Origin of the sequence: Caballeronia sp. ATUFL_M2_KS44 (assembly GCF_023630965.1) — a bacterium.
GTDB lineage: Bacteria > Pseudomonadota > Gammaproteobacteria > Burkholderiales > Burkholderiaceae > Caballeronia > Caballeronia concitans.
On the sequence record NZ_JALQEA010000010.1, the window covers coordinates 1 to 102,250 of the forward strand.

The window sequence follows — 102,250 nt, forward strand, 5'->3', positions numbered from 1 at the left end:
GAACCGGCGGCCCCAACGACCACAAAATAAAGGCGCTGGTAGTTATTATTATTGTATTAAAAATTTATAATCTAGATGAACGGAACGGTGGGGGGTGGCGCGGCCCCCCCCACGGCCAAGCTGGCGAAACTCGCGGGCGCGCTCGCATGCACGGCGACGCTGCTGCCGCTCGCGGCATCGGCGAAAGACACGCAGCTCAACGTGTACAACTGGTCGGACTATATCGCCAAGGACACGATTCCCAACTTCACCAAGCAGACCGGCGTCAAGGTGAAGTACGACAACTACGACAGCGACGACACGCTCCAGGCCAAGCTGCTGACCGGCAATTCTGGCTACGACATCGTGGTGCCGACGAGCAACTACGCCGGCAAGCAGATCGCCGCGAACATCTTCTCGCCGCTCGACAAGTCCAAGCTGCCGAACCTGAAGTATCTCGATCCCGAACTGATGAAGCTCGTCGCGGGCGCGGACCCCGGCAACCAGTATTCGGTGCCCTGGGCGTACGGCACGACGGGTCTCGGCTACAACGTCGACAAGGCGAAGCAGATTCTCGGCGCGAACACCGCGCTCAACAACTGGGACATTCTCTTCAAGCCCGAGAACATCTCGAAGCTGAAGGCCTGCGGCGTGTCCGTGCTCGACGCGCCCGACCAGATGTTCGCGGCCGCGCTGCATTACATCGGCAAGGATCCGATGAGCACGAATCCCGCCGATTATCGCGAAGCGCTCGCGATGCTCAAGAAGATTCGCCCGTACATCACGCAGTTCAACTCGTCGGGCTATATCAACGACATGGTCGGCGGGGACATCTGCTTCGCGTACGGCTGGTCGGGCGACGTGGTGATCGCGAAGCATCGCGCCGTCGAGGCGAAGAAGCCGTTCAAGATCGAGTACTACATTCCGAAGGGCGGCGCGCCCGTGTGGTTCGACGTGATGGCCATTCCGAAGGACGCGAAGAACAAGGAAGCGGCGCACGAGTGGATCAACTACATCGAGACGCCGCAGGTGCATGCGGCTATCACGAACGCCGTGTACTACCCGAGCGCGAACCTCGAAGCGCGCAAGTACGTGGACAAGGACGTGGCGAACGATCCGGCCGTGTATCCGCCGCAGGACGTCATCAAGACCCTGTTCCTTCTGAAGCCGTTGCCGCCCGAGATCCAGCGCCTGCAGACGCGGCTGTGGACCGAATTCAAGTCCGGCCGCTAAGTTGGAACAACCGGTTATTCATTGAAACGACGAAGCCCTCGGACCTCCGGGGGCTTTGTTCGTGATCCGTCGCACGCGGCGGATGCGCGAACGCAAGATGCAGGAGTCGAACAGGCAATCATGAGTGAGCAGTCGAGCGCGTTGAAGGCAGCGCCACAATCGGGAAATGCGTCATCCGGCCAGAGCACGGGCGACGACTTCGTGCGGATCGTCGATGTCGTGAAGAAATTCGACGAAACGGTGGCCGTGAAGGGCGTCAATCTGTCGGTGAGAAAGGGCGAACTCTTCGCGCTGCTCGGCAGTTCCGGCTGCGGCAAGTCGACGCTGCTGCGCATGCTCGCGGGCCTCGAGTCCGTGACCGAAGGGCAGATTCTGATCGATGGCGAGGATCTCGCGAAGATGCCGCCGTATCGCCGGCCGGTGAACATGATGTTCCAGTCGTATGCGCTCTTTCCGCATATGAGCGTGGAATCGAACGTCGCGTTCGGGCTAAAGCAGGAAGGCGTGAAGGGCGGCGAGCTGAAAGATCGCGTGCACAACGCCCTGCAACTCGTGCAGATGGCGCAGTACGCAAAGCGCAAGCCGCATCAGCTTTCCGGCGGCCAGCAGCAGCGCGTGGCGCTCGCGCGCAGTCTCGTCAAGCGCCCGAAGCTCTTGCTGCTCGACGAGCCGATGTCCGCGCTCGACAAGCAGATCCGCCAGCGCACGCAGATCGAACTCGTCAACATTCTCGATCAGGTGGGCGTGACGTGCATCATGGTCACGCACGATCAGGAAGAAGCCATGACGATGGCCAATCGCCTCGCGGTGATGAGCGAAGGCCAGATCGTGCAACTCGGCACGCCGCATGAGGTCTACGAGTATCCGAACAGCCGCTTCTCGGCGCAGTTCATCGGCTCGACGAATCTGTTCGATGGCAACGTCGTCGAGGACGAGCCGGATCACGTGTTCGTCGAATCGACGGAACTGCCCGTGCGTCTGTATGTGAGCCACGGCATCACCGGGCCGCTCGGCATGCCGGTGACCATTTCCGTGCGGCCGGAGCGCATCGCGCTCACGCGCAAGCCGCCCGAGGGCGCGTTCAACTGGGGACGCGGCAAGGTGACGAACATCGCGTACATGGGCGGCTATTCGCTCTATCACGTGACGCTCGATAGCGGCAAGACCGTGGTCGCGAACGTGACGAGCCTGGCGCTCGGCGAGATCGATTCGCCCACGTTCGACGACGAAGTCTATGTGCGCTGGAGCGCGTCGGCGGGCGTGGTGCTGACGTCATGAAGATCGCCGAACGTTTCGGGCTCTCGGGCCGCACCGCTGTCATCGCGGGGCCGTATCTGTGGCTGCTGCTGCTCTTCTTCGTGCCGTTCCTGCTGGTCGTGAAGATCAGCTTCGCGGACAGCCAGTTGGGTATTCCGCCGTACACGGAACTGCTGACGCTGAAAGAGGGCGTGATGAACATCGCGCTCGATTTCTCGCACTACGCGTTCCTGTTGACGGACAGCCTGTACTTCGCGACCTACATGAACTCGCTGCTGGTCGCGGCGGTATCGACGGTGCTGTGCCTGTTGATCGGCTATCCGATGGCGTATTACATCGCGCGATCGAATCCGGCCACGCGCAATCTCCTGATGATGGCCGTGATGCTGCCGTTCTGGACGTCGTTCCTGATTCGCGTGTACGCGTGGATCGGCATTCTCAAGAACAACGGTCTGCTGAATAATTTTCTGATGTCGATCGGTCTGATTCACACGCCGATCGAGCTGTATCACACGAATATCGCGGTTTATATCGGCATGGTGTATTCGTATCTGCCGTTTCTCGTGATGCCGCTTTACGCGCACCTCGTGAAAATGGACCTGACCTTGCTCGAAGCCGCCTACGATCTCGGCGCGAAGCCGTGGAGGGCGTTCGTGCAGATCACGTTGCCGCTGTCGAAGAACGGAATCATCGCGGGCTGCCTGCTCGTGTTCATTCCGGCGGTGGGCGAGTACGTGATTCCGGAGCTGCTCGGCGGCGCGGATACGCTGATGATCGGCCGCGTCATGTGGAACGAGTTCTTCGATAACGCCGACTGGCCGATGGCCTCCGCCGTCACCTGCGCGATGGTCTTGCTGCTGCTCGTGCCGATGGCGCTTTTCCAGCACTTCCAGGCGAAGCAACTGGAGCAGAAGCGATGATCAAGCCGAGCCGTTCGCTGCAGATGACATCGCTCGGGATCGGGTTTGCGTTCCTGTATATCCCGATCATCAGCCTGATCGTCTATTCGTTCAACGACTCGCCGCTCGTCACCGTGTGGACCGAGTTTTCGTTGAAGTGGTATCGCGCGCTCGTGACCGACGACGAGCTCATCAACGCGGCGTGGCTGTCGCTGCGCATCGCGTTTCTGACGGCGTGTGCATCGGTCGTGATCGGCACGTGGGCGGGCTTCGTGCTCGCGCGCATGGGACGCTTTCGCGGCTTCACGCTCTATACCGGCATGATCAACGCGCCGCTCGTGATTCCCGAGGTCATTCAGGGCATTTCGCTCTTGCTGCTGTTCGTCGAGATGGCGAAACTGATCGGCTGGCCGGCGGGTCGCGGTCTCTTCACCATCTGGATCGGCCACGTGATGCTGTGCATCTCGTATGTGGCGATCATCGTGGAATCGCGCGTGCGGGAACTGAATCCGTCGCTGGAAGAAGCGGCGCTCGATCTCGGCGCGACGCCGCTGCGCGTGTTCTTCTCGATCACGCTGCCGCTGATTTCGCAGGCGCTCGTCGCGGGCTGGCTGCTGTCGTTCACGCTGTCTATCGACGATCTCGTGCTCTCGGCGTTCCTGTCCGGTCCGGGATCGACGACGCTGCCGCTCGTCGTGTTCTCGCGCGTGCGTCTCGGGCTGAATCCGGAGATGAACGCGCTCGCGACGCTGTTTATCGCGCTGGTGACGGTGGGCGTGATCGCCGCGAATTACTTCATGCAGCGCAGCGAGAGAAGGCGGCTCGCGGCGGTGTCGTGAAAGCAAAACGGCCCGGTTCACACGGGCCGTTCTTGTATCAGACGTTCGCCATGTGCCGCGCGAATGTCGCGGGATCGGTATTCGTCCCGCACAACAGCACACCCACGCGCTTGCCTTGCAGCCGCTCGCGCAGCGGCCCGAGCAGGGCGGCGGTCGCTGCCGCGCACGCCGGCTCCACCGCCAGCTTCAGTTCGCTGAACAACTGCTGCATGCCGTGGCGCAATGCGTCGTCGGACACGGTGACGACTTCATCGATATGCCGACGGCATAGCTCGTAGCTGTATTGCTCGGTGTGCGGCGCCATCAGCGAATCGGCGATGCTGTGCATCGCGCCCATCTTCACCGTGTGGTTCGCGGCGAAGCTGCGGCTCATGGCGTCCGATCCTTCCGGTTCCACGCCGTACACGTGCAACGACGGATTGGCGAGGCGCATCGCAGTCGATACGCCCGCCGCCAGCCCGCCGCCGCCGATCGGCAGAATCACCGCTTCGAGGTCGGGCGCCTGCGACGTCCACTCGTAGCCGAGCGTCGCGGTGCCGAGCACGGTGCGATAGCCGTTGAACGGATGCACGAAGAACCGGCCTTCCTCGGCTTCGATACGCCGCACGATCTCGAACGCTTCCGCCACGTTGTCCGCGAGCACGACTTCCGCGCCGAAGCGCCGGCACAGCGCGACGCGCGTGGGACTCGCGTTCCTCGTGACGACGACCTTCGCGCCCACTTCCATGCGATGCGCCGCGTACGCGACCGCGACCGCGTGATTGCCCGCCGATACGCACGTGACGCCCGCGGTGCGCTCGTCGGCATCGAGCGCGAGGATGTTGGAGAACGCGCCGCGCGCCTTGAACGTGCCGCTCGCCTGCAGCAGTTCGAACTTGAACGTGACAGGCGTGCCTTCGAGCGTCGGGAAGTCGTGCCGTTCGAAGACGGGCGTGCGCGCGACCCACGGCGTGAGCGCCATGTGCTGCTCGGCGATGTCGTCGAGCGTGGGAATCGGCGTGCCGTCGATCGTATTGTCGGAATGCTGTGTGGCTGCGGACATGGCTCGTGTGATCGCGAAGGGTCAGCGCGCTTGCGCTTCGACCGACATGCTGTGAATGAACTTGCCGAGGAAGGCTTCGCACGCGGCAAGCTGCTCGAGCGACACGTATTCGTTCGCCTTGTGCGCCTGCTCGATGTTGCCCGGCCCGCACACGATGCTCGGCACGCCGGCGAGCGCGAAGAGTCCCGCTTCGGTGCCGTAGGCGACCTTGCGCTTCTCCTGGTTCTCGGTGAGCGCGCGCACGAGTTGCGTGATGGCGGCCTGTTCGGTGGCGTCGAGGCCCGGCGCGGATGCGATCTTCGAGAACTCGATCGCGGCGTTGCCGTGCTCTTTCAGCATCTTCGGTACGAGCGTTTCGCGTGCATACGATTCGATGCGCGCGAAGATGCGCTCGGGGTCCATCGTCGGCAGATTGCGGAATTCGAAGTCGAACGAACATTCGGCGGGCACGGTGTTGAGCGCGTTGCCGCCCTTGATCGTGCTCGTCTGCGCGGTGGTGAAGGGCACGTCGTAGAGTTCGTCGAACGGGCCGTTGGCGCGGAATTCATCGGCGACATCGCGGATGAAGCAGATGAGGCGCGCGGCGTATTCGATTGCGTTCAAGCCCTTCGGCGTCAGCGACGAATGCGCCGCCGCGCCGCGCACGCAGCATCGGAATGCGTTGATGCCCTTGTGCGCGATGATGGGACGCATCGACGTGGGTTCGCCGACGATGCAGCCGTCGGGCCGCACGCCGCGCTTTTGCAGGTCCGCGATCATGAGCGGTGCGCCGGCGCAGCCGATTTCCTCATCGAACGAGAACGCGAAGTGGATGGGCTTGGCGAGCTTCGTGGCCTGCATCGCGGGCAGCATCGAAAGCGCCGCGCCGATGAAGCCTTTCATGTCGCATGTGCCGCGGCCGTAGAGAAGGCCGTCGCGGACTTCGGGCTTGAAGGGATCGCTCGCCCAGTCCTGGCCGTCGACGGGGACGACATCGGTATGACCTGACAAGACGATGCCGCCGTTCGTTTGCCCGTCGTGGGCGGGTACGGTGGCGAAGAGGTTGGCCCACTGGCCGCGCGGATCGGTGGTGATAGTCGATTCGACGCCTGCGGCGCGCAGTTCGTCGCGCACGGTTTCGATCAGACCAAGGTTGGGATTGCGGCTGACGGTATCGAAGGAGACGAGCCGTTCGATCCACGGCAGGGATTTCGGATTGTCCGACGAGGATGAGACTTCGAGATGCGCCGGATCAGCGATCTGTGACATGTTTTTACTCCTGCGGGTAGGGTTCGATCATAGCGCAAAAGAATTTTTGCTGATTCACCGAGGGAGGGCCGTCTTGACGGCTTGGGGTCGCTGTTTTTGTGCCTTCGTTTATACGTGTCGGTCTATTAGCCCGCCCCGGGGAGGGGCGTGCTAATAGACCGACACGAAAAAACCAGACCGACAGTAAAAGCCCCCGGCTAAGGGAAGAGGCAAAAAAATTCACCGCCCAGCAACGGCCGGTTGCCGAACCGGCCCCCCCAGTGCGCGCAGCGTCTCCTTAACGGTAGCAATCCGCACCGCAAGATCGGGACTGCGCGACTCGATCCGCAATTTGTCCTGTCCCGCCAGCTTGATGTGCTTATGCTTCTGCACCATCTCGATGATCCTCATCGCATCCACCGGCGGATTCGGCACGAACTGCAGCGAGATCGAAACCTCCGCCGCATCGATCTTCGAAATGCCCAGCGGCTTCGCCGCAAGCCGCAACCGATGCGTCTCCACCAGCGCATGCGCCTGCGGCGGCAGCTTGCCGAAGCGGTCCACCAGCTCTTCGAGAATGCCGTCGATCGCATCGCTCGATTCGCAATTCGCCAGCCGCTTGTACAAGGACAAACGCTCCTGCACATCGCCGCAATAATCGGCGGGCAAAATCGCCGGCGCGTGCAGATTGATCTCGGTCGTCGCGGCAAGCGGCGCGTTCAGGTCCGGCTCGCGGCCATCCTTCAGCGCGCGCACCGCATCGTTCAGCATGTCCGTGTAAAGCTGGAAACCGATCTCGTGTATCTCGCCCGACTGCTTGTCGCCGAGCACTTCGCCCGTGCCGCGAATCTCCAGGTCGTGCATCGCCAGATAGAAGCCCGAACCGAGTTCCTCCATCTGCTGAATCGCTTCCAGACGACGCTGCGCCTGCTTCGTCAGCGCTTGCGGATCATGCACGAGCAGATACGCGTACGCCTGGTGATGCGAACGCCCGACGCGCCCGCGCAACTGATGCAACTGCGCAAGCCCGAACTTGTCCGCGCGATGCATGATGATCGTGTTCGCGCTCGGCACGTCGATGCCCGTCTCGATGATCGTCGTGCACAGCAGCACGTTCGCGCGCTGGCCGACGAAATCGCGCATCACGCGCTCCAGTTCGCGCTCGTGCATCTGTCCATGCGCCACCGCGATACGCGCCTCCGGCACGAGCGCTTCGAGCATCGTGCGGCGATTCTCGATGGTCTCCACCTCGTTGTGCAGGAAGTAGACCTGTCCGCCGCGCTTCAACTCGCGCAGCATCGCCTCGCGGATCACGCCGTCGTCCTCGCGCCGCACGAACGTCTTGATCGCGAGCCGCTTCTGCGGCGCCGTCGCAATCACGGAGAAGTCGCGCAGGCCTTCGAGCGCCATGCCGAGCGTGCGCGGAATCGGCGTCGCGGTGAGGGTGAGCACGTCGACCTCCGCGCGCAACGCCTTCAGCGCCTCCTTCTGCCGCACGCCGAAGCGATGCTCCTCGTCGATAATCACGAGCCCCAGCCGCTTGAACTTCACATCGCTCGACAAGAGCTTGTGCGTGCCGATGACGATATCGACGCTTCCTTCGTTGATCTGCTGCACCGACGTCGATACTTCCTTGCCGGTCCGAAAGCGCGACAACTCCGCGATGCGCACGGGCCAGTCCGAGAAACGGTCGGTGAAAGTCTGCGTGTGCTGCTCGGCGAGCAGCGTCGTGGGCGACAGAATCGCGACCTGCTTGCCGCCCATCACCGCGATGAACGCCGCGCGCAACGCGACTTCCGTCTTGCCGAAGCCGACATCGCCGCACACGAGGCGATCCATCGGCTTGCCGCTCGTCATGTCCGTGATGACCGCCGCAATCGCGGCCGCCTGATCCGGCGTCTCCTCGAAGCCGAAGCTCTCCGCGAACTTCGTGTAATCGCGCGGTTCGAGCTTGAACGCGAAACCCTCGCGCGCCGCGCGCCGCGCATAGAGATTCAGCAGTTCGGCGGCCGTGTCGCGAATCTGCTGCGCGGCCTTGCGCTTGGCTTTTTCCCACTGGCCGGAGCCGAGCTGATGCAACGGCGCGCTTTCCGGGTCCGCGCCGCTATAGCGCGAAATCACGTGCAGTTGCGCGACCGGCACGTACAGCTTCGATTCGTTCTGGTACTCGAGGTGCAGGAACTCGGTTTCGCCTTCGCCGAGGTCCATCGACACGAGGCCCATGTACCGGCCGATGCCGTGCTGCGCATGAACCACCGGATCGCCGACCTTGAGTTCGGCGAGATCGCGCACCATCGAATCGACATTGCTCGCCTGTTCCTGGCGACGCCGTCCCGCGCGACGCGCAAGCGGCCCGTAAAGCTCGGTCTCCGTGATGATCGCGAGCTTTTCGGCCGGCAGCGCGAAGCCGTTCGCGAGCGGCGCGATGCCCAGTGTGAACTTCGCGTCGGCGGTGAGCCATTCCTGGAACGTATCGCGCAATTCGCCGCGCAAGCCGTTATCCGCGAGCAACTGCTGGATGGTCTCGCGCCGTCCCGCCGATTCCGCGACGAGCATCACGCGATTTTCCGTCTGATCCAGATAGTGACGCAGCGCGAGCAGCGGTTCGTCGGCATGACGGTCGATCGCGAGGCCGGGCAGCGGGACGGCCCAGCCGCCTTCGGGCGTCGCCGGAAACTTCAGTTGCGCGAACGGCTTCGCGAACGTGAAGAAGTCGTCGTCGGTCAGGAAAAGCCGCCGCGGTTCCAGCAGCGGACGCTCGCGGTCGTGCGAGAGAAAGTCGTAGCGCTGCTTCGTGTCGTGCGTGAAGCGCTTGATGGCCGCGTCGAGATCGCCGACGAACGCAAGCTGCGAGCCTTCCGGCAGATAGTGGAAGAGCGTGGCGGTTTCGTCGAAGAAGAGCGGCAGATAATATTCGATGCCCGCCGACGGCACGCCATTGCCGATGTCCTTGTAAATCTGCGAGCGGCTCGGATCGCCCTCGAAGACTTCGCGCCAGCGGCTGCGAAAAGCGGTCCGCGCGGCTTCGTCGAACGGGAATTCGCGGCCCGGCAACAGGCGCACGTCGCGCACGGGGTAGAGGCTGCGCTGCGTGTCGGGATCGAACGCGCGGATGGAATCGACCTGATCGTCGAACAAGTCGATGCGATACGGCAGCGGCGAGCCCATCGGATACAGGTCGATCAGCGAGCCGCGCACGCAATATTCGCCCGGCCGCACGACCTGGCTCACGTGCTCGTAACCCGCGAGCGTCAATTGCGCCTTCAGCTTCGCTTCGTCGAGACGCTCGCCCTGCGTGAACGAGAACGTGTAGGCCGCGAGGAACGACGCCGGCGGCATCCGATACAGCGCCGTCGTCGCGGGAACGATGAGAATGTCGCACCGTCCTTCGCCCAGATCGTGCAGCGTGGCCAGGCGCTCGGAGACGAGGTCCTGATGCGGCGAGAACGTGTCGTAGGGCAGCGTTTCCCAGTCCGGCAGGAGACGCACGCGGGCATCGGGCGCGAAGTAGGGCAGTTCGGCGGTGAGGCGCTGGGCATCGACGGCGCTCGCGCAAACGACCGTCAACAGCGGAACGGCTTCACGATGAGCGGCGAAATAGCGCGCGATGGCGAGCGCATCCGACGAGCCGGAAGCGCCGTCGAACATGAAACGCTGACCTGCCTTGACGAGCGCGATAGGGGAACTGGACTGCGCTTTGACGGCTTTGGAAGACATAAGGTGTGCATTGAACCGTCCTCGCGCAGCACGGAAAGCCGCGCGCCGGACGTGGTCGCGAAAGACCTATTATAAAATCCGGGCTTCACTTTGACTTGGCCACATGATTCTCTCGTGACTTCGCCCGCCGCCCCGTCTACCACTGCGCGCCTGTTCGCGCTGATTCCCTGCGCCGGAACCGGCAGCCGATCCGGCGCGCCAATGCCGAAGCAATACCAGACGATCGCGGGCCGGCCGATGCTCGGCTACACGCTCGCCGCATTCGACGCGTGCTCCGAATTCTCGCAGACACTCGTCGTGCTCGCACCGGACGATCATCATTTCGACGCGCGCCGTTTCGCGGGACTGCGCTTCGCGGTGCAGCGCAAGGGCGGGGCGTCGCGCCAGGCGTCGGTGTACAACGGGCTCGTCGCGCTGCGCGAATTCGGTGCGCGCGACGACGACTGGGTGCTCGTGCACGACGCCGCGCGCCCCGGCATCACGCCGGAGCTGATTCGCAAGCTCGTCACCGAATTGCGCGACGATCCCGTTGGCGGCATTCTCGCGCTGCCCGTCGCGGATACGTTGAAACGCGTCGCACCGAGCATGCCCGATGCGCCGTCGAGCGGCCCGCGCGTGGCGCGCACGGAATCGCGCGACGGCTTGTGGCAGGCGCAGACGCCGCAGATGTTCCGCATCGGCATGTTGCGCGAGGCGATCGAGCGTGCGCGTCACGACGGCCACGATCTCACCGACGAAGCCAGCGCGATCGAATGGCTCGGTCACTCGCCGAAGCTCGTGCAGGGCAGCCTGCGCAACTTCAAGGTCACTTATCCGGAAGACTTCGGTCTTGCCAGCGCGATCCTTTCCGCGTCCGCCTGAGGCGCGGCGGACCGCTCACACTCTACTGCAAGGTTGCATCGATGGATTTCAGAATCGGACAGGGATACGACGTGCACCAGCTCGTCGAAGGACGCGAGCTCATCATCGGCGGCGTGAAGATTCCGTACGAACTCGGCCTGCTCGGCCATTCGGATGCCGACGTGCTGCTGCACGCCATCACCGACGCGCTCTTCGGCGCGGCCGCGCTCGGCGACATCGGCCGTCATTTTCCGGACACGGCGACCGAGTTCGCGGGCGCGAACAGCCGCGTGCTGCTGCGCGAAGCGGCCAGGCGCGTGTCGGAAGCGGGCTTTGCGATCGCCAACGTGGACAGCACCGTGATCGCGCAGGCGCCGAAGCTCGCGCCGCATATCGAAGCCATGCGCGCGAACATCGCGGCTGATCTGGATTTGCCGCTCGATCGCGTCAACGTGAAGGCGAAGACCAACGAGAAACTCGGCTATCTCGGCCGCAAGGAAGGCATCGAGGCGCAGGCGGCGGTGCTGCTGCGCCGCACGTCGATCGACGCGTGATCGATGCACGCCGCGCCCGAAAAGCGCGGCGTCCGACGCGTTACTTTCCTTCCGCCGCGACCGTCAGCGCGACCGCGCCGATCACTGCGGCGATGCGGCCGACATCGCGCAGTTGCGTCGTCGTCATGCCTTCGGTCACGAGATTCTCGTAGTGCGACTTCACGCAGAAGTGGCACTTGCCGATGATCGACGCCGCGAGCGCGTACATCTCGAAGCGCCGCTTGTCGACGCCGCCGTGCGACGCATACGCGTTCATCCGCAAGCCGGCGGGCTGCGTCTTGAGATCGGCGTTGTCCGCCATTTCCAGATACGGATACCACACGTTGTTCATGCCCATCAGCGCGGCGGCGGTGAGCGCGGCATTCGTTTCTTCCGGCGACAGCACGCCCGCGTTGCGGATGATCTCGACGAGCTTCGACGCCTTCGCGGCATACGCAGCGGCAAGCGCGACGCCGACCGCGTCATTGCCCTGAAGCGACGAACGCGCGATCGTGCCGTCGACGTTCAGGCGTATATCTTTTGCGTAATCCGGGACCAGTTCCTTGATCGAGGAAAGAAATTCCATTGACATCTCCTTTTCGATGGCGATGAAAAAGCCCGCCTGCTTCCGAGCATGCACTCGAAAGCGGGCGGGCTTCACGCATGAGGCTGAATCTACGGTGCGCTTAGAGCGTCGAGCCGCCGACCGCGCGGTTGCACGGGCATAGTTCGTCGGTCTGCAGGCCGTCGAGAATGCGCAGCACTTCTTCGGGATTGCGGCCCACGTTGAGATTGTTCACGGACACGTGCTGAATGACGTTGTCCGGATCGACGATGAACGTCGCACGCAGCGCGACGCCGGCTTCCTTGTCGCGCACGCCGAGCTGGTCGATGAGTTCGCCCTTCACGTCGCCGAACGAGTAGTGGTTCAGCTTGTTCAGGTCCTTGTGCTCGCGGCGCCATGCGAGCTTCACGAATTCGTTGTCGACGCTGCCGCCCATCAGCACGGCGTCGCGGTCTTCGAAGTCTTTCGCGAGCTTGCCGAATTCGACGATTTCCGTCGGGCAGACGAACGTGAAGTCCTTCGGATAGAAGTAGATGATTTTCCACTTGCCCGGGAAGGACTGCTCGGTGATTTCCTCGAACGCGGACTGGCCGTTCTCTTCGTGATTGTTGAAACCCGGCTTCGCAGCGGTGACGGTGAATGCTTCGACTTTATCGCCAACGGTCTTCATGCAAACGCTCCTGTGTTCGTTGAATGGACAACCCAAGTCAAACTACCGGAAAGCCTTAACGCGATGATGACAGTGCCGAGACGTTCACCGCGCATCGAATCGGACCATCATAACCGCACGAATTAGCCGCTTCAAAAGTTTAGGCCAATGGACGGGATAGGTTTTTTCAAATGGCGCGGCGCTCAGTCGCGCGGACCGTCGAACCGGGCGCCCTTCATTTGCGGAAAGTCGATCGTCACCTCGAAGCCCGGCAGCGGCGTGCGGTTTCGCAGCCGCAGCGTGCCGCGCTGGCGCGTGACGAGCCGCTGCACGATCGCCATGCCGAGACCGGTGCCGTTCGCCTGCGTGCGCGCCGCGTCCACGCGATAAAACGGCCGCGTGATGAGTCCGACCTGGTCGTCGGGAATGCCGCGTCCCTCGTCCATCACCGACAATTCCACTCGCCCGTGCGTGACGCGCGTTTGCAGGATGATCCGCGCGATGTCGTCGCGTTCGCTGCGGCCGTACTTGCGCGCGTTTTCCAGCAAGTTACCGACGACGCGCCGCGCATCGGTCGGATCGCCTTCGATGATCGCGCCGGGCGCCAGGTCGGTGCGCATCACGACGCCTTCATCGGCCTGGAAGCGCGCGGCGAGTTCGCTCGCGATCATCGAGAGATCGACGGCTTCGGGCATGCGCTGCATCGGCCGCGCATAGTCCAGAAAGCGCCCGATGATCATGTCCATCTGCTCGATGTCGTCGATCATCGCGAGCTTCGTCGCTTCGTCCGACGGGCTCATTTCCGTTTCCAGCCGCAGGCGCGCGAGCGGCGTGCGCAAGTCGTGCGAAATGCCCGCGAGCATCAGCGCGCGATCCGCCTCGAGCTGCTCGAGGTTCTGCACCATCTGGTTGAAACTTCGATTCGTTTCGGCAGCAACGCCCATGCCGCGATCGGGCAGCGGTTCGGGCGACTGCCCCGAGCCGACCTTGCGCGCCGCGAGCGCGAGGCGCGCGAACGGCCGGTTCACGAGACTCGTGATGAACGCCGCGCCGAACAGCGACAGCGCCAGCGCGAACACGCCCCAGCCGGCCCATTGCAGGCCGGTGACGGTGTCGAGCTGATCGCGGTCGAGCGCGACCCAGTAATCGTCGTCGTCGATCTTGAAGCTGATCCACACGCCGGGAATGTCGTTCACCGATTGCGCGATGATCGTGTCGTTGCCGAGCCGCCCGCGCACGTCCCGCTCGATCAGCCGATTGAGCGATTCGTCCGGCTGCAGCTTGTATTTGTCGGTCGTCTCGCGCGGATACACGCGCACGCCCTCGTTGCTTTCGAGATCCTGAAGCAGCGCGCGGCGCAGGTCGGGATCGGAATAGAGGAGGGCGGTGCGCGTGAGCTTGACGACGGCGACGAGCTGAAGCGCCACGCGCTGCGCGCGCGGCTCGCGCTCGATTACCCGAAAACTCTGGAACCACGCGGTGAGGCTGACCGCGATCAGCAGCGCGATCAGCGCGAAGGTTCGCCAGAACAGGCCGCCGAACGCAAGCGCCAGTAGCCGCCTGTCGATGCGCATGGGTCTATCGCGTTCCGCTCGTTGAAGGAGATAAAGCGTATCGAACTCGCTTGAAGAGCGTATGAATGTTTAGGCCGCGCCGTCGGGGATGAACACGTAGCCGAGACCCCACACGGTCTGGATGAAGCGCGGGCTGCTCGGATCGGGCTCGATCAGCTTGCGCAAACGCGAGATCTGCACGTCGAGGCTGCGGTCGAACACTTCGTATTCACGGCCGCGCGCGAGTTCCATGAGCTTTTCGCGCGAAAGCGGCTGACGCGGATGCCGCGCGAACACTTTCAGCACCGAGAATTCGCCGGTGGTCAGCGGAATTTCCTGGCCGTTCTTCGTGAGCGTGCGGGTAGCGAGGTTCAGTGCGAATTCGCCGAATTCGAAGACTTCGGTGGTTTCGGACGGTGCGCCCGGCAATTCGGACGGCGTCTGACGGCGCAGTACCGCGTGAATGCGCGCGACGAGTTCGCGCGGATTGAACGGCTTCGGCAAGTAGTCGTCGGCGCCCATTTCCAGCCCGACGATGCGGTCGACGTCTTCACCCTTCGCGGTGAGCATGATGATCGGCGTGCGGTCGTTGCTGCCGCGCAGCCGCCGGCAGATGGAAAGGCCATCTTCGCCCGGAAGCATCAGGTCGAGCACGAGCAGGTCGAAACGCTCGCGCACCCACAGCTTGTTCATCGACGGCGCGTTCTCCGCGACGTACACGTTGAAGCCCTGTTCGCCGAGATAGCGCCGCAGCAGATCACGCAGGCGAGGATCGTCGTCGACTACGAGGATTTTTGAAGGGTTCTTGGTTTCCATAGAGGCATCTTAGCGCGTTTGTCCATACACCGAGTTTGTAACAAAAGCGAGTGTAACAGTTAGTTACAAACTTTACGGGGCTTGTGGCACGCCTCTTATCATCAGTGCGTACACTGCTTTACCTTGGCCCGGCATTCGGTAGATACTCCATTACACCAATGCGTCGCGCGGCTTGTCCCGCCTTTCGCGAAGCATGAAAAGAATGAGGCTGTCCGGTTGTCGAGCAACGAAGGGAACAACATGAAGGGAGCGCGGCAGCGCGGACCGGCGCGCACCAGGCGCATCTACAGAAAGACGCTACTCGCAAGTGCGCTGTACGCTGTACTGAGCGCGCCGCAGGCCTACGCGCAACCTTCGGCATTCGCCGGTTCCTCCAATGGGTTCGACCGTGCCGTGCATACGTCCGATAGCCGGTCCGAAGGCCACATCATCCGCGCGCAGCAGCGCAGCGGCAAAGCTGCGTCGAAGCGCGACCGCGACACCAAGCCGCCCGCGCTCCAACCCGTCCAGCAAGTCGACGACACCCCGCCCGCGCGTCCGCCGCGCCACACCGTCATGACCGCCGATGAGCGCCGCCTCTTGCGTCAGCACATCGAAGAGGCCGTGCGCGATCTCTACAAACGCTGATCCGGACCCGGGGCGAACGCGATGAACCGACGTGGATTCCTGTCGATCGCGGGCGCGCTGGTTACCGGGCCGATTTCCTTCGCCAGCGCGCACGCGACGGCGCACACGGACGGCGCGATCAAGACGCTGATTCTCGTCGACTTCAACGGCGGCAACGATGGCCTGAACACGGTCGTGCCTATCGCGGACGAACGGTATCGCGCGCTCAGGCCGACGCTGCATATTCCCCGCGATCAGGCTTTGATCATCGACGAGCGCACGGGGCTTCATCCGTCGCTGCGTCCGTTGATGCCCGCGTGGCAGGCGGGCGAATGGGCGATCGTGCAGGGCGTCGGTTATGCGCAACCGAGCCGCTCGCATTACCGGTCGCAGCAGATCTGGAACACGGCGTCCGATGCGGACGATTACCGGCGCGAGGGCTGGCTCACGCGGCCGATCGCATCGCGCACGCACACGTTCGGCACGGCTGAGCCGGGGCCGTTTCCGGCCGGCGACATCGTCACGCAACTGAGTTCGCCGTTCGACATGCGATCGTTTGCCGCAGCGTGCAAGGCGGCGGCGCGCGTCATCGCGGCGAGCCGCAAGCAACAGGGCGTCACGGTGATCCGCCTTTCGCTCAACGGTTTCGATACGCACGAGCTTCAGGCGGCGCGTCACGCGTCGCTGCTCGCGCAGTTCGCCGATGGCATCGCGTCGCTGCGGCAGGCGCTGATCGCAAGCGGCGACTGGCGTCGCACGCTCGTGACGACTCGTTCGGAGTTCGGACGATCCGCGCGCGAGAACGACGCCCGCGGCACGGACCACGGCGCAGCCGCGCCGCATTTCGTGCTCGGCGGCGCGGTGCGTGGCGGGCTGTTCGGCGATGCGCCGGCGCTGGATCGGCTCGATGCCGACGGCTGCGTGCCGGCTTCCGTCGACTTCAGAAGGCTGTGCGCGACGGTGCTCGATGCGTGCTGGAACGTCGCATCGGCGCCGGTCATCGGGCGGGCGTTCGAACCGCTGCCTTTTGTGCGCGCCTAGCGCCTAGCGTGTTTTCCAGGTGATCCAGAGCTTGCGGATCGGCGTGAGCGAAATGCGCTGATGCAGCACCTGGAAGCCTTCCCGTTCGATCTCGTCGAAACGCGCCTGCGACAGCGCCGCCTGCGCGCGCAACACGCGTTGCGATGCGCGCTCGGCGGCGGGAATGGCGGCGAGCGCGTCGTCGAGCGAACGGCGGGCGCGTTCGGTCTGGAAGCGCATCAGGTCGGTGAATGCGTCGCTGTACTTGCGATTGATGATGTCCGCCGCCGTCACGCCGAAGCGCTGCAGCTCGTCGATCGGCACGTAGATGCGGCCGTTGCGCGCGTCGTCGCCGATGTCCTGCACGCGCTCGGCCAGCAGCAACGCGGCACCGAGCGGCGCGGCCCATGACGCGGCCGCGTCCGGATCGCGCGCCGTGGCCCGCGCGACGGCCGTTCCCAGCGCGCCGCCCGTCTGATCGATATAGCGCCGCAGGCCCGGCCAGTCGAGGTAACGCGCCTGCTCGAGATCCATGCCGAAGCCATCGACGAGCGTCGGAAGCGATGCGCGCACGGTCGCATCGAGCGAACTCCCGGGCGGGCAGTGCGCCTGCAACGCCTTCGTGACCGGATGCGTCGGCTCGCCGGCGTCCAGCTTGCCGAGTTCGCTCTGCCACCACGCGTGCTTGGTGCGGCCGATGGTCGGATCGCTGGTTTCCTTCACGGTTTCTTCCAGCTCGCGATACAGCGCATAAAGCGCGGTGACGAGCGGCTGGCGCGCAGCCGGCGCGCGCCGCAGCGCGTAGTACGTGCTGGAGCCTTCGGGGGCGGCCTTTTCCTGGCAGTAGTCGTCGAAATTCACGAAGGGGACTTGTGGGGTGTGCAAGGGTGGCGAAGCGAGTTGCCTTCTGTCTTCGCGTGCAGCCCGCGCCCTGAGGCATGAAGCCGAGCGAGCGCGACGCGGCCGCTCATTTTATCCGTCCGGACGATGCTTCGCAGCCGCGGTACTGCGCGTTCGTCCGCGTGCCGCTGCTGCGCGTGCGTGTGCGCCGACCCACCGACGACGCATTTTCCGCGCGCAACACTGCGTGAAACATGCGGATACGCGAGACTATCGGAGACGGCGATGCCCCTTAGCAAGACGGAAAACAGGCAGTTCGGCGACAAATGCGTGCCATTGCTCGTGCGAAGCGTGGCGACGGACTTCGGCTTCGACTTTCGGGTGTGTCCGCGCCAGATGAGCGTGTCGCCGACGCTCGGGCTGCACATCACGGCTGCGCGTCAGGCGGACGCGAGGCTGTCGTATCCGCTCAATGTGTTCGTGTACTGGGAGCCGTCGAGCGTGCGGCGGTTTCTGTCGCATGTCGACAGGCCGATCGCCGCCGCGCGCGCGAGCGAACGCATACCGGAGGAAATCAGGAAGCTGATGGGGCAGACGGGCGTCGACTTCGCGGGGCGGTCGCAGGCGAAGGGCGAAGTGATGATGGTGGAACTGGCCGACCTCGTGCTGTAGCCGCTTGCCCGCGCCGGAAAAGAAAAAACCCCCTCGGCGGAATCGAAGGGGTTTCGTTTGGTGCGAGGAGGGGGACTCGAACCCCCACACCATTGCTGGCGTCAGGACCTAAACCTGGTGCGTCTACCAATTTCGCCATCCTCGCAGCACGGCGGCTTCGCGAGCGCCGTGTCGGCACCGGTCCGCTGTGCCAAGCCGCGCATTCTAACGCATTCGTCTCACGATGTCTGCGAATTTGCGTCGCGTGCATCCGTCGGCTGCATAGGTCACGGAACGACAAAATAGCAGCCGATTTCCCCCATATGCGCTTTACGATTGCGGCTCGACCGAGGTCTGCCTAGAATCACGTCAATCCTGTGTTTCGGCAGACACCACGCTCTCATGAATCGCAACGCGCGCAATCGCTTCGTCGCATGGCTCGGCATCGCCGCCATGTGGCTTGCCATTGTCGCGCCGGTCATCAGCCAGAGCATTGCCGCACACAACGCCGCGCTCGATCCGCAAGCCGCGCTGTGCGACGTGGAAGCGCTCCCCGACGCGCACGCCCATCACCACGACGATGCCGACACCGATGCAAACGTTGACGCAGACGCCGACGAGCACGCCGGTAGTCACAGCGCCGGCGGCCACTTCGACGCCTGTTCGTATTGCGGGCTGCTCGCGCATCATCTGCCGGTGGTTTTCGCGGCTTCGCATGCCGCCGCGAGCGTCGAGCGCGTGGCGCACGTCGCGCCGGCCGCATCCGACGATGCCGTCGTCGCGAAGTCGTACAACGCCGCGTCTGCCCGCGCGCCTCCCGTCCTTTCCTGAAGCCGTTTCCCGTCCGATCGCGTAGTCGTTCGTCCGGCGCTTGAGCGCACGGGCGATGCGGTCGCTCGTCAGCTCATTCAGGAATCCACGATGTTCACGCTCCTCAAGCGAGCGCGCCGGCATTCGCGCCGTCGCGCCGTCACGCCTTTGCGCGCGGCTTTGCCGTTGTCGCTGATGGCGCACGCGGCCTGGTCCGCCACGCCCGCCGCCACCGATTCACCCGCATCCGAAACCGAAACCACGCTCGCGCCCGTCGTGGTGACGGCGCAGTCGGCGGTGCCCGCACGCTCGCCGCTCGATCCGAACCTGCCCGCCACCGTCACGACCGTGACCGCCGACCAGTCCCGGTACTGGAACGTCACGACGCCCGAAGACGTGCTGAAGTACGCGCCGAACCTGGCCGTGCGCAAGCGCTTCATCGGCGATCCGAACGCGACCATCGCCGTGCGCGGCACGAGCAACGCGCAGACCGCACGCGGTCTCGTGTACGCGGACGGCCTTTTGCTCAGCAACTTTCTCGGCAATACATGGACGTTCGCGCCGCGCTGGTCGATGGTCTTCGCCGACGACATCGCCCGCACGGACGTGTTCTACGGCCCGTATTCCGCGCTTTATCCGGGCAACTCGATCGGAGCGACCGTCGCCATCACGACACGCATGCCGACGCAATTCGAAGCCGACGCGAAGGTGCAGGCCTTCACGCAGCACTTCGATCTCTTCGGCGTCGACCGCAACTTCAACGGCACGAACACGACGGCGACCGTCGGCGACCGCATCGGCAAATTCTCGTTTCTGATCGGCTTCGATCATCTGGAGAACACCGGCCAGCCGTTGCAGTTCGCGACCTTCGCGCAATCGAGGACGCCCGCGACCGCCGCCGATACGCCCGTCACCGGCGCGCGCTTCTACAACGACCAGTTCAACGCGCGCACGGCGGTCGTGGGCACGCAGGCCGAGGGCATCGAGCGCACGTTTCAGGACCAGTTGCGCGTGAAGCTCGCCTACGATCTCACGAACACGCTGCAGGCCGGCTTCACGCTCGGCTACTGGCATCAGAAGTACAACAGCGATACGACGACCTTCCTGCGCGACGCCGCCGGCAATCCCGTGTACAGCGGACGGGTGAACATCGACGGCTTCGAATACAACCTTCCGGCCGCGACGTTCGCGCCGAGCATGGGGTCGAGCGAGAACTTCCTCTACGGCCTGTCGCTGCGCACGCACAACGACACCGGATGGAACGCCGAAGCGGTCGCGTCGTACTTCGACATCACGCAGAGCATCGCGCGCACGGCCAGTTCCGGCGTGCCCGGCGACGGCCCCGGCACGCTCACGGACGGTTCCGGCTCGGGATGGAAGTCGCTCGATCTGCGCACGAGCTGGACGCCGACGCAACGCGCCGGCCTCGCGGCGCACGCGCTGTCGTTCGGCTATCACTACGACAACTATTTTCTCGACAACGTCACGTCGAACACGAATGCATGGCGCGATGGCGCGGGCGCTTCCTTCGCGAACGCGTTCGCCGGCCGCACCCGCACGCAGGCCGTCTACGCGCAGGACGCGTGGCGCTTCCTGCCGCGCTGGGCGTTCACATACGGCGTGCGCTACGAGAACTGGAACGCGTATGACGGCTCGCGCGCGCTCGGCGGGACATCGCTTGCTTATGGCGATGTGAGCCAGAGCCACTGGTCGCCGAAGGCGTCGCTTTCGTTCGATGCCACCAACGAACTGACGCTGCGCGCATCGATCGGGCGCGCGTATCGCTTTCCGACCGTCGGCGAGCTGTTTCAAGGGCAGATCAACGGGGTGTCGATCGTCAATAGCAATCCGAATCTGCAGCCGGAAGACGATCTGTCGAAAGAACTCACCGCCGAATGGATGCATGGGAACGGCGTCTATCGCTTCACGCTCTTTCAGGACGACGTAAAGAACACGATCCTGAGCCAGACGAACACGACCGTCATTCCGAACGTGACGAACTTCCAGAACATCGGCAAGGTGCGCTCGCGCGGCGTGGAAGCGAGTTATGAGGGCGAAGACGTGCTCATTCGCGGACTCGATCTCGCCGCGAACGTCGCGTACACGCAGTCGAAGATCATCGAGAACGGCAACAATCCGGCGTCGGTGGGCAAGTACTTTTATCGCATTCCGCTGTGGCGCGTGAATGCGGTGGCGACGTATCGCGCGACGGCGAAGATGGCCGGCACGCTCGCGCTGCGCTATTCGGGACGCCAGTACAACACGCTCACCAACACCGACGTCAACCCGAACACGTATGGCGGCACGAGCACGTATGCCGTCGTCGATGCCAAGTTCACCTACAAACCGTCGAAGAAAACGGAGCTGGGCGTGGGCGTCGACAACCTGTTCGACCGGCGCTACTACGTGTTCCATCCGTACGCGGGACGCACGTTTTACGTGGAAGGGCGCATCGGCATCTGATGGCCGCCGGTTCTCCATTCACATTTCGACAGGACACGCCATGACCGCACCTCAATCCACGCCCGCTTCGCCGGATGGCGACGTGATCGCCGAACGCCGCACGCTCTGGCGCTGGCATTTCTACGCCGGGCTCTTCGTGATGCCGCTGCTGATCGTGCTGGCGATCACCGGCACGCTGTATTGCTTCCAGCCGCAGATCGAGCCGATGCTGTATCGCGATCGCATGATCGTCGCCGATACGCACGGCCCGCGTCTTTCGCAGGACGCGCTGCTTGCGAAGGCGATTGCCGCCGAACCGCGCGATGCGACGCCGACGCTCGCGCAGATCGAAACGGATCGCACGCGCAGCGCGGAATTCGTGTTCCGCTTGCGATCCGGCGAAAGCGAGAGCGTCTACGTCAATCCATATGATGGTGCCGTGCTCGGGACGCTGAGCGTCGAGCATCGCTTGATGAAGCAGATTCGCAATCTGCATCGCGGGCTGATGCTCGGCAAGACCGGCGAACTGCTCATGGAACTCGCCGGATGCTGGACGCTCGTGATGATCGGCACGGGCATCGCGCTGTGGTGGCCGTGGGGCGGGAAGAACCGGCGCGCGAGCGGCGTGTGGCTGCCGCGCCTGTCGCTGAACGGGCGCGCGTGGTGGCGCGATCTGCACGCGGTGGGCGGCGCGTGGCTCGCCATCGGCGCGCTGTTTTTCGTGTTGAGCGGACTGCCGTGGTCGGGATCGTGGGGCAAGCAGTTCAAGGCGCTCGCGACGACGGCATCGCTCGGATATCCGAAGGGCGCGTGGGGCGAGGCGCATGTGCATTCGACGGCGCCGGGCAACGCATCGCACGAAGGCGGCGAACATGCGATGCACGGGATGCACGGGACGAACACGACGAACGACTCGGCGATGAAGATGGACGACCTGCCGCTGCATCAGACGCCGTGGGCCGTGGGCGCGACCGCCGTGCCGAATAGTGGCGATAGCGCGGACAGCGCGATGTCATCGCGCGTATCGCTCGATGACGTCGTCGCGCTCGCGGCGAAGCAAGGTGTCGCCGATGACTACGGCATCGCGCTGCCGGCATCGCCGACGGGCGTGTACACGGTGTCGTATTTCCCCGCCGATCCGCGCGACGAGCGCACGCTGCATATCGACCAGTACAGCGGCCGCGTGCTTTCGGACATCTCGTACGGAAGCTACGGCGCGGTCGCGAAGGCCATCTCGTATGGCACGTCGCTGCACATGGGACGCTACTTCGGAATGGCGAATCAGATCGTCTGTTCGGCGATCTCGCTCGGGCTGGCGGCGCTGTCCGTGACGGGCTTCGTGATGTGGCTCAAGCGCCGGCCGTCGCGCACGCTCGGCGCGCCGTCGCGTCCGGCGAAGCGCCCGCCGATGCGCGCGTGGCGCAGCGCTCTGGCGCTCGTCGGCATCGTCTTTCCGCTGATGGGAATGACGATGCTCGCGGTGTGGTGTCTGGATCGGATGGCGTTCGGAAAGCAATCGGGCGCGCAGGCGCAGGCCTGAAGAACAGCGGACGCGCGCCCTGATCCGCTCAAACCGCGCCGAATCGCAACCGCGTGAGCTGCTCGGCTTCGTTCGCGAGCAGCCGCGCCGCGTCGCGGATGGCGACATCGAGCGAGATGGGGCCCGGCGCGGGCGAGAAGCATCCGCTGAAATATTCCGACAGACGCGGCAGCGCGGCCGAATCCACCGCGCCCGACAGCAGCGACGCCGCCACGCCCGCCGCGCGCGCGTGCTTGCAGGCGATGAACGGCGCCTTGCCGTGCAGCGTCTGCACGTCGGAGCGTCCTTCGCCCGTGATCAGCCAGTTCGCGCCTTCGAGCGCCTCGTCGAGCCCGATCTCGCGCGCCACCACTTCCGCGCCGGTTTCGAACCGCGCGCCGAGCATGTGCAGCGCGAAGCCGAGGCCGCCCGCCGCGCCCGCGCCCGGTTCGTTTCGCTTGACGACGCCCATCGCCGGTTCGAGCCGATCCGCGAAATGGGCGAGGGCGGCGTCGATGATCTCGATCTGCTCGGGCGTCACGCCTTTCTGCGGTCCGAAAATCGCCGTCGCGCCGTGCTCGCCGTTGAGCGGGTTATCGACGTCGGACATGCCGACGAACTCTACTTCCTTGAGACGCGGATCCAGCCCCGAAGCGTCGATGCGCTCGATCATCGCGAGCGACGACGGCACCGGCGCAAGCTCCTGGCCGTGCGCATCGAAGAGCTTGAGTCCGAGGCCGACGAGCAGGCCCGCGCCGCCGTCGTTCGTGCTGCTGCCGCCGAGCGCCACGAAAAAGCGCCGTGCGCCCGAATCGAGCAGCGCGCGGATCGCCTCGCCCATGCCGAGCGTGCTGCGTTCGGTGACCGGCACGGCCATGCCGTCGGGATCGGTGATGCCGACCACTTCCGCCGTTTCGATGATCGCGCTGCCGTCGGCGAGCAGGCCCGTGGCCGCGTCGCGCCGCGCGGCCGCCGCGCCCCGCACGTTCAGGAGGCGCCGTTCGCCGCCTGCGGCAAGCATCGCGTCGAGGGTGCCTTCGCCGCCATCGGCCATCGGGCGAATGCGGATTTCGGCGTCCGGCCGCGCGCGTCTGATGCCTTCCGCGATCGCATTCGCGACACCTTCGGCGGAGAGCGATCCCTTGAACGAATCGGGCGCGATGACGACTACGGGAGCGGGCGCGGCTGGCGTGACGTTAGGCATGGTGTCTCGAATGTTCTGATAGTGGACGAAAACGATGGTTGAAAAGCCGTGGCGACGCCTCATGTATGCCATCCCGGCATGCCGGCGATTCACCGAGGCAATGCACGCGGCTCGTGCGGGCAAGTCGAACGGTTCAGCTTATCAGCGCCCCGCGCGCAGCAAAATAGCCGCGCTTCGATAGCGGGCATTGTGCGTCCGCGGCGCGTATCGCGAAAACGCGGATTTACGCCAAAACCCGGCCCTAAAACGGCCAAAATCGCGGGCAAAACGGCGTGAAACGCAGCATGCACGTCTGGTTAAGCGAGGGCCGTCTGATTTGTTTGCTAGAATGGCTGGCTCTGTTGGCTGACTCGCTCGGCGACGGTCCGGGCGTTCTTCGGAAGGCGCGCTGCAGCGCGCTCCTGAACATCGGGCTTCGCTCTGGGGAGCGCCGGCGGCCCCCAACGGACCCGCGCCTTTAGAACCGCGGAAGAACCGAACACCGAACATCGATTTACTCTAGGACGATTGAAGCCATGGCTAACGTAGTTGAAAACCTCGGCAAGCTCGAACGCCGCCTGACCATTTCCCTGCAGAAAGACACGGTGCAGAAGGAAGTGGATTCGCGCATCCGCCAGTTGGCCAAGAACGTGCGCATGCCGGGTTTCCGCCCGGGCAAGGTGCCGCTCAAGATGGTCACGCAGCAGTACGGCGGCCAGGTCGAGGCCGAAGTGCTGAGCGACAAGGTCGGCAAGGAGTTCTTCGATGTCACGCGCGCCGAAAACCTGCGCGTCGCGGGCCAGCCGAGCTTCGCGCCGAAGACAGAAGCCGCGGCCGATGCCTACGCTTTCGACGCGACCTTCGAGGTCTATCCGGAAGTGAAGCTGGGTGATGTAGCGACCGCTGAAATCGAGCGCACCGTGACGACCATCTCCGAAGCGGAAGTGGATCGCACGCTGGACATCCTGCGCAAGCAGCGCGTCCATTTCCACGCACGCGGCGAAGGCGGCGAGCACGGCGACGGCGGCGCGGACACGGCTGCCAAGGACGGCGACCGCGTCACGCTGGACTTCGTCGGCAAGCTGGACGGCGTCGAATTCGAAGGCGGCAGCGCACAGGACTTCGCGTTCGTGCTGGGCGAAGGCCGCATGCTGCCGGAATTCGAGCAAGCCGCGACGGGCCTGAAGGTCGGCGAAACGCGCGAATTCGACCTCAAGTTCCCGGACGACTATCACGGCAAGGATGTCGCCGGAAAGACGGCGCAATTCACGATCACTGTGAAAAAGATCGAATGGCCCCATCTGCCGGAAGTCGACGCGGATTTCGCGAAGTCGCTCGGAATCGAAGACGGCGATCTCACGAAGATGCGCGCCGAAATCAAGGACAACCTCGAGCGTGAAGCCAAGCGCCGCACGCAGCAGATCGTGAAGAACCAGGTCATGGACGCGCTGCTCAAGATTTCCGAGCTGGACGTGCCGAAGGCGCTCGTCGAGCAGGACCAGCAGCGTCTCGTCGACATGGCTCGCCAGGACCTGCAGCAGCGCGGCGTGCCGAACGCGGCAGACGCGCCGATTCCGGCCGAAATGTTCGCCGAGCAAGCCGAGCGCCGCGTGAAGCTGGGCCTCGTTCTCGCCGAGCTGGTGAAGGCCAACGATTTGCAGGCAAAGCCCGAGCAAATCCGCGCTGAAGTCGACGAATTCGCGAAGAGCTACGAAGACCCGAAGGAAGTCGTCCGCTGGTATTATTCGAACCAGCAGCGCCTCGCCGAAATGGAAGCGTACGTCGTGGAAAGCAACGTCGTCGAATTCGTGCTCGGCAAGGCCAAGGTGACCGACAAGGAAGTCAGCTTCGAGGAACTGGCCAGCGCAACGGCGCAAGCCTGACGCGAATGGCCGAGGGGCGTGCGGTGTCGTCGATGGCGGCCCGCACGCCTTTTTTGCATTAAAGTTTGAGCGTGCCCATGCCGTTTGAATGGCTGTTCCTCCGTCGTTCAGTATCCCTATTCCGAACAAGGAAATTGCATGACCTTTCGCGCTGAATTGCTCGACACGTTGGCGTCCCATGCTCCGCGGGACTTCGAAGCCCAGGCGCTCGGCCTCGTTCCGATGGTCGTGGAAACGAGCGGCCGCGGCGAGCGTGCCTATGACATTTATTCGCGTCTCCTGAAGGAGCGCGTGGTGTTCCTCGTTGGCGAAGTCAATGACCAGTCGGCGAATCTCGTTGTCGCGCAGTTGCTGTTCCTCGAAAGCGAGAATCCGGACAAGGACATCAGCCTGTACATCAACAGCCCGGGCGGCTCGGTTTCGGCCGGCATGGCCATCTACGACACGATGCAGTTCGTGAAGCCGGATGTCTCCACGCTGTGCATGGGACTTGCTGCCAGCATGGGCGCTTTCCTGCTGGCGTCGGGTGCGAAGGGCAAGCGCGTCGCGCTGCCCAATGCCCGCGTGATGATCCATCAGCCGCTCGGCGGCGCGCGCGGCCAGGCGTCGGATATCGAAATTCAGGCGCGGGAAATCCTGTACCTGAAGGAACGTCTCAACCAGTTGCTGTCGCATCACACCGGTCAGCCGGTCGAGCGCATCGCGCGCGACACGGATCGCGACAACTTCATGTCCGGCGACGACGCGCAAGCGTATGGCATCGTCGACCAGGTGCTGCACAAGCGTCCCTGAAGGCGTCCGGAGCGGCGCCGCACCGGGCCTCTAAAACAGGGCCGGTCAAATGCGGATGGCGCATGCGGCGCAACGCCAAAACGTGCTTCGGCCGGGCCACGCGGGCTAATCTGCGTGGCCGGATCGAAGGGCGTATCATGTAATGACAGTGTCCGGAGGCTTACACTTTTATGGCGGACAAAAAAGGTTCCAGCAGCGAAAAGCTGCTGTATTGCTCGTTTTGCGGAAAGAGCCAGCATGAGGTGAAGAAACTCATCGCTGGGCCGTCGGTATTCATCTGCGATGAATGCATCGACCTGTGCAACGAGATCATTCGCGATGAGGCGGCCGGCGCGGCGGAAGAGGCCGGGCTGACCAAGTCCGACCTGCCGAGCCCGCAGGAAATCAGCGATATCCTGAATCAGTACGTGATCGGCCAGGAACGCGCGAAGAAGATTCTCGCGGTGGCCGTGTACAACCATTACAAGCGGCTCAAGCATCTCGACAAGAAGGACGACATCGAGCTGTCGAAGAGCAACATCCTGCTGATCGGGCCGACCGGCTCCGGCAAGACGCTGCTTGCGCAGACGCTCGCGCGCATGCTGAACGTGCCGTTCGTCATCGCGGACGCAACCACGCTCACGGAAGCGGGTTATGTCGGCGAGGACGTCGAGAACATCATTCAGAAGCTGCTGCAGAACTGCAACTACGAAGTCGACAAGGCGCAGCGCGGCATCGTCTATATCGATGAAATCGACAAGATCAGCCGCAAGTCCGACAACCCGTCGATCACGCGCGACGTGTCCGGCGAAGGCGTGCAGCAGGCGTTGCTGAAGCTGATCGAAGGCACGATGGCGTCGGTGCCGCCGCAAGGCGGTCGCAAGCATCCGAACCAGGATTTCATCCAGGTCGACACGACCAACATTCTGTTCGTGTGCGGCGGCGCGTTCGACGGGCTCGAGAAGGTCATCACGGATCGCACCGAGAAGACCGGAATCGGCTTCGGCGCGAGCGTGAAGAGCAAGCAGGATCGTGATGCGGGCGAAGTGCTGCGCGAAGTCGAACCGGAAGATCTGATTAAGTTCGGCCTGATTCCGGAACTGATCGGCCGTCTGCCCGTCGTGGCGACGCTCGGCAAGCTGGACGAAGCCGCGCTCGTCAAGATCCTGATCGAGCCGAAGAACGCGCTGGTGAAGCAGTATCACAAGCTCTTCGCCATGGAGCGCGTGGAACTGGAGATTCGTCCGGCTGCGCTGCAGGCCATCGCGCAGAAGGCGATTCGCCGCAAGACCGGCGCGCGCGGGCTGCGTTCGATTCTGGAACAGGCGTTGCTCGATGTGATGTACGAACTGCCGACAATGAAAGGCGTTTCGAAGGTGATCGTCGATGACAACACCATCGACGGCGACGGCAAGCCGTTGCTCATCTACGAAGATGCGCCGAAAGTAGCAGGGTCGAACTAACTCGGGCTGTGTGTCGGCGAAAGGCCGTTCATGGCGACGTGAACGGCCTTTGTTTATTTTTTCGGTTTATCTTGTGGACGTTTGCTGACGATCTTGGACTACCGACTTTTCACTTCCGATAAAGGCTTGCAATAGCTCTTAACGGCCTTACTTACGAACGAACCGATTCCATTCATGGGGAAATGAAATGTCAGGAACCCAACTCCTCCCGCAGGAACGCATCACGCTGCCGCTGCTCCCGCTGCGCGACGTGGTCGTGTTCCCGCACATGGTGATTCCGCTCTTCGTTGGGCGGCCCAAGTCGATCAAGGCTCTCGAAGCCGCGATGGAAGGCGGCAAGCACATCATGCTCGTCGCCCAGAAAACCGCGGCGAAGGATGAGCCAACCGAAAAAGACATGTACGAAGTGGGATGTGTCGCCAACATCCTGCAAATGCTGAAGCTGCCCGACGGCACGGTCAAAGTGCTCGTCGAAGGCCTGCAGCGCGCGAAGACGCTGTCCATCGAAGAACAGGAAACGCAGTTTTCCTGCGATGTGATGCCGCTCGAACCGGACCACGCCGACAGCGCCGAAACCGAAGCGCTGCGCCGCGCGATCGTCTCGCAGTTCGATCAGTACGTGAAGCTCAACAAGAAGATTCCGCCCGAGATCCTGACGTCGCTGTCGGGTATCGACGAGGCGGGTCGTCTGGCTGACACGATTGCTGCGCATTTGCCGCTCAAGCTCGACCAGAAGCAGCACATTCTCGAAATGTTCCCGGTCATCGAGCGTCTTGAGCATCTGCTCGCGCAGCTCGAAGCTGAAATCGACATCCTTCAGGTCGAGAAGCGCATCCGTGGGCGCGTGAAGCGTCAGATGGAGAAGAGCCAGCGCGAGTACTACTTGAACGAGCAGGTCAAGGCCATCCAGAAGGAACTGGGCGAAGGCGAAGAGGGCGCGGATCTCGAAGAACTCGAGAAGCGCATCACCGCCGCGCGCATGCCGAAGGAAGCCAAGAAGAAGGCCGATGCCGAGCTGAAGAAGCTCAAGCTGATGTCGCCGATGTCCGCGGAAGCGACCGTCGTGCGCAATTACATCGACACGCTGATCGGCTTGCCGTGGCGCAAGAAGAGCAAGGTCAACAACGACCTCTCGAATGCGGAACGCGTGCTGGACGAAGACCACTTCGGTCTCGAAAAGGTCAAGGAACGCATTCTCGAATATCTCGCGGTTCAGCAACGCGTCGAGAAGGTGAAGGCGCCGATTCTGTGCCTCGTCGGGCCTCCGGGCGTCGGCAAGACGTCGCTCGGACAGTCCATCGCGCGCGCGACGAATCGCAAGTTCGTGCGCATGGCGCTCGGCGGCGTGCATGACGAGTCGGAAATTCGCGGTCACCGCCGCACGTATATCGGCTCCATGCCGGGCAAGATTCTGCAAAGCCTGGCCAAGGTCGGCGTGCGCAATCCGCTCTTCCTGCTCGACGAAGTCGACAAGATGGGCATGGACTTCCGGGGCGATCCGGCATCCGCGCTGCTCGAAGTGCTCGATCCGGAGCAGAACCACACGTTCGCGGACCACTACATCGAAGTGGACTTCGACCTGTCGGATGTGATGTTCGTCGCGACGTCGAACTCGCTGAACATTCCGCCGCCGCTGCTCGACCGGATGGAAGTCATCCGTCTGTCGGGTTACACCGAGGACGAAAAGGTCAGCATCGCGCAACGTTATTTGCTGCCGAAGCAGAAGCGCAACAACGGCCTGAAGGAAGGCGAGATCGACGTCACGGAACAAGCCATCCGCGACATCATTCGCTACTACACGCGTGAAGCGGGCGTGCGTTCGCTCGAGCGTGAAGTGTCGAAGATCTGCCGCAAGGTCGTCAAAATGCTGCTTTTGAAGAAGGCAGAAGGCGCGGTGAAGGTCGACGGTTCGAATCTCGACACCTTCCTCGGCGTGCGCAAGTACGACTTCGGGCTCGCCGCGAAGGAGAACCAGATCGGTCAGGTCACGGGTCTTGCGTGGACGGAAGTCGGCGGCGATCTGCTGACGATCGAAGCGGCGGTGATGCCCGGCAAGGGCGGCGTGATCCGCACCGGTTCGCTCGGCGACGTGATGAAGGAATCCGTCGAAGCGGCGCGTTCGGTGGTGCGCTCGCGTTCGCGTCGTCTCGGCATCACGGATGAGTCGTTCGAGAAGAAGGACATCCACATTCACGTGCCGGAAGGCGCGACGCCGAAGGACGGTCCGTCCGCCGGTATCGCGATGACCACGGCGCTGGTGTCGGTGCTGACCGGTATTCCGGTCCGCGCGGATGTCGCGATGACGGGCGAAATCACGCTGCGCGGCGAAGTGCTGCCGATCGGCGGGTTGAAGGAGAAGCTGCTGGCGGCGCATCGCGGCGGCATCAAGCTCGTGCTGATCCCCGAGGAAAACACGAAGGATCTGGCCGACATTCCCGACAACGTGAAGAACGCCATCGAGATCGTGCCGGTGCGGTGGATCGACCGCGTGCTGGAGCTTGCGCTCGAGCGCCTGCCCGAGCCGCTGCCCGAAGAAGAAGCGAAAGCGACGCCGGTCGCTGCGGAAACGCAGAAGGACCAGCCCGCTTCGGGCGATGTCGTGAAGCACTGAGGCATCGTCGGCAGCGTGGTTAAACGCCGCGTTGCAGAGCAGGGATGAAAACCCGCGGCATCGTCCGCGGGTTTTTTATTTCAAGCGCATGTGCAATCGCGTGGCAGTTCGCTTGTTACGAACGCGGCAAAAAATTCCCATGACACGCTGGCAAAGCTCTGAACGATGCGCTAAACTAGCTGACTCGCTGGATACGGAACTTCTAACCGAGTCCGTCAGCGAACGCAGCATGCGCCAAGTCGCAAGAATGGCGCGAAAGAATGGCGAAACGGGTGCTTAGCTCAGTTGGTAGAGCGGCGCCCTTACAAGGCGTAGGTCGGGAGTTCGAGCCTCTCAGCACCCACCAGTTTCCCATTCATCGTTTCGCTGCGCGTAAGTTCAGGAGCGGTAGTTCAGTCGGTTAGAATACCGGCCTGTCACGCCGGGGGTCGCGGGTTCGAGTCCCGTCCGCTCCGCCAGAATCAATCAGAAATCCCGTTGGCCTCACGGCTCGCGGGATTTTTGTTTTGCAAGTGAATCGTTAAATATCCTAACGAATGCGCTTACTCGGTTCGCAAGAACGCTGGGTAAATCGTCCGTTGATCGATCCGCAAGCGCCTGAAAACGCAAGAGACCGATGCCGCCGGCGAGCCTCTTCGACGCGATACAGACGCAATTCCTCCCCGGCTTTCGCCTTTTCCGCGCCCACTGTTGTAATATCGAGCGTTTTGTCTAACACGCAGCGCTCAGCATGCTCGACTTTTTCCGCAATCACCAGCGCCTGATGATGGCCTTGCTGATCCTCCTGATCGTGCCCGGACTGGGTATCGTCGGGATTCAGGGCTTCAGCAACTTCTTCGACGAAAGCGCTTACGTCGCCAGCGTGAACGGTCACAAGATCACGCGCGCCGAATACGACAGCGCCTTCAGGCAGCAAGTAGACCGCGTCCGCTCCATGCTCGGCGCGCAGTTCGATCCCAAAATGTTCGATACGCCCGAAACGCGTAGCGCAATGGTCGACAGCCTCGTGCAGCAGCGCGCCATGTCGGACGAGACGCAGCGGCTGCATCTCACCGCTTCGGACGACGCCGTGCGCCGCGCGCTCCTGTCCGACCCGGGCATCGCGTCGCTGCGCAAGCCGGACGGCACCATCGACGTCGAACGGTACAAGCAGCTTCTCGCCATGCAGGGCATGACGCCCGCGCAGTACGACGAGCGCATGCGCTACACCATCGCGAATCAGCAGATTCCGGCGAGCATCCAGCAGAGTTCGTTCACGTCGAAGTCGCTGGCGCAGAGCCTGACCGAACTCGCCGAGCAGCGCCGCGCCGTGCAGGGCATGTTGCTGCGCACCGCCGATTACGCCGCCAAGGTGCAGCCGACCGACGCACAACTGCACGCCTATTACGACGCGCATCGCAACGAATTCGCGACGCCCGAGACGGCCACGATCCAGTATCTGGTGCTGTCGCCGGCGACGCTCGCGGCGGCATCCAAGCCGAGCGACGCCGATCTCAAGAAGTTCTACGACGACAACATCCAGCGCTATCGCACGGAAGGCCAGGTGCGCGCGAGCCACATTCTCGTGAACGCGCCGAAGGACGCCAGCGCCGCCGACAAGGCGAAGGCCAAGCAGAAGGCCGAGTCGCTGCTCGCGCAGGTGAAGGCGCATCCGGACCAGTTCGCGGAAATCGCGCAAAAGAATTCTGACGATCCCGGCTCGGCGAGCAAGGGCGGCGATCTGGGCTACTTCGCGAAAGGACAGATCGCGGGCGGCAAGGCGTTCGACGACGCCGCGTTCAGCCTCAAGAAGGGCGAGGTCAGCAACATCGTCGAATCGGATTTCGGCTATCACATCATCCAGGCAACGGACGTGAAGCCGGCCGTCACCAAGCCGTTCGACGAAGTGAAGGATTCGATCGCCAAGGACTACGCCGCGCAGGAAGGCTCGAGCGCATTCGCAGCCGCCGCGACGGGCCTGAACGATATCGTCTACGAGAAGGCGAAGTCGCTGCAGCCCGCCGCCGACAAGTACAAGCTGACGATCCAGACCGCGACGGTCACGCCGAAAGCGAATCCGCAACTGCCGCAGGACAATCCGCTCAACAGTGCGAAGTTCCTCGCCGCCGTCTTCGCGCCGGATTCGGTGAAGGAGCACAACAACACGCAAGCCATCGACGTCGGCAACAACACGTTGATCGCCGCGCGCGTGACCGACTACAAGGCGTCCACCGTGCCCGCGTTCGACGCGGTGAAGGACGCGGTGCGCGGCAAGGTCGTCGCGGACATGGCGAGCGCCCAGGCGCGCAAGGACGGCGAGGCGAAGCTGGCCGACCTGCAGAAGTCGAAGTCGACGGAAGGCTTCACGTCGCCGATCACGGTTTCGCGCAACGACGCGCAAGGCCTGCCGCCCGCGGCGCTGAGCGCGGTCTTCAAGGCCGACGCATCGAAGCTGCCGGCTTACGTGGGCGTCGATCTCGGCGCGGACGGTTACGCGATCTATCGCGTGAACGGTATCGAGAAGGCCGCGCCTGTCGCGGCGGACCGTCTCGCAGGCGCGCAGCAGCAGATCGCGCAGCGCTACGCGGAAGCCGAAATGGATGCGTATATCGATTCGCTCAAGGCGCGCTCGAAGGTGAAACTGAGTCACGCGCCCGTGGCGTCGTCGAATTAGGGCGTGAAGGCATCGGCATAAAAAAACCCCGCTTCGGAAACGAAGCGGGGTTTTTGTTTCGCAGCACGCCTGAACCACGAACGCCGACGTCTCGGAACACCGGCGCGCGGGTATCGCTGTGCTTACAGGCAGCCCTGGATATCGCCGGTGGCGTCGCTGCCGGCTGCGCCTGCTGCGCGGAAGCCGACCCACGTGCCCGGACCCGACCACGACGGGCGCACCACGGCCGCTGCGCCGTTCGGCGGCTGCTGGCCGGGCACGAACACGTCGAGCGCCTGATCGTTGGCGAGCGTGTCTTGCGAAATGACCTGCTGCTGCGACTTCTGCGCCCATTTCTCGGAAATGCATTGCGCGACCGCCTTCGGCGCTTTCTGACTCGTGCCGACTTGCTGCACGCCCGCAGGCGGCTGCGCCGCGCAAGCCGAAATCGCGACGGTCAATGCGAGCAGGGAGAAGTATTTCACGTGACCTCCTTGTTGATTCGCTCTCTGGTGAGCGGGGTTATTAGAGTGACGCGAAAGTCTCAGATAACTGAATCGTGGCCGTCTTTCCGCGTTTGGTCGAAGCGCCTGCGCGGCCGGCGTCCTGATCATTGCGACGCGCCGGCGCCCAGCAAAGGTTTCAACGTTGGCCAGACGTTGTTCAATAGCAAGGGCTGAGCCTGCACCGTCGGATGAATCTGGTCGGACTGGAACATCGTGGGCTTGTCCGCGATCCCCGCCAGCAGAAAAGGCACGAGCGCCACCTTCTTGTCTTTTGCGATGCGCTCATACACCGCGTGGAACTTCTGCGAATAGTCGGGGCCGTAATTAGAAGGAACGTACATGCCGATGAGCAGAACCTTCGCGTGCGCGGCGAGCGACGCATCGACGATGCCGCGAAGGTTCGTCTCCGTGGTCGCGAGCGGCACGCCGCGCAGGGCATCGTTCGCGCCGAGCTCGACGATCACGACGGCCGGCTTGATGCGCGTCAGCACGGCGGTGAGCCTCGCGCGTCCTCCGCTCGTGGTGTCGCCGCTGATGCTCGAATTGGCGACGCTATAATCGAAACGCTCTTTTGCCAGCCGCTCGCGCAGCAGATTGACCCAGCCCGTGTCGCGCGGCAAGCCATATTCGGCCGATAAGCTGTCGCCCAGCACGACGATCGCGGGCTTCGTTTGAGGCGCAAGCGCCGCCTGCGCCTCGGCTGCTTCGACGTTCGACGCCGCCGCCGCGAGCATCGCGCCCGTCATGGCGGCCCGGATGAAACCACGCGCGCTCCAGTTCTTTTTCAAGGTGTCCATGCAAAACAATATCGAGCCGGTCATCGAAGTACGGGGATTAAGCAAGCGGGTGAAGGACGCAACGGGCGAGCTCACGATTCTCGACCAGATCGATCTTTCCATCGCGAAGGGCAGCAGCGTGGCGATCGTCGGCGCATCGGGCTCGGGCAAGTCGACGCTGCTCGGCCTGCTCGCGGGATTGGACAGCGCGAGCGCGGGCTCGGTTCGCCTGCTGGGCAAGGAGCTATCGACGCTCGATGAAGACCAGCGCGCCGCGCTCAGGAGCGGCGCGGTGGGCTTCGTGTTTCAGTCGTTCCAGTTGATGCCGCATCTGACCGCGCTCGAGAACGTGATGCTGCCGCTCGAATTGCGCGCCGAGATGCCGCACGATCAGATTGCCGAGCGCGCGCGTTCGCTGCTCGATCAGGTCGGTCTCGCCGCGCGCACGCGGCATTATCCGAAGCTGCTGTCGGGCGGCGAGCAGCAGCGCGTGGCGCTCGCTCGCGCGTTCGTCACGCATCCGGCGGTGCTCTTCGCCGACGAACCCACCGGCAGCCTCGACGCCGCCACGGGTTACGCGATCATCGACCTGATGTTCGAGATGAACAAGCGCAACGGCGCGACGCTCGTGCTCGTCACGCACGATCCCGAACTCGCCGAACGCTGCGACGCGACGGTGACGATCGAAGCGGGGCGGCTCGTCAACGGCCTGAGCGTCTAGCCATCAACGAACCGTTCCCGGCATTCAGCGCTTGAGCGCCTTGCGCGCGCGCTCGATCAGCGCGGACGTCGACGAATCGTGCTTCGATGCATCGACGCTCGCCGCCGTGATGTCCGCTTCGACGACCTTGCCGAGAATCTTGCCCAGTTCCACGCCCCACTGATCGAACGAGTTGACGTTCCAGACCGTGCCCTGCACGAGCACCTTGTGCTCGTAGAGCGCGATCAGCGCGCCGAGCGTTTGCGGCGTGAGCGCGTCGAGCATGATGGTCGTGGTCGGCCGGTTGCCGGGGAAGCTCAGATGCGTCGCGAGTGCTTCCTTGCCCGGACCCGCGACCTTCTTCGCTTCTTCGAGCGTGCGGCCGAGCATCAGCGCTTCGCTTTGCGCGAAGCAGTTGGCGAGCAGCTTCGCATGATGATCGACGAGCGGATGCTCCGGCGTCAGCACGGCGATGAAGTCGATCGGGATGAGCGTCGGTCCCTGATGCAGCATCTGGAAAAACGCGTGCTGGCCGTTCGTGCCCGGCTCGCCCCAGATCACGGCGGCGGTGGGGTAGTCGACCATGCCGCCGTCGAGCGTCGCGGACTTGCCGTTGCTTTCCATCTCCAGTTGCTGGAGATACGACGGCAGATAGTGCAGCGCCTGCGAATACGGCGCGATCAGATCGCTTTGCGAGCCGAAGAAGTTGCGATACCAGATGCCGATCATGCCCATCAGCACCGGCAGATTCTCGGCGAGCGGCGCTTCGCGGAAATGGCGATCCATCTGGTCCGCGCCTTCGAGCAGCGCATCGAAGTTCTTCGGCCCGACGGACAGCATGATCGACAGACCGACCGCCGACCACAGCGAATAACGCCCGCCGACCCAATCCCACATCTCGAAGACGTTCTCCTTCGCGATGCCGAACTTCACGACTTCCGCCGGATTCGCCGACACGCCGACGAAGTGCTTCGACAGTTGATCCTCGGGGCAGCCTTGCTGGATGAACCAGTTGCGCATCGAGTGCGCGTTGGTCATGGTTTCGAGCGTGGTGAAGGTCTTCGAAACGACGATCGCGAGCGTCTCTTCAGCGTCGATCTGTTCGAGCACGTTGTAGAGATCGGCGCCATCGACGTTGGAGACGAAGTGCGTATCCAGTTCCTTCGACGCGAGATGATGCAGCGCGTGCACGACCATCTTCGGTCCGAGATCCGAGCCGCCAATGCCGATGTTCACCACGTGACGAATGCGCTTGCCGGTATAGCCGGTCCACGCGCCGTCGCGCAACTTGTCGGCGAACGCGGCCATCTTCGCCTTTTCTTTCTGCACCTGCTCATGGAAAGGCGCGTCCGGCGACTGCGCGCGCAACGCGGTATGCAGCACCGCGCGTTCTTCCGTGATGTTGACGATGTCGCCATTGAACATCGCGTCGCGGCGCTTCGTGACGCCGGCTTCTTCGGCGAGCTGGATCAGCAGCTTGAGCGTGGCGTCGGTGATGCGGTTCTTCGAGAAATCGATCGTGAGCCCGCCGCCATCGAACGTCAGGCGCTCGGCGCGCGTCGGCGCGGTGTCGTTTTGCGGCGCGAACCAGTCGCGCAGGCGCTCGCCGGAGATGGCATCGTAATGCGATTGGAGCGCCGACCAGGCAGGAAGCGAATTGAGCGTCATAGCGGTCTGATAGTCGAGAGTGACAGGAGAAAACGTCCGTGCGAATGCGGTTCGGCGGGGCGGCGTGCGACGACCATCGGAGGTTCGTCGAATGCAGCCGGCGCCGCTGCGGTTGCCCGAATCAGAAAGGAGTATAGCGACGATGCGTGAACGGATGCTTGCAACGCGTCACGCGCGATCCGCATAAAAGCGGCGGTTGATGAGACTGCGCACTTCGGGCGCGAGTTCGCCCGCGGTCAGACCCGCCGGACCGATGCCTTGCGCGGTCAGCGTCTGCGCCGCCAGCCCATGAAGATAGACGCCCGCGAGCGCGGCCTCGTACGCGGGAAGTTTTTGCGCCAGCAATGCTCCGATCAAACCGCCGAGCACGTCGCCGGTGCCGCCGGTCGCGAGCCCCGCGTTGCCCGTCGGATTCACGGCGACGCGGCCATCCGGCGATGCGATCACCGTGCCCGAGCCTTTCAGCACGGCGACGGCGGCAAAGCGCGCCGAAAGCCGTCGCGCGGCATCGATGCGATCGCTTTGCACCGCCTTGGCGTCGGTCTGCAAGAGGCGCGCGGCTTCGAGCGGATGCGGCGTCAGAATGCACGGATCGCCCGCCTGGCCGCGCGCGGCGACTTCGGCGGCGAGCGCGTCGTCTTCGGCGACGAGATTGAGCGCGTCGGCATCGAGGAGCTTCGGCATGTCGAGCTTGAGCACGTCCGCGAGAATTTTCTTCGCGCGATCGCTTTTGCCCATTCCGCAGCCGATGGCGAGCGCATCCATCTTGTCGAGCGCGAAGCCATCGACGTGATGCAGCATGAGTTCCGGATGCGGCGGATCGTAGGGCGGGCCGCCTTCGCCGAGAAACGCGACGTGCACCTTGCCCGCGCCGCCGTACAGCGCCATGCGCGCCGCGAGAATCGGCGCGCCGCACATGCCCGTATCGCCACCGACGACCGCCAGCGTGCCGAACGTGCCCTTGTTGGTCGCGTAATCGCGCGGCGGCATGGCCCCGCGAAACAGCGACGTCGCGTTCAGCACGACGGACGGCGCCGCGAGCGGTTCGACATCGAGCGTCGCGACTTTCAGTTCGCCGCACAGGTCGCGCCCCTCGGCGGTCATCAGGCCGGGTTTCGCGCCGATGAACGTCACCGTGACGTTCGCGCGCACCGCTTCGCCGCCGCCGACGCGCGCGCCGGTATCGCTGTCGAGGCCGCTCGGCACGTCGAGCGCGAGCACGCGGCCCGCGTGGCGGCCGGAGCCGCGCGCCCGGCGCGCCATGCGGGCGGCGATGTTCGCGAACACGCCGTCGAGCGCGCGCGTGAGGCCGATGCCGAACATGCCGTCGACGAGCCAGCCGTATTCATCGAACGATGCGGGCGGCTGTCCTTCGATGCTCACGCCCGCCGCGCGCGCGGCGTCGAGCGCCCAGCGCGCGTCGTCGGGTTTGACTTCGATGGGCATGCACACGCGCACCGCCACGCCCGCGCGATGCAGCGTTTCCGCGACGACGAGCGCATCGCCGCCATTGTTGCCGGGGCCCGCCGCGATCCAGACGGGAAGCGCAGGCGAGTCGGGATCTCTCGCGATGGCGTCGAGCAGATAGTGCGCCGCCGCCGCGCCCGCGCGCCCCATCAGCGTATGCGGCGGCAGCGCGGAAGCGGCGCGCGCCTCGATCGTGCGCAGTTCGGCGAGCGTGAAGAGCGCGATGGCGTCGTCGTCGGGCGTGAAATAGGAAGCGGTCATGTTGGCGCGGGGCGTGGGTCTGTGAGCGACGGAACGGCGAGCGCTCCGGTTCGCACCATTCGTGCCACCCCGCGCGTCAAAAGCGTTCGATGCTGAGCGCCGCGAGCGTATCGGCGGGAATATCGGGCGTGAGACCGGAGACGAGGTCCGCGACCACTTTAGCAGACCCGCACGCGAGGCCCCAGCCGGCCGGGCCGTGCGCGGCGTTCACGAAAAGACGCGGATGCCGCGTCGCGCCGACGACCGGCAGGCCATCGACGGACAGCAGCCGCAAGCCGTCCCACGCGCGCGCAGCCGATACGCGTGCCGCGCCCGGAATCCAGTCGTGCGTGCCCTGGCCGAGCACGTCGAGCGCGCGGCGGGCGAGGGCGGCGTCGATCGGCTTGTCGGCCTTGGATACGCTCTGAAAGACGCCCGCGCCGCCCACGCGCAGCCGCTGGTTCACGCGCGTCATCGTGATGCGCTTCACCGAATCGACGACCGTCGTGTGCGGCGCGCGCTCCTCGTACGCGACAGGCGCCGTCAGCGTGTGCACGCGCAGCGGATACAGCGCAGACATCGATTTCGATCCGTTCAGCAGCGCGGGCGTATCGGCGCCGGCGGCAACGACGACCGCATCGGCGGCGATGGTTTCGACATCGCCTGCGCGCGTCTTGTCGTCTTTCGCGCCCAAGAGCTGGACCACCGCGCGCCGTTCCTCCAGCCGCACCGACGCCACTTCGCGATTCATGTGGAACTGCACGCCGCCGTCTTCGAGAATCTGCTTGATCTGCTTCGTGAAAAGCGGGCAATTGGCCGTGCGCGCCTCGGGCAGCAGCACGCCGCCGGCAAACGCGGGATCGTCGGGCACGGAAGGCTCTGCGGCGACGCATTCCTCCGGCGACAGCAACCGGTACGGCACGCCGAAGCTCTTGAGCAGGTCGATGGCCGGCTGCGCCTCTTCCAGTTCCCGCGCATGGCGGAACACGTGCAGCATGCCGGCCCGCTGCTCGCAATCGAGCTGGTGCGTCGTTTCGATATCGACGATCGCACGATGCGAAACGTCGACGAGCGGCCGCAACCGCCCGCACTGCGCGGCGAACGCCTCGGCGTCGCGCAGCCGGCCGAGCTGCTTCAGGAACGCGCGCGCGGTGCCGTCGAAACCGGTCTTGACGAGCATCCCGCTCTGCTTCGTGCGATTCGACGCCATGAAGGTCGGACCGAACCAGACGTCGAGCGGCGAGGGCAGCAACGCGCCGCCCTGACCATAGGTCGCGCCCTGGGCGACGGTCGCGTGACGTTCGATCACGCAGACGCGATGCCCGGCCGCGTGTAACTGATAGGCAGTGGCGATGCCGGCGATTCCTCCGCCGATGACGATGACATCCATGACTTTTTCGTGCCCGAAGGCGGGACATTGCACGGCGGAACGGCGCAAAGGGCGCCGGAAAGCCGCATGTTCTCACGGTAAAACGGCAGGCGCGGCGGCGTGCCGCGCCCGAAGAAAGCGCGCCATGATAGCGCCAAATTCGCTGCAGAGGGACGGCCGACCGGGACGCCGCGCGCACGCTTTTCGGGCGCGCCGGCATTTCAGGATAAGGGATGAAAAAAGCGCCGCGCCCGGCGCGCGGACACGACTGGCCGGCCGCACGGGGCGCGTCCGATTTCGAGACGTATCCGGGTTATAATCGCGGTCTTCCTTTCGCCTCACGCCGCTTTGCACACTCGGCGATCCGAGTGCCGTCGAGCGGCTCACAGACGTCATCGACGCATCGTCACAATGGCCCACTTCTCGTGTTTCCCCGGCGCTTCGGCCCTCTCCGATTTCCGTCAGACCCGTCTTCTCGAAACGCTCGTCGAAATCGACGCGAATATCGTCGGCGTGCGCGGGCAATTCCTGCATTTCGTCAACTCGTCCGAACCGCTCACCGACGAGGAAACGAACCGCATCCACGCGCTGATGCACTACGGCGCGCCGTTCGGGGAGCCGAAGGAACGCGGCCATGTCGAGACGTTCATGGTCGTGCCGCGCTTGGGCACGGTGTCGCCGTGGGCGAGCAAGGCGACCGACATCGCGCATCATTGCGGGCTTGCGACGGTGCGGCGCATCGAGCGGGGCGTCGAGTACTCGGTCGTCATGAAAAGCGGTCTGCTCGGCGGCAAGAAGGTGCTGACCGACGAAGCGCGCGCCCGCGTGTCCGCCGCGCTGCACGACCGCATGACGGAAAACGTCGTCGCTTCGCGCGATCAGGCGCTGCATCTCTTCGATGAACTGCCCGCGAAGCCGTTGCAGACGGTCGATATCATCGGCACGGGACGCACGGCGCTCGAAGCCGCGAACACGGAACTCGGGCTCGCGCTGGCCGAAGACGAGATCGATTATCTGGTGAATGCGTTCGAAAGCCTGAAGCGCAATCCGACCGACGTCGAGCTGATGATGTTCGCGCAGGCCAACAGCGAACACTGCCGTCACAAGATTTTCAACGGCGAATGGACCATCGACGGCGACAAGCAGGACATGTCGCTGTTCCAGATGATCCGCAATACCGAGAAGCTGAATCACGAAGGGACGATCGTCGCTTATTCGGACAACTCGGCGATCATGCAGGGCGGCGTCGCGGAGCGCTGGTTCCCGCGCGGCGAGAGCGAGCATTACGAGCGTCGTGTCGAGCTGACGCACACGCTGATGAAAGTCGAGACGCACAATCACCCGACCGCCATTTCGCCTTTCGCGGGCGCGGCGACGGGCTCGGGCGGCGAAATCCGCGACGAAGGCGCGACGGGCCGCGGCGCGCGTCCGAAGGCCGGTCTCGCGGGCTTCACCGTGTCGAACCTCGATCTGCCCGACGCGCGCCAGAAGTGGGAAAACGCCCGCGACAGCGCCACGCCGCTGCCGTCGCGCAATCCCGCCGATCAGCACGAGCCGTACGGCCGTCCGGAGCGCATCGCGTCGCCGTTACAGATCATGATCGACGGCCCGATCGGCGCGGCTGCGTTCAACAACGAATTCGGCCGCCCGAACCTCGGCGGCTACTTCCGCACTTACGAGCAGAATGTGGCCGGCCGCGTGCGCGGCTATCACAAGCCGATCATGATCGCGGGCGGCATCGGCAATATCTCGGATCAACACACGCACAAGCACGATCTGCCGGCCGGCACGCTCCTGATTCAGATCGGCGGGCCGGGCATGCGCATCGGCATGGGCGGGGGCGCGGCGTCGTCGATGGCGACCGGCGCGAACACCGCCGAACTCGATTTCGATTCGGTCCAGCGCGGCAATCCCGAAATTCAGCGCCGCGCGCAGGAAGTGATCAACGCGTGCTGGCAGCAGGGCGAGCGCAATCCCATTTTGTCGATCCACGACGTCGGCGCGGGCGGCATTTCGAATGCGTTCCCGGAACTCGTCGACGGCGCGGGCAAGGGCGCGCGCTTCGAGCTGCGCAAGGTTCAGCTCGAGGAAACCGGTCTGTCGCCGCGCGAAATCTGGTCGAACGAAGCGCAAGAGCGCTACGTGCTGGCCATCGCGCCCGCCGATCTGCCCGCGTTCGAAGCGATCTGCGAGCGCGAGCGCTGCCCGGTGGCGGTCGTCGGCGTGGCGACCGACGAGCGTCAACTGAAGCTCATCGACGATGAAAACGAAGGCCAGGAACCCGTCGACATGCCGATGGACGTGCTGCTCGGCAAGCCGCCCAAGATGCATCGCGACGTGACGCGCGAAACGGCGCGCTTCGAGCCCGTCGATGTCACCGGCATGATGCTGTCGGAAGTCGCCGTCGACGTGCTCAAGCACCCGAGCGTCGCGAGCAAGTCGTTCCTCATCACCATCGGCGATCGCTCGGTGGGCGGCACGACCGCGCGCGACCAGTTCGTCGGTCCGTGGCAGGTACCGGTCGCCGACTGCGCGATCACGACGATGGACTACGCGGGCTTTCGCGGCGAAGCCATGACGATGGCCGAGCGCACGCCGCTCGCCGTCATCGACGCGCCCGCGTCCGGCCGCATGGCGGTCGGCGAAGCGGTGACGAACATTGCGTCGGCGCCGATCGAATCGCTCAACAAGCTCAAGCTGTCCGCGAACTGGATGGCCGCGTGCGGCAGCGCGGGCGAGGACGCCGCGCTCTACGACACGGTGAAGGCCATCGGCATGGAACTGTGCCCGGCGCTCGGCATCAGCATTCCGGTCGGCAAGGATTCGCTATCGATGCGCACGAAGTGGCAGGACGCGCGCGGCGCGCAGAAGGAAGTGGTGTCGCCGGTGTCGCTGATCATCTCGGCGTTCGCGCCGGTCGAGGACGTGCGCCGCCACCTGACGCCGCAACTCGCCGCCGATACGGACACCGTGCTGATCGCGATCGATCTCGGCCGCGGGCGCAATCGCCTGGGCGGCAGCATTCTCGCGCAAGTGACGCAGCAAGTCGGCGACGCGACGCCCGACGTCGACGATCCCGAAGACCTGAAGCGCTTCTTCGCCGCGATCCAGGCGCTGAACGCCGACGGCAAGCTGCTCGCGTACCACGACCGCTCCGACGGCGGCCTGTGGGCGACGGTCTGCGAAATGGCGTTCGCGGGGCACGTGGGCGTGTCGCTGAACGTCGACATGCTGACGCTCGACGCGAACCACGAATCCGATTACGGCGACGCGAAGGACTGGGCGAAGCAGACGAGCGGCCGCCGCGACGATCGCACGCTGCGCGCGCTCTTCAGCGAGGAACTGGGCGCGGTGGTGCAGGTGCGCGCATCGGACCGCGACGCGGTGCTCGGCGCGTTGCGCGCGCATGGGCTGTCGGCGTGCTCGCATGTGATCGGCAAGCCGAACGAGAATGACGCGATCGAAATCTATCGCGACGCGAAGAAGATTTACGGTGCGCCGCGCGTGGAGCTGCATCGCGCGTGGAGCGAGGTGAGCTGGCGCATCGCGCGTCTGCGTGACAATCCCGCGTGCGCGGATGCCGAATACGACGCGCTGCTGGACGCGACCGATCCGGGCCTCTCGCCCGCGCTGACCTTCGATCCGGCGGATGACGTCGCGGCGCCTTTCATCGCGACGAACAAGCGCCCGCGCGTGGCGATCCTGCGCGAGCAGGGCGTGAACTCGCATCTGGAAACGGCTTACGCGTTCGATCGCGCCGGCTTCGACGCGCACGACGTCCACATGAGCGATCTGCTCGAAGGCCGCGCGACGCTCGCGGATTTCGCGGGCGCGGTGGCGTGCGGCGGTTTCTCGTACGGCGACGTGCTCGGTGCGGGCGAGGGCTGGGCGAAGACCATCCGCTTCAATCCGCGTCTCGCGGACATGTTCGCGGCGTTCTTCGGCCGCCCGGACACGTTCGCGCTCGGCATCTGCAATGGCTGCCAGATGATGTCGAGCCTCGCGTCGATCATTCCGGGCGCGCAAGCGTGGCCGAAGTTCACGCGCAACAAGTCGGAGCAGTTCGAGGCGCGCTTCTCGCTCGTCGAAGTGCAGAACTCGCCGTCGATTTTCTTCGCGGGCATGGAAGGTTCGCGCATTCCGGTCGCGGTCGCGCACGGCGAAGGTTTCGCGGACTTCTCGCAACAGGGCGATGCAAACCACGCGCTGGTGGCGATGCGTTACGTCGATCATCGCGGGAACGCGACGGAAAGCTATCCGTTCAATCCGAACGGCTCGCCGCAGGGCATCACGTCGGTGACCACGCCCGATGGCCGCTTCACGGTGCTGATGCCGCATATGGAGCGCGTGCATCGCAATGTGCAGATGAGCTGGACGCCGGACGACTGGACCACCGACGCAAGCCCGTGGCTGCGTGTGTTCCAGAATGCGCGGCGGTTCCTGGGGTAATGTCGGGCGCTGACGTGAAGTAGATCGAGGACACCCCGGAGCTTTGGCTTCGGGGTGTTTTTTCTGGTGCGTGCGACAGCGCAGAAACGACAAAGCCGCCCGAAGGCGGCTTTTTGTCGTCACATCGCGTGAACGCAGAAGCGCGGTTACTTCACCACCGCCTTCTTGCGCAACTGCTCCTCGAAGTCCTGCAGCTTCTGCTGCTGCATCTGCTGCGCGATCTGCGCCTTCACCTGATCGTACGGCGGCGGGGCGACTTCGCGGCTGTCGTCCAGACGAATGATGTGCCAGCCGAACTGCGTCTTCACCGGCGTCGCGGTGACTTCGCCCTTGTGCAGCTTCTCCGCCGCCGCGCCGAATTCCGGCACGTAAGCCGACGGCGCCGACCAGTCCAGATCGCCGCCATTCTTGCCCGATCCCGGGTCCTTCGAATACTGCTTCGCGAGGTCTTCGAAGCTCGCGCCGCCCTTGATCTTGGCGATCAGGTCCTTCGCCTGAGCCTCGTCTGCCACGAGGATGTGATGCAGATGCAGTTCCTTGCCGCCGCCCGTCTGCTTCACGAGCTGGTCGTAGCGCGCCTTGATTTCGGCATCGCTCGGCTTGTTCTTGTTGACGTAGTCCTCGATCAGCGCGCGCAGCACGACGGTCTGCTGCGCGACGGCGATCTGCGCCTTCACGTCGGGGCGCGTCGGGATGCCTTCGCGCGCGGCTTCCTGCATCAGGATTTCGCGATTGATGAGTTCCTCGCGCACGGCCTGCTGCAGTTGCGGTGAATCCTGCTGACCCTGCTGGACGAGTTGCTTCACGAGCGCATCGGCGCGCGCCGTGGGAATCGGCGTGCCGTTGACGACGGCGATGTTTTGCGCAAACGCGGGAGCCGCCGCGAATGCAGCCAGCAACACCCAGACGCGGGTTTTTTTCAAAGTCATCGGAGGTTCCTAACTGAGCAAACTGACGCCTTCAAAGGCGAGATTAGCGAAGATAAACCAGGCGCCGGTCCGAGCGGACCGGCAGGCCGCGAATTCATTGGAATTGTTCTGCAAACTCTTGCGGCGTGAAGGCACGGATGGCGAGCGCATGCACGCCGCGCCGCATTTCATCGGCCAGCGCATCATACACCAGCCGATGCCGCGCCACGCGCGCCTTGCCGGCAAAGCGTTCCGACACGATCGTCACCGTGTAATGGCTACCGGATGCCGCGCCCGCATGACCCGCGTGCGCCGCGCTGTCGTCTTCGATATGCACCGCTTGCGGATCGAGCGCCGCCGAAAGACGCGCTTCCAGATGCGCGATCTTTTCCTGCGCGTCCGCGCTCATGAAGTCGAAGGTATCGGTCACTGGTTGTCCTCCTTCATGTATTTCGCGAGCCAGAAGCTCTGCGCGACGATGAACAGCACGAGGCAACCCGTCGCGCCGAAGAGCTTGAAGTTGACCCACTGGTCCGTGGTGAAGTTGTACGCGACGAACAGGTTCACGACGCCCAGCAGCGCGAAAAACACCGCCCACGCGACGTTCAACTGTCCCCAAACGCGATGCGGCAACACGATCTGCTTGCCCATCATCGCTTCGATGAGATTCTTCCTGAAGCCGATCTGCGCGACGTTCAGCGCGAACGCGAACAGCCAGTAGAGCGCGGTCGGCTTCCACTTGATGAAGGTGTCGTTATGCAGGACGAGCGTCGCGCCGCCGAACACGACGACCACGCCCAGGCTGACCCACAGCATCGGATCGACCTTGCGGTGACGGAACGCGACCCACGCGATTTGCACGAGCGTCGCCGCGATCGCGACGGCCGTCGCCGTGTAGATGCCCCAGATCTTGAATGCGACGAAGAAAAGGATGATCGGAAACAGATCGAACAGGAATTTCATTGGCGTCCGGAAGTGATGGCATCGGAGGGGCGGGCGCAGGCCGGAAGCCGGCAATCAAAACGAACGCCCGCTCGGAAAGCGGGCGTCGTATGGAACGGCATGCACGCGAGAGCGTGTGCCTTGCAAACCGGTGCCTGCGCGCCCTTTACTTGGGTTCGAATTGTAGCGCAGCCGAGTTGATGCAATACCGCAAGCCGGTCGGCGCGGGGCCGTCCTCGAAGACGTGGCCCAGGTGCGCGCCGCAGTTCTTGCACATCACTTCGATGCGCAACATGCCGTGCGAGCGATCCGTCTTTTCCTGAATGACTTCGCCGTTGATCGGCTTGAAATAGCTGGGCCAGCCGCAGCCCGCGTCGAACTTGGTGTCCGATTCGAAAAGCGGCGTGCCGCAGCACACGCAGTCGTAGACGCCGCGCTCGAAATGGTCCCAATACTCGCCGGTGAACGGCCGTTCCGTCGCGGCGTGGCGGGTCACGCGGTATTGCGTTTCGTTGAGTTCGCTGCGGTAGGCGTCGTCGTCTTTCTTCAGCGGATAGTCGGCGGTGCCGGGGGTGTCGTCTCTGTTCATATCGTTCCTTTGGCGATCCGTGATTGATCGGTGCGTCTCTTGGACAGCGAAAGTGGGGGCGTTTCTACGAAGAACAACTCACTTCGAGATCGCTCGCCCAGTCAGGCGGAAGGCCGGCGTAGGCCTCGTATTCCGGTTGCTCGTCGTAAGGGCGGCGCAGCACGTCCAGAAGACGCGCGACTTCCGAGAAGTCTTTCTCGTTCGCCTGGCGAATCGCCTGTTCGGCCAGATGATTGCGCAGCACGTACTTCGGATTCACGCGATTCATCGCCACCGCGCGCGCCGCGTCATCGCGCGATTCATGCGCAAGACGCTCGCGATATTGCACCGCCCACGCATCGAACGCGGCGCGATCGAGAAAGAGGTCGCGCACGGGTGCATCGTTCGATGCATCCGTCTTCGATACCTTCGACAGATTGCGGAACGTCAGCGTGAAGTCCGCGCGGTTCGCGTGCATGATTTCGAAGAGGCCGTTGGCGAGCTTGTCGTCGCCGTCGCGCGCGGTGTCGAGGCCGAGCTTCGCGCGCATCTTCGCTTCGAGCGCGGGCGCGAACGCCGTCTTGTAGTGTTCGAGCACCTTCTGCGCTTCCTCCACCACGCGCTCGGCGCGGCCTTCTTCCGGCAGGTTTTCACCGAAAAGCGGCACGAGCGCCTGCGCGAGACAGAAGAGGTTCCAGTAGCCGACCTGCGGCTGGCGGCTATACGAATAGCGGCCCTGCGTATCCGAGTGATTGCAGATGTGATGCGCGTTGAAGCCGTCCATGAAACCGAACGGACCATAGTCGATGGTGAGGCCCAAGATCGACATGTTGTCGGTGTTCATCACGCCGTGACAGAAGCCGACGCCCTGCCACTGCGCCATCAGTTCGGCGGTGCGGCGCACGGCTTCGTCGAGCAGCGCGAGGTACGGATCGTCCGCGTCGCGGCACTGCGGATAGAAGCGGTCGATCACGTGATCGGCCAGCGCCTTCAGTTCGACGACGCGATCGTTCGAATAGAAATGCTCGAAGTGGCCGAAGCGCACGAAGCTCGGCGCGATGCGCGTCGCGATCGCGGCGGTCTCGATGGTCTCACGGCGCACCGGCAAGTCCGAGCCGATGACGGCGAGCGCGCGCGTCGTCGGAATGCCGAGGTGATGCATCGCCTCGGAACAGAGAAATTCGCGAATGGACGATCGCAGCACGGCGCGGCCGTCGCCCATGCGCGAATACGGCGTGCGGCCCGCGCCCTTCAGTTGCACTTCGAGCCGCGCCTTCGCGTGTTCGACTTCGCCTAGCGTGATCGCGCGGCCATCGCCCAGTTGGCCCGCCCAAACGCCGAACTGGTGTCCCGAATAGACGGCCGCATAGGGCAGGGCGTCGCGCGGCCAGTCGGGCGTCGGATTGCCCGCGAAGTAGGCGGCGAACGCGGCCTCGTCCGGCCCGCTCGCGACGTGCGCATCGAAGCCGAGCGAATCGGCCGCTTCGCGCGACACGGCGACGACATACGGCGAGGGAACGGGCGTGGCCGGAAGGCGCGTCAGGAACGCGTCGCCGAGCGCGGCGAAGGAGCCTAAGCGGCCGCTCTGGATCGCGTCGGCGATAGCCTGCATGGACGCGGCGCGCGGGTGAAGTTCATCGGCTTCGTCGGTCGTTACGCGCACCGCATTGCTTGGGGAAAACGACATGTTGAGCGCCTCAGAGTTAAACGATATTGTAATTCCGCGCCCGCGGGCCTGCAGGACGGCCCCGATCAGGTAGCCAACAGCATTCCACTCGTCGAGGATTCACCTATGGCGGCACCGCTTTACGGTCAGATGATGGAAGTTCCGCTGCTCGCGTCGTCCCTCCTGTCTCACGCATCACGCCACTTCGGCGACACCGAGATCGTGTCGCGCCGCATCGAAGGCGATGTTCATCGCTACACCTACCGCGATTGCGAAAAACGCGCGAAGCAGCTCGCGCAGGCGCTCGTCGCGCTGGGCGTCGAACAGGGCGAGCGCATCGGCACGCTGGCGTGGAACGGCTATCGCCATCTCGAGTGCTACTACGGCGTGAGCGGCATGGGCGCGGTGTGCCACACGATCAACCCGCGGCTTTTTCCGGATCAGATCGCGTTCATCGTCGATCACGCCGACGACGCCTACGTCTTCTTCGACATGACCTTCGGGCCGCTCGTCGAAACGATCGCGCCGCATTGCCCGAACGTGAAGGGCTGGATCGCGCTCGGCGACGCGTCGTGCATCGCCGAACATCTCGGCGACATGAGCGTGCCGGTGACGAGCTACGAAAGTCTCATCGCGCCGCACGACGGCGTCTACGACTGGCCGCTGCTCGACGAGCGCCAGGCATCGTTTCTCTGCTACACGTCCGGCACCACCGGCAATCCGAAGGGCGCACTGTACTCGCATCGATCGACGGTGCTGCATGCGTATGGCGCCGCGCTGCCGGACGCGATGGGCGCATCGTCGAGCGATTCGATTCTCCCCGTCGTGCCGATGTTCCACGTCAACGCGTGGGGCATTCCGCACGCGGGGCCGCTCGTCGGCGCGAAGCTCGTGTTTCCCGGCAAGGATCTCGACGGCAAGTCGCTCTATGAATTGATGGAAGCGGAAGGGGTCACGTATTCGGCCGGCGTGCCGACGGTCTGGCTCGGCTTGCTCGCTTACGTGAAGCAGGCGGGCAAGCGCTTCTCGACGTTGAAACGCACGGTGATCGGCGGCTCGGCCTGTCCGCCCGCGATGCTGCGCACGTTCGAAGACGAATACGGCGTCGAAGTGATTCACGCGTGGGGCATGACGGAGATGTCGCCGCTCGGCACGCTCGCGCGCCTGAGTTTCCGGCAGAAGCAGCGCACGCCCGAAGCGCAGCGTGTTTCGCGCGAGAAGCAGGGACACGTGCTCTTCGGCGTCGACATGAAAGTGGTCGGCGACGACGGCCGCGAACTGCCGTGGGACGGCCAGTCGTTCGGCGACTTGCACGTGCGCGGCCCGTGTGTGATCGACCGCTATTTCCGCCGCGACGATTCTCCGCTCGTCGACGGCTGGTTTCCGACGGGCGATGTCGCGACCATCGATGCCGACGGCTTCATGAACATCACCGATCGCAGCAAGGACGTGATCAAGTCGGGCGGCGAATGGATCAGCTCGATCGATCTGGAGAACATCGCGGTATCGCATCCGCAGGTGGCGGAAGCGGCATGCATCGCGTGTTCGCATCCGAAGTGGACCGAGCGGCCGATGATCGTCGCGGTGCTCAAGCCCGGCGCGACGCTCACGCGCGAAGAGCTGATCGCGTTCTACGAAGGCAAGGTCGCGAAGTGGTGGATTCCCGACGACGTCGTGTTCGCCGAAGAACTGCCGCACACCGCGACCGGCAAGCTGCAGAAGGTGCGCTTGCGGGAGTTGTATCGCGGGCACGTGCTGCCGGAAGTCTCGGAAAAGGCGGTCTAGCGGCTTCGCAGCGGCATCGCCCGGACGCGAATTGAACGCCCGTTTTCCTTTGTGTATTCTCGACCGATCGCCCACAATGGGCCATCGGTGCGAGACACAGAGGAGCGATTCATGGCCGTGCAGTACTCCATCCGCGACAACGTCGCCGTCATCACGCTCGACAACCCGCCCGTGAACGGGCTCGGACATTCGACACGCGCGGGCATCGTCGAAGGCATCGAGCGCGCGCGCGACGATGCGGGCGTCGCCGCCATCGTCATGATCGGCGCGGGCAAGGCGTTCTCGGGCGGCGCGGACATCACCGAATTCAACACGCCCAAAGCCACGCAGGAACCGACGCTCGCGACCGTCATCAAGGCCGTCGAGGGCAGCGGGAAGCCGGTCGTCGCGGCGATCCACGCCATCGCGATGGGCGGCGGTCTCGAACTCGCGCTCGGCGCGCATTACCGCGTGGCCGCGCCCGGCGCGCAGATCGCGCTGCCCGAAGTGAAGCTCGGCCTGTTGCCGGGCGCGGGCGGCACGCAGCGTCTGCCGCGCGCGGTCGGACTGGAAACCGCGCTCGACATGATCGTGTCGGGCACGCCGGTCAAGTCCGAGAAACTCGCGCACACCGCGCTCTTCGACGAAATGGCCGAAGGCGATCTGCTCGACGCCGCCGTGCGCTTCGCCGCGCGCGTCGCCTCGCACGACGGGCCGCATCCGAAAGTGCGGGACCGCGAAATCGATCATGCCGATGGCGATGGCGTCATCCGCTCGGCGCGCGAAAACATCGCGCGGACGGCGAAGCATTTCCCCGCGCCGCACAAGTGCATCGATGCCATCGAGCGCGGCGTGAAGGAAGGTTTCGATCGCGGTCTCGCGTTCGAGCGCGAATGCTTTCTCGCGCTCGTGCAGACGCCCGAGAGCCGCGCATTGCGGCACGCGTTCTTCGCGGAGCGCGCGGCGGGCAAGATCGCCGACGTGCCATCGAACACGCCGGCGAGAAACATCCAGCGCGTCGGCGTGATCGGCGCGGGAACGATGGGCGGCGGCATCGCGATGAACTTCGTCAACGCGGGCTTGCCCGTCGTGCTGCTCGAAACGAAGCAGGACGCGCTCGATCGCGGCCTCGCCAACATTCGCCGCCACTACGAAGCGCAGGCGAACAAGGGCAAGCTCACGCACGAACAAGTCGATGCGCGCATGCGCCTCGTCACGCCGACGCTCGCGTACGGCGATCTCGCGCAGGCCGATCTCATCGTCGAAGCGGTCTTCGAAGCGCTCGACGTGAAGGCGCACGTGTTCCGTCAACTCGATGACATCGCCAAGCCCGGCGCAATTCTCGCCACGAATACATCGACGCTCGATGTCGACGCCATCGCCGCATTCACGAAGCGGCCGGGCGATGTCATCGGCATGCACTTCTTCAGTCCCGCGCACGTGATGAAGCTGCTCGAAGTGGTGCGCGGCGCGAAGACGGAAAAAGACGTGCTCGCAACCGTGATGCAACTCGCGAAAAAGCTGCGCAAGACGGCGGTGGTTTCGGGCGTGTGCGACGGCTTCATCGGCAACCGGATGATCGAGCAATACGTGCGGCAAGCGCTTTTCATGCTCGAAGAAGGCGCGCTGCCCGCGCAGGTCGATCGCGCGATCGAGGAGTTCGGCTTCGCGATGGGACCGTTTCGCATGAGCGATCTCGCGGGCAACGACATCGGCTGGGCCATCCGCAAGCGGCGTTATCGCGACGAGCCGCAGATGCGTTACTCGGGCATCGCGGACCGGCTCTGCGAAGCGGGCCGCTTCGGACAGAAGACCGGCGCGGGATGGTACGACTATCGCGACGGCTCGCGCGACGCCACGCCCTCGCGCACGGTCGACGACATGATCGTCGCGTATTCGAAGGAGCGGGGCATCGAGCGGCGCAGTATCGGCGATGAGGAGATCGTCGAGCGGCTCGTGTACGCGCTCGTCAACGAAGGCGCGAAGATTCTCGATGAAGGCATCGCGAGCAAGGCGTCGGATATCGACATGGTTTATCTCACCGGCTACGGCTTTCCGCTCTGGCGCGGCGGCCCGATGTTCCATGCCGATGCCGTCGGCCTGCCGAACGTCGAACGCGCGGTGCGTCACTACGCGGGCCAGGCCAACGGCGACGCATGGCAACCGGCCGCGCTCCTTTCCCGGCTCGCGGCTTCCGACGGCCGCTTCAACGCCTGATGCCCGCCGATATGAAACCCGTGGAAGATGTGCTCCTCATCGTCGACGTGCAATACGACTTCATGCCCGGCGGCGCGCTCGCGGTCGCGCACGGCGATGAAGTCGTGCCGGTCGTCAACCGGCTCGCGCGCGCGTTCTCGCATGTGGTGCTGACGCAGGACTGGCATCCGGCATCGCATGTGTCGTTCGCGGCGAATCACGAAGGCCGCGCGCCGTTCGAAACGCTCACGCTGCCTTATGGCGAACAGGTGCTGTGGCCCGTGCATTGTGTGCAGGGAACCGAAGGCGCGGCGCTGCATCGCGATCTGGATGCGCCGCACGCGCGCCTGCTCGTGCGCAAGGGACATCACGAACACGTGGACAGCTATTCCGCGTTCGTCGAAGCGGACCGCGCGACGCCCACCGGACTCGCCGGCTACTTGCGCGAAGTGGGCGCGAAACGCATCTGGCTCGCGGGCCTCGCGACCGATTATTGCGTCGCGTGGTCCGCGCTCGATGCGCGCGCCGCGGGATTCGAGGCGAGCGTGATCGAAGACGCCTGCCGCGCGATCGATCTGAACGGCTCGCTCGAAAAAGCCTGGAACGACATGCGCGCGGCGGGCGTCGCGCGCGTGCAGTCGGCGCAGATCGAAGCGGCGTGATGCATCGATAGCCGTTGGGGATTTGTTACGCTTGCAGCTTCTTCAAGAACAGGAGTCGCCGTGCTGCGTCACATCGTCATGTGGAAACTGAAAGACTTCGCCGAGGGCGCCGAACGCGCGGAAAACGCGCAGAAGCTGAAGGCGAAGCTCGAAACCTGCCGGAGCATCGTGAAAGGGCAAGGGCACTTCGAGGTCGGCACGGCGCAACCGGGCTTCGATTGCACGTACGACGTCGTGCTCGTCTCCGATTTCGACGACAAAGCCTCGCTCGATGCTTACCAGAACCATCCGAAGCATGTCGCCCTGAAAGACTTCGTGGCGGCGATCCGCGAAGCGCGCCAGTGCGTCGACTACGAAGTGTGACCGCCATGACCGATATTTCGAAAACTCACAGCCTGGCGCTCGAAAGCCCGTTCATCGACATGCTCGGCGTGGAACTCGTCAAAGCCGTCGATGGCGAAGGCGAAGTGCGCCTGCCGCTCGGCGACGCGCATCTGAACACCTGGGGCATCGCGCACGGCGGCGTGACCATGACGCTGCTCGACGCCGCGCTCGCCATCGCGGCGCGCAGCCTGGCGGGCGATGGCATCGGCGTCGTCACCGTCGAGATGAAGGTCAACTTCATGCAGCCGGGACGCGGCGAGCTGCGCGGCTACGGCCGCGTGCTGCATCGTTCGACGACGATGGCCTATTGCGAAGGCGAAATCCGCGACAGCGAAGGGCACTTCGTCGCGAAGGCGCTCGGAACGTTCAAGTACATGAAGCGGCTGGCGGTCGGGCGCGACGTCGTCAGGCAAAAGCTGCGTTCCGATCCCAAAGCGACGCCCGGACCGAGCGACGCCTGACCTTACGCTTTCAGGTCACGCCGGAATCGCGCAGAATTGCACGCCGATTCCGACGGACACCTTTCGTACGCCGAGCGAACTGCTCGTCGCGCGCGGACGGCATCGACCAATTCGCATGGCTTTCAATGCCCTGGCTTCCGGGCGATGCATCGGCCGGTTGCGCGGCCGATTCCCGCGCCCTGTCCGAAAGGTGACAACTTGTTCCTGCGCCAACTAACATAGTCGTATCACGAAAAGATTCCCTGCCGAAACGGGCACTTCCGAAACGAGCCGTTTCAGAGGGTAAGATCACGCGTCTTTATTCAGGACATTGGCGGCGCGACGCCGGTGTCGAACGTTTCGCGCGGCCCTGAAGCGGTCATGGCGCGTTGCCCGAATACGAACGAGGAGATGCAGGGATGGCACGTCAGAATCCGACGGGTCGAAGGACGGAAGCCGAGCCGAAGGTTGTCACGAGCGATCTGCCGTTTCCGGTGGTCGGAATCGGGGCGTCCGCCGGCGGTGTCGAGGCTTTGCAGACCTTCTTCGAGAACGCGCCGAGCACCATGAACATGGCGTTCGTGGTGATCGTGCATCTGGCATCGAAGAGAGTCAGCCATCTGCACGACATCCTGCAGCGCACGACCGGCATGCCCGTGCATCAGGTCGATGCGACGATGGCGATCGAAAACAATCATGTCTACGTGATCGCGCCCGGCAAGCAGCTCGAAATGTCCGACGGCTGCCTGCGCGTCAGCGACCGCGACGCATCGGACAGGCCGACGCTCACCATCGATCACTTTTTCCGCACGCTGGCCAACGCGCACGGCGCGCATGCCATCGGCGTGGTGTTGTCCGGTTCCGGAGCCGATGGCGCGTCGGGCCTGAGCCGCGTCAAGGAAGCGGGCGGCATCACGCTCGCGCAGACGCCGAACGACGCCGAATACCCGGAAATGCCGCGCAACGCGATCGCGACGAATCATGTCGATATCGCGTTGCCCGCCTCCGAATTGCCGCAGCGCCTGCTCGATCTCTGGAGCGACGCCCAGCTCATCCGCTCGCAGCAGATGGAAGCGCTCGACGCGCCCGCCGACGCTCGCCGTTCGATCATCGAAGGTCCGGAGCGCGCGCTCGCCGATATCCTGATGCATCTGCGCGTGCGCACCGGCCACGACTTCCGGCCTTACAAGCGCGCCACCGTGTTGCGGCGTATCGAACGGCGCATGCAGGTCAACGGCCAGCGCGATCTGCTCGCGTATCGCGACTTCCTGCGCTCGAATTCCGACGAAGCCACCGCGTTGCTCGCCGACATGCTCATCGGCGTGACGCAGTTCTTCCGCGATCGCGAAGCATTCGATTCGCTCGAACGCGAAGTCATCGGCACGCTCTTCAGCGAGCAGTCCGGCGAAACGCAGGTCCGCGTGTGGGTGGCGGGCTGCTCCACGGGCGAGGAGGCGTACTCGGTTTCGCTGCAGCTTGCGCGTGCGCGCGATGCCGCGTCGTCGAGCCGCACGATCCAGGTGTTCGCCACCGATATCGACGACGTCGCGATCGTGCGGGCGCGCACCGGGAGCTATCCGGCGTCGATTGCGAGCGACGTCCCGCCCGATCTGCTGCAGCGCTATTTCACGAGAGAGGGCAGCCACTATCAGATCGTCAAGGCGGTGCGCGAGCGCATTCTGTTCGCCGCGCACAGTCTCATGCGCGATCCGCCGTTCTCGCATCTCGACCTGATTTCCTGCCGCAACGTGCTGATCTATCTGGATCGCGCGGTGCAGCGGCAGATTCTCGAACTGTTCCACTTCGCGCTGCGTCCGAACGGTTTCCTGTTCCTCGGCACGGCCGAATCCGCCGATGCAGCCGACGACCTTTTCACCGTCGTCGACAAGAAGAACCGGATCTATCGCGCGAAGGCTGTCGCGAATCGCGCGAAGCCGGCCGTCAGTTTTCCGCCGCTTCAGGCCGGAGCGGCGCGCACGGAAGACCGTGCCGGCGCCGCGACGCTGCTTCAGCCGCCGCCGAGCCCCGCGCAGCGCAGCTTTTCGTACGCCGAACTGCATCAGCGCGCGCTGGAGCAATACGCGCCGCCGAGCGTGGTCATCGATCGCGATTCGAACCTCGTCCATCTTTCCGACAACGCGGGCGCGTTCCTGCGGCATACGGGCGGCGAATTGACGAGCAACATCATCGCGCTGGTGCTGCCGGATTTGCGCCTCGAATTGCGCACCGCGATTTTCCGCGCGCTTCAGACCGGCACGAGCGTCGAAGCGCGGCGCGTGAAATGGGTGCGCGACTCGCGCGTGTCGTGGCTCAGCATGGCGGTGCGGCCGTTCTTCGATCAGGTCGCGGGCGCGGAATTCCTGCTCGTCGTGTTCGATGAAGTCGCCGGCCACATGACCGACGACGAACAGACCGAAGCCGGCCAGGATCCCGTGCTTCTGCAACTCGAACACGAGTTGCAGCACAGCCGCGAGCAACTGGCGACGGTCATCGAGCAATACGAGACGTCGGTGGAGGAACTGAAGGCGTCGAACGAAGAATTGCAGGCGATCAACGAGGAACTGAGATCGACGTCCGAGGAACTGGAGAGCAGCAAGGAAGAGCTGCAATCGGTCAACGAGGAACTCACGACGGCCAACGCCGAAATGCAGGCGCGCATGGAAGACACGGCCAAGGCCAACGACGACCTGCACAACATCATTGCGTCGAGCGAAATCGCGACCGTTTTCGTCGACAAGGAAATTCGCGTGAAGCGCTTCACGCCGAACGCGACCGCTATCTTCAAGCTGATCGACAGCGACCTCGGCCGCTCGCTTTTCGACATCACGCATTCGCTGCGCTACCCGACGCTCGCCGACGATGTCAGGCAGTCGTTCCAGTCGCTGCAACTGACCGAGCGCGAAATCCAGAGCGAGACGGGGCGCTGGTATCTGATGCGGCTGTTGCCGTATCGCACGGCGGACGATCATATCGACGGCGCGGTGATCACGCTGATCGACGTCACCGCGCGCCATCAGGCCGAGGAAGCCGCGCGCGCGAACGAGCAGCGCCTGCGGCTCGTGGCGCAGTCGACGAAGGACTACGCGATCATCGTGCAGGACAGCAACGGCGCGATCGTGAGCTGGAACGCCGGCGCGGAACGCATCTTCGGCTATAGCGAAAGCGAAGTGACCGGCCAGGACATCGCGCTCATTTACGAGCCGAACGATCGCCAGTCGATGATGCCGGCGCGGGAGCGCGAGACCGCCGCGCGGGAAGGCCGCGCCGACGACGAACGCTGGCATCAGACGAAGGACGGCCGCCGCATCTATTGCAGCGGCGTGGTGACGCCGATCGTCGATGCGTCGTTCACCGGTTTCGCGAAGATCATCCGCGATCTGACCGAGCGCAAGCTGAGCGAGGACGCGAACCGCGAGGCGTTGATCCAGGAACAGGCGGCGCGCGAACAGGCGTCGAATTCGAATCAGTTGAAGGACGAATTCATCGCGGTGCTGTCGCATGAGCTTAAGCATCCGCTCAATCTGATCGGCGTGAAGGCGGAAATGCTGCCGCGGCTGCCGCAGACGCGCAATATCGAAGCCGTGCGCGACGCCGCGTGGTGGATACGTCAGGCGGTGCGCAGCCAGGCGCAGATCATCGACGATCTGCTCGACTGGTCGCGCATCCAGACGGGCAAGCTGGCGCTGAACTTCAGCCGCGTGGATCTGGCCGCGATTCTCGTGAGCGTCGCGGATACCGTGGAACAGGACGCCCACGCGCGCGGCATCACGTTGAACGCGGACATTCCGGCGCGTCCGGCCACGACGATTGCCGATCCGACGCGCTGCGAGCAGATCATCTGGAACCTCGTTTCGAACGCGATCAAGTTCACCGATCACGGCGGGCGCATCGATTTGCGTCTGAGCCGCGAGGGACGCATGCATCGCATCGACGTGACCGATAGCGGGCAGGGCATCGAGGCGGATACCTTGCCGTTTATCTTCGACATGTTCCGTCAGGGCACGCGCGACCCGTCGCGCAATGGTCTGGGGATTGGTCTTGCGCTGGTGAAGCAACTGGCGGAGATGCAGGGCGGGCGTGTGCAGGCGCGTTCGGGCGGCGCCAATCTCGGCGCGACGATGACCGTGTGGCTGCCGAGGGCCGAGGAGGAGGGCGCGGACGCGGAGCATCACGTTCCGGGCAGGGAGTCGATTGCGGGCTTGCAGATTTTGCTCGTCGATGATGATCGTGAAGCGGCTGCTTCACTGACTACTTTGCTGGAGCTGGAGGGAGCGTCGGTGACGGGCGTGACGAGCGCGGCGGAGGCGCTGGAACTGGACGCGGAGCGATCGATCGATGTCGTGCTGTCGGATATTTCGTTGCCCGGCATGGACGGGTATGAGCTGATGCGGCGCATGCGGGCCGATCGCAGATGGGCGACGGTGTCGGCGGTGGCGTTCACGGGACACAGCCGCGAGGAAGACGTCAAGGCCGCGATCGACGCAGGGTTCGATGCGCACCTCGCCAAGCCGCTCGATTTCGATCAGTTGCTCGAGACGTTGTGTTCGTTCGTTACAGGGGATGATCAGCGGTCTGAAAGTGCACGGTGATTTTGCGGTACCCGCGTGGGGGTTATCTGGCTCTTCTTGCTTCGGGGAGCTTGCTTTCGCGTCGGTCTATTTGCGTTGCCCCTCCCCGGGGCGGGGGTCACTTTCTTTGCTGCTGCAAAGAAAGTAACCAAAGAAAGCAGCTTTCTAGGCCCAAAGCACACCAAGCGTGACCACTCCGTAGAACCAGATTGGCACTCAGCTTGACACAGCCCTGAATCACCTTCCGCGCCCGCTGAGCGCCACCCCATGCGAGCCCCCGGGCTCGACAACACCGTCGGTGCGCAACGCGCCCGCGACAGCACAACTTCACTCATCACCGCTAACCCACGCAAATCTACTTGCGCCTGGTTCGCCGCGCGTGGCTTGCGGTATATGCTTTGTTGTTATCGCGTGGCGTCTTCGATTTATTTCGTGTGCGGCAGTGCCCGATGGTTTTGTCGAGCCGAGGGGCTCGGATGACGTGGCGCACAGCGGGCGCGGAAGGTGATTCAAGGTTGTGTCAAGCTGAGTGCCAACGTGGTTCTACGGAGTGCTCCGTCAAAACGAACCACGGGCGAAAAGCTGCTTTCTTTGGTTACTTTCTTTGCAGCAGCAAAGAAAGTGACCCCCGCCCCGGGGAGGGGCGTGCTAATAGACCGACGCGAAAACAAGTTGAACAAAAACGAAAAAGGGTCGCTAGGGACACCCTAGAAAAGCACCCTATTCACGCTTCTCCGCATTCGACTGCTTCATTAACTGCTCGACAACCTCAACAATAGCCTGCCGATGCAGTAAGAATTGTGCAAATGTCGCCTGCATGGCGGCGAGCAATTCTTCGGCGCGTCGCTTCTCAGCGTCCGGCAGATTGCCGGACCCGATCAGCGCCTCGTGCGCGGCAATCCGCGCCGTCGCATCCGCTATATGCCGATCCGCCTGCTCCAGCCTCGCCAGTTCCTCGTCCAAGCTCACCATAGACTTCTCCAGGAATCAACGGCCGCGGCGCGGCAATTGCTGCAGAGCCCACAAGGAGGGCGTATGGATCATCGAGACATTGTGGTCATCGCGGCATCCCGTGGCGCCATTCCAGTGCTCAAACGACTGGTATCGGCGCTTCCCGGCGACTTTCCCGCGGCCATCTTCATCGTCCTGCACGTTGGCCGGCACAAAAGCGTGTTGCCCGACATGCTGTCCCAATGGGGCGCCTTGCCGGCCCGGCATCCCGCATCAGGGGAGCCGCTCGCGCGCCACGAAGTCTACGTCGCACCGCCGGATCGACACATGGTACTGCTGCGCGGCGAAGTGTGTCTACTCGACACCGCCGCCGAAAACTTCGCGCGGCCCGCCGCCGATCCGCTGTTCCGCTCCGCTGCCATGGAGTACGGACCGCGCGTCGTCGGCGTCGTGCTGAGCGGCGATCTCGACGACGGCGCCGCTGGACTCGCCGCCGTCCGCGCACGCGGCGGCTACTGCGTCGTGCAGGACCCGCTCGATTGCGAAGCGCCATCGATGCCGCGCAGCGCGCTCGCCGCCACGTCAGCCGATGCCGTCGTGTCCGCGGACCGGCTCGCGCACGTCATCGACGCTGCCGTGAAAGGCGCCAAACGCCGTGAGGAGGCTACCGTGAGTATCCGCCCCGACCTGGACCAGGAAGCGCAGATCGCCAACCGGGGCGTCGTCACGCCCGAAGAACTGGACGCCATCGGCGAACGTTCCGCGCTCACCTGTCCCAACTGTTCCGGCACGCTCTGGCGCATGCGCGACGAGCGTCCGCTGCGCTTTCGCTGCCACACCGGTCACGCGTTCACGAGCCTCTCGCTCGAAGAAGGCACCGAGAAGCGCACCGAAGACGGCATTTGGAGCGCGATCCGGGCCGTTCACGAACGCATCATCCTCGCGCAGGAACGGCGGCGCTGGGCCGAGCACGCCGGAAGCGCCGACGACATGGCGATCGAGCAGACGCGCATCGAAGAAAACGAGAAGCTGGTCGAACTGCTGCGCGCGGCTATCGGCGCCACGACGTAACGGACGCTGGCGCTCACGCCCTGTCGTACACTGCGGGACCGCCGATGCATCGCAGGAAAATCATCGCCGCGATTGCACCGGCACGCCCACTCTCGCCGACAGGAGAATCCGTTGGATCGCTTCGACAACAAGGTCGCCGTCATCACCGGCGCCGGCAGCGGCTTTGGCCGTGAATTCGCGTTCGAGGGCGCGTCGCTCGGCATGAAGCTCGTGCTCGCCGATATCGACGCCGCCGCGCTCGCCGCCACCGTCGACGCCGTGCGCGCGCAGGGCGGGCAAGCGATCGGCGTGCAGACGGACGTATCGGACGCGAGCCAGGTCGATGCGCTCGCCCGCGCCGCGCTCGATGCCTACGGCGGCGTGCATCTGCTCTTCAACAACGCGGGCGTCGGCGCGGGCGGCTTCGTGTGGGAGAACAGCGCGAAAGACTGGCAATGGGTGTTCGGCGTCAACGTGATGGGCGTCGCGAACGGCCTGCGCGCCTTCACGCCGATCATGCTCGCGCAGCGCGAACCCGCGCATATCGTCAACACGGCGTCGGTGGCGGGCCTGCTCGCCGCGCCCGCGATGGGCGTCTACAACGCATCGAAACACGCGGTCGTCGGGCTGACGGAGACGCTCTATCACGACCTGCGGCTCACGGGCGCGCCGATCGGCGTATCGCTCTTGTGCCCCGCGTTCGTGCCGACCGGCATCGCCGATGCCGAACGCACGCGCCCCGGCGCGCTCGCCAACGACGCGCCGCTGACCGCATCGCAGAAAATGGCGGCGCGGCAACTGACGCGCGCCGTGGAAGGCGGGCGGCTCTCCGCGCGCGACGTCGCCTTGCTCACGTTCGATGCCGTGCGGGAAGGGCGCTTCTACGTCATCACGCATCCGAACATCATGCCGTCGATTCAACTGCGGCTCGACGACATCGCGCAATTGCGCAATCCGACCGATCCGATGTCGCTCAGGCGGGAGACGAAGCGGCCGGACTAGCGCGTGCGTGGCATCATCGCGCGCCTTGTGCGCTTACATGACTTCTTTCACCGATGCCGCTCAATCCGAAAATCGCACAAATTTTGGAGATGGTCGCGCGCGCGAACCGTCCGCCGTATCACACGCTGACGCCGCAACAGGCGCGCGCCGCCTATGCGATGAGCGCGCCGATTCTCGATATCGCGCCGCTGCCGATGCACAGCGTCGAGCCGATGCGTGTCGCGACGCGCGATGGCGGCGAGATCGGCGTGTGCGTCTATCATCCGGCCGCGCCGAGCTGGGCGGAGCCGTCGGCGGCGCTCCTGTATCTGCACGGCGGCGGCTTCACGGTGGGCAGCATCGCGACGCACGACGCGCTGTGCCGCAAGCTCGCGCACGATGCGGTCTGCGCGGTCGTATCGGTCGATTACCGGCTCGCGCCCGAACACAAGTTTCCCGTCGCCGTCCACGATGCCTTCGACGCGCTCCAATGGCTCGCGCGCGAAGCGCCGCTTCTGGGCATCGACCCGGCGCGACTCGCGATCGGCGGCGACAGCGCGGGCGGCACGCTCGCGACGGTGTGCGCCGTGCTCGCGCGCGATGCGGGCATCGACTTGTGGCTGCAATTGCTGATTTATCCGGGCACGAGCGCGCGGCAGGAAAGCGCATCGCATGAACGGCTCGCGGAGGGCTATTTGTTGTCGGGCGAAACGATCCAGTGGTTCTTCGCCCAATATCTGCGCGATGAGCGCGATCGCGACGACTGGCGCTTCGCACCGCTCGACGGCGCCATCGGCCAGCCGGATTTCGCGGGCGTCGCGCCGGCGTGGATCGCAGCGGCGGACCACGATCCGCTTTACGACGAAGATTTGGCCTATGCCGCGAAGCTCGAAGCCGCCGGCGTGCGCGTGACGCTCGCGCGCTACGAAGGCATGATCCACGAGTTCTTCAAGATGGGCGGCTTCGTGCCCGAAGTGGCCCGCGCGCATGCGGACGCGGCGCGGGCGCTGAAAGAAGCGTTCGGCGTTTCAGGCTGATCGCTCGATCAGGAAATCGAACGCCCGCTCGAAGTGTCCGGGCCGCACGATGCGATGCGATCCGTCGTCGTCGCTGCGTTCCTTGATGTCCAGCGCGAGCCCGCGTTCCGTCGGCGCGACGCGCAACGCCGTCGTGCTGCGCGTGCCGTACTCGGGCGTCTCGATGAACGCCGCCGACAACACGCGCTCGCGCTCGATCGAAATGCCCGTTGACGGCAGCAAATCGTCGTTGGCGATGCGCGGATCGCGCAGCGTGTCGATCAGCACGTCGAGCGCGGGTTGCTCGTCGGCGTGAATCAGATCGGCGAGCGCTTCGCGTTGCGCGACGAGCTTCGGCCACGGCGTGTTCAGCAGGCTGTTGGAAAGACCGTGCACGCCCGCTTCGAGCAGCGCGGGCGGCGCGTCGGCGCGATTGCCGTACCAGCCGAGTTCGCGCCGCGTGAAATCGCCGCAAAGCAGATTGAATCCGTTATAGCGATGCCCTTGCTCCGCCACGCGCGTCAAGTAGTCGAGCGGCGCGATGCGCTCGCCCGCCAGAAACGCGCTCACGAGATTGCCGCGCGTGGGCGCATCGGCGCGCATGTCGGCGGGCGCGCGAAAGTTCGTCAGCGCGGCGAAGCGGCCATCGCGGCTCACGCCGAGCCACGTGCCGCCGCCCGTCAGATCACGGCCCGCGAGCACGCCGGGGGCGTCGGTCCACCAGTGCATCGGTTCGGCGTCGCGACGGAAGAATTCGTCGCGATTGGCCGCGAGCGTCAGCAACGCGCGTTCGCCGTGCGGCGCTGCGTCCGGTTGCCAGTCGAAGACGATCAGGCACATGCGCTTAAACGTCCGACGGAAAAGCGTAGGGCAGGGGCAGGAATTCGAGCGCGGGGCCGTCGGCGGAACCGACGTGCACCGAGCCGTCATCGAGCGCGGCGAGCTTGATCTCGACGAGACAATCGACGGCGCCGCGTTCCGACGGCGCCGCGTTCACGACGAGACCGCACGGCTGCCCCGGATCGGCGGAATGGAAAAGCTCCGCGCCGGGCGTCGCGGCTTCGGCGCGCGCGAGCGCGGTGCGCCGCTTGATCGTGCCGCGATACTGGCTGCGCGCGACCACTTCCTGACCCGGATAGCAGCCTTTCTTGAAATTGACGCCGCCGAGCACGTCGAAATTGATCATCTGCGGGACGAACTGCTCGACCGTCGCCTGCATGATGCGCGGCTCGCCCGCATGGATGTCGAGCCAGTCCCACAACTGCGCGGGCGCGCGATGCAGCGTGTTGCCAAGGCTCGCGAGCCGCGCTTCCACATCGGCTTTCGGGCCGACCCACAGAAAACGCGGTCGGCTCGCCGCGTCCGGCACGCGGATCAGCGCGCCATGCGGACCTTCCACTTTCACGTGGACGCCATCGGGCAGCGCGTCGAAGATGCCGGACAATGCGGCGCGCACATCGCCCGCGAAGCCGACGGCGGCGACTTCGGCGGTTGCGTCGGAGAGTTTCGCCTTCGCGCGCAGCACGAACATCGACAGGCGCTTCTGGACGGGCGCCTGAATGTCGCTCGAAATCAGCAGGCGGAATGCGTCGGACGTGCGCCACATCAGAAACGAACCGACCAGCCGGCCTTTCGGCGAGCAATAGCCCGCGAGCCGCGCGGTCGATGCGTCGAGGTGCTGCACGTCGTTCGTGATCTGACTGTGCAGGAAGGTGGCGGCGTCTTCGCCCCTGACGTCGATCACGCCGAACTGCGTGAGCGGAATGTAGACGCCCGCGGTCCGGACGGCTTCGAAATCGGCGGCGGCGAGGGAAGGAGTCTGAAGATTCATGTGTCGGCAAGAGTCGATGCCGGCGGTGCGGCCGGTCGATCCGGCCTCCGCGCAGGCGGGCAAGTTATTATATTGGTCTTACTCCAAGCGTGTTTCGCATGACTTTTTTGAAGAAATGCATCGTGGCGGCGGTGTTCGTCGCGATGCTCGCAGCGGCCGTCGCAGGCGGCGTCTATTACTGGGCCAACCGGCCGATGACGCTCACGCCCGCCGAACTCGACGTCACCATCAAGCCGCACAGCAGCCTGCGCAGCGTGAGCGCGCAACTGAACCGTGGCGGCGTGCCGGTGGAACCCGAGCTTTTCGTGCTGATGACGCGCGCGCTCGGCCTGTCCGCGCAGCTCAAGTCCGGCAATTACGCGTTCAAGAGCGGCGTGACGCCTTACGAGGTGCTGCAGAAAATCGCCCGTGGCGATGTCAACGAGTACGTGGCGACCGTCATCGAAGGCTGGACGCTGCAGAAAATGCGCAGCGAGCTGGACGGCAATCCCGCGCTCACGCACGACACCGCCGGCATGAGCGACATCGACATTCTGAGGGCGATCGGCGCGGCCGAAACCGACAAGACGTCCGCCGAAGGCCTCTTCTTCCCCGACACCTATCTCTTCGACAAGGGCACGAGCGATCTCGCCGTCTACAAGCGCGCGTATCGCACGATGCAGCGCCGTCTCGAAGAAGCGTGGAACACGCGCGCGCCGAATCTGCCGTACAAGACGCCGTATGACGCGCTCATCATGGCGTCGATCGTCGAGAAGGAGACGGGGCGCGCGGCGGACCGGCCGCTCGTCGCGGCGGTGTTCGCGAACCGGCTGCGCATCGGCATGCCGCTGCAGACGGACCCGACCGTGATCTACGGCCTCGGCCCGGCCTACGGCGGTCATCTGAAGAAAAAAGACCTGCAGACGGACACTCCGTACAATACCTACACGCGCATGGGCCTGCCGCCCACGCCGATTGCGCTGCCGGGCGTGGCCGCGTTGAACGCCACGCTGAACCCCGCCGCGAGCAACGCGCTGTATTTCGTCTCGCGCGGCGACGGCAGCAGCTTCTTTTCAGACAATCTGGGCGACCACAACAAGGCCGTCGATAAATACATCCGGGGTCAATGATGGCGCGGGGCAAGTTCATCACATTCGAAGGCATCGACGGCGCGGGCAAGACCACGCATCTCGACTGGTTTCGCCAGCAGCTCGACGGCAAGATCGCCGCGAGCGGCCGTCATGTCGTGATGACGCGCGAACCGGGCGGCACCGCGCTCGGCGAAACGCTGCGCGGCATTTTGCTGAATCAGCCGATGGACCTCGAAACCGAGGCGCTTTTGATGTTCGCGTCGCGCCGCGAGCATCTCGCGCAAGTGATCGAACCGGCGCTCGCACGCGGCGACTGGGTGCTGTCCGACCGATTTTCCGATGCCACCTTCGCGTATCAGGGCGGCGGGCGCGGCCTGCCGCGAGACAAACTCGAAGCTCTGGAGCGCTGGGTGCAGGGCGGTTTTCATCCGGATCTGACCGTGCTTTTCGACGTTCCGACTGAGACCGCGAGCGAACGCCGATCGGCTGCGCGCGCGCCGGACAAGTTCGAGAGCGAATCCGAGGCGTTTTTCGAGCGCACGCGCGCCGAATATCTGCGGCGCGCGGCGGAATCGCCGGAGCGCTTCGTGATCGTCGATTCCACGCAGCCTATCGACACCATTCGCAAGCGGCTCGAAGACGTCGTGGCCGCGCTCTGATTCCTTATTCCGACTCAACGATGATCTACCCCTGGCAAACCGACGACTGGCAACGCCTCCAGCAACTGCGCGTGCACTGGCCGCATGCGCTGTTGCTGCACGGAGAAGCGGGCATCGGTAAGCTGCATTTCGCGCAGCATCTCGCGCAGGGCCTCTTGTGCGAGACGCCCGCCGCGAACGGCGAGCCGTGCGGCGCGTGCCCCGCGTGCCTGTGGCTCTCGCAGGGCAATCACCCGGATTACCGCGCCGTGCTGCCCGAAGCGCTCGCGGGCCTCGCCGCCGACGACGCATCCGCCGATAAAGCCGACGACGGCGAGAGCAAGAAACGCGCGCCGAGCAAGGAAATCAAGATCGAGCAGGTGCGCGCGCTGCTGGACTTCTGCGGCGTCGGCTCGCATCGCGGCGGCTTGCGCGTGGTGCTGCTTTATCCCGCCGAGGCGCTCAACGTCGCGGCGGCGAACGCGCTTCTGAAGACGCTCGAAGAACCGCCGTCGGGCGTCGTGTTCCTGCTGGTGTCGGCGCGCGTCGACCGGCTGCTGCCGACCATCATCAGCCGCTGCCGTCAATGGCCGATGAGCGTCCCCAACGCCGGCGACGCCCGCGCCTGGCTCGCCGCGCAAGGCATCGACGATGCCGCCGGCCTGCTCGCCGAAGCGGGCGGCGCACCGCTTGCCGCGCTCGCGCTGGCGAAGGACGAAAATCGCCCGTTGCGCGATTTCACGCTCGCGCAACTCGCCGCCGGCCCGAATTGCGATGCCTTCGCGTGCGGCGAAAATCTGCAGAAACTGCCGGTGCCGCTCGTGCTCGGCTGGCTGCAGCGCTGGCTGTACGACCTGCTCGCAGAGCGCACCGCCGGGCGGCCGCGTTATTTCCCCGGCGCGGGCAAGGCGCTCGCGCGCTGCGCGCAAACCGCCGATCCGGCCGCGCTCGCCCGTTACATCAAGACCGTCACGCGCCAGCGCGCGGTGGAGAACCATCCGCTGAACGCGCGGCTCGTGTTCGAGGAACTGTTCCTCGCTTATCGCGGCATTTTCGCCGCCTGACTTCGCCTTTACCGACCCGCACGCCCATGAGCCTCACGTACCGCGACGCCACGCTCGACGACTTGCCCGCCATCGTCGCCATCTACAATTCGACGGTCGCCTCGCGCCAGGTGACGGCCGATCTGGATCCGGTCAGCATCGAAAGCCGTCTCGCGTGGTTTCACTCGCACGGTCCGCACGCGCGGCCGCTGTGGGTGGTCGAAGAGGGCGGCGATGTGATCGCGTGGCTGAGTTTTTCGGATTTCTACGGCCGGCCCGCGTATGCGCGCACCGTCGAAGTCAGCATCTATCTGGACGAGCGTGCGCGCGGCAAGGGCCTCGGCAAGAAACTGCTGCAGGAAGCGCTCGCCAAGGCGCCGTCGCTGAACGTCGATACCGTGCTCGGCTTCGTCTTCGGCCACAACGAGCCGAGCATGCGGCTCTTCGCGAGCTTCGGCTTCACGGCGTGGGGCACGCTGCCGCGCGTCGCGATGCTGGACGGCGTCGAGCGCGATCTCGTCATTCTCGGCTTGCGGCTGGATGGCGCGGCAAAGCCCGGCATGGCCGCCGCAGCCTGACACGCACTCGCAGGAAAGGAGCACCGATGTTCGTCGATTCCCACTGTCACATCAATTTCGAAGGCCTGGCCGACCGTCTGCCCGACGTGCTCGACAAGATGCGCGCGCACGACGTGACGCATGCGCTGTGCGTATCCGTCGATCTCGAAACGCTGCCGTCGGTGCTTGCTATCGCCGAGCAATGCGAGAACGTGTACGCGTCGGTCGGCGTGCATCCCGATCACGAGGACGCGAAAGAGCCGAGCGTCGCGGAACTCGTCGAACTGGCCGCGCATCCGAAGGTGTGCGCGATCGGCGAAACCGGGCTCGATTACTATCGGCTGGAAGGGCGCAGCATCGCCGACATGGAATGGCAGCGCGAGCGATTCCGCACGCACATCCGCGCCGCGCACGCGACGGGCAAGCCGCTCATCATCCACACGCGGTCGTCGTCGGAAGATACGCTGCGCATCATGGAAGAGGAGCGCGCGAGCGTGCCGGGCGGCGTCATGCATTGCTTCACCGAGCCGTGGGACGTGGCCGAAGCCGCGCTCGCGCAGAACTTTCATATTTCGCTGTCGGGCATCGTCACGTTCAAGAAGGCGACGGACGTGCAGGACGTCGCGCGGCGCGTGCCGCTCGACCGGCTCCTGATCGAAACCGACTCGCCTTATCTCGCGCCGGTGCCGTATCGCGGCAAGCCGAATGAACCTGCTTACGTGAGTTATGTCGGACGTTTCATCGCGCAGTTGCGCGAGCAGACGGACGAAGCGGTCGCACGCGCCACCACCGACAACTTCTTCCGGCTTTTCAAGATCGCGCGGCCTGCGGCTTCGGCCTGAACTTCGTTTCGACGAACGCACGAAACCGCACGGCGAACCCCTGTTTCAAAGGTAATTCGAAGGTCCACCATGAACACATCCACCACCGTTTTCACTCAGTCCACGGCAAGCGAACACAACGGCGCGCGCGCGTCCGGCAGCCGCAAACGCGCGGCCATGCGCGGACTTTTCGCGGGCGCGCTCGTCGCGGCGTGCGCGTTCGCGCAGCCGGTGTGGGCGGCTTCCGTGGATTCGCTCATCAAGGCGGTCAAGTTCGACGACGTATCCTCCGTCAAGAAGCAACTGGCGCAGGGCGCGGACCCGAATACCGTCGACAACACCGGCGCGCCGATCCTCGTGATCGCGGCTCGCGAAAAGTCGGATAAAGTCGGCCAGTTACTTGCCGATAACCCGAATATCGACCTTGAAAAAGTCGATCCCGCCGGCGAAAACGCGATGATGCTCGCCGCGCTCAACGGCGACGCCACGTTCGTGAATCTGCTGATCGCGAAAGAGGCGGAAGTGAACAAGAAGGGCTGGACGCCGCTGCATTACGCGGCGACCAACGGCCATGACGACATCGTCAAGATTCTGCTCGACCATTCGGCGTATATCGACGCCGGATCGCCGAACGGCACGACGCCGCTGATGATGGCGGCGCGCGGCGGGCATCTGTCGACCTGCAAGCTGCTGCTCGACGAAGGCGCGGACCTGCGCGTGAAGAATCAGCTCGGCATGACGGCGGTGGATTTCGCGCGCAAGTACAACGAGCGCGACGTCGCGGAAGGGCTTCAGGCGCGCCTCGACGCGATGCAAGGCGGCGCTCCGCAAAGCGGCGCAAATGGGTCAAAATAACGCGGATCGACGCACCGCAACGTCACGCCGACATTAAATCGGGCGAAGAGGGTCAGGCCTGACCGTCTTCGTCCATCAAGCCGCCGCTCAACACAAAAGGAAGATCATGCTGCGGGAATTCGTCATCGCCTGTGTACTTGCAACGCCTGTTTGCGCGTTTGCATTCACCGGCAACGATCTCAACACGCTCTGTACCAAAACCGATCCCAACTCGCGCACGGCCTGCGCCGCTTATATCGAAGGCGCGGCGGACGGCGTCTACAACACGATCGAAGCAATTGGCGGCACCACCGGCCCGCAGGTCGGCCAGTACTTCTGCCTGCCGGCGGACGTGAAGCCGCAGCAATTGACCGATGCAGTGCGCAAGTACATCGCCGATAACCCGGACAAGGCGAGCTTCAACGCAACCACGATGGTCTCGCTCGGGCTCGGCAAGGCTTTTCCGTGCAAGGCGGAGCATTGAGGTTCGAATAGCGGGCGGTTAGCGGCGGTTAAGGATCGCCGCGCCGTTCTTCATCTTTTTCCAGCATGCCCGCTCTTGCGGGCGTCTCCCCGCGATTGCTCGCGATTCCTCGCGCGCGTTGTTCATCGCATTGAAACCCGAGCCGCAATTCCTAGTCGAAAATTGAGAACCGGGACTGCAACGGTATCCGGAATCAGACAATAAAACGCAAGAGGAATGCATATGAGCCGTCTCGTCGTCGTTTCCAACCGGGTCGCCACGCCGACTGAAACCAAAGGCTCCGCTGGCGGGCTTGCCGTCGGCGTGTTCGGCGCGTTGAAGGACAGCGGCGGCGTCTGGTTCGGCTGGAGCGGGGACGTGGTGACCGAGAGCGTCGCGAATCAGGGGCCGTCGCTCGTGCAGGACGGCGCCGTCACGTTCGCCACCGTCGGCCTGCCGAAGAAGGACTACGACCAGTACTACCGCGGCTTTTCCAACGCGATGCTGTGGCCCGTCTTCCACTATCGCAACGATCTCGCCGTCTACGATCGCGATGAGTACGCGGGCTATCGGCGCGTGAATTCGTGGCTCGCGCACAAGCTCATCAAGCTGCTCGAACCCGACGACGTCATCTGGGTCCACGACTATCACCTCATTCCGTTCGCGGAAGCATTGCGCAGCGCGGGCATCACGAACCGCATCGGCTTCTTTCTGCACATTCCGTTTCCGTCGCCGCAGATCCTGTTGAACATTCCGCCGCATGAGGAACTCGTGCGGTCGCTGTGCTGCTACGACGTCGTCGGTTTCCAGACCGAAGGCGATCAGATCGCGTTTCACGACTACATCAAGCGTCACGCACACGGCACCGCGACCGACGACGGCCAGGTCGAAGCGTTCGGGCGCAAGCTGAAGACGGGCGTGTATCGGATCGGCGTGTTTCCGGACGAGATCGCGGAACAGGCCGAGCGCGGCGAGGCGCGTCAGGACGTGATGGACCTGAAGCAAAGCCTCGAAGGCCGCAAGCTCATCATGAGCGTGGACCGGCTCGATTATTCGAAGGGGCTCGTCGAGCGTTTCCGGGCGTTCGAGCACTTTCTCGAGAAGTCGCCGGAATGGCGCGGCAATGTCACGCTCGTGCAGATCGCGCCGCCGACGCGCTCGGACGTCGAGACGTATCAGCAGATTCGGCAGAACCTGGAATACGAAGCAGGGCGCATCAACGGGCGCTTCTCCGGCCTCGATTACACGCCGATCCGCTATCTGAACCAGCGATACGACCGCTGGAAGCTGATGTCGCTGTTCCGCGAATCGCAGATCGGGCTCGTCACGCCGTTGCGCGACGGCATGAATCTCGTCGCGAAGGAATACGTCGCCGCGCAGAATCCAGAGGATCCCGGCGTGCTCGTGCTCTCGCAATTCGCGGGCGCGGCGGGCGAACTGTCGGGCGCGGTGATGGTGAATCCGCACGATGTCGTCGGCATGAGCGACGCCCTGGCGCGCTCGCTCGCGATGCCGGTCGCCGAGCGGCGTCAGCGCCACGAAGCGAACATGGCCGCATTGCGCAAGTACGACCTCGGCGTCTGGCGCGACAACTTCCTGGCCGACCTTCGCAACGTTCGACGGAAGTAACCGCCGCGCGAAACGACTGTTTCCTGCGTGTAACAGAGCCGTGAAAGTGCAAGGAAGCGGCGATTCGCCACGGATCGCCGCCGATAATGGCTCATCGCGCGAAGCGATTTTGCGAGCGATGCAGCGAACGACGCACTAGGGCAAAACCTCGTTAGCCCGCTTACAGCGTGCTGTCATACTCGACGCGCGCACAAGGTCGCCACGCCGCACACGTCGCGCACGTTGAAAACGCATGGAGACGAACGATGAGAATTGCCCAGATTGCCCCGCTCACGGAATCCGTGCCGCCGAAACTGTACGGCGGCACCGAGCGCGTCGTGTCGTATCTGACCGAGGCGCTCGTCGAGCTCGGACACGAAGTCACGCTCTTCGCAACCGGCGATTCGCAAACCACGGCCCGGCTCGAAGCGGTCTGGCCGCGCGCGCTGCGGCTCGATCCCGCGATCCGCGACCGCATCGCGCCGCACATGCTGCTGATGGAACTCGTGCGACGCCGCGCCGAAGAGTTCGACGTCCTGCATTTCCACATGGACTATTACTCGTTCTCGCTGTTCAACCGGCAGGACACGCCGTTCGTCACGACGCTGCACGGCCGGCTCGACTTGCCCGAGCAGCAGCCCGTGTTCGATACGTTCAACACGGCGCCCGTCGTATCCATTTCGGATTCGCAGCGGCATCCGTTGCCGCAGGCGAAGTGGGTATCGACGGTCTATCACGGCTTGCCGGAAAAGCTGTATATGCCGCAGCCCGTCGAGCATGAATATCTCGCGTTTCTGGGGCGCATTTCGCCGGAAAAGCGCGTGGATACCGCCATTCGCATTGCCGGACGATGCGGCCTGCCGATCAAGATCGCCGCCAAGGTCGATGCCGCCGATCATGAATATTTCGAGCGCGAGATCGCGCCGCTGCTCGAACTGCCGTATGTCGAATTCATCGGCGAAATCAACGACAGCCAGAAGGCCGATTTCCTGTCCGGCGCGAGGGCCTTGCTGTTTCCGATCGACTGGCCCGAACCCTTCGGCCTCGCGATGATCGAGGCGATGGCCTGCGGCACGCCCATCATCGCGTTCAATCGCGGCGCGGTGCCGGAAGTGGTGGACGAAGGCGTGTCGGGCTTCATCGTCGAGGACGAGATCGGCGCGGTCGCGGCCGTGAATCGCCTGCACACGCTGTCGCGCGAAGGCGTGCGGCGGCGCTTCGAAGAACGCTTCACGTCGCATCGCATGGCGCGCCAATATCTCGATGCTTACCGCGCCGTCGTGCGCGCGCAAAAGCGCTCGCGCTTCAAGCTGATCGACAGCGCCGCGACGTAAGCCCTCGCGCGGTCGCCTGAGAAACAAAAAACCGCCGTGTGGCGCGATCCTCGAGTCGCGTCACACGGCGGCCTGTTTCCCGCTCAAAACAGATCGAACGCGCGTTACATCTTGAGGCGCGACACCTTGGTGCCCTGAAGCGACACGTCGGCCATCAGACCTGCGTTGGTCAGCACGAACGCTTCGACCGGCGCGGTGGCGGTGGTCGTATCGACCGCGCCGTTCGCGCCCATCTTCACGAGTGCGACGGACGCATCCGCGCCTGCCGACCAGCCGTCCGAATTGCGGAATTTGTCGAGCGCGTCCTGCGTCATGAACAGGAAGATGATCGCCTTGGATTGCGCGCCGGCCTGCAGGCCGAACGAGCCGGACGTCGTGCTGTAGTAGCCGACCGTGCTGCCGCCCACGCGCAGCGAACCCTTGCCGTATTGGGCGCCGACGATGAAGCCTGCCTGAATCACAGACGGGAAGACGAGAATGCCGCGCGACTTCGCGACCAGTTCGCGCGAACCGGGAACGGTGGCGTAAAGCCGCTGGATGGTGCCGTCGACGTCGGCGTCGATGGACCGGCGGTCGTCGGCGGTGCCGGCGGCTTTTTCAGCGCCCGTGTTCGAGTTGGTCGTGCAACCGGCAAGCGCGAGGCCTCCCAGCGCCAACACGGCCGTCGACTTGAGCATGAAGTTTCGTCTTTGCATCATTGTTCTCCATCGTGGAATTGGGAAACCCCATAGAGCGGGAGGGTGAGGCACGCCAAGTTATAGCACAGCGACAACGAAACGCGAGACTCGGCCATTCGGCAAAACAACACGCAAGCCAGGACATCGAAGCATCCATTCATTGCATGCCGACAGCGCTGAAACGTCAAGTTTTCCGAACGCTGTTTGAAAGCTCGAGAACCGCCTGGCCATTTCAACCCGCGTGTCGCGTGACGCCGTGCACTAATTGCGCCGCACCCGTGGCGCATGTTGCGGTACTGCCGCGAAACGCAGTAGCAACGACCGTACCCGGGGTTCGCTCAGAGGTGGCTCGTCGTTTTTACTTCCGTCGGATGAGTGCGTTCGCTCTTGTGCGCGGCCGGCTGCGGCCGTCTTAGCGCACGCCTGATGCCGCCAATCGTCATGCCGACGACGAGCAGAAAAGCCGCCGGCGCGATCCAGTAGCCGACGAACGCATGCCAGAGATAATCTGCGAGCGTCGCCTTGCGATGCGCGTATTCGTCGAGCGCTTCCTGATGTTTCGCCGCGTTGGCGAGAAGGATTTCCGTGGGACACCCGGCTGCGCGCGCCTCGTCGGGGACGCCGCGACAGCGCTCCGCCGCGCCGCTCGCGCGCTCTGCGTCGGTCAGTTCCCAGGTGGAGAGCGACTTCTGGAGATCGACCGTGTTGTAGGCCATTTCCTCGCGCGCCTCGTTGACGGCGACGATCATCACGGGCACGGCCCAGAACGTGATCGTGACGAGCCACCGGCGGAACCAGCGGTTCTTGTGTCTCCATGCCATCCGATGCCTCCTTGCGAAGCATGACGCCCCGCTCGATGAGCGGCGGCCGATGGCGTGTTTCTTGTATTGTCGGAAGGCCGCCTTCGCGCCATCTTAGGAGAAAAAGGCAGCGGCGCGAATCAATTGCTTGGGTGCAGTGCAATATCGGCGGGAAAGGGGCGATGCAGAACGCGCCGCGCGGGCACGCGGCGCGCTTTTACAACGATGCGACGTCAGCCCTTGTTGCTCAAGCAGCTCTTCATGAACGCCTTGCGGTCGTCGCCGGTCTTGCCGGTCGCCTGCGTGTTGCACGCCGTCATGCGCTCCTGCTGCGTCATCGGTGCGGAAGCCGCAGCGGCCGGAGCGGCCGACGTCGAGAGGCAGCTCTTCATGAACGCCTTGCGGTCGTCGCCTTTCTTGCCGGATGCCTGCGCGTTGCACGCGGTCATGCGCTGCTGCTGGGTCATCGGCGTGGATGCGGCAGCGGGCGCCGACGCAGCCGACGATGCCGACAAGCAACTCTTCATGAAGGCCTTGCGGTCGTCGCCTTTCTTATCGGCTGCCTGCTTGTTGCAGTCGGTCATCTTCGACTGCTGGGTGTTGGCCGCGAAAGCCGCATTCGCGCCGAAGGTGAGACTCAGCACCGCGACGAGGACAGTAGCTCGCATGTTCATGGGACGCTCCCTGAGTAAGTGACGTTTTGTGTGTGGACAGCGAGTATCGATGACTCGCCCGCGCATTATGGCAAACCGGGTCAGCACGAAGTGTGCGATAAGGTCACATTGCTCGCCGACACAACGCCGTGCTTGCATCGTGCTTTCGCGGGGATAATCGAGCATGGCTTTGTAAGCTCGACACATCCGTTTCGGGCGCATCGCGCGCCATCTTTTCAACGACAGGAGGAGCCGCCACATGTCCACACCGCTTGCCGATCACTACAAGGGCTTCGAAATCCGCGTGCAGGCCATGCGCCGCGCGAAAGAGCGCGACGAGCCCGACGACGGCCCGCGCCACTTCGATATCTTCGTCACCATCACGCGCAGCGCGGCGGGCGAGAGCGGCCGCGAGGCGATGTTCGGCGTGCCCGATCAGGAACCGTTCGAAAGCCCGATCGATGCGACGCGCGCGGGCATCGAATATGGAAGGAAGATCATCGACAACGAGATAGAAGGCGAATCGGTCGAGAATCTTTGAGCGCGTTCTGCAGCATTTAATACACGTTAGTCCCATTTGACCGCGCGCGTGGCAGCTACGAGAATCGACGGCGGGCAAACGTTGCACCCCGCAGCCACGAGGACGACGACGCCGCGGCACGACCGCGCCCGCCCGCGCCCTCCGCCCGTTTTACAACACAAACGAAAGCACTGGAGGAGATCTCATGGAATCAACCGTTCGCCGCCGCGTCCTCTCCGCTGGCGTCGCGCTGGCGGTGTGCGCCGCGTTTCCGTTCGCCTCGTCGTCCGCGTTCGCGCAGGCGAGCGGCAAGCCGAAGGTCGCGCTCGTCATGAAGTCGCTCGCCAACGAGTTCTTCCTGACCATGGAAACCGGCGCGAAGGACTACCAGCAGAAAAATTCCTCGAAATTCGACCTCATCACCAACGGCATCAAGGACGAAACCGATACCGCCGCGCAAATCCGCATCGTCGAGCAGATGATCGTCTCGAAGGTCGATGCGCTCGTCATCGCGCCGGCGGATTCGAAGGCGCTCGTGCCGGTCATCAAGAAGGCGGCGGATGCGGGCATCATCGTCGTCAATATCGACAACCGGCTCGACCAGGACGTGCTCAAGTCGAAGGACCTGAACGTGCCGTTCGTCGGCCCGGACAACCGCAAGGGCGCGCGCCAGGTCGGCGACTATCTCGCCAAGCGGCTCAAGAAGGGCGATGAAGTCGGCATCATCGAAGGCGTCTCGACCACGACGAACGCGCAGCAGCGCACCGCCGGCTTCAAGGACGCGATGGACGCGGCCGGCATGAAGGTCGTCGCGCTGCAATCCGGCGACTGGGAAATCGACAAGGGCAACGCGGTGGCGTCGCAGATTCTGAACGCGAATCCGAACGTGAAGGCGCTCCTGTGCGGCAACGACAACATGGCGATCGGCGCGGTGTCGGCGGTGCGCGCGGCGGGCAAGACGGGCAAGGTGCAGGTGGTCGGCTACGACAACATCAACGCGATCAAGCCGATGCTGAAGGACGGCCGCGTGCTCGCCACCGCCGACCAGTACGCGGCGAAGCAGGCGGTGTTCGGCATCGACGTGGCGCTGAAGGCGATCGCCGGGCATCAGAAGCAGTCGCAGTTGTCGACGGTGGTGGAAACGCCGGTCGATCTCGTCACGAAGTAACGCAGGAGCGGCCACGACCGCGAGCGTGGGGCGGCGAACCGTCCGTCCTCAAGTTCGCGGTCATCGTGCCGTTAAGACACGAACGAGCGCGGACGACAGCCGCCGCCCGGAACGTATTCAACGCGAGGAGGCTCACCCAGCCTTGACCGACCGAACGCCAACATGAACGATGCGGACCACGCCAGCGTGCTGACAGTCGCGGGCATCGGCAAGACCTATGTCGAGCCGGTGCTGGCCGACGTTTCGCTCGGGCTCACGCCCGGCGAGGTCCTCGCGTTGACGGGCGAAAACGGCGCGGGCAAGAGCACGCTCTCGAAGATCGTCGGCGGACTCACGGACCCGAGCACGGGCTCGATGACGCTCGCCGGCCGCCCGTACGCGCCCACGAGCCGCACGGACGCGGAAGCGCTCGGCGTGCGGATGGTCATGCAGGAGCTGAATCTGCTGCCGACGCTCTCCGTCGCGGAAAACCTGTTTCTGAACCGGCTGCCGCAGAAAGGCCGCCTGAAATTCGGCTGGATCGACCGCAAGCGCCTTGCCGACGACGCGCGTCACGCGATGGCGCAAGTCGGGCTCGACGCGATCGATCCGGACACGCTCGTCGGCGATCTCGGCATCGGTCATCAGCAGATGGTGGAAATCGCGCGCAATCTGATCGGCGATTGCCGCGTGCTGATTCTCGACGAGCCGACCGCCATGCTCACCGCCCGCGAAGTCGATCTGCTGTTCGAGCAGATCGCGCGGCTGAAAGCACGCGGCGTGGCGCTCGTGTACATCTCGCACCGGCTCGATGAATTGCGGCGCATCGCGGAGCGCGCGGCCGTGCTGCGCGACGGACGCCTCGTGCATATCGGCCCGATGGACGCGCTGTCGAGCGAGCAACTCGTCACGCTGATGGTGGGCCGCGAGCTGGGCGAGCGCATCGATCTGGGAGAAAAGCGGCTGGGCGGCGTCGCGCTGAAAGTGGACGGCCTGACGCGCGGCCAGGCGGTGAGCGACGTCTCGTTCGACGTGCGCGCGGGCGAAATTTTCGGCGTGAGCGGGCTGATCGGCGCGGGCCGCACGGAACTGATGCGCCTGATTTACGGCGCGGATCGCGCGGACGCGGGCACGGTGTCGATTGCGCGCGACGGGCAAACGTTGCAGCCGGTCAGCGTGAGTTCGCCGTCGGATGCGGTGAAGCACGGCATCGCGCTCATCACGGAAGACCGCAAGGGCGAAGGCCTGCTGCTCGGCCTGCCGATCGCGGCGAACGTTTCACTCGGCAACGTCGGCGCGGTGGCGCGGCACGGCGTGATCGACACGCGCCGCGAGGCATCGGTCGCGCAGGGACAAATCGACGCGATGCGCGTGCGCACGTCCGGCCCGGCGCAGGCGGTGTCGGAACTGTCGGGCGGCAATCAGCAGAAAGTGGTGATCGGCCGCTGGCTCGCGCGCGAAGGGCGCCAAGCGTGCCGCGTGCTGCTTTTCGACGAACCGACGCGCGGCATCGATGTCGGCGCGAAGTTCGACATCTACGGGCTCATGGGCGCGCTCGCCCGCGAAGGCCGCGCGCTCGTGGTCGTGTCGAGCGATCTGCGCGAGCTGATGCTGATCTGCGACCGCATCGGCGTGATGTCGGCGGGGCGCATGACCGGCATCTTCGAGCGCGAAAGCTGGACGCAGGACGCGCTGCTCGCCGCCGCGTTCGCGGGCTATGCGAAGCGCGACGAAATCCTGCACGAGCCGCTCGCGCCGGACGCGAAGCCGCCCGAACAAGACGATCTCGTGGAGCATTGAATGACGGGCCAGACCGAAGCGAATCTCCCAGCCGACGCACCCAAGACCGCCAAGGGCGCAGGCACGCGCCTGGGCTTTTCGAATTACCTCGGTCTCGCGGGCGCGCTCGCCGCGATGATCGCGCTGTTTTCGGTGCTCAGTTCGCATTTTCTGACGTACGACACGTTCAGCACGATCGCGAACCAGATTCCGGATCTCGTCGTGATGTCGGTGGGCATGACGTTCGTGCTGATCATCGCGGGCATCGACCTGTCGGTGGGATCGGTGCTGGCGCTGGGCGCGTCCGTGGTGAGCGTCGCGGCGCTCAAGTGGCACTGGCCCGCGCTGCCGGCCGCGCTGATCGGCCTCGCCGCCGCCGCGCTGACGGGCACCGTGACGGGACTCGTGACGGTCGCGTGGCGCATTCCGTCGTTCATCGTGTCGCTCGGCGTGCTGGAAGCGGCGCGCGGACTCGCGTACCAGATGACGAACTCGCGCACCGCCTATATCGGCGATGCCTTCGATTTCCTCTCGAATCCGATCGCGTTCGGCATTTCGCCGGCGTTCCTGATCGCGGTCGCGGTGATGATCGTTGCACATTGGGTCTTGACCCGGACGATTTTCGGCCGATATCTCGTAGGCATCGGCACGAACGAGGAAGCGGTGCGGCTCGCGGGCGTCGATCCGCGTCCGTACAAGGTGATCGTGTTCGCGCTGATGGGCGCGCTGTCGGGGCTTGCCGCGCTGTTTCAGATTTCACGCCTCGAAGCCGCCGATCCGAACGCGGGCGCGGGGCTGGAGCTGCAGGTGATCGCGGCGGTGGTGATCGGCGGGACGAGCCTGATGGGCGGGCGCGGCTCGGTCATCAGCACCTTTTTCGGCGTTCTCATCATCTCCGTGCTGGCGGCGGGACTCGCGCAGATCGGCGCGAACGAGCCGACCAAGCGCATCATCACGGGCGCGGTTATCGTGGTCGCGGTGGTGCTGGACACGTATCGCAGCAGGCGCAAGCGCGCATGAAGGCAGGGCCGGCAGCATCGGCATGAAAGGCAGGGCGTCGCTTCGCTCGGGAAAGCGGGCGGCGAAGCAGGCAAAAAGAGAGATCGGGCGATCCGTTTTGCGGCAAGGAAGCAACGGGGAGCGGCAAGGCGCGCGGGAGGGCCGTGCGCGCGGAACGCATCCGATCGACAAGAGCAGTTGGACCAGAAAAGCGAAGGACGATGTATGGCGACGATCAAAGACGTGGCGGCGATTGCCGGGGTGTCTTTTACGACGGTGTCTCACGTAGTGAACAATTCGAGGCCGGTGTCCGCGGACGTGCGGGCGAAGGTCGAGCGGGCGATCCGCGAGCTGGACTACGTGCCGTCCGCGGTGGCGCGCTCGCTGAAGGCGCGCTCGACGGCGACCATCGGCCTGCTCGTGCCGAACGCGACGAATCCGTACTTCGCGGAACTGGCGCGCGGCGTCGAGGATGGCTGCGCGAAGAACGGCTACTGCGTGTTCTTCTGCAACTCCGACGACGATCCCGCCAAGCAGCGCAATTATCTGCGCGTGCTTCAGGAAAAGCGCATCGACGGGCTGGTGATCGCATCGGCGGGCGAAGATGCCGTGCTCGCGCAGTGTCTCGCGAACGCGCGCGAGCCGCTCGTGATCGTCGACCGCAATATCGAGGGCATTTCGGCGGATCTCGTGCAGATCGACCATGAAAAGGGCGCGTACCTCGCCACGCGCCATCTGCTGCAACTCGGGCATTCGGACATCGGCTGCATCACGGGGCCGGCCGGCACGGCGGTGAGCGCCATGCGCCTGCACGGCTTCATCCGCGCGATGGCCGAGCGCGGCGTCGAGATCGGCCGCGACGCGATCGTCCAGAGCGATTTCTCGGCGACGGGCGGCTACGCGGCGGCCTCGCAACTGTTCGATTCGATGAAGCCGACCGCGATCTTCGCGTGCAATGACATGATGGGCATCGGCGCGCTGCGGGCGGCGGCGGAACGCAAGATCCGCGTGCCGGACGATTGCTCGATCATCGGTTTCGACGATGTCGAACTTTCGCGCTATACGTATCCCGCGCTGTCGACGGTCGGCCATTCGGTGCGCTCGCTCGGCGAGATGGCGGCGCAGACGCTGATCGAGCGCATCACCGGCAAGCTCGCCGGCACGACGCGCCGCCGCGTGGTGCCGCCGCGCCTCGTGCGCCGCGAATCGACGGCGGTGGTGCCGGAAGCGCACGCCGCGTGCTGCGGAGCTGTCGCGGCCAACGCAGAATAAATTTCACTCGACGGAAACCAGCGCGATGAGCGACAACGCCAAGTCCACCGGCGCCAGCCACGCCACCCATGCCACCGGCGCCGCCCCGCGCGGCCGCGTGACCGTGGTCGGCAGTCTCAACATGGATCTCGTCGCGCGCGCGCCGCGCCTGCCGTTGCCTGGCGAAACACTCGCGGGCCGCACGTTCGCGCAGGTGCCGGGCGGAAAGGGCGGCAATCAGGCGGTCGCGGCGGCGCGCCTCGGCGCACAGGTCGCGATGATCGGCTGCGTCGGTCACGATGCGAACGGCGCGAGGCTGCGCGCGAGCCTCGAAGCGGAGGGCATCGACTGCGCGGCGCTCGCCACGAGCGAACACGCGCCGACGGGCGTGGCGCTCATCATCGTCGACGATGCGAGCCAGAACGCGATCGTCATCGTCGCGGGCAGCAACGCCGAAGTCACGCCCGCGAGCATCGACGCACAGGAAGCGATGTTCGCGCGCGCGGATGTCATCGTGTGCCAGCTCGAAACGCCGCCCGAAACGGTGCGCGCCGCGCTCGCCGCCGGACGCAGGCTCGGCCGCACGACGATCCTCAATCCCGCGCCGGCAGCGAACGCGTTGCCCGACGACTGGTTCGCGCTCGTCGACTATCTGATCCCGAACGAACTCGAAGCGGCCACGCTCACGGGCATCGCGATCGCGACACCCGACGATGCCCGCCGCGCCGCGCATGCGCTGAAGGCGAAGGGCGCGCGCAACGTCGTCGTCACGCTCGGCGGACAGGGCGTGTTCGCGCTGCTCGACGGCGACGCTGACGTTGAAGTTGACGGCAAGCATCTTCCGTCGCCGAAAGTCGATGCCGTCGATACCACCGCCGCCGGCGACACCTTCATCGGCGGATTCGCGGCGGAGCTTGCGCGCGGCAGCGCCGTCGCCGATGCGATCGCGTTCGGCCAGCGCGCCGCCGCCATCGCGGTGACGCGCGAGGGCGCGCAGCCGTCGATTCCGCATCGCGCCGAAGTGACCGCGTAAGCGCGCACACCCCAGCAAGGCGCAACGCTTGCTGATGCCGTTCGTTGCACATCATGCAACCGTTCGCATCGAAGGCGACGTTCCGGCGATGTCATCGTTCGTTCACACGCCGCGCGGCGTGTGGCTACATGACGCTCGCAAGGGCAAACGCAACTTTGATCCGCTAGCCCGTACACTGATGCACTGTGCGTCATCGTTCACACGAGGATAGCGACATGACCGGATCGACACTCGCCGCGAAGCTCGCCGCAGCCCGGCGTCAGCATCAACTGATCGACGCCCTCGAAGAGCGCGATCTTCCTCCCGACGCGCACACCGCCTACGCCATCCAGCACGAAGTCTTGCGCGACATGAAAGCGCGCATCGGCGCATGGAAGATCGGCGCGCGCGCACCGGATGCGCTCGCCACGGGCGCGCCCATCGATGCCGAAAGCGTGTATGTGTCGCCCGCGCGCCTGCCTTGCAGCGGCTTTTTTCGCGTGCTGGTGGAACTGGAGATCGCGTTTCGCTTCGCGTACGCGCTGCCCCCGAAATCCGATGCTTACACGCGAGCCGAAGTGCTCGACGCAATCGGCGGCATTGCAGTGGCGCTCGAAGTAGTCGATAGCCGTTTCGCGCAATGGCCCAATCTCGATCCGCTCGCGCAGCTTGCGGATTCACAGAACAACGGCGCGCTCATCACGAGCGGGATGGAGCCCTATGACGTGATCGCGCCGGGTTTCGATTTTCTTGCGCCGCGACTGGAACTCACGCTCGATGGCGTGGGGATTGCTCCGGCTACCTTGGGCAATCCCGCGGGCGATCCTCGCGAATTGCTGCCCTGGCTCGTCAACCATTGTTCCCGCATGGGATTGACTGTCGAACCTTTCTGGACCATCACCACCGGTTCCTATACGGGCGCGTATCGCGTGGAAGGACCGTCGATGGTGCATGGCGCGATCGATCGCATCGGCGAACTCGAACTCGTGCTGACATGAGCGATGTCATTCGCGCGCATCGGGAACGCTTATTGAGCGCTGCTCGAATAGCTTATTGAAGCGATTGCGAGCGATGCATGCGCGCAACGTCGCGGCTTTGGCGGAACGACGCTGCAAAGACGCATGGAAAGCGCGATGCAACGAACACGACGTTACCGACATTGGGACTGAGGATTGTAGGTGAACGAAAATAACTCACCAAGCTAGTGATTGTTCCAAGCGGCTTCCTGGCAAATCACCTTAGCTAGTGCGTGAAAAAAAATTCGAAAGGGTTTAGGATGAATTCAAGCGATGTCGTTTCGATAACGCGCGTTGAGACGACCAAGGCTTTCTGACTTCGGCGAGGAGGTAGCATGGATATCTACAGCAGTTTCGCGACCCGCTTCGAAAAAACGCGCGAGGAAGAGTTCTCGCTGGAAGAGTATCTCGCGCTCTGCAAGGAAGATCCTGCCACATACGCAACTGCGGGCGAACGCATGCTGACGGCCATCGGTGAACCCGAAATGGTCGATACGCGTCTCGATCCGCGCCTGTCGCGTGTGTTTGCAAACAAGGTCATCAAGGTGTATCCCGCGTTCCGTGAGTTTTACGGAATGGAAGAGGTGATCGAGAACGTGGTGTCGTACTTCAGGCACGCGGCGCAGGGTCTCGAAGAGAAGAAGCAGATCCTGTATCTGCTGGGCCCGGTGGGCGGCGGCAAGTCGTCGATCGCCGAACGTCTCAAGCAACTCATGGAACGCGTGCCGTTCTACTCGCTGAAGGGATCGCCCGTCAACGAATCGCCGCTCGGCCTTTTCGATTACGACGAAGACGGTCCCGTGCTCGAAGAGCAATACGGCATTCCGCGACGCTACCTCAAGAGCATTCTTTCGCCGTGGGCCGTCAAGCGCCTGCATGAATACAACGGCGACATCCGCAAGTTCCGCGTCGTGCGCCGCTATCCGTCGATACTGCGCCAGATCGGCATCGCGAAGACGGAGCCGGGCGACGAGAACAATCAGGACATCTCCTCGCTCGTCGGCAAGGTGGATATCCGCAAGCTCGAAACTTACTCGCAGGACGACGCCGACGCCTACAGCTATTCCGGCGGTCTGTGCCTCGCGAATCAGGGCCTGCTCGAATTCGTCGAAATGTTCAAGGCGCCGATCAAGGTGCTGCATCCGCTTTTGACCGCCACGCAGGAAGGCAACTTCAAAGGCACGGAAGGTTTCGGCGCGATTCCGTTCGACGGCGTCATCCTCGCGCACTCGAACGAGTCGGAATGGAAGGCCTTCCGCAACAACAAGAACAACGAGGCGCTGCTCGATCGTATCTTCGTCGTGAAGGTGCCGTACTGCCTGCGCTATGGCGAAGAGGTGAAGATCTACGAAAAGCTCCTGCGCAATTCGTCGCTGGCGGACGCGGTCTGCGCGCCCGGCACGCTCAAGATGATGGCGCAGATGGCCGTCCTCACGCGCCTGCACGAACCGGAGAATTCGAGTCTCTTCTCGAAGATGCAGGTCTATGACGGCGAGAATCTGAAGGACACGGATCCGAAGGCGAAGTCGTATCAGGAGTATCGCGATTTCGCGGGTGTCGATGAAGGCATGACGGGCGTCTCCACGCGCTTCGCGTTCAAGATCCTGTCGCGCGTCTTCAACTTCGATTCGACCGAAGTCGCGGCCAATCCCGTGCATCTCATGTACGTGCTCGAACAGCAGATCGAGCGCGAGCAGTTCCCGCCGGAAACGGAGCAGAAGTACCTCTCGTTCATCAAGGACGTGCTGGCTTCGCGCTATGCCGAATTCATCGGGAAGGAGATTCAGACCGCATATCTGGAGTCGTACTCCGAATATGGACAAAACATCTTCGATCGCTACGTGACGTACGCGGACTTCTGGATTCAGGACCAGGAATTCCGCGATCACGACACCGGCGAGAGCTTCGACCGCGCCGCGCTCAATGCGGAGCTGGAGAAGATCGAGAAGCCCGCGGGCATCAGCAACCCGAAGGACTTCCGTAACGAGATCGTGAACTTCGTGTTGCGTGCGCGCGCTGCGAACGGGGGCAAGAATCCCGCGTGGATCAGCTATGAAAAGCTGCGCGTCGTGATCGAAAAGAAGATGTTCTCCAATACCGAAGAACTGCTGCCGGTCATCTCGTTCAACGCGAAGGGATCGGCGGAAGAGCAAAGGAAGCACGAGGACTTCGTCAATCGCATGGTCGCAAAGGGCTATACGCCGAAGCAGGTGCGTCTGTTGTGCGACTGGTATCTGCGCGTGCGCAAGTCGTCGTAAGTTCGCGAGTGGTAAGTCGTAAGTCGTAGGCAGAAACGTTGTCTCAGGCCCGCGCCGCCCGGTTCATGCACCGGACCGGGCGACAAGGCGGGCATGTTGCGAGTGAGAGACGCTGGCGAAGCCGCGCGCGGTGCGCCAAGGACTCATGCAGCGCCTCGCACCTCGCCAATTACGCGGGAGACTGGATGTGCTGCACCAAATCATCGACCGCAGGCTAGCCGGCAAGAACAAGAGCATCGCGAACCGCGAGCGCTTCCTGCGACGCGTCAAGAACTATATTCGCCGCGCCGTTTCCGACGCGGTGCGCGATCGCAGCATCAAAGACATTCAAAGCACGCAGAGCATCACGATTCCGAAGAAGGACATCGCGGAGCCGTCGTTCAGGCACGGGCCGGGCGGCAAGCGCGAGTACGTCCATCCGGGCAATGCGGACTACATTCGCGGCGACAAGATTCCGCGTCCGCCGGGCGGTTCGGGCGGCGGCGGAAAGAGTGCGAGCAATGAAGGCGAAGGCCAGGACGATTTCGTCTTCGAACTCTCGCGCGAAGAATTCATGCAGTACTTCTTCGACGACCTCGAACTGCCGCGCCTCGTGAAGACGCAACTGCTCGCCGTGCCGACATGGAAGAACGTGCGCGCCGGCTGGGCGGCGGAAGGCACGCCGAACAACATCGACGTGGTGAGATCGCTTCGAAGCGCGCTCGGGCGCCGTATCGCGCTGGGCTGGCCGCTTGCCTCGCAATTGCGCGAGATGGAACGCCAGCTCGAACAACTGAAGGAAGAAGACGGCGACGCCGAAGAGATCGCGCGGCTCGAAGCGGAAATCGTCGTCATGCAGGGACGGATCACGCGCATTCCGTTCATCGATCCTTTCGATCTGCGCTATATCAACCGCGTGAAGCAGCCGACGCCATCGAGCAAGGCGGTCATGTTCTGCCTGATGGACGTCTCCGGTTCCATGGACGAGCAGCGCAAGGATCTCTCGAAGCGCTTCTTCATCCTGCTGTATCTCTTCCTGCAGCGGAACTACGAGAAGATCGAAGTGGTGTTCATTCGCCACCATACGCGCGCCGAGGAAGTGGACGAAGACACGTTCTTCCATTCGACGGAAAGCGGCGGCACGGTGGTGTCGAGCGCGCTCGAACTGATGAAGAAGATCATGGACGAGCGTTACTCGCCGACTGAATGGAACATTTACGGCGCACAGGCTTCGGACGGCGACAACTGGACCGATGATTCCCCGAAATGCCGCAAGCTGCTGGCGGAAGACATTCTCCCTAAGGTACGGTATTTTGCCTATATCCAAGTCGCGCCAGAGGAGCAGAATCTCTGGTTGGAGTATGCTCAACTGGCGGCCGGCGCACCTGAACTGGCAATGAAGAAAGTCGACTCGGCATCGGACATTTATCCGGTGTTCCGCGAACTCTTCGAAAAACAACAGGCGGCCGCATGACGAGCAGGGATTCGAATAACGAAACGCGTGGTTATCACCTGGATGGCACGGACGATCGTGCCCCTTCGAAACTCGGACCGGAAGCGGGGCAACGCAATGCGTCCGAGAAGACGCACAAGGAAGGCAGGATGAACGTTGCAGACAAGCGGCCTCTGCCGTGCCCGTCGGACTGGAGCGTCGAGCTAATCGAAGAGTACGACGCCGAGATCTCGCGCGTCGCGAATCGTTATGGGCTCGATGTCTATCCCATTCAACTCGAGATCATCAGCGCCGAACAGATGATGGACGCGTACGCGTCCGTCGGCATGCCGGTGAATTATCGGCACTGGTCGTTCGGCAAGCACTTTCTCTCGACCGAGAAGAGTTATCGGCGCGGGCAGATGGGGCTCGCGTACGAGATCGTCATCAATTCGAATCCGTGCATTGCGTATCTGATGGAAGAGAACACGATGACGATGCAGGCGCTCGTCATCGCGCATGCCGCGTACGGGCATAACTCGTTCTTCAAGGGCAACTATCTCTTCCGGCTGTGGACGGACGCGCACGCGATCATCGATTACCTCGTCTATGCGAAGAATTACATCGCGGAGTGCGAGGAGCGCTATGGGCTGGATCGCGTCGAGGAATTGCTCGATTCGTGCCACGCGCTGATGAACTACGGCGTGGATCGCTACAAGCGTCCGCAGAAGCTGTCCCTCGCGAAGGAAGCGGCAATGCGCCGCGAGCGCGAGGCGTATTTGCAATCGCAGGTCAATGAGTTGTGGCGCACGCTGCCGAACAAGAAAGCGCCGTCCGCCGAGGAAGCCGAAAGCCGTTATCCGCCGGAGCCGCAGGAAAACCTGCTGTATTTCGCGGAAAAGAACGCGCCGTTGCTGGAGCCGTGGGAGCGCGAAGTCATTCGCATCGTGCGCAAGGTCGGGCAGTATTTTTATCCGCAGCGTCAGACGCAAGTCATGAACGAAGGCTGGGCCACGTTCTGGCACTACACGCTATTGAACACGCTCTACAACGAAGGCCGGCTCGAAGACGGCTTCATGATGGAGTTCCTGCATTCGCATAGCAACGTGGTGTATCAGCCGCCGGTGACGAAGCCGTATTACAGCGGCATCAATCCGTATGCGCTCGGCTTTTCGATGATGAGCGACATTCGCCGCATCTGCGAGAACCCGACGGACGAAGATCGCGAGTGGTTCCCCGAACTCGCGGGCAGCGACTGGCTCGAATCGCTGCACTACGCGATGCGCAACTTCAAGGACGAGAGCTTCATCGCGCAATATCTGTCGCCGCATCTGATTCGCGAGATGCGCCTCTTCTCGATCCTCGACGACGACATGCGCGATGCGCTGGAAGTCTCGGCCATTCACGATGGAAGCGGTTATCGCTATGTGCGGCAGGCGTTGTCTCGACAATACGATATTCATCATCGCGAGCCGAACATCCAGGTGTATTCGGTGAATACGCGCGGCGATCGCAGTCTCACGCTGCGTCACTTCATGACCGATAACCGCCATCTGTCGAACGACAGCGACGAAGTGCTCAAGCACATGGCGCGCTTGTGGCAATTCGATGTGTATCTGGAAAGCGTCGATGAGAACGGCACGGTGAGGAAGCGCTTCGAATGCCGGTACAACGCGCCGAATCCACGCTGAATTGCGCTTGCTTGCAATGAAAAACGGCTCCGCGATGAACTGACCCCGCAAAGTTAGACAGTTTGTTCGGCTAGGCCGTTGAGGGCTGAGTCCTGTACATCACGGGACTCAGCCCTTTCAATTTCAGCTTGATGCGTTCGTGGTTGTAGTAGTGGATGTACTGTTTGATGCCGGCCTTCAGTGCATCGATGCTCTCGAACCGGTTCAGGCGGAAGAACTCCGACTTGAGTATGCCGAAGAAGCCCTCCATCGCGGCGTTGTCGTGGCAGTTTGCCCTTCGTGACATGCTCTGGGTGAGTCCGCGCTGTGCCAGCAGCCGTCGCCAGGCCGCCATCTGATACTGCCAGCCCTGGTCGGAATGCAGCAGCGGCCGTTCATCGCGTCCGAGCCTTGCCAGCGCTTTTTTCAGCATGGTATGCACCAGTTCAAATATCGGCCGCTCGCTCATCTGATAGGCCACGATCTCGCCGTTATACAGGTCCATGACCGGCGACAGATACAGCTTCCGCCCGAGCACATTGAACTCCGTCACGTCCGTGACCCACTTCTGGTTCGGCTGCTGCGCGCTGAACTCCCGGTTCAGCAGGTTCGGCGCGATGCGGCCGACCTCGCCGCGCCAGGAACGGTATTTCTTCGCACGTATCAGCGATTTCAGCTTCAGTTGCCCCATCAGGCGCTGCACCGTCTTGTGATTCACGATCTGGCCCGACTGCCGGATCGCCGCCGTGATGCGCCGATAACCGTAGCGGCCCTTGTGGTACTCATACACCGTCCTGATCCGGGTCTTGAGTTCCGAATGACGATCGCCACTCGCCAGCACCTTCACCTGGTAGTAGAACGTGCTGCGCGCCAGACCGGCCGCCTTGAGCAGAGCCGCCATCGGATGCTGACTCCTGAGCATCTGCACTATTTGCGTTTTTTCTTTTGCGCGGCCTGCTTCTTCGCCTGAAGCAGGGCATCGAGCTTGTTTAAGTACGCCACCTCCGCGCGCAGGTACTCGTTTTCCTTGAGCAACTGCTCGCGGGTGCGTTCATCGGGCACATTTTCTTCGACGGGCTTTTCGTGATCGGGGCAGGTCATTGTTTTGCGGCGCCCTCTTGGGCGAGGCGCCAGAGCGTCAATACCACCCGCATGATACTGGCGTTCCCACTTCGCGATGTGGCCCGGCGAGCGAATGTCGAACATAGCGGCCACCTGCTGCTGCGACAGGTTTTGCTGCCACATGTGGCTCAGCACAGACATCTTGAACTGCGCGTCATAGCCGCTGTGTTTCTTGCGCAATCCCTGAACGCCATGCCGTTCATACGCCGCTATCCATCGACACAACGAGGTGCGTGCTACTCCATGCTGCTGGGCAAGCATGCCCGTGCCCGCAACCCCGGCAAGATACTGCCTCACCAATTTCAGTTTCAACTGCCTGCTGTACTTCGCCATGAAAAACACCCCAAAGGTTGGATCGCTGTCCAACTTTTGGGGTGCAGTTCACGAAGGAGCCGTTTTTTTATAAGCTCTTGCCTTCCTCGTCCTGCGTGAAGATATCCCAGCTCGCCATGAAGAGCGCCGCGACCAGCGGGCCGATCACGAAGCCGTTGATGCCGAAGAGCGCCATGCCGCCGAGCGTGGAAATAAGCACGACCCAGTCGGGCATCCTCGTGTCCTTGCCGACGAGAACCGGCCGCAGCACGTTGTCCACGAGTCCGATCACGACGACGCAGAACAGCACCAGCACGACGCCGCGCCATATCTCGCCCGTCATGAAGAAGTAGACGGCGGCGGGCACCCACACGATCGCCGCGCCCACGGCGGGCAACAGCGAGAGAAACGCCATCAGCACGCCCCACAGCAGCGATCCGTTGATGCCGAGTATCCAGAAGATCAGCCCGCCGAGAAAACCCTGCACGGCCGCGACCGCGATGTTGCCCTTGACCGTGGCGCGCACGACCGTCGTGAACTTCGCGATCAGATGCTGCTTCGGCGCGGGATCGAGCGGAATCGCGCGCCGGATGCGCCGGCCGATCTCGCCGCCGTCGCGCAACAGGAAAAACACGAGGTAAAGCATCACGCCGAAGCTGACAACGAACTGGAACGTGTTCTGGCCGATCAACAGCGCCTGCGCCGCCGCGAACTGGCTGATCTGCGACGCGCCTTCCATCAGCTTGCGCTGGATGCCGGGAATGTCGTCGAGGCCGTATCGCCCGAGCATCTGCTGCGCGGACACGGGCAACGCATGCAGCATGTGCTGGAAATACAGCCCGAAGTTCAGATCGCCGCTCTTGATGCGCGTATAGACGAGCGCGACTTCCTGCACGAGCGTGACCGCGACGACCGACACCGGAATGATCACGATGAGAATCGCGGCGGCGAGCGTCGTCAGCGCGGCGAGGTTGCGTCGCTTGCCGAAGCGGACGCTGAGCCAGCGCTGCATCGGCTGAAAGAGCAGGGCGAGAATCGCGCCCCAGAAGATCGCGCCGAAAAACGGCAGCAACACCCATCCGAGCGCGACGGTCACGACGAACAGCAGGATGTGGAAGAACTGTGTGTGTACGGACGGCTGATTTTGGTTCATTAGCGAATGCGGGTTGAGCTATCGAAGCGCTTTCATGCTGTGCCTTGGAGCACGAATCTCGCCTGACGTTCGCGCGAACGGCGGAAAACGCGGCGGCGTCGACTAAAATTCTGCTTCCATTTCTTGCAAACGGCTTCCGGATTCCTTCGAAGCCTTACTGCGCAAAAGTATCGAACATGAATCCAGGCGTCGTCTACGCATTCCTGGCCTTTGCCATCTGGGGCCTTTTTCCGATCTATTTCAAAACGCTCCATTCGATCGGCGCGGTCGAAATGCTGTCGCACCGCATGGCGTGGTCGATGCTCTTTCTGCTCGTCGTGCTGACGGTGCGGCGTCAATGGCAATGGCTCGGGCCGGTGTTGCGCGACAAGCGCCTGCTCGCGCGCTTCGCGGCGAGCGCGGTGCTGCTGTCGGCGAACTGGGGCATCTACATCTGGGCGGTGAACGACGGACGCATCGTCGAGGCGAGTCTCGGCTACTTCATCAATCCGCTCGTCAACGTGCTGTTCGGCATGGCGTTCCTGCACGAGCGCTTGCGGCCGGTGCAGTGGATCGCGGTGATCGTCGCGGCGCTGGGCGTCGTGTGGCTCACGTGGGCCAACGGCGCGCCGCCGTGGATCAGCTTCGCGCTCGCGCTCACGTTCGGCGGCTACGGCCTCTTGCGCAAGACCGCGACGCTCGGCGCGCTCGAAGGCCTCACGCTCGAAACCATGCTGCTGTGCCCGGTCGCGCTGCTCTATCTCTTCTTGCTGAATACGCATGGCGGAAGCGGATTTGCGCATGCGTCGATTGGCGTGAAGCTGCTGCTCGCCGCGGCGGGGCCCGTCACCGCCGTGCCGCTGCTCCTGTTCGCGGCCGGCGCGCGCCGCATTCCGCTTTCGATGCTCGGACTCATCCAGTACATCACGCCGACGCTGCAACTTTTGATCGGCGTGGTGCTGTATCGCGAGGCGTTCGGGCACGACCAGTTGATCGGCTACGGCGCGATCTGGGCCGCGCTCGCGCTGTATTCGCTCGAAGGCATCTACCGGGCGCGCTACGCGCGAGCCTGAACGCAACCCGCGAATTTAGCGCTGGGCGTCGCCCCAGCGATATTCGACCGTCAGATCGTCGAGCTTCGCCTTGATCTCGGGATCGAGCGGCTGATCGACGGCGGCGAGCGTGTCGTCGAGTTGCTCGGGCCGGCTCGCACCGATGATCGCCGACGTCACCGCCGGATTCTCCAGCACCCAAGCGAGCGACGTGCTCGCGAGCGATCGTCCGGTCGGCGCGACGGTTGCCTTCAGCTTTTCGATGGTCTGGAACTCGCGCTCGTGCCAGTAGCGCTCCTGATACATCTCGCCCGCCTTGCCGACCGTCGCGGTGAAGCGGCCATCGGAAGGCGCGGCGTCGTGACGATGCTTGCCCGTCAGCAAGCCGCCCGCGAGCGGGTTGTACGGAATGACGGCGAGTCCTTCCTCGGAGGCGAGCGGCAGCAGCTCGCGCTCGATCTGCCGGAACAGCAGGTTGTAGCGCGGCTGCACGGAAACGAAGCGCGCGGTGCGCAATACGTCCGCGCGGCCGAGCGCACGCGCGAGCCGGTACGCCAGAAAATTCGACACGCCGATATAGCGCGCCTTGCCGTGCCGCACGATGACATCGAGTGCTTCGAGCGTCTCGTCGAGCGGCGTGTCGCGGTCGTCCATGTGAAGCTGATACAGATCGACGTAATCGGTATTCAGCCGCTTGAGCGATGCATCGATCGCGTCGAGCAGATGCTTGCGCGACGCGCCCTTGTTCCACGCGAGCGGCCCCATCACGCCGACGGCCTTCGTCGCGAGAATGAAACGGTCGCGCTTGCCCGCGAGCCAGCGCCCGACGATTTCCTCCGTGCGCCCGACGATGTCGTGCGTGCCGCCGAGCGGATAGACGTCGGCGGTATCGATGAAATTGACGCCCGCATCGCTCGCGCGGTCCATGATGGCGCGCGAGACGTTTTCGTCCGTTTGCAGGCCGAAGGTCATGGTGCCGAGCGTGAGACGCGATACGGTTAAGCCGGTGCTGCCGAATTTGCGGTATTGCACGGTTGCGCTCCAGAGAGGGAAGGGCCGACGATACCCGGCAGAATAGCGCCGATGCCGCGCGCCTGCCGAAGCGGTCTAACGCGGTCGATTAAGGGCTAACGCGCCGCCGATGCCTGCGCGGCCGCGCGCGGCGCGGAATCCAGCCGGCGGAACACGACGCCCGACAGCAGCGTCACCACGCCCATGCACACGAAGCTCAGCCGGAAACCGACGGACGCCGAGCCGAACTGTCCTTCGAACACTTGCACGAGCAATCCGCCGATCGACACGCCAAGGCCGATGGCGAGCATCTGCACCATCGAGAAGAGGCTGTTGCCGCTGCCCGCGTCCTTGCTGGACAAGCCTTTGAGCGTGACGCTGTTCATCGCGGCGAACTGCATCGAATTGCATGCGCCGAACAACACGAGAATCGCGATCTCGACGGCGAGCGGCAACGACGGCGAGAACGCCGCGAACGCGACGATCGCCGCGCCGACGAGCGCCGTGTTCACGAGCAGGAAGTTGTCGTAGCCATAACGGCTGACGAGCCGCGCGATCCAGCGCTTCGAGAGCGTGCCGGCAATCGCGATGGGCAGCATCATCATGCCGGAGTGCAGCGGGCTGTAGCCGAGTTCGAGCTGCATCATGAGCGGCAACAGGAACGGCACGGCGCTCGACCCGATGCGGCACAGCAGATTGCCGACGAGTCCCACGCTGAAATTCGGCTCGCGAAAGAGCGCGAGATGAAAGAGCGGATTGCGCCGATGCCGCGCATACGGCACATAGGCGAACGCGGAAACGGCGGCCACGGCGAAGAGCGCCGCCGACACCGCGCCGCGATGCGTCTCGACGGGAGAATCGAGCGCGAGCGAAAACGACACCATGCACAGCGACAGCAATCCGCAGCCGATGAAGTCGAAGGGCGGCGCATCGTGCGCCGTGTCGTTCGGCAGGAAGCGATGCACCGCATACAGTCCGACCGCGCCGATCGGCACATTGATCAGAAAGATCCAGTGCCATGTGAACGACTGCACGAACCAGCCGCCGAGCGTCGGGCCGAGAATGGGGCCGACCTGTCCGGCGACGGAGATCATCGCGAGCGCGGAGACGTACGCTTCGCCGCTGACGGCGCGCAGAATCGCGAGCCGGCCGATGGGCAGCAGCATCGACCCGCCGACGCCTTGCAGCACGCGCGCCCAGACGAGCTGGTCGAGCGAATGCGCCATCGCGCAGGTCAGCGATCCGATGACGAACAGGCTGATGGACACGAGATACACGAGCCGCGTGCCGAAGCGGTCCGCGAGCCAGCCGGAGGCGGGCGTGAGCAGCGCCATCGTCAGCGTGTAGGCGACGACGATCGCCTGCATCGCGAGCGGCGCGGCGTGCAGGTCGCGCGCGATGGAAGGCAGCGCCGTGTTGACGATCGTCGTATCGAGCGCCTGCATGAAAAAGCCCACGGCGACGATCCACAAAAGCGCCGTGTGCGAAGACTGTCTGGTCATGAAATCCAATGGTGAGAGCGCCGCTGATACCGGTTCCAGCACGCATGATGAAATTCTAATGACGCCACGCGTTATCGGGAAGCCCGCTAACCGCATTGACTGCGATCGGCAACGCCGATCACAATGCCGCATGCTCAATCCGATCTGGCTGAACACCTTCGCGACGGTGGCCGCGTCGCACAGTTTCACGGACGCGGGGCGGCAGCTCGGGCTGCGGCAGTCGAGCGTCTCCGAGCATATTCGACGCCTGGAAGAGAGCGTCGGCCGGCGGCTGCTCGTGCGCGACACGCATTCGCTCGCGCTCACCGCCGACGGCGAAGCCATGCTCGTCCACGCCCGCGTGATTCTCGAAGCGATGTCGCATGCCGAGTCGCAGTTCAGTTCGCGCAAGCTGCGCGGACGCGTGCGCCTCGGCTCGTCCGACGATCTCGCGCTCGGGCCGCTGCCGAGCGTGCTCGCCGCGTTTCGCGACACGCATCCGGACGTGGAACTGGAAATCACCATCGGGATGACGGGGCGGCTTTATCAACTGGTCGATTCCGGCGAACTGGATCTCGCGGTCGGCAAGCGAAGACTCGGCGATGCGCGCGGCACGCGGCTTTTCAGCGGGCGGCTGGAATGGCTCGCGAAGCCGGGCACCGTCGTCGACACGAGCCTGCCGCTGCCGCTCATTCTCGTCGCGGAGCCGAGCGTCACGCGCGCCGTCGTGCTCGATTCGCTCGCCATGAGCGGCGCGCGCTGGCAGATGGTCTGCACGAGCAGCAGTCACGCGGGCTGTATCGCGGCGGCGCGCGGCGGCCTCGGGCTCACGGTGCGCTCGCATTTCCTGGCGGGACGCGGACTCGCGCCGCCTGAGAATCGCGCGGATTTGCCGGAATTGCCGGAAGTGGAGTTCATCGCGTTCGGGGCGAAGCATTTGAGCCGGCCCGCCGAAACGCTGCTGCAACTTCTGCAGGACAGCGACCTGCGCGGCGAATGGGACGGCGAATAACGCAAACGACGCGCGCGCGGCGCGGCATGCCGTCTGCTCACGCCCGGTTGTGCCGCTGCAACGCCGGACGGCGGCTCCGAATGGCTATCGCCGATCGCTTCTTATATATTGAGCGGCCATCGAAGTATCCAGTCCAACCCGTGTTCCCCATACGCCGTTTCCTATCGTCCGATGCCTGGCGCCGGTTGCCCTTCGCGTGCCGCGCGCTTCTGATCGCGCTCGCCGCGCTGATGCCGCTCGCGAACGCGCACGCGGCCGCCTACGTCACGAAGCATTGCGACGATCTCGCCGGCAAGACGGTGCCCGCATCGGTCATCGGCTTGCCGACGCGCGGCGCGCTGATCGCGACGGCGTCGGTGGTGAAGGCCGTGGCGCCGGGCAATCGCAACGGCGAATATTGCCGCATCACGGGCATCATCAAGGCGCTGCAGGACACCACGCCCGACATTCGCTTCGAAGTGAACCTGCCGAGCCGATGGAACGGCCGCGCGCTGCAGATGGGCGGCGGCGGCTACAACGGCGTGCTCGTTTCCGGTACGCAGCCGATGCCGTTCGCGCCCGACTCGACGCCGCTCGCGCGCGGCTACGCGACATTCGGCTCGGATTCGGGCCACGTCGGCAATTCGGGACGCGCGGACTTCGCGGTGAACGACGAAGCCATCGTCAATTTCGGCTTCGCGCATCTCAAGAAAACGCGTGACGTGGCGCTCGCGCTCATCCAGATGGGCTACGGGCGCATGCCTGACAAGACGTATTTCGCGGGCGGCTCGACGGGCGGCCGCGAAGGTTTCACCGTCATCGAACGCTTTCCGAACGATTACGACGGCGTGATCGCCAACGCGCCCGCGATCAACTTTTCGGGCGTGCGGCTCTTCGGCGTGAAAGTCGGGCAGGCGTCGTATGCGAAACCGGGCGGCTTCGTCGGGATCGCGCAGCAGCGGCGCGTGTTCGACACCGTCATGCACGAATGCGACCGGCTCGACGGTCTCGCGGACGGCATCGTCGGGAACGTGGAGGCGTGCCGCAAGCTGGAGCCGCAGATCGTCGCGTCGCTGCGATGCGCGAACGGGCAGCGTCCGTCCCTGCGCGACAGTTGCCTCTCCGATGCGCAGCTCGACACGCTCGAACTGCTGCGCGACGGTTTGTCGATGCCTTACCCGCTCGCGTACGGCGTCGAAGATTACCCCGGCTACAACGTGTTCCAGGGCGTCGATTTCACGGGCATGCTCGGCCTCGGCGATTCGCCCACGCTCGTCACGCCGCCGACTTTCGCGGCGAACGGCTATCTCTTCGCTCAGGGCGACGCGTACATCCGCCACTTCGTCACGCGCGATCCGAACTTCAACGCGCTCGCGTTCGACATCGACAATCCCGCGCATTTCCGGCAGCGGCTCATCACGCTCTCGTACACCGTCGGCGCGATGAACCCGGATTTCTCCGCGTTCATCGCGCACGGCGGCAAGCTCGTCGCCATGCACGGCCTCGCCGACGAAGTCATCAGCCCGAACCAGACGATCGCGTTTTATCGCGGATTGATCGAGCATTACGGGCAGGACACCGTCGATTCGTTCATGCGGCTTTACATGGTGCCGGGCTTCCAGCACGGCAACGGCGTGTTCATTCCCGCATGGGACGAACTCGGCGCGCTCGACGACTGGGTGACGAACGGCGTCGCGCCCGAAACGCTCATCGGCAGCGACATCGCGCCCGCCACCAACGGACGCACGCGGCCCATCTGCCGGTATCCGGGCTATCCGCGTTACGTCGGCAAAGGCAACGTCAATCTCGCCACGAGCTTTCGATGCGTCGCGCCATGAGCGCCGGCCATTTCATATCGCATTGACGGAGCGCGGGAAGAAGCGCGCGAACATGCGCGTCCACGCGGGCCGCTCCCGCGCCTTGCGATACGACGTCACCGAGACTTCGACCGCGTGATCGCAGTCCGACGACAGCCACACGCGTTCGCCGCGCACGAGACGCAGCACGTCGCCGGGCTGCATCCAGTAGTCGTAGGGATCGCGATGACGCGTGAGCCACACCGATGCCTTCCCGATGCGCAACTCCGCATCGCGCGATACACGCCATGACACGGTCCGGCGCGCGGCCACTTCGAAATACACGACCACGCGCGCGCCGCGGCATTCCACTTTCGACAGCTCTTCCATCCTGCTCTCCATGATGTGAGCCGAAGACGGAGGGCCACGCACGCATCAAAACAAAAGGCCCCGTCTTGCGGCGGGGCCTTCGGAATCGATTCTGCCAGCTTTGCTTCTCTCTTCGCTAGCGCACACGCTCTCCCGATGACCCGCCATACATGGCGTTCATTGGGTTTTTATTCGCGGCGATGGCGAGGAGAAGGGCTGCGTGCATGTCGTGCAGTATCGAGGCGAACGAACAGCGTTGTCAATAACGAGATGCCGTTCGCCTCGACGCGACGTTGCGTTATGCGCCGGTATAGCCCAGCGGCTTCGTCGCGTTCTTCTTCGCGACATCCGCATTCACCGACACGACGTATTGCGGCGATTCCGTCAACGTGAGCGTGACGACACCGTTCGTGTACGGCGCGCTCGATACGTTGCCCATCGCGTCGATGAGTTGCACGGTGCCGCTCGTGCCGGCTGCATCGACATTGAGCTTGTACGGCGTGCTGTACGTCGCGCTGAACGCACCGCTCGATGCCGGCCAAACCGCGTTATTGTGCGTCCACAGCGCGGTGATGACCTTGCCGTTGCCGCGCTGCTGGAACGCATACGCATACACGCCGGACGGCAGGTTGTTCACCGGGCCGAGCGTGGTCGTGCCGTCGAGCACGCGCGTCATCGCGGCGACGGCCATCGCGGCCGGCTTCGGGCTGATGTTCGTCGTGCCGAACGCAGCTTGCGGATGATCGAGATCGAAGAACGTGCCGTAACCCGGCTCGCCGGGGAAGTCCGGGCCGAAGAACACGTAGGTCTGGTCCGCGCCTTCGCCGAGCAGGATGATGTGCGTGCGCGCGACGACCGCGCCTTGCGCGAACAGCACGTTCGGCGTCGGATAGTTCGGACCGTAATTCGAGCCGATGTCGTAGCTGATGCCCGTCTCCGTGACGAACAGCTTCATGTTCGGCTTGTAGTCCTTCGCCATTTCCGCGCGCAGATTACGCATTTCGTTGAGCAGCGAGTTGGCGGCATCGGCGGCGTTCGCGTCGGTGTGATGGCGCTCCGGCGGATGCGACGGCGACGTGCCCGCATCGTAATAACCGTGCGTCGCGATGCCGTCGAGATAATGCGCGAGTCCGAGCGGCGCGAGGCGCTTCAGGCGATCCGTCGTGAGCGACGGGAACGGCTCGGCCGGTCCCATCACGACCGCGTGCGGATCCTTCGAATGCAGCCCTTGATACGCCGCCTTGTACAGCGCGACGAAGTTCGCGTCCGTGTCCTTCCACAGAATGTACGGCTCCCACGTGACCTGATAGTAGTTCGCGGACATCGTCGGGTAATAGCGCGCGCGGATCGCTTCCGTTTCCTGGCCGACGCGCGACAGATAATCCGCGAAATACGACGGATCGCTCGGCAGATAGCCGTAATCCGGGCTCAGGCCGTGCGCGCTCGCCCAGCCGGGAATGCCGTCGAGACGCACGAGGCGCATGACCTTGCCCGACGTATAGAACGGATCGAGATTGTTCGCGGCCGGGTTGAACGTGTTGCGGCCGTTCGGCTCCATGACCGACATCTGGCGATCGTCGATGGTGGACGAAATGCCGAGCGCGGCGAGCATCGTGCCGTTGTCGTTGAAGCCCTGCATGCCGAAGCGATGCTGCTCCTGTTTCGCATACGTGACGGCCGGAATGACGCTGCCGAGATTCGGCAGCACGCCGAACGTGGCGATGCCGTTCGGGCGCGTGCCCGCTGTCTGCACCTGGCCGCCGTGATTGACGAACGTGGCGGAGACGGCGAAGTAACCGGCGATCGTCGACGAACAGGTGAGGGTGGTTTTCGTGGCGGCGGCGGGCGCGGCGAAGCTGCCGCTCGCGACCGTCTTGCCGAGCGCATCGGCGATGCTCCATTTGAGCGTATCGGCGCTGCCGGGGCGCGTGGTCACCGCGACCTGGAACTTCGTGCCGGCGGGATACATGCGGGAACCATCGGTGCTCGGGGTATCGACGGTGATCTGTCCGCTGCCGCCCGACGCCGCCGCCGTCACGGGCGACGCGCATGTCAGCGCGGGTCGGGCCGCCGCGTCGACGACGGAAGCGGGCGTGAAGGAATCGTCGGCGCCACCGCCGCAACCGGCGAGCGCAAGGACGAGCGTGGAAAGCAGAAACGGGTTTTTCTTCATTGTTCGATTAGGTCAACTAACGACGCATTCAGGAGATTCGCATCGGGAAACGGCGGGAAGTAGCAGAAATCGCAGCACGAGAAACGACGGAATCCGGTGGACCCGGTCATTTTTTCCTGCCGGGCAGCGGGCGATCAGACGATTTCGGGCAGATACTACATACGATTTCCGTAACTTGCACGCAACGTCGCGTAACGCAATGTAACGTCCGACAAATGACCATTATTGTCATACGAATTTTTCCGGATTGCCGTGCGCGCCGCGACGGTTTAACTTGGGGCGCACCAACACCTCGAAAGGAGACCGCCGTGGCTTTTCTGTTGCTCATCGTCGAACCGGTCGAACAGCGCGCGGCGCGATCGCCGGAAGAAGGGCGCGAGGCGTATCGGCAGATGGGGGAATTCGCCGATGCATTGACCGCGCGCGGCGTGTTGCGCGCGTGCGAATCGCTGACGTCGCTGAGGGATGCGTCGCGTGTGTCGCGTGCCGATGGCAACGCGCGAATCATCGACGGACCGTTTGCCGAAGCCAAGGAAATGATCGGCGGCTTCTTTCTGCTCGACTGCGAGACGCACGCCGAAGCCGTCGCGATCGCCGCCGAATGTCCGGCCGCGGCGTGGTGCACGGTCGAAGTCCGCAAGGTCGGGCCGTGTTATTTGTGATGCGGCGTCGATTCGGGCGCGCGCCGAACGTCGTCATCGAAGAAACTGCAAAGAAACCTAAAAGAGAAGGAATCGCACCATGCACAAGCAAATCTTCGTGAATCTGCCGGTACACGATCTCAAGCAATCGATGACGTTCTTCAAGGCGCTCGGTCTCGGCTTCGATCCCGCGTTCACGAATGACGATGCCGCGTGTCTCGTCATCGGCGAAAACATCTTCGCGATGCTGCTGACCACGCCGTTTTTCCAGACCTTCACCGACAAGACGCTGATCGACGCGCACACGCAGGTCCAGACGCTCGTGTGCCTGTCGTGCGAGAGCAGGGCGGAAGTGGACGATCTCGTCGCGAAGGCGATCGCCGCGGGCGGGCGCGCGCCGCGTCCGCCGCAGGATCATGGCTTCATGTACGGCCATGCGTTCGAGGACCTGGACGGCCACATCTGGGAACTCGTGCACATGGCGCCGGAAGCCGCGTGAGCGCAGCCTTCGACGACCGCGAAGCCGCGACGCGGCGGACCATCGACGCGGTGTGGCGCATCGAGGCCGCGAAGGTGATCGCGAGCGTGGCGCGCGTGGTGCGCGACGTCGCGCTGGCGGAAGAGCTGGCGCAGGACGCGTTCGTCGCGGCGCTCGAGCACTGGAGCCGCGAGGGCGTGCCGGACAAGCCGGGAGCGTGGCTCATGACGACCGCGAAGAACAAGGCGCTGGACCGTCTGCGGCAGCACGCGCTGCACGCGCGCAAGCACGAGGAATTGGGCCGCGATCTGGACGCGCAGGAGAGGCACATCACCCCCGATTTCGTCGATGCCCTCGATGCCGCGCGCGAAGACGATATCGGCGACGATCTGCTTCGGCTCGTGTTCACGGCGTGCCATCCGGTGCTGTCGCTGGACGCGCGCGTCGCGTTGACTTTGCGGCTGCTCGGCGGCCTCACGACGGACGAAATCGCGCGCGCGTTTCTCGTGCCGGAACCGACGATCGCGCAGCGCATCGTGCGTGCGAAGCGGACGTTGTCGGCGGCTCGCGTCGCGTTCGAAGCGCCCAAGGCCGATGAACGCGCGGCGCGGCTCGCGTCGGTGCTCGAAGTCGTCTACCTGATTTTCAACGAAGGCTATTCCGCGACCGCCGGCGCCGACTGGATGCGTCCCGCGCTATGCGACGACGCGCTGCGGCTCGGCCGCATCCTCGCCGAACTGACGCCCGAGGACAGCGAAGTGCATGGGCTCGTCGCGTTGATGGAGATACAGGCCTCGCGGATGAAGGCGCGCGTCGATGCCGACGGACGTCCGGTGCTGCTGCCGGATCAGGATCGCAGCCGATGGGATCCGCTTCTGATCCAGCGCGGGCTGGCCGCGTTGAAGCGGGCCGAATCGCTGGGCGGTGCGCGTGGCGTCTATGCGCTGCAGGCGGCGCTCGCGGCATGTCACGCGCGCGCGCCGACCGCCGCGGATACCGACTGGCGGATGATCGTCGCAATCTACGACGTGCTGATGGAGGTTGCACCGACGCCGGTCGTCGCGCTTAACCGGGCCGTGGCGGTGAGCATGGCGTTCGGGCCGCAGGCGGCGCTGGATATCGTCGATCGGCTGCGCGATGAAAATGCGCTGCGAAACTATCACTGGTTGCCGGGCGTGCGCGCGGATTTGCTGGCGCGCGTCGGGCGCAAGGATGAGGCGCGCGAGGAGTTTCTTCGGGCGGCGGAATTAGCGAGGAATGCGAGGGAGCGGGAGTTTTTGTTGGGGCGTGCTGGGGAGTTGGGGTGATCGTCTGCATGCGCGCTCATAATTTGACATAAGATAAATTAGCGCATTTTTAGTATGTAGCGGCCATATCCTAATGTCGTGTTCTGGCTATTTACAGATGTCGGGTTTTGACTCGGTGGCAAGCTGGCAGCGGATCGTTCAG

At 64.1% G+C, this 102,250-nt stretch carries 85 protein-coding genes, 3 tRNA genes and 1 pseudogene; 56 read left to right on the top strand and 33 right to left on the bottom strand.

What is annotated here, in order from left to right:
• The first annotated feature begins 75 nt into the window (after nt 1-75).
• The 4 genes from NCR39_RS06625 to NCR39_RS06640 all read left to right on the top strand — a co-directional run bounded on the left by NCR39_RS06625 (nt 76) and on the right by NCR39_RS06640 (nt 4,207).
• The gene (locus tag NCR39_RS06625; RefSeq protein WP_250451486.1) at nt 76-1,212 is read left to right on the top strand and encodes a polyamine ABC transporter substrate-binding protein; all 1,137 of its coding nucleotides are present in this window, start codon (nt 76-78) and stop codon (nt 1,210-1,212) included.
• A gap of 120 nt (nt 1,213-1,332) precedes the next feature.
• Nucleotides 1,333-2,490 (top strand): ABC transporter ATP-binding protein, encoded by a 1,158-nt coding sequence (locus tag NCR39_RS06630; protein ID WP_250451487.1) that lies wholly within the window; start codon nt 1,333-1,335, stop codon nt 2,488-2,490.
• Nucleotides 2,487-3,389: an ABC transporter permease subunit gene (locus NCR39_RS06635; RefSeq protein ID WP_250451488.1), complete on the top strand. Its 903-nt coding sequence runs from the start codon at nt 2,487-2,489 to the stop codon at nt 3,387-3,389. Before NCR39_RS06630 ends, NCR39_RS06635 begins: the two co-directional genes overlap by 4 nt.
• Nucleotides 3,389-4,207, top strand: a complete 819-nt coding sequence (locus NCR39_RS06640; RefSeq protein ID WP_250451551.1) for an ABC transporter permease subunit — start codon at nt 3,389-3,391, stop codon at nt 4,205-4,207. Before NCR39_RS06635 ends, NCR39_RS06640 begins: the two co-directional genes overlap by 1 nt.
• Before the next feature lie 37 nt (nt 4,208-4,244).
• Here the strand turns inward: NCR39_RS06640 and NCR39_RS06645 are convergent, their stop codons facing one another.
• The 3 genes from NCR39_RS06645 to mfd form a co-directional block, all read right to left on the bottom strand.
• Nucleotides 4,245-5,249, bottom strand: coding sequence for a threonine/serine dehydratase family protein (locus NCR39_RS06645; RefSeq protein ID WP_250451489.1), 1,005 nt, complete (start codon nt 5,247-5,249; stop codon nt 4,245-4,247).
• A 21-nt stretch (nt 5,250-5,270) separates the two neighbouring features.
• Nucleotides 5,271-6,497 carry an acetylornithine deacetylase gene (argE, locus tag NCR39_RS06650; protein WP_250451490.1) on the bottom strand — a complete coding sequence of 409 codons (1,227 nt, stop codon included), beginning with the start codon at nt 6,495-6,497 and terminating at the stop codon, nt 5,271-5,273.
• A 219-nt stretch (nt 6,498-6,716) separates the two neighbouring features.
• The gene (mfd, locus tag NCR39_RS06655; protein ID WP_250451491.1) at nt 6,717-10,193 is read right to left on the bottom strand and encodes a transcription-repair coupling factor; all 3,477 of its coding nucleotides are present in this window, start codon (nt 10,191-10,193) and stop codon (nt 6,717-6,719) included.
• Between the two features lie 201 nt (nt 10,194-10,394).
• Between mfd and ispD the strand changes: the two genes are divergently transcribed.
• On the top strand, nt 10,395-11,054 hold the full coding sequence (gene ispD, locus NCR39_RS06660) for a 2-C-methyl-D-erythritol 4-phosphate cytidylyltransferase (protein WP_250451492.1): 660 nt from the start codon (nt 10,395-10,397) through the stop codon (nt 11,052-11,054).
• Between the two features lie 41 nt (nt 11,055-11,095).
• The gene (ispF, locus tag NCR39_RS06665; RefSeq protein WP_250451493.1) at nt 11,096-11,587 is read left to right on the top strand and encodes a 2-C-methyl-D-erythritol 2,4-cyclodiphosphate synthase; all 492 of its coding nucleotides are present in this window, start codon (nt 11,096-11,098) and stop codon (nt 11,585-11,587) included.
• Nucleotides 11,588-11,627: 40 nt separating this feature from the next.
• On the opposite strand, the gene NCR39_RS06670 is transcribed toward ispF, so the two are convergent.
• The 4 genes from NCR39_RS06670 to ompR all read right to left on the bottom strand — a co-directional run bounded on the left by NCR39_RS06670 (nt 11,628) and on the right by ompR (nt 15,149).
• Nucleotides 11,628-12,152: a carboxymuconolactone decarboxylase family protein gene (locus NCR39_RS06670; protein WP_250451494.1), complete on the bottom strand. Its 525-nt coding sequence runs from the start codon at nt 12,150-12,152 to the stop codon at nt 11,628-11,630.
• Between the two features lie 100 nt (nt 12,153-12,252).
• A complete protein-coding gene (locus NCR39_RS06675) occupies nt 12,253-12,801 on the bottom strand; it encodes a peroxiredoxin (RefSeq protein WP_087128155.1) in 549 nt (182 codons plus the stop codon).
• A gap of 182 nt (nt 12,802-12,983) precedes the next feature.
• Nucleotides 12,984-14,354 carry an ATP-binding protein gene (locus NCR39_RS06680; protein WP_250451495.1) on the bottom strand — a complete coding sequence of 457 codons (1,371 nt, stop codon included), beginning with the start codon at nt 14,352-14,354 and terminating at the stop codon, nt 12,984-12,986.
• Between the two features lie 69 nt (nt 14,355-14,423).
• Nucleotides 14,424-15,149 (bottom strand): osmolarity response regulator transcription factor OmpR, encoded by a 726-nt coding sequence (ompR, locus tag NCR39_RS06685; protein ID WP_008349770.1) that lies wholly within the window; start codon nt 15,147-15,149, stop codon nt 14,424-14,426.
• Between the two features lie 240 nt (nt 15,150-15,389).
• Between ompR and NCR39_RS06690 the strand changes: the two genes are divergently transcribed.
• Nucleotides 15,390-15,776: a hypothetical protein gene (locus tag NCR39_RS06690; protein WP_250451496.1), complete on the top strand. Its 387-nt coding sequence runs from the start codon at nt 15,390-15,392 to the stop codon at nt 15,774-15,776.
• A 21-nt stretch (nt 15,777-15,797) separates the two neighbouring features.
• Nucleotides 15,798-16,796 (top strand): DUF1501 domain-containing protein, encoded by a 999-nt coding sequence (locus NCR39_RS06695; protein ID WP_250451497.1) that lies wholly within the window; start codon nt 15,798-15,800, stop codon nt 16,794-16,796.
• Between the two features lie 3 nt (nt 16,797-16,799).
• Here the strand turns inward: NCR39_RS06695 and NCR39_RS06700 are convergent, their stop codons facing one another.
• On the bottom strand, nt 16,800-17,636 hold the full coding sequence (locus NCR39_RS06700; protein ID WP_250451498.1) for a squalene/phytoene synthase family protein: 837 nt from the start codon (nt 17,634-17,636) through the stop codon (nt 16,800-16,802).
• A gap of 77 nt (nt 17,637-17,713) precedes the next feature.
• Between NCR39_RS06700 and NCR39_RS06705 the strand changes: the two genes are divergently transcribed.
• Together NCR39_RS06705 and NCR39_RS06710 are read left to right on the top strand one after the other, a co-directional pair.
• A complete protein-coding gene (locus tag NCR39_RS06705) occupies nt 17,714-17,866 on the top strand; it encodes a hypothetical protein (protein WP_250451499.1) in 153 nt (50 codons plus the stop codon).
• Nucleotides 17,867-17,900: 34 nt separating this feature from the next.
• Nucleotides 17,901-18,287 carry a DUF5594 family protein gene (locus tag NCR39_RS06710; protein ID WP_250451500.1) on the top strand — a complete coding sequence of 129 codons (387 nt, stop codon included), beginning with the start codon at nt 17,901-17,903 and terminating at the stop codon, nt 18,285-18,287.
• Nucleotides 18,288-18,345: 58 nt separating this feature from the next.
• On the opposite strand, the gene NCR39_RS06715 is transcribed toward NCR39_RS06710, so the two are convergent.
• Nucleotides 18,346-18,432 (bottom strand) — tRNA-Leu (locus tag NCR39_RS06715).
• Nucleotides 18,433-18,668: 236 nt separating this feature from the next.
• Between NCR39_RS06715 and NCR39_RS06720 the strand changes: the two genes are divergently transcribed.
• From NCR39_RS06720 to NCR39_RS06730, 3 genes are all read left to right on the top strand, one after another.
• Entirely contained in the window at nt 18,669-19,097 is a 429-nt protein-coding gene (locus NCR39_RS06720; RefSeq protein ID WP_250451501.1) for a DUF2946 domain-containing protein, read from the top strand.
• 90 nt (nt 19,098-19,187) lie between these two features.
• Entirely contained in the window at nt 19,188-21,539 is a 2,352-nt protein-coding gene (locus NCR39_RS06725) for a TonB-dependent receptor (RefSeq protein WP_502800178.1), read from the top strand.
• A gap of 40 nt (nt 21,540-21,579) precedes the next feature.
• Nucleotides 21,580-23,058 carry a PepSY-associated TM helix domain-containing protein gene (locus NCR39_RS06730; RefSeq protein WP_250451502.1) on the top strand — a complete coding sequence of 493 codons (1,479 nt, stop codon included), beginning with the start codon at nt 21,580-21,582 and terminating at the stop codon, nt 23,056-23,058.
• A 28-nt stretch (nt 23,059-23,086) separates the two neighbouring features.
• On the opposite strand, the gene NCR39_RS06735 is transcribed toward NCR39_RS06730, so the two are convergent.
• On the bottom strand, nt 23,087-24,241 hold the full coding sequence (locus NCR39_RS06735) for a glycerate kinase (RefSeq protein ID WP_250451553.1): 1,155 nt from the start codon (nt 24,239-24,241) through the stop codon (nt 23,087-23,089).
• 515 nt (nt 24,242-24,756) lie between these two features.
• Here NCR39_RS06735 and tig point away from each other — a divergent pair.
• The 7 genes from tig to NCR39_RS06770 all read left to right on the top strand — a co-directional run bounded on the left by tig (nt 24,757) and on the right by NCR39_RS06770 (nt 33,601).
• Nucleotides 24,757-26,103, top strand: coding sequence for a trigger factor (tig, locus tag NCR39_RS06740; RefSeq protein ID WP_250451503.1), 1,347 nt, complete (start codon nt 24,757-24,759; stop codon nt 26,101-26,103).
• Between the two features lie 138 nt (nt 26,104-26,241).
• The gene (gene clpP / locus NCR39_RS06745; protein WP_014191278.1) at nt 26,242-26,895 is read left to right on the top strand and encodes an ATP-dependent Clp endopeptidase proteolytic subunit ClpP; all 654 of its coding nucleotides are present in this window, start codon (nt 26,242-26,244) and stop codon (nt 26,893-26,895) included.
• Between the two features lie 170 nt (nt 26,896-27,065).
• Entirely contained in the window at nt 27,066-28,337 is a 1,272-nt protein-coding gene (gene clpX / locus NCR39_RS06750) for an ATP-dependent Clp protease ATP-binding subunit ClpX (RefSeq protein ID WP_008349753.1), read from the top strand.
• A gap of 187 nt (nt 28,338-28,524) precedes the next feature.
• Nucleotides 28,525-30,948 (top strand): endopeptidase La, encoded by a 2,424-nt coding sequence (lon, locus tag NCR39_RS06755; RefSeq protein WP_250451504.1) that lies wholly within the window; start codon nt 28,525-28,527, stop codon nt 30,946-30,948.
• A 270-nt stretch (nt 30,949-31,218) separates the two neighbouring features.
• Nucleotides 31,219-31,294: transfer RNA gene (locus NCR39_RS06760), tRNA-Val, on the top strand.
• 35 nt (nt 31,295-31,329) lie between these two features.
• A tRNA-Asp gene (locus tag NCR39_RS06765) sits at nt 31,330-31,406 on the top strand.
• Nucleotides 31,407-31,678: 272 nt separating this feature from the next.
• Entirely contained in the window at nt 31,679-33,601 is a 1,923-nt protein-coding gene (locus NCR39_RS06770; protein WP_250451505.1) for a SurA N-terminal domain-containing protein, read from the top strand.
• A gap of 122 nt (nt 33,602-33,723) precedes the next feature.
• On the opposite strand, the gene NCR39_RS06775 is transcribed toward NCR39_RS06770, so the two are convergent.
• A complete protein-coding gene (locus NCR39_RS06775; protein ID WP_040048516.1) occupies nt 33,724-34,065 on the bottom strand; it encodes a hypothetical protein in 342 nt (113 codons plus the stop codon).
• 125 nt (nt 34,066-34,190) lie between these two features.
• Nucleotides 34,191-34,832 carry an arylesterase gene (locus NCR39_RS06780; RefSeq protein ID WP_250451554.1) on the bottom strand — a complete coding sequence of 214 codons (642 nt, stop codon included), beginning with the start codon at nt 34,830-34,832 and terminating at the stop codon, nt 34,191-34,193.
• A gap of 49 nt (nt 34,833-34,881) precedes the next feature.
• Between NCR39_RS06780 and NCR39_RS06785 the strand changes: the two genes are divergently transcribed.
• Nucleotides 34,882-35,583, top strand: coding sequence for an ABC transporter ATP-binding protein (locus tag NCR39_RS06785; protein ID WP_250451506.1), 702 nt, complete (start codon nt 34,882-34,884; stop codon nt 35,581-35,583).
• 24 nt (nt 35,584-35,607) lie between these two features.
• Here NCR39_RS06785 and pgi read toward each other — a convergent pair whose 3' ends face one another.
• The 3 genes from pgi to NCR39_RS06800 form a co-directional block, all read right to left on the bottom strand.
• Complete coding sequence (pgi, locus tag NCR39_RS06790; protein WP_250451507.1) at nt 35,608-37,230, bottom strand: glucose-6-phosphate isomerase; 1,623 nt, start codon at nt 37,228-37,230, stop codon at nt 35,608-35,610.
• A gap of 168 nt (nt 37,231-37,398) precedes the next feature.
• Nucleotides 37,399-38,958 (bottom strand): NAD(P)H-hydrate dehydratase, encoded by a 1,560-nt coding sequence (locus NCR39_RS06795; RefSeq protein ID WP_250451508.1) that lies wholly within the window; start codon nt 38,956-38,958, stop codon nt 37,399-37,401.
• A gap of 76 nt (nt 38,959-39,034) precedes the next feature.
• Nucleotides 39,035-40,327 carry an FAD-dependent oxidoreductase gene (locus tag NCR39_RS06800; protein ID WP_250451509.1) on the bottom strand — a complete coding sequence of 431 codons (1,293 nt, stop codon included), beginning with the start codon at nt 40,325-40,327 and terminating at the stop codon, nt 39,035-39,037.
• Nucleotides 40,328-40,717: 390 nt separating this feature from the next.
• Here NCR39_RS06800 and purL point away from each other — a divergent pair, with 390 nt between their 5' ends.
• Entirely contained in the window at nt 40,718-44,755 is a 4,038-nt protein-coding gene (gene purL, locus NCR39_RS06805) for a phosphoribosylformylglycinamidine synthase (RefSeq protein ID WP_250451510.1), read from the top strand.
• Between the two features lie 146 nt (nt 44,756-44,901).
• Here the strand turns inward: purL and NCR39_RS06810 are convergent, their stop codons facing one another.
• The 5 genes from NCR39_RS06810 to NCR39_RS06830 all read right to left on the bottom strand — a co-directional run bounded on the left by NCR39_RS06810 (nt 44,902) and on the right by NCR39_RS06830 (nt 48,860).
• Nucleotides 44,902-45,684, bottom strand: coding sequence for a peptidylprolyl isomerase (locus NCR39_RS06810; protein WP_250451511.1), 783 nt, complete (start codon nt 45,682-45,684; stop codon nt 44,902-44,904).
• A gap of 94 nt (nt 45,685-45,778) precedes the next feature.
• Nucleotides 45,779-46,093, bottom strand: coding sequence for a BolA family protein (locus NCR39_RS06815; protein ID WP_502800179.1), 315 nt, complete (start codon nt 46,091-46,093; stop codon nt 45,779-45,781).
• Nucleotides 46,090-46,626 carry a septation protein A gene (locus tag NCR39_RS06820; protein WP_250451512.1) on the bottom strand — a complete coding sequence of 179 codons (537 nt, stop codon included), beginning with the start codon at nt 46,624-46,626 and terminating at the stop codon, nt 46,090-46,092. The genes NCR39_RS06815 and NCR39_RS06820 overlap by 4 nt, the downstream gene beginning before the upstream one ends.
• A 145-nt stretch (nt 46,627-46,771) precedes the next feature.
• Nucleotides 46,772-47,194 carry a peptide-methionine (R)-S-oxide reductase MsrB gene (msrB, locus tag NCR39_RS06825; protein WP_250451513.1) on the bottom strand — a complete coding sequence of 141 codons (423 nt, stop codon included), beginning with the start codon at nt 47,192-47,194 and terminating at the stop codon, nt 46,772-46,774.
• A 64-nt stretch (nt 47,195-47,258) separates the two neighbouring features.
• Nucleotides 47,259-48,860, bottom strand: coding sequence for a protein adenylyltransferase SelO (locus tag NCR39_RS06830; protein ID WP_502800180.1), 1,602 nt, complete (start codon nt 48,858-48,860; stop codon nt 47,259-47,261).
• A 105-nt stretch (nt 48,861-48,965) separates the two neighbouring features.
• Here NCR39_RS06830 and NCR39_RS06835 point away from each other — a divergent pair, with 105 nt between their 5' ends.
• The 6 genes from NCR39_RS06835 (at nt 48,966) to NCR39_RS06860 (ending at nt 58,874) form a co-directional block, all read left to right on the top strand.
• Nucleotides 48,966-50,624 (top strand): 3-(methylthio)propionyl-CoA ligase, encoded by a 1,659-nt coding sequence (locus NCR39_RS06835; protein ID WP_250451514.1) that lies wholly within the window; start codon nt 48,966-48,968, stop codon nt 50,622-50,624.
• A gap of 111 nt (nt 50,625-50,735) precedes the next feature.
• A complete protein-coding gene (locus NCR39_RS06840; protein WP_250451515.1) occupies nt 50,736-52,820 on the top strand; it encodes a 3-hydroxyacyl-CoA dehydrogenase NAD-binding domain-containing protein in 2,085 nt (694 codons plus the stop codon).
• 11 nt (nt 52,821-52,831) lie between these two features.
• A complete protein-coding gene (gene pncA, locus NCR39_RS06845) occupies nt 52,832-53,461 on the top strand; it encodes a bifunctional nicotinamidase/pyrazinamidase (RefSeq protein WP_250451516.1) in 630 nt (209 codons plus the stop codon).
• 60 nt (nt 53,462-53,521) lie between these two features.
• Entirely contained in the window at nt 53,522-53,824 is a 303-nt protein-coding gene (locus tag NCR39_RS06850) for a Dabb family protein (RefSeq protein WP_250451517.1), read from the top strand.
• A 5-nt stretch (nt 53,825-53,829) separates the two neighbouring features.
• Nucleotides 53,830-54,306 carry a PaaI family thioesterase gene (locus NCR39_RS06855; protein WP_250451518.1) on the top strand — a complete coding sequence of 159 codons (477 nt, stop codon included), beginning with the start codon at nt 53,830-53,832 and terminating at the stop codon, nt 54,304-54,306.
• A gap of 398 nt (nt 54,307-54,704) precedes the next feature.
• Nucleotides 54,705-58,874 carry a CheR family methyltransferase gene (locus NCR39_RS06860; RefSeq protein ID WP_250451519.1) on the top strand — a complete coding sequence of 1,390 codons (4,170 nt, stop codon included), beginning with the start codon at nt 54,705-54,707 and terminating at the stop codon, nt 58,872-58,874.
• Between the two features lie 699 nt (nt 58,875-59,573).
• On the opposite strand, the gene NCR39_RS06865 is transcribed toward NCR39_RS06860, so the two are convergent.
• The gene (locus tag NCR39_RS06865) at nt 59,574-59,816 is read right to left on the bottom strand and encodes a hypothetical protein (RefSeq protein WP_502800181.1); all 243 of its coding nucleotides are present in this window, start codon (nt 59,814-59,816) and stop codon (nt 59,574-59,576) included.
• A gap of 72 nt (nt 59,817-59,888) precedes the next feature.
• Here NCR39_RS06865 and NCR39_RS06870 point away from each other — a divergent pair, with 72 nt between their 5' ends.
• From NCR39_RS06870 to NCR39_RS06880, 3 genes are all read left to right on the top strand, one after another.
• The gene (locus tag NCR39_RS06870) at nt 59,889-60,875 is read left to right on the top strand and encodes a chemotaxis protein CheB (RefSeq protein WP_250451521.1); all 987 of its coding nucleotides are present in this window, start codon (nt 59,889-59,891) and stop codon (nt 60,873-60,875) included.
• Nucleotides 60,876-60,986: 111 nt separating this feature from the next.
• On the top strand, nt 60,987-61,856 hold the full coding sequence (locus tag NCR39_RS06875; protein WP_250451522.1) for an SDR family oxidoreductase: 870 nt from the start codon (nt 60,987-60,989) through the stop codon (nt 61,854-61,856).
• 53 nt (nt 61,857-61,909) lie between these two features.
• Nucleotides 61,910-62,872 carry an alpha/beta hydrolase gene (locus NCR39_RS06880; RefSeq protein ID WP_250451523.1) on the top strand — a complete coding sequence of 321 codons (963 nt, stop codon included), beginning with the start codon at nt 61,910-61,912 and terminating at the stop codon, nt 62,870-62,872.
• Here NCR39_RS06880 and NCR39_RS06885 read toward each other — a convergent pair.
• Nucleotides 62,864-63,691, bottom strand: a complete 828-nt coding sequence (locus NCR39_RS06885) for an NRDE family protein (RefSeq protein ID WP_250451524.1) — start codon at nt 63,689-63,691, stop codon at nt 62,864-62,866. The genes NCR39_RS06880 and NCR39_RS06885 overlap by 9 nt on opposite strands.
• 4 nt (nt 63,692-63,695) lie before the next feature.
• Entirely contained in the window at nt 63,696-64,682 is a 987-nt protein-coding gene (gene ygfZ, locus NCR39_RS06890; RefSeq protein ID WP_250451525.1) for a CAF17-like 4Fe-4S cluster assembly/insertion protein YgfZ, read from the bottom strand.
• 98 nt (nt 64,683-64,780) lie between these two features.
• Here ygfZ and mltG point away from each other — a divergent pair, with 98 nt between their 5' ends.
• The 9 genes from mltG to NCR39_RS06935 all read left to right on the top strand — a co-directional run bounded on the left by mltG (nt 64,781) and on the right by NCR39_RS06935 (nt 73,050).
• A complete protein-coding gene (mltG, locus tag NCR39_RS06895; RefSeq protein WP_250451526.1) occupies nt 64,781-65,791 on the top strand; it encodes an endolytic transglycosylase MltG in 1,011 nt (336 codons plus the stop codon).
• Nucleotides 65,791-66,411, top strand: coding sequence for a dTMP kinase (gene tmk, locus NCR39_RS06900; protein ID WP_250451557.1), 621 nt, complete (start codon nt 65,791-65,793; stop codon nt 66,409-66,411). The genes mltG and tmk overlap by 1 nt, the downstream gene beginning before the upstream one ends.
• Before the next feature lie 20 nt (nt 66,412-66,431).
• Nucleotides 66,432-67,454 (top strand): DNA polymerase III subunit delta', encoded by a 1,023-nt coding sequence (locus NCR39_RS06905; RefSeq protein ID WP_250451527.1) that lies wholly within the window; start codon nt 66,432-66,434, stop codon nt 67,452-67,454.
• Between the two features lie 26 nt (nt 67,455-67,480).
• Nucleotides 67,481-68,011 (top strand): GNAT family N-acetyltransferase, encoded by a 531-nt coding sequence (locus tag NCR39_RS06910; protein WP_250451528.1) that lies wholly within the window; start codon nt 67,481-67,483, stop codon nt 68,009-68,011.
• A 26-nt stretch (nt 68,012-68,037) separates the two neighbouring features.
• Nucleotides 68,038-68,832, top strand: a complete 795-nt coding sequence (locus NCR39_RS06915; protein ID WP_250451529.1) for a TatD family hydrolase — start codon at nt 68,038-68,040, stop codon at nt 68,830-68,832.
• Nucleotides 68,833-68,901: 69 nt separating this feature from the next.
• Nucleotides 68,902-69,666: an ankyrin repeat domain-containing protein gene (locus NCR39_RS06920; RefSeq protein WP_040048488.1), complete on the top strand. Its 765-nt coding sequence runs from the start codon at nt 68,902-68,904 to the stop codon at nt 69,664-69,666.
• Between the two features lie 106 nt (nt 69,667-69,772).
• On the top strand, nt 69,773-70,129 hold the full coding sequence (locus NCR39_RS06925; RefSeq protein WP_250451530.1) for a Rap1a/Tai family immunity protein: 357 nt from the start codon (nt 69,773-69,775) through the stop codon (nt 70,127-70,129).
• Between the two features lie 222 nt (nt 70,130-70,351).
• Entirely contained in the window at nt 70,352-71,737 is a 1,386-nt protein-coding gene (gene otsA / locus NCR39_RS06930; RefSeq protein WP_250451531.1) for an alpha,alpha-trehalose-phosphate synthase (UDP-forming), read from the top strand.
• A gap of 245 nt (nt 71,738-71,982) precedes the next feature.
• A complete protein-coding gene (locus NCR39_RS06935) occupies nt 71,983-73,050 on the top strand; it encodes a glycosyltransferase family 4 protein (protein WP_250451532.1) in 1,068 nt (355 codons plus the stop codon).
• Between the two features lie 104 nt (nt 73,051-73,154).
• Here the strand turns inward: NCR39_RS06935 and NCR39_RS06940 are convergent, their stop codons facing one another.
• From NCR39_RS06940 to NCR39_RS06955, 4 genes and pseudogenes are all read right to left on the bottom strand, one after another.
• Nucleotides 73,155-73,745 carry a BPSL1445 family SYLF domain-containing lipoprotein gene (locus NCR39_RS06940; RefSeq protein ID WP_040048595.1) on the bottom strand — a complete coding sequence of 197 codons (591 nt, stop codon included), beginning with the start codon at nt 73,743-73,745 and terminating at the stop codon, nt 73,155-73,157.
• A 320-nt stretch (nt 73,746-74,065) separates the two neighbouring features.
• On the bottom strand, nt 74,066-74,548 hold the full coding sequence (locus NCR39_RS06945; RefSeq protein WP_250451533.1) for a hypothetical protein: 483 nt from the start codon (nt 74,546-74,548) through the stop codon (nt 74,066-74,068).
• 212 nt (nt 74,549-74,760) lie between these two features.
• Entirely contained in the window at nt 74,761-74,919 is a 159-nt protein-coding gene (locus tag NCR39_RS06950; protein ID WP_350029661.1) for a PsiF family protein, read from the bottom strand.
• A pseudogene (locus tag NCR39_RS06955) lies at nt 74,902-75,201 on the bottom strand (PsiF family protein); the annotation flags it as partial. The pseudogene NCR39_RS06955 and the gene NCR39_RS06950, both read right to left, overlap by 18 nt.
• 238 nt (nt 75,202-75,439) lie before the next feature.
• Between NCR39_RS06955 and NCR39_RS06960 the strand changes: the two are divergent.
• The 10 genes from NCR39_RS06960 (at nt 75,440) to NCR39_RS07005 (ending at nt 88,264) form a co-directional block, all read left to right on the top strand.
• Nucleotides 75,440-75,721 (top strand): hypothetical protein, encoded by a 282-nt coding sequence (locus NCR39_RS06960; protein ID WP_250451534.1) that lies wholly within the window; start codon nt 75,440-75,442, stop codon nt 75,719-75,721.
• A 184-nt stretch (nt 75,722-75,905) separates the two neighbouring features.
• A complete protein-coding gene (locus NCR39_RS06965) occupies nt 75,906-76,868 on the top strand; it encodes a sugar ABC transporter substrate-binding protein (RefSeq protein WP_250451535.1) in 963 nt (320 codons plus the stop codon).
• 162 nt (nt 76,869-77,030) lie between these two features.
• Nucleotides 77,031-78,647, top strand: a complete 1,617-nt coding sequence (locus NCR39_RS06970; RefSeq protein ID WP_250451536.1) for a sugar ABC transporter ATP-binding protein — start codon at nt 77,031-77,033, stop codon at nt 78,645-78,647.
• Nucleotides 78,648-79,646 (top strand): ABC transporter permease, encoded by a 999-nt coding sequence (locus NCR39_RS06975; RefSeq protein WP_250451537.1) that lies wholly within the window; start codon nt 78,648-78,650, stop codon nt 79,644-79,646. It abuts the gene before it with no gap.
• A gap of 204 nt (nt 79,647-79,850) precedes the next feature.
• Nucleotides 79,851-80,897, top strand: coding sequence for a LacI family DNA-binding transcriptional regulator (locus NCR39_RS06980; protein WP_250451538.1), 1,047 nt, complete (start codon nt 79,851-79,853; stop codon nt 80,895-80,897).
• Nucleotides 80,898-80,922: 25 nt separating this feature from the next.
• Nucleotides 80,923-81,909 carry a ribokinase gene (rbsK, locus tag NCR39_RS06985; protein WP_284507142.1) on the top strand — a complete coding sequence of 329 codons (987 nt, stop codon included), beginning with the start codon at nt 80,923-80,925 and terminating at the stop codon, nt 81,907-81,909.
• 215 nt (nt 81,910-82,124) lie between these two features.
• On the top strand, nt 82,125-82,886 hold the full coding sequence (locus NCR39_RS06990; protein WP_250451539.1) for a hydratase: 762 nt from the start codon (nt 82,125-82,127) through the stop codon (nt 82,884-82,886).
• A gap of 353 nt (nt 82,887-83,239) precedes the next feature.
• Entirely contained in the window at nt 83,240-85,162 is a 1,923-nt protein-coding gene (locus NCR39_RS06995; protein WP_035966243.1) for a PrkA family serine protein kinase, read from the top strand.
• 187 nt (nt 85,163-85,349) lie between these two features.
• The gene (locus tag NCR39_RS07000) at nt 85,350-86,615 is read left to right on the top strand and encodes a YeaH/YhbH family protein (protein ID WP_040048478.1); all 1,266 of its coding nucleotides are present in this window, start codon (nt 85,350-85,352) and stop codon (nt 86,613-86,615) included.
• On the top strand, nt 86,612-88,264 hold the full coding sequence (locus tag NCR39_RS07005) for a SpoVR family protein (RefSeq protein WP_250451540.1): 1,653 nt from the start codon (nt 86,612-86,614) through the stop codon (nt 88,262-88,264). The genes NCR39_RS07000 and NCR39_RS07005 overlap by 4 nt, the downstream gene beginning before the upstream one ends.
• Before the next feature lie 70 nt (nt 88,265-88,334).
• Here NCR39_RS07005 and NCR39_RS07010 read toward each other — a convergent pair.
• Nucleotides 88,335-89,698 (bottom strand): IS3 family transposase gene (locus NCR39_RS07010; protein ID WP_250451541.1). Its coding sequence is split into 2 segments (ribosomal slippage): nt 88,335-89,236 and nt 89,236-89,698, totalling 1,365 coding nucleotides; the frame shifts between segments, so codons are not numbered across the junction.
• A gap of 67 nt (nt 89,699-89,765) precedes the next feature.
• Nucleotides 89,766-90,830, bottom strand: coding sequence for an AI-2E family transporter (locus tag NCR39_RS07015; protein WP_250451542.1), 1,065 nt, complete (start codon nt 90,828-90,830; stop codon nt 89,766-89,768).
• Between the two features lie 176 nt (nt 90,831-91,006).
• Here NCR39_RS07015 and rarD point away from each other — a divergent pair, with 176 nt between their 5' ends.
• Nucleotides 91,007-91,882 (top strand): EamA family transporter RarD, encoded by an 876-nt coding sequence (gene rarD / locus NCR39_RS07020; protein ID WP_040048475.1) that lies wholly within the window; start codon nt 91,007-91,009, stop codon nt 91,880-91,882.
• Nucleotides 91,883-91,897: 15 nt separating this feature from the next.
• Here the strand turns inward: rarD and NCR39_RS07025 are convergent, their stop codons facing one another.
• Together NCR39_RS07025 and NCR39_RS07030 are read right to left on the bottom strand one after the other, a co-directional pair.
• Complete coding sequence (locus NCR39_RS07025) at nt 91,898-92,893, bottom strand: aldo/keto reductase (RefSeq protein ID WP_250451543.1); 996 nt, start codon at nt 92,891-92,893, stop codon at nt 91,898-91,900.
• Nucleotides 92,894-92,988: 95 nt separating this feature from the next.
• Nucleotides 92,989-94,374 carry a DHA2 family efflux MFS transporter permease subunit gene (locus NCR39_RS07030; protein ID WP_250451544.1) on the bottom strand — a complete coding sequence of 462 codons (1,386 nt, stop codon included), beginning with the start codon at nt 94,372-94,374 and terminating at the stop codon, nt 92,989-92,991.
• A gap of 130 nt (nt 94,375-94,504) precedes the next feature.
• Here NCR39_RS07030 and NCR39_RS07035 point away from each other — a divergent pair, with 130 nt between their 5' ends.
• Nucleotides 94,505-95,365, top strand: coding sequence for a LysR family transcriptional regulator (locus tag NCR39_RS07035; RefSeq protein WP_250451545.1), 861 nt, complete (start codon nt 94,505-94,507; stop codon nt 95,363-95,365).
• A 230-nt stretch (nt 95,366-95,595) separates the two neighbouring features.
• Nucleotides 95,596-97,182, top strand: coding sequence for a tannase/feruloyl esterase family alpha/beta hydrolase (locus NCR39_RS07040; RefSeq protein WP_250451559.1), 1,587 nt, complete (start codon nt 95,596-95,598; stop codon nt 97,180-97,182).
• Between the two features lie 12 nt (nt 97,183-97,194).
• Here the strand turns inward: NCR39_RS07040 and NCR39_RS07045 are convergent, their stop codons facing one another.
• Complete coding sequence (locus NCR39_RS07045; RefSeq protein ID WP_250451546.1) at nt 97,195-97,530, bottom strand: DUF2917 domain-containing protein; 336 nt, start codon at nt 97,528-97,530, stop codon at nt 97,195-97,197.
• A 277-nt stretch (nt 97,531-97,807) separates the two neighbouring features.
• A complete protein-coding gene (locus tag NCR39_RS07050) occupies nt 97,808-99,682 on the bottom strand; it encodes a hypothetical protein (protein ID WP_250451547.1) in 1,875 nt (624 codons plus the stop codon).
• A gap of 308 nt (nt 99,683-99,990) precedes the next feature.
• Between NCR39_RS07050 and NCR39_RS07055 the strand changes: the two genes are divergently transcribed.
• From NCR39_RS07055 to NCR39_RS07065, 3 genes are all read left to right on the top strand, one after another.
• The gene (locus NCR39_RS07055; RefSeq protein WP_250451548.1) at nt 99,991-100,344 is read left to right on the top strand and encodes a YciI family protein; all 354 of its coding nucleotides are present in this window, start codon (nt 99,991-99,993) and stop codon (nt 100,342-100,344) included.
• Nucleotides 100,345-100,423: 79 nt separating this feature from the next.
• The gene (locus tag NCR39_RS07060) at nt 100,424-100,822 is read left to right on the top strand and encodes a VOC family protein (protein ID WP_250451549.1); all 399 of its coding nucleotides are present in this window, start codon (nt 100,424-100,426) and stop codon (nt 100,820-100,822) included.
• A complete protein-coding gene (locus NCR39_RS07065) occupies nt 100,819-102,108 on the top strand; it encodes an RNA polymerase sigma factor (RefSeq protein ID WP_250451550.1) in 1,290 nt (429 codons plus the stop codon). Before NCR39_RS07060 ends, NCR39_RS07065 begins: the two co-directional genes overlap by 4 nt.
• Nucleotides 102,109-102,250: the final 142 nt, after the last annotated feature.

Excerpts from the sequence above, each read along its gene's own strand:
- NCR39_RS06725 (WP_502800178.1), top strand. The coding sequence starts at position 19,188 with ATGTTCACGCTCCTCAAGCGAGCGCGCCGGCATTCGCGCCGTCGCGCC.
- NCR39_RS06835 (WP_250451514.1), top strand. The coding sequence starts at position 48,966 with ATGGCGGCACCGCTTTACGGTCAGATGATGGAAGTTCCGCTGCTCGCG.
- NCR39_RS06635 (WP_250451488.1), top strand. The coding sequence starts at position 2,487 with ATGAAGATCGCCGAACGTTTCGGGCTCTCGGGCCGCACCGCTGTCATC.
- NCR39_RS06925 (WP_250451530.1), top strand. The coding sequence starts at position 69,773 with ATGCTGCGGGAATTCGTCATCGCCTGTGTACTTGCAACGCCTGTTTGC.
- clpP (WP_014191278.1), top strand. The coding sequence starts at position 26,242 with ATGACCTTTCGCGCTGAATTGCTCGACACGTTGGCGTCCCATGCTCCG.
- NCR39_RS06990 (WP_250451539.1), top strand. The coding sequence starts at position 82,125 with ATGACCGGATCGACACTCGCCGCGAAGCTCGCCGCAGCCCGGCGTCAG.
- purL (WP_250451510.1), top strand. The coding sequence starts at position 40,718 with ATGGCCCACTTCTCGTGTTTCCCCGGCGCTTCGGCCCTCTCCGATTTC.
- ispD (WP_250451492.1), top strand. The coding sequence starts at position 10,395 with ATGCCGAAGCAATACCAGACGATCGCGGGCCGGCCGATGCTCGGCTAC.
- clpX (WP_008349753.1), top strand. The coding sequence starts at position 27,066 with ATGGCGGACAAAAAAGGTTCCAGCAGCGAAAAGCTGCTGTATTGCTCG.
- NCR39_RS07040 (WP_250451559.1), top strand. The coding sequence starts at position 95,596 with ATGCCGCTCGCGAACGCGCACGCGGCCGCCTACGTCACGAAGCATTGC.
- NCR39_RS06695 (WP_250451497.1), top strand. The coding sequence starts at position 15,798 with ATGAACCGACGTGGATTCCTGTCGATCGCGGGCGCGCTGGTTACCGGG.
- NCR39_RS06690 (WP_250451496.1), top strand. The coding sequence starts at position 15,390 with ATGAAGGGAGCGCGGCAGCGCGGACCGGCGCGCACCAGGCGCATCTAC.
- NCR39_RS06920 (WP_040048488.1), top strand. The coding sequence starts at position 68,902 with ATGAACACATCCACCACCGTTTTCACTCAGTCCACGGCAAGCGAACAC.
- NCR39_RS07050 (WP_250451547.1), bottom strand. The coding sequence starts at position 99,682 with ATGAAGAAAAACCCGTTTCTGCTTTCCACGCTCGTCCTTGCGCTCGCC.
- pncA (WP_250451516.1), top strand. The coding sequence starts at position 52,832 with ATGAAACCCGTGGAAGATGTGCTCCTCATCGTCGACGTGCAATACGAC.
- tmk (WP_250451557.1), top strand. The coding sequence starts at position 65,791 with ATGGCGCGGGGCAAGTTCATCACATTCGAAGGCATCGACGGCGCGGGC.
- NCR39_RS06785 (WP_250451506.1), top strand. The coding sequence starts at position 34,882 with ATGCAAAACAATATCGAGCCGGTCATCGAAGTACGGGGATTAAGCAAG.
- NCR39_RS06735 (WP_250451553.1), bottom strand. The coding sequence starts at position 24,241 with ATGCCTAACGTCACGCCAGCCGCGCCCGCTCCCGTAGTCGTCATCGCG.
- NCR39_RS06870 (WP_250451521.1), top strand. The coding sequence starts at position 59,889 with ATGGATCATCGAGACATTGTGGTCATCGCGGCATCCCGTGGCGCCATT.
- NCR39_RS07030 (WP_250451544.1), bottom strand. The coding sequence starts at position 94,374 with ATGACCAGACAGTCTTCGCACACGGCGCTTTTGTGGATCGTCGCCGTG.
- NCR39_RS06840 (WP_250451515.1), top strand. The coding sequence starts at position 50,736 with ATGGCCGTGCAGTACTCCATCCGCGACAACGTCGCCGTCATCACGCTC.
- tig (WP_250451503.1), top strand. The coding sequence starts at position 24,757 with ATGGCTAACGTAGTTGAAAACCTCGGCAAGCTCGAACGCCGCCTGACC.
- NCR39_RS06860 (WP_250451519.1), top strand. The coding sequence starts at position 54,705 with ATGGCACGTCAGAATCCGACGGGTCGAAGGACGGAAGCCGAGCCGAAG.
- NCR39_RS06675 (WP_087128155.1), bottom strand. The coding sequence starts at position 12,801 with ATGAAGACCGTTGGCGATAAAGTCGAAGCATTCACCGTCACCGCTGCG.
- NCR39_RS07005 (WP_250451540.1), top strand. The coding sequence starts at position 86,612 with ATGACGAGCAGGGATTCGAATAACGAAACGCGTGGTTATCACCTGGAT.
- NCR39_RS06770 (WP_250451505.1), top strand. The coding sequence starts at position 31,679 with ATGCTCGACTTTTTCCGCAATCACCAGCGCCTGATGATGGCCTTGCTG.
- NCR39_RS06780 (WP_250451554.1), bottom strand. The coding sequence starts at position 34,832 with ATGACGGGCGCGATGCTCGCGGCGGCGGCGTCGAACGTCGAAGCAGCC.
- NCR39_RS06945 (WP_250451533.1), bottom strand. The coding sequence starts at position 74,548 with ATGGCATGGAGACACAAGAACCGCTGGTTCCGCCGGTGGCTCGTCACG.
- mfd (WP_250451491.1), bottom strand. The coding sequence starts at position 10,193 with ATGTCTTCCAAAGCCGTCAAAGCGCAGTCCAGTTCCCCTATCGCGCTC.
- mltG (WP_250451526.1), top strand. The coding sequence starts at position 64,781 with ATGACTTTTTTGAAGAAATGCATCGTGGCGGCGGTGTTCGTCGCGATG.
- NCR39_RS06950 (WP_350029661.1), bottom strand. The coding sequence starts at position 74,919 with ATGAAGAGCTGCCTCTCGACGTCGGCCGCTCCGGCCGCTGCGGCTTCC.
- NCR39_RS07015 (WP_250451542.1), bottom strand. The coding sequence starts at position 90,830 with ATGAACCAAAATCAGCCGTCCGTACACACACAGTTCTTCCACATCCTG.
- NCR39_RS06965 (WP_250451535.1), top strand. The coding sequence starts at position 75,906 with ATGGAATCAACCGTTCGCCGCCGCGTCCTCTCCGCTGGCGTCGCGCTG.
- NCR39_RS06630 (WP_250451487.1), top strand. The coding sequence starts at position 1,333 with ATGAGTGAGCAGTCGAGCGCGTTGAAGGCAGCGCCACAATCGGGAAAT.
- NCR39_RS06980 (WP_250451538.1), top strand. The coding sequence starts at position 79,851 with ATGGCGACGATCAAAGACGTGGCGGCGATTGCCGGGGTGTCTTTTACG.
- NCR39_RS06795 (WP_250451508.1), bottom strand. The coding sequence starts at position 38,958 with ATGACCGCTTCCTATTTCACGCCCGACGACGACGCCATCGCGCTCTTC.
- NCR39_RS06975 (WP_250451537.1), top strand. The coding sequence starts at position 78,648 with ATGACGGGCCAGACCGAAGCGAATCTCCCAGCCGACGCACCCAAGACC.
- NCR39_RS07035 (WP_250451545.1), top strand. The coding sequence starts at position 94,505 with ATGCTCAATCCGATCTGGCTGAACACCTTCGCGACGGTGGCCGCGTCG.
- NCR39_RS06800 (WP_250451509.1), bottom strand. The coding sequence starts at position 40,327 with ATGGATGTCATCGTCATCGGCGGAGGAATCGCCGGCATCGCCACTGCC.
- NCR39_RS06830 (WP_502800180.1), bottom strand. The coding sequence starts at position 48,860 with ATGTCGTTTTCCCCAAGCAATGCGGTGCGCGTAACGACCGACGAAGCC.
- NCR39_RS06995 (WP_035966243.1), top strand. The coding sequence starts at position 83,240 with ATGGATATCTACAGCAGTTTCGCGACCCGCTTCGAAAAAACGCGCGAG.
- NCR39_RS06710 (WP_250451500.1), top strand. The coding sequence starts at position 17,901 with ATGCCCCTTAGCAAGACGGAAAACAGGCAGTTCGGCGACAAATGCGTG.
- rbsK (WP_284507142.1), top strand. The coding sequence starts at position 80,923 with ATGAGCGACAACGCCAAGTCCACCGGCGCCAGCCACGCCACCCATGCC.
- otsA (WP_250451531.1), top strand. The coding sequence starts at position 70,352 with ATGAGCCGTCTCGTCGTCGTTTCCAACCGGGTCGCCACGCCGACTGAA.
- NCR39_RS06625 (WP_250451486.1), top strand. The coding sequence starts at position 76 with ATGAACGGAACGGTGGGGGGTGGCGCGGCCCCCCCCACGGCCAAGCTG.
- ispF (WP_250451493.1), top strand. The coding sequence starts at position 11,096 with ATGGATTTCAGAATCGGACAGGGATACGACGTGCACCAGCTCGTCGAA.
- NCR39_RS06820 (WP_250451512.1), bottom strand. The coding sequence starts at position 46,626 with ATGAAATTCCTGTTCGATCTGTTTCCGATCATCCTTTTCTTCGTCGCA.
- NCR39_RS06720 (WP_250451501.1), top strand. The coding sequence starts at position 18,669 with ATGAATCGCAACGCGCGCAATCGCTTCGTCGCATGGCTCGGCATCGCC.
- NCR39_RS06910 (WP_250451528.1), top strand. The coding sequence starts at position 67,481 with ATGAGCCTCACGTACCGCGACGCCACGCTCGACGACTTGCCCGCCATC.
- NCR39_RS06810 (WP_250451511.1), bottom strand. The coding sequence starts at position 45,684 with ATGACTTTGAAAAAAACCCGCGTCTGGGTGTTGCTGGCTGCATTCGCG.
- NCR39_RS06670 (WP_250451494.1), bottom strand. The coding sequence starts at position 12,152 with ATGGAATTTCTTTCCTCGATCAAGGAACTGGTCCCGGATTACGCAAAA.
- msrB (WP_250451513.1), bottom strand. The coding sequence starts at position 47,194 with ATGAACAGAGACGACACCCCCGGCACCGCCGACTATCCGCTGAAGAAA.
- NCR39_RS06940 (WP_040048595.1), bottom strand. The coding sequence starts at position 73,745 with ATGCAAAGACGAAACTTCATGCTCAAGTCGACGGCCGTGTTGGCGCTG.
- NCR39_RS07045 (WP_250451546.1), bottom strand. The coding sequence starts at position 97,530 with ATGGAAGAGCTGTCGAAAGTGGAATGCCGCGGCGCGCGCGTGGTCGTG.
- NCR39_RS06645 (WP_250451489.1), bottom strand. The coding sequence starts at position 5,249 with ATGTCCGCAGCCACACAGCATTCCGACAATACGATCGACGGCACGCCG.
- NCR39_RS06970 (WP_250451536.1), top strand. The coding sequence starts at position 77,031 with ATGAACGATGCGGACCACGCCAGCGTGCTGACAGTCGCGGGCATCGGC.
- rarD (WP_040048475.1), top strand. The coding sequence starts at position 91,007 with ATGAATCCAGGCGTCGTCTACGCATTCCTGGCCTTTGCCATCTGGGGC.
- ygfZ (WP_250451525.1), bottom strand. The coding sequence starts at position 64,682 with ATGAATCTTCAGACTCCTTCCCTCGCCGCCGCCGATTTCGAAGCCGTC.
- NCR39_RS06730 (WP_250451502.1), top strand. The coding sequence starts at position 21,580 with ATGACCGCACCTCAATCCACGCCCGCTTCGCCGGATGGCGACGTGATC.
- NCR39_RS06885 (WP_250451524.1), bottom strand. The coding sequence starts at position 63,691 with ATGTGCCTGATCGTCTTCGACTGGCAACCGGACGCAGCGCCGCACGGC.
- NCR39_RS06880 (WP_250451523.1), top strand. The coding sequence starts at position 61,910 with ATGCCGCTCAATCCGAAAATCGCACAAATTTTGGAGATGGTCGCGCGC.
- NCR39_RS06935 (WP_250451532.1), top strand. The coding sequence starts at position 71,983 with ATGAGAATTGCCCAGATTGCCCCGCTCACGGAATCCGTGCCGCCGAAA.
- NCR39_RS06915 (WP_250451529.1), top strand. The coding sequence starts at position 68,038 with ATGTTCGTCGATTCCCACTGTCACATCAATTTCGAAGGCCTGGCCGAC.
- NCR39_RS06705 (WP_250451499.1), top strand. The coding sequence starts at position 17,714 with ATGAAGCCGAGCGAGCGCGACGCGGCCGCTCATTTTATCCGTCCGGAC.
- NCR39_RS06680 (WP_250451495.1), bottom strand. The coding sequence starts at position 14,354 with ATGCGCATCGACAGGCGGCTACTGGCGCTTGCGTTCGGCGGCCTGTTC.
- NCR39_RS06855 (WP_250451518.1), top strand. The coding sequence starts at position 53,830 with ATGACCGATATTTCGAAAACTCACAGCCTGGCGCTCGAAAGCCCGTTC.
- pgi (WP_250451507.1), bottom strand. The coding sequence starts at position 37,230 with ATGACGCTCAATTCGCTTCCTGCCTGGTCGGCGCTCCAATCGCATTAC.
- NCR39_RS06905 (WP_250451527.1), top strand. The coding sequence starts at position 66,432 with ATGATCTACCCCTGGCAAACCGACGACTGGCAACGCCTCCAGCAACTG.
- lon (WP_250451504.1), top strand. The coding sequence starts at position 28,525 with ATGTCAGGAACCCAACTCCTCCCGCAGGAACGCATCACGCTGCCGCTG.
- argE (WP_250451490.1), bottom strand. The coding sequence starts at position 6,497 with ATGTCACAGATCGCTGATCCGGCGCATCTCGAAGTCTCATCCTCGTCG.
- ompR (WP_008349770.1), bottom strand. The coding sequence starts at position 15,149 with ATGGAAACCAAGAACCCTTCAAAAATCCTCGTAGTCGACGACGATCCT.
- NCR39_RS07060 (WP_250451549.1), top strand. The coding sequence starts at position 100,424 with ATGCACAAGCAAATCTTCGTGAATCTGCCGGTACACGATCTCAAGCAA.
- NCR39_RS06960 (WP_250451534.1), top strand. The coding sequence starts at position 75,440 with ATGTCCACACCGCTTGCCGATCACTACAAGGGCTTCGAAATCCGCGTG.